95 protein-coding genes, 1 pseudogene and 1 riboswitch (2 of these 97 cut by a window edge) are annotated in these 115,343 nt (G+C 51.3%); of the genes and pseudogenes, 27 read left to right on the top strand and 69 right to left on the bottom strand.

What is annotated here, in order from left to right:
• The 13 genes from ACAN56_RS15770 to ACAN56_RS15710 all read right to left on the bottom strand — a co-directional run.
• On the bottom strand, positions 1–554 hold the 5' portion of the coding sequence (locus ACAN56_RS15770; protein WP_038586384.1) for a methyl-accepting chemotaxis protein. 1,156 nt of this gene lie to the left of the window's left edge; only the first 554 of its 1,710 coding nucleotides appear in the window; its start codon is at positions 552–554; its stop codon lies off the left edge, out of view.
• 198 nt (positions 555–752) lie between these two features.
• A complete protein-coding gene (locus tag ACAN56_RS15765) occupies positions 753–1,439 on the bottom strand; it encodes an ECF transporter S component (RefSeq protein WP_038586381.1) in 687 nt (228 codons plus the stop codon).
• Entirely contained in the window at positions 1,412–3,157 is a 1,746-nt protein-coding gene (locus ACAN56_RS15760) for an ABC transporter ATP-binding protein (RefSeq protein ID WP_379144019.1), read from the bottom strand. The genes ACAN56_RS15765 and ACAN56_RS15760 overlap by 28 nt, the downstream gene beginning before the upstream one ends.
• The gene (locus tag ACAN56_RS15755; protein ID WP_052091827.1) at positions 3,073–4,017 is read right to left on the bottom strand and encodes an energy-coupling factor transporter transmembrane component T; all 945 of its coding nucleotides are present in this window, start codon (positions 4,015–4,017) and stop codon (positions 3,073–3,075) included. The genes ACAN56_RS15760 and ACAN56_RS15755 overlap by 85 nt, the downstream gene beginning before the upstream one ends.
• Entirely contained in the window at positions 4,014–4,316 is a 303-nt protein-coding gene (locus ACAN56_RS15750; protein ID WP_379144016.1) for a DUF4430 domain-containing protein, read from the bottom strand. The genes ACAN56_RS15755 and ACAN56_RS15750 overlap by 4 nt, the downstream gene beginning before the upstream one ends.
• 905 nt (positions 4,317–5,221) lie before the next feature.
• Positions 5,222–10,468, bottom strand: coding sequence for an S-layer homology domain-containing protein (locus ACAN56_RS15745; RefSeq protein ID WP_379144014.1), 5,247 nt, complete (start codon positions 10,466–10,468; stop codon positions 5,222–5,224).
• Between the two features lie 263 nt (positions 10,469–10,731).
• Positions 10,732–10,931, bottom strand: a riboswitch (cobalamin riboswitch).
• Positions 10,932–11,389: 458 nt separating this feature from the next.
• Positions 11,390–14,536 carry a GAP1-N2 domain-containing protein gene (locus ACAN56_RS15740; RefSeq protein ID WP_379144012.1) on the bottom strand — a complete coding sequence of 1,049 codons (3,147 nt, stop codon included), beginning with the start codon at positions 14,534–14,536 and terminating at the stop codon, positions 11,390–11,392.
• A complete protein-coding gene (locus tag ACAN56_RS15735) occupies positions 14,533–15,795 on the bottom strand; it encodes a hypothetical protein (RefSeq protein ID WP_038586374.1) in 1,263 nt (420 codons plus the stop codon). The genes ACAN56_RS15740 and ACAN56_RS15735 overlap by 4 nt, the downstream gene beginning before the upstream one ends.
• Before the next feature lie 503 nt (positions 15,796–16,298).
• Positions 16,299–16,934: a hypothetical protein gene (locus ACAN56_RS15730; RefSeq protein WP_038586373.1), complete on the bottom strand. Its 636-nt coding sequence runs from the start codon at positions 16,932–16,934 to the stop codon at positions 16,299–16,301.
• Positions 16,935–16,996: 62 nt separating this feature from the next.
• Positions 16,997–18,274, bottom strand: a complete 1,278-nt coding sequence (locus ACAN56_RS15725) for a VWA domain-containing protein (RefSeq protein WP_038586370.1) — start codon at positions 18,272–18,274, stop codon at positions 16,997–16,999.
• A gap of 433 nt (positions 18,275–18,707) precedes the next feature.
• The gene (locus ACAN56_RS15720; protein ID WP_379144008.1) at positions 18,708–21,113 is read right to left on the bottom strand and encodes a transcription initiation factor TFIID; all 2,406 of its coding nucleotides are present in this window, start codon (positions 21,111–21,113) and stop codon (positions 18,708–18,710) included.
• A 4-nt stretch (positions 21,114–21,117) separates the two neighbouring features.
• Positions 21,118–24,507, bottom strand: a complete 3,390-nt coding sequence (locus tag ACAN56_RS15715; protein ID WP_038586367.1) for a tubulin-like doman-containing protein — start codon at positions 24,505–24,507, stop codon at positions 21,118–21,120.
• Positions 24,508–24,576: 69 nt separating this feature from the next.
• Positions 24,577–26,370 (bottom strand): vWA domain-containing protein, encoded by a 1,794-nt coding sequence (locus tag ACAN56_RS15710; RefSeq protein WP_379144312.1) that lies wholly within the window; start codon positions 26,368–26,370, stop codon positions 24,577–24,579.
• A 246-nt stretch (positions 26,371–26,616) separates the two neighbouring features.
• Here ACAN56_RS15710 and ACAN56_RS15705 point away from each other — a divergent pair, with 246 nt between their 5' ends.
• From ACAN56_RS15705 to ACAN56_RS15695, 3 genes are all read left to right on the top strand, one after another.
• Positions 26,617–26,769, top strand: coding sequence for a hypothetical protein (locus ACAN56_RS15705; protein ID WP_156130813.1), 153 nt, complete (start codon positions 26,617–26,619; stop codon positions 26,767–26,769).
• Positions 26,762–27,685 carry a hypothetical protein gene (locus ACAN56_RS15700; protein ID WP_379144004.1) on the top strand — a complete coding sequence of 308 codons (924 nt, stop codon included), beginning with the start codon at positions 26,762–26,764 and terminating at the stop codon, positions 27,683–27,685. The genes ACAN56_RS15705 and ACAN56_RS15700 overlap by 8 nt, the downstream gene beginning before the upstream one ends.
• Before the next feature lie 102 nt (positions 27,686–27,787).
• Positions 27,788–29,578: a hypothetical protein gene (locus tag ACAN56_RS15695; protein WP_379144002.1), complete on the top strand. Its 1,791-nt coding sequence runs from the start codon at positions 27,788–27,790 to the stop codon at positions 29,576–29,578.
• Between the two features lie 97 nt (positions 29,579–29,675).
• Here the strand turns inward: ACAN56_RS15695 and ACAN56_RS15690 are convergent, their stop codons facing one another.
• From ACAN56_RS15690 to ACAN56_RS15665, 6 genes are all read right to left on the bottom strand, one after another.
• Positions 29,676–30,035, bottom strand: coding sequence for a DUF948 domain-containing protein (locus tag ACAN56_RS15690; protein WP_379143999.1), 360 nt, complete (start codon positions 30,033–30,035; stop codon positions 29,676–29,678).
• Between the two features lie 101 nt (positions 30,036–30,136).
• The gene (locus ACAN56_RS15685) at positions 30,137–31,141 is read right to left on the bottom strand and encodes a phosphotransferase (protein ID WP_379143996.1); all 1,005 of its coding nucleotides are present in this window, start codon (positions 31,139–31,141) and stop codon (positions 30,137–30,139) included.
• 56 nt (positions 31,142–31,197) lie between these two features.
• Positions 31,198–32,037, bottom strand: a complete 840-nt coding sequence (locus ACAN56_RS15680) for a GNAT family N-acetyltransferase (RefSeq protein WP_379143993.1) — start codon at positions 32,035–32,037, stop codon at positions 31,198–31,200.
• Positions 32,038–32,079: 42 nt separating this feature from the next.
• Positions 32,080–32,829 (bottom strand): WecB/TagA/CpsF family glycosyltransferase, encoded by a 750-nt coding sequence (locus tag ACAN56_RS15675; protein ID WP_038586350.1) that lies wholly within the window; start codon positions 32,827–32,829, stop codon positions 32,080–32,082.
• A complete protein-coding gene (locus tag ACAN56_RS15670) occupies positions 32,826–33,011 on the bottom strand; it encodes a hypothetical protein (protein ID WP_038586347.1) in 186 nt (61 codons plus the stop codon). The genes ACAN56_RS15675 and ACAN56_RS15670 overlap by 4 nt, the downstream gene beginning before the upstream one ends.
• Positions 33,012–33,154: 143 nt before the next feature.
• Entirely contained in the window at positions 33,155–33,931 is a 777-nt protein-coding gene (locus ACAN56_RS15665; RefSeq protein WP_038586345.1) for a Cof-type HAD-IIB family hydrolase, read from the bottom strand.
• 242 nt (positions 33,932–34,173) lie between these two features.
• On the opposite strand from ACAN56_RS15665, the gene thyX reads away from it, so the two are divergent.
• Positions 34,174–34,881, top strand: a complete 708-nt coding sequence (gene thyX, locus ACAN56_RS15660) for an FAD-dependent thymidylate synthase (protein ID WP_038586341.1) — start codon at positions 34,174–34,176, stop codon at positions 34,879–34,881.
• Here the strand turns inward: thyX and ACAN56_RS15655 are convergent, their stop codons facing one another.
• From ACAN56_RS15655 to ACAN56_RS15610, 10 genes are all read right to left on the bottom strand, one after another.
• Positions 34,882–35,277 (bottom strand): MerR family transcriptional regulator, encoded by a 396-nt coding sequence (locus ACAN56_RS15655; protein ID WP_038586339.1) that lies wholly within the window; start codon positions 35,275–35,277, stop codon positions 34,882–34,884.
• 37 nt (positions 35,278–35,314) lie between these two features.
• Positions 35,315–36,322, bottom strand: coding sequence for an alpha/beta hydrolase family protein (locus ACAN56_RS15650; RefSeq protein ID WP_340894663.1), 1,008 nt, complete (start codon positions 36,320–36,322; stop codon positions 35,315–35,317).
• A gap of 94 nt (positions 36,323–36,416) precedes the next feature.
• On the bottom strand, positions 36,417–37,553 hold the full coding sequence (gene dnaN, locus ACAN56_RS15645; protein WP_038586336.1) for a DNA polymerase III subunit beta: 1,137 nt from the start codon (positions 37,551–37,553) through the stop codon (positions 36,417–36,419).
• A gap of 29 nt (positions 37,554–37,582) precedes the next feature.
• Positions 37,583–37,816, bottom strand: a complete 234-nt coding sequence (locus tag ACAN56_RS15640; RefSeq protein ID WP_379143988.1) for a ribbon-helix-helix domain-containing protein — start codon at positions 37,814–37,816, stop codon at positions 37,583–37,585.
• A 247-nt stretch (positions 37,817–38,063) separates the two neighbouring features.
• The gene (locus ACAN56_RS15635) at positions 38,064–39,521 is read right to left on the bottom strand and encodes an MFS transporter (RefSeq protein ID WP_379143985.1); all 1,458 of its coding nucleotides are present in this window, start codon (positions 39,519–39,521) and stop codon (positions 38,064–38,066) included.
• Positions 39,518–40,156 carry a cysteine hydrolase family protein gene (locus ACAN56_RS15630; protein ID WP_340894668.1) on the bottom strand — a complete coding sequence of 213 codons (639 nt, stop codon included), beginning with the start codon at positions 40,154–40,156 and terminating at the stop codon, positions 39,518–39,520. Before ACAN56_RS15630 ends, ACAN56_RS15635 begins: the two co-directional genes overlap by 4 nt.
• A gap of 38 nt (positions 40,157–40,194) precedes the next feature.
• On the bottom strand, positions 40,195–41,232 hold the full coding sequence (locus ACAN56_RS15625; RefSeq protein ID WP_379143983.1) for an ABC transporter substrate-binding protein: 1,038 nt from the start codon (positions 41,230–41,232) through the stop codon (positions 40,195–40,197).
• A 43-nt stretch (positions 41,233–41,275) separates the two neighbouring features.
• Entirely contained in the window at positions 41,276–42,163 is an 888-nt protein-coding gene (locus ACAN56_RS15620) for an ABC transporter permease (RefSeq protein ID WP_038586324.1), read from the bottom strand.
• Positions 42,164–42,308: 145 nt separating this feature from the next.
• The gene (locus ACAN56_RS15615; RefSeq protein ID WP_038586322.1) at positions 42,309–43,097 is read right to left on the bottom strand and encodes an ABC transporter ATP-binding protein; all 789 of its coding nucleotides are present in this window, start codon (positions 43,095–43,097) and stop codon (positions 42,309–42,311) included.
• 127 nt (positions 43,098–43,224) lie between these two features.
• The gene (locus ACAN56_RS15610; RefSeq protein WP_179091728.1) at positions 43,225–43,599 is read right to left on the bottom strand and encodes a Na-translocating system protein MpsC family protein; all 375 of its coding nucleotides are present in this window, start codon (positions 43,597–43,599) and stop codon (positions 43,225–43,227) included.
• A 389-nt stretch (positions 43,600–43,988) separates the two neighbouring features.
• On the opposite strand from ACAN56_RS15610, the gene ACAN56_RS15605 reads away from it, so the two are divergent.
• A complete protein-coding gene (locus ACAN56_RS15605; protein WP_038586320.1) occupies positions 43,989–44,792 on the top strand; it encodes an AAC(3) family N-acetyltransferase in 804 nt (267 codons plus the stop codon).
• Positions 44,793–45,040: 248 nt separating this feature from the next.
• The gene (locus tag ACAN56_RS15600; RefSeq protein ID WP_379143979.1) at positions 45,041–45,352 is read left to right on the top strand and encodes a DUF5673 domain-containing protein; all 312 of its coding nucleotides are present in this window, start codon (positions 45,041–45,043) and stop codon (positions 45,350–45,352) included.
• A gap of 94 nt (positions 45,353–45,446) precedes the next feature.
• Here ACAN56_RS15600 and ACAN56_RS15595 read toward each other — a convergent pair whose 3' ends face one another.
• The 8 genes and pseudogenes from ACAN56_RS15595 to ACAN56_RS15560 all read right to left on the bottom strand — a co-directional run bounded on the left by ACAN56_RS15595 (position 45,447) and on the right by ACAN56_RS15560 (position 52,699).
• Positions 45,447–46,820, bottom strand: coding sequence for a sensor histidine kinase (locus ACAN56_RS15595; RefSeq protein ID WP_038586315.1), 1,374 nt, complete (start codon positions 46,818–46,820; stop codon positions 45,447–45,449).
• Positions 46,821–46,830: 10 nt separating this feature from the next.
• On the bottom strand, positions 46,831–47,505 hold the full coding sequence (locus ACAN56_RS15590) for a response regulator transcription factor (protein WP_379143976.1): 675 nt from the start codon (positions 47,503–47,505) through the stop codon (positions 46,831–46,833).
• A gap of 24 nt (positions 47,506–47,529) precedes the next feature.
• Complete coding sequence (locus ACAN56_RS15585; protein WP_379143974.1) at positions 47,530–48,564, bottom strand: DUF4097 family beta strand repeat-containing protein; 1,035 nt, start codon at positions 48,562–48,564, stop codon at positions 47,530–47,532.
• Positions 48,565–48,713: 149 nt separating this feature from the next.
• On the bottom strand, positions 48,714–49,367 hold the full coding sequence (locus ACAN56_RS15580) for a P-loop NTPase family protein (RefSeq protein ID WP_038586310.1): 654 nt from the start codon (positions 49,365–49,367) through the stop codon (positions 48,714–48,716).
• A gap of 97 nt (positions 49,368–49,464) precedes the next feature.
• Positions 49,465–49,620 (bottom strand): hypothetical protein, encoded by a 156-nt coding sequence (locus ACAN56_RS15575; protein ID WP_379143971.1) that lies wholly within the window; start codon positions 49,618–49,620, stop codon positions 49,465–49,467.
• A gap of 712 nt (positions 49,621–50,332) precedes the next feature.
• On the bottom strand, positions 50,333–50,743 hold the full coding sequence (locus ACAN56_RS15570; RefSeq protein WP_379143969.1) for a YjdF family protein: 411 nt from the start codon (positions 50,741–50,743) through the stop codon (positions 50,333–50,335).
• 193 nt (positions 50,744–50,936) lie between these two features.
• Positions 50,937–52,105, bottom strand: a pseudogene (locus ACAN56_RS15565) (MFS transporter).
• 33 nt (positions 52,106–52,138) lie between these two features.
• Positions 52,139–52,699 (bottom strand): TetR/AcrR family transcriptional regulator, encoded by a 561-nt coding sequence (locus ACAN56_RS15560; RefSeq protein WP_379143967.1) that lies wholly within the window; start codon positions 52,697–52,699, stop codon positions 52,139–52,141.
• A 220-nt stretch (positions 52,700–52,919) separates the two neighbouring features.
• On the opposite strand from ACAN56_RS15560, the gene ACAN56_RS15555 reads away from it, so the two are divergent.
• From ACAN56_RS15555 to ACAN56_RS15535, 5 genes are all read left to right on the top strand, one after another.
• Positions 52,920–54,521 (top strand): PTS transporter subunit EIIC, encoded by a 1,602-nt coding sequence (locus ACAN56_RS15555; RefSeq protein ID WP_379143965.1) that lies wholly within the window; start codon positions 52,920–52,922, stop codon positions 54,519–54,521.
• 1 nt (position 54,522) lies between these two features.
• The gene (locus tag ACAN56_RS15550) at positions 54,523–55,377 is read left to right on the top strand and encodes a PRD domain-containing protein (RefSeq protein WP_379143963.1); all 855 of its coding nucleotides are present in this window, start codon (positions 54,523–54,525) and stop codon (positions 55,375–55,377) included.
• 278 nt (positions 55,378–55,655) lie between these two features.
• Entirely contained in the window at positions 55,656–57,113 is a 1,458-nt protein-coding gene (locus tag ACAN56_RS15545; RefSeq protein ID WP_379143960.1) for a glycoside hydrolase family 68 protein, read from the top strand.
• Between the two features lie 11 nt (positions 57,114–57,124).
• Complete coding sequence (locus tag ACAN56_RS15540; RefSeq protein WP_379143958.1) at positions 57,125–58,687, top strand: glycoside hydrolase family 32 protein; 1,563 nt, start codon at positions 57,125–57,127, stop codon at positions 58,685–58,687.
• Between the two features lie 78 nt (positions 58,688–58,765).
• Complete coding sequence (locus ACAN56_RS15535) at positions 58,766–59,485, top strand: DUF4386 domain-containing protein (protein WP_379143956.1); 720 nt, start codon at positions 58,766–58,768, stop codon at positions 59,483–59,485.
• Positions 59,486–59,492: 7 nt separating this feature from the next.
• Here ACAN56_RS15535 and ACAN56_RS15530 read toward each other — a convergent pair whose 3' ends face one another.
• Positions 59,493–60,077, bottom strand: a complete 585-nt coding sequence (locus tag ACAN56_RS15530) for a Crp/Fnr family transcriptional regulator (protein ID WP_038586290.1) — start codon at positions 60,075–60,077, stop codon at positions 59,493–59,495.
• A 168-nt stretch (positions 60,078–60,245) separates the two neighbouring features.
• Here ACAN56_RS15530 and ACAN56_RS15525 point away from each other — a divergent pair, with 168 nt between their 5' ends.
• Positions 60,246–61,040 (top strand): hypothetical protein, encoded by a 795-nt coding sequence (locus tag ACAN56_RS15525; protein WP_038586287.1) that lies wholly within the window; start codon positions 60,246–60,248, stop codon positions 61,038–61,040.
• A 620-nt stretch (positions 61,041–61,660) separates the two neighbouring features.
• Here the strand turns inward: ACAN56_RS15525 and ACAN56_RS15520 are convergent.
• On the bottom strand, positions 61,661–62,587 hold the full coding sequence (locus ACAN56_RS15520; RefSeq protein ID WP_379143953.1) for an ADP-ribosylglycohydrolase family protein: 927 nt from the start codon (positions 62,585–62,587) through the stop codon (positions 61,661–61,663).
• A gap of 141 nt (positions 62,588–62,728) precedes the next feature.
• On the opposite strand from ACAN56_RS15520, the gene ACAN56_RS15515 reads away from it, so the two are divergent.
• Together ACAN56_RS15515 and ACAN56_RS15510 are read left to right on the top strand one after the other, a co-directional pair.
• Positions 62,729–63,469 carry a glycosyltransferase family 2 protein gene (locus tag ACAN56_RS15515; protein WP_038586282.1) on the top strand — a complete coding sequence of 247 codons (741 nt, stop codon included), beginning with the start codon at positions 62,729–62,731 and terminating at the stop codon, positions 63,467–63,469.
• Entirely contained in the window at positions 63,466–64,182 is a 717-nt protein-coding gene (locus ACAN56_RS15510) for a glycosyltransferase family 2 protein (RefSeq protein ID WP_379143951.1), read from the top strand. The genes ACAN56_RS15515 and ACAN56_RS15510 overlap by 4 nt, the downstream gene beginning before the upstream one ends.
• A 109-nt stretch (positions 64,183–64,291) precedes the next feature.
• Here the strand turns inward: ACAN56_RS15510 and ACAN56_RS15505 are convergent, their stop codons facing one another.
• The 4 genes from ACAN56_RS15505 to ACAN56_RS15490 form a co-directional block, all read right to left on the bottom strand.
• Complete coding sequence (locus ACAN56_RS15505; protein WP_379143948.1) at positions 64,292–65,290, bottom strand: Gfo/Idh/MocA family protein; 999 nt, start codon at positions 65,288–65,290, stop codon at positions 64,292–64,294.
• Between the two features lie 83 nt (positions 65,291–65,373).
• Positions 65,374–65,724, bottom strand: a complete 351-nt coding sequence (locus ACAN56_RS15500) for a DUF1648 domain-containing protein (RefSeq protein WP_038586275.1) — start codon at positions 65,722–65,724, stop codon at positions 65,374–65,376.
• A gap of 49 nt (positions 65,725–65,773) precedes the next feature.
• On the bottom strand, positions 65,774–65,995 hold the full coding sequence (locus ACAN56_RS15495) for a phosphoribosyl-ATP pyrophosphohydrolase (RefSeq protein ID WP_379143946.1): 222 nt from the start codon (positions 65,993–65,995) through the stop codon (positions 65,774–65,776).
• 63 nt (positions 65,996–66,058) lie between these two features.
• On the bottom strand, positions 66,059–66,448 hold the full coding sequence (locus ACAN56_RS15490) for a (deoxy)nucleoside triphosphate pyrophosphohydrolase (RefSeq protein WP_379143944.1): 390 nt from the start codon (positions 66,446–66,448) through the stop codon (positions 66,059–66,061).
• 120 nt (positions 66,449–66,568) lie between these two features.
• On the opposite strand from ACAN56_RS15490, the gene ACAN56_RS15485 reads away from it, so the two are divergent.
• On the top strand, positions 66,569–68,686 hold the full coding sequence (locus ACAN56_RS15485) for a peptidoglycan D,D-transpeptidase FtsI family protein (protein ID WP_379143942.1): 2,118 nt from the start codon (positions 66,569–66,571) through the stop codon (positions 68,684–68,686).
• A 434-nt stretch (positions 68,687–69,120) separates the two neighbouring features.
• Here ACAN56_RS15485 and ACAN56_RS15480 read toward each other — a convergent pair whose 3' ends face one another.
• Positions 69,121–69,855 (bottom strand): YceI family protein, encoded by a 735-nt coding sequence (locus ACAN56_RS15480; protein ID WP_379143940.1) that lies wholly within the window; start codon positions 69,853–69,855, stop codon positions 69,121–69,123.
• Positions 69,856–70,045: 190 nt separating this feature from the next.
• Here ACAN56_RS15480 and ACAN56_RS15475 point away from each other — a divergent pair, with 190 nt between their 5' ends.
• From ACAN56_RS15475 to ACAN56_RS15465, 3 genes are all read left to right on the top strand, one after another.
• Positions 70,046–70,726, top strand: a complete 681-nt coding sequence (locus ACAN56_RS15475; RefSeq protein WP_038586258.1) for a response regulator transcription factor — start codon at positions 70,046–70,048, stop codon at positions 70,724–70,726.
• Positions 70,714–72,114 carry an ATP-binding protein gene (locus ACAN56_RS15470; RefSeq protein ID WP_379143937.1) on the top strand — a complete coding sequence of 467 codons (1,401 nt, stop codon included), beginning with the start codon at positions 70,714–70,716 and terminating at the stop codon, positions 72,112–72,114. The genes ACAN56_RS15475 and ACAN56_RS15470 overlap by 13 nt, the downstream gene beginning before the upstream one ends.
• 89 nt (positions 72,115–72,203) lie before the next feature.
• Positions 72,204–72,701: a hypothetical protein gene (locus ACAN56_RS15465; protein ID WP_379143935.1), complete on the top strand. Its 498-nt coding sequence runs from the start codon at positions 72,204–72,206 to the stop codon at positions 72,699–72,701.
• Positions 72,702–72,820: 119 nt separating this feature from the next.
• Here ACAN56_RS15465 and ACAN56_RS15460 read toward each other — a convergent pair whose 3' ends face one another.
• Positions 72,821–73,744 (bottom strand): DUF6612 family protein, encoded by a 924-nt coding sequence (locus ACAN56_RS15460; protein WP_379143933.1) that lies wholly within the window; start codon positions 73,742–73,744, stop codon positions 72,821–72,823.
• A gap of 253 nt (positions 73,745–73,997) precedes the next feature.
• Between ACAN56_RS15460 and ACAN56_RS15455 the strand changes: the two genes are divergently transcribed.
• Positions 73,998–75,455 (top strand): amidase family protein, encoded by a 1,458-nt coding sequence (locus ACAN56_RS15455; protein WP_379143931.1) that lies wholly within the window; start codon positions 73,998–74,000, stop codon positions 75,453–75,455.
• A 12-nt stretch (positions 75,456–75,467) separates the two neighbouring features.
• Here ACAN56_RS15455 and ACAN56_RS15450 read toward each other — a convergent pair whose 3' ends face one another.
• The gene (locus tag ACAN56_RS15450; RefSeq protein ID WP_379143929.1) at positions 75,468–75,785 is read right to left on the bottom strand and encodes a YciI family protein; all 318 of its coding nucleotides are present in this window, start codon (positions 75,783–75,785) and stop codon (positions 75,468–75,470) included.
• Positions 75,786–75,798: 13 nt separating this feature from the next.
• On the bottom strand, positions 75,799–76,356 hold the full coding sequence (locus ACAN56_RS15445) for an SLOG family protein (RefSeq protein WP_379143927.1): 558 nt from the start codon (positions 76,354–76,356) through the stop codon (positions 75,799–75,801).
• 259 nt (positions 76,357–76,615) lie between these two features.
• Between ACAN56_RS15445 and ACAN56_RS15440 the strand changes: the two genes are divergently transcribed.
• The 3 genes from ACAN56_RS15440 to ACAN56_RS15430 are packed head-to-tail and all read left to right on the top strand — an operon-like array spanning position 76,616 to position 80,583.
• Positions 76,616–78,268, top strand: a complete 1,653-nt coding sequence (locus ACAN56_RS15440) for a spore germination protein (protein WP_379143924.1) — start codon at positions 76,616–76,618, stop codon at positions 78,266–78,268.
• Positions 78,269–78,293: 25 nt separating this feature from the next.
• On the top strand, positions 78,294–79,397 hold the full coding sequence (locus tag ACAN56_RS15435; protein ID WP_038586241.1) for a GerAB/ArcD/ProY family transporter: 1,104 nt from the start codon (positions 78,294–78,296) through the stop codon (positions 79,395–79,397).
• Positions 79,390–80,583, top strand: a complete 1,194-nt coding sequence (locus tag ACAN56_RS15430; protein WP_038586238.1) for a Ger(x)C family spore germination protein — start codon at positions 79,390–79,392, stop codon at positions 80,581–80,583. Before ACAN56_RS15435 ends, ACAN56_RS15430 begins: the two co-directional genes overlap by 8 nt.
• 173 nt (positions 80,584–80,756) lie before the next feature.
• Here ACAN56_RS15430 and ACAN56_RS15425 read toward each other — a convergent pair whose 3' ends face one another.
• Positions 80,757–82,787 carry a beta-galactosidase gene (locus tag ACAN56_RS15425; RefSeq protein ID WP_379143921.1) on the bottom strand — a complete coding sequence of 677 codons (2,031 nt, stop codon included), beginning with the start codon at positions 82,785–82,787 and terminating at the stop codon, positions 80,757–80,759.
• A gap of 119 nt (positions 82,788–82,906) precedes the next feature.
• On the opposite strand from ACAN56_RS15425, the gene ACAN56_RS15420 reads away from it, so the two are divergent.
• Positions 82,907–83,743 (top strand): AraC family transcriptional regulator, encoded by an 837-nt coding sequence (locus ACAN56_RS15420; protein ID WP_379143919.1) that lies wholly within the window; start codon positions 82,907–82,909, stop codon positions 83,741–83,743.
• Positions 83,744–84,018: 275 nt separating this feature from the next.
• Here the strand turns inward: ACAN56_RS15420 and ACAN56_RS15415 are convergent, their stop codons facing one another.
• From ACAN56_RS15415 to ACAN56_RS15400, 4 genes are all read right to left on the bottom strand, one after another.
• On the bottom strand, positions 84,019–86,025 hold the full coding sequence (locus tag ACAN56_RS15415) for a beta-galactosidase (RefSeq protein ID WP_379143917.1): 2,007 nt from the start codon (positions 86,023–86,025) through the stop codon (positions 84,019–84,021).
• Positions 86,026–86,182: 157 nt separating this feature from the next.
• On the bottom strand, positions 86,183–87,490 hold the full coding sequence (locus tag ACAN56_RS15410) for an ABC transporter substrate-binding protein (protein WP_038586233.1): 1,308 nt from the start codon (positions 87,488–87,490) through the stop codon (positions 86,183–86,185).
• A gap of 59 nt (positions 87,491–87,549) precedes the next feature.
• Positions 87,550–88,383, bottom strand: coding sequence for a carbohydrate ABC transporter permease (locus tag ACAN56_RS15405; RefSeq protein WP_342438459.1), 834 nt, complete (start codon positions 88,381–88,383; stop codon positions 87,550–87,552).
• The gene (locus ACAN56_RS15400) at positions 88,383–89,264 is read right to left on the bottom strand and encodes a carbohydrate ABC transporter permease (protein WP_038586228.1); all 882 of its coding nucleotides are present in this window, start codon (positions 89,262–89,264) and stop codon (positions 88,383–88,385) included. Before ACAN56_RS15400 ends, ACAN56_RS15405 begins: the two co-directional genes overlap by 1 nt.
• A 133-nt stretch (positions 89,265–89,397) precedes the next feature.
• Here ACAN56_RS15400 and ACAN56_RS15395 point away from each other — a divergent pair, with 133 nt between their 5' ends.
• The 3 genes from ACAN56_RS15395 (at position 89,398) to ACAN56_RS15385 (ending at position 93,474) form a co-directional block, all read left to right on the top strand.
• Positions 89,398–91,221, top strand: a complete 1,824-nt coding sequence (locus ACAN56_RS15395; protein ID WP_379143913.1) for a cache domain-containing sensor histidine kinase — start codon at positions 89,398–89,400, stop codon at positions 91,219–91,221.
• Positions 91,218–92,879, top strand: a complete 1,662-nt coding sequence (locus ACAN56_RS15390; protein WP_379143911.1) for a helix-turn-helix domain-containing protein — start codon at positions 91,218–91,220, stop codon at positions 92,877–92,879. The genes ACAN56_RS15395 and ACAN56_RS15390 overlap by 4 nt, the downstream gene beginning before the upstream one ends.
• A 457-nt stretch (positions 92,880–93,336) precedes the next feature.
• Positions 93,337–93,474: a hypothetical protein gene (locus ACAN56_RS15385; RefSeq protein WP_379143909.1), complete on the top strand. Its 138-nt coding sequence runs from the start codon at positions 93,337–93,339 to the stop codon at positions 93,472–93,474.
• 34 nt (positions 93,475–93,508) lie between these two features.
• Here ACAN56_RS15385 and ACAN56_RS15380 read toward each other — a convergent pair whose 3' ends face one another.
• The 3 genes from ACAN56_RS15380 to yicI form a co-directional block, all read right to left on the bottom strand.
• Entirely contained in the window at positions 93,509–93,943 is a 435-nt protein-coding gene (locus ACAN56_RS15380; protein WP_379143906.1) for a hypothetical protein, read from the bottom strand.
• 63 nt (positions 93,944–94,006) lie between these two features.
• The gene (locus tag ACAN56_RS15375) at positions 94,007–95,173 is read right to left on the bottom strand and encodes an SGNH/GDSL hydrolase family protein (RefSeq protein WP_379143904.1); all 1,167 of its coding nucleotides are present in this window, start codon (positions 95,171–95,173) and stop codon (positions 94,007–94,009) included.
• 204 nt (positions 95,174–95,377) lie between these two features.
• Complete coding sequence (gene yicI / locus ACAN56_RS15370) at positions 95,378–97,699, bottom strand: alpha-xylosidase (RefSeq protein ID WP_076110383.1); 2,322 nt, start codon at positions 97,697–97,699, stop codon at positions 95,378–95,380.
• A 126-nt stretch (positions 97,700–97,825) separates the two neighbouring features.
• Between yicI and ACAN56_RS15365 the strand changes: the two genes are divergently transcribed.
• Positions 97,826–98,743, top strand: a complete 918-nt coding sequence (locus tag ACAN56_RS15365) for an AraC family transcriptional regulator (RefSeq protein WP_038586210.1) — start codon at positions 97,826–97,828, stop codon at positions 98,741–98,743.
• A 62-nt stretch (positions 98,744–98,805) separates the two neighbouring features.
• Here ACAN56_RS15365 and ACAN56_RS15360 read toward each other — a convergent pair whose 3' ends face one another.
• From ACAN56_RS15360 to ACAN56_RS15295, 14 genes are all read right to left on the bottom strand, one after another.
• Positions 98,806–99,891 carry an ABC transporter ATP-binding protein gene (locus ACAN56_RS15360; protein ID WP_379143901.1) on the bottom strand — a complete coding sequence of 362 codons (1,086 nt, stop codon included), beginning with the start codon at positions 99,889–99,891 and terminating at the stop codon, positions 98,806–98,808.
• 14 nt (positions 99,892–99,905) lie between these two features.
• Positions 99,906–100,688 (bottom strand): ABC transporter permease, encoded by a 783-nt coding sequence (locus ACAN56_RS15355; protein ID WP_379143899.1) that lies wholly within the window; start codon positions 100,686–100,688, stop codon positions 99,906–99,908.
• Between the two features lies 1 nt (position 100,689).
• Positions 100,690–101,547, bottom strand: coding sequence for an ABC transporter permease (locus ACAN56_RS15350; RefSeq protein ID WP_038586199.1), 858 nt, complete (start codon positions 101,545–101,547; stop codon positions 100,690–100,692).
• Between the two features lie 37 nt (positions 101,548–101,584).
• Complete coding sequence (locus ACAN56_RS15345) at positions 101,585–102,658, bottom strand: ABC transporter substrate-binding protein (protein ID WP_379143896.1); 1,074 nt, start codon at positions 102,656–102,658, stop codon at positions 101,585–101,587.
• 45 nt (positions 102,659–102,703) lie between these two features.
• Positions 102,704–103,873, bottom strand: coding sequence for an amidohydrolase family protein (locus tag ACAN56_RS15340; RefSeq protein ID WP_038586193.1), 1,170 nt, complete (start codon positions 103,871–103,873; stop codon positions 102,704–102,706).
• 247 nt (positions 103,874–104,120) lie between these two features.
• Positions 104,121–104,768 carry a GntR family transcriptional regulator gene (locus ACAN56_RS15335; RefSeq protein ID WP_038586190.1) on the bottom strand — a complete coding sequence of 216 codons (648 nt, stop codon included), beginning with the start codon at positions 104,766–104,768 and terminating at the stop codon, positions 104,121–104,123.
• A 164-nt stretch (positions 104,769–104,932) separates the two neighbouring features.
• Positions 104,933–107,056, bottom strand: a complete 2,124-nt coding sequence (locus tag ACAN56_RS15330; protein WP_038586187.1) for a class I SAM-dependent methyltransferase — start codon at positions 107,054–107,056, stop codon at positions 104,933–104,935.
• Positions 107,057–107,106: 50 nt separating this feature from the next.
• A complete protein-coding gene (locus ACAN56_RS15325; protein WP_379143891.1) occupies positions 107,107–107,661 on the bottom strand; it encodes a hypothetical protein in 555 nt (184 codons plus the stop codon).
• A gap of 447 nt (positions 107,662–108,108) precedes the next feature.
• Positions 108,109–110,034 (bottom strand): cellulase family glycosylhydrolase, encoded by a 1,926-nt coding sequence (locus ACAN56_RS15320; RefSeq protein WP_379143889.1) that lies wholly within the window; start codon positions 110,032–110,034, stop codon positions 108,109–108,111.
• 87 nt (positions 110,035–110,121) lie between these two features.
• A complete protein-coding gene (locus tag ACAN56_RS15315) occupies positions 110,122–111,126 on the bottom strand; it encodes a carbohydrate ABC transporter permease (RefSeq protein ID WP_379143887.1) in 1,005 nt (334 codons plus the stop codon).
• A gap of 24 nt (positions 111,127–111,150) precedes the next feature.
• Positions 111,151–112,050 (bottom strand): carbohydrate ABC transporter permease, encoded by a 900-nt coding sequence (locus ACAN56_RS15310; RefSeq protein ID WP_379143884.1) that lies wholly within the window; start codon positions 112,048–112,050, stop codon positions 111,151–111,153.
• The gene (locus tag ACAN56_RS15305) at positions 112,047–114,626 is read right to left on the bottom strand and encodes a DUF5696 domain-containing protein (RefSeq protein WP_379143882.1); all 2,580 of its coding nucleotides are present in this window, start codon (positions 114,624–114,626) and stop codon (positions 112,047–112,049) included. Before ACAN56_RS15305 ends, ACAN56_RS15310 begins: the two co-directional genes overlap by 4 nt.
• Positions 114,627–114,640: 14 nt before the next feature.
• Positions 114,641–115,261 carry a YIP1 family protein gene (locus ACAN56_RS15300; protein WP_038586172.1) on the bottom strand — a complete coding sequence of 207 codons (621 nt, stop codon included), beginning with the start codon at positions 115,259–115,261 and terminating at the stop codon, positions 114,641–114,643.
• On the bottom strand, positions 115,242–115,343 hold the final stretch of the coding sequence (locus ACAN56_RS15295; RefSeq protein ID WP_379143879.1) for a gluconolactonase. It continues 1,407 nt past the right edge of the window; only the last 102 of its 1,509 coding nucleotides appear in the window; its start codon lies off the right edge, out of view — the gene reads right to left on this strand; its stop codon occupies positions 115,242–115,244. Before ACAN56_RS15295 ends, ACAN56_RS15300 begins: the two co-directional genes overlap by 20 nt.

Below are 115,343 nucleotides of genomic sequence, written 5' to 3'. Positions count from 1 at the left end.
GCGTCGGCTAAAGTAAGCACATTATGCTCAGAAGCATCCTCTAAAAGCAACCGGGCTGTGTCATCCAGCAGACCGACCATCAGCTTCCTGGACTCGCTAAAGGACACACCCGAGAAAATTTGATAGCCTTCACTATTAAGATTCTTATTGGCAAGCTGAATGATATTATCGCGCTGTGTCCGGTAATCCGGCAGCAACGACATATACTCGTTGATTTTATTGCTGATTTCAGTATCCTTGAAGGCAATTAATTTCAATTGCTCCAGCAACTCATTGTTTTTTGCAATGTTTTGCTTAATCCCCTCGGTCAGCTCTTTGCTCTTGACGGTTTCCTTGGTAAGCAAAGCTTCCAGCAAAAAAGACTCAATCGACCGGTTGTTGGCCCGCAGCTCCGTAACCAGGTAAATCGGCTGCAAATTCCCGCTATAGGTCTCTTGGGATCGCTTGGCCATTTTTTGGGTGGAGGTAATGCCCGTTAGTCCTAAACCGATCAGTATAGCAACCACAATTACCACAAGCAGTGCCATTTTATATTTCACTTTCAAATGTCTCATGTCCTTTTCCCGCCTTTTTGTTCTTGCTGTGTTATCTTATTCATCGGCGAAAAAGGTCGAAATAATGATGATTAATCACGAAAAATGTCGAAATAAACAGAAAAATATCCTAATTTAAGAACACTCAGACCTCTTAATGACTGAAATAACATTCCAATGTAATTTCACGCAACAGAATCCATGAGATCAGCGGCCTAATCATTCCTGCAGCAGCCCGTATTTCTTGCGGAACCGCTCCAGCACCTTGGTCCAGCCACCGGCCAGAATTGCCAGGAAAAATACATTGGACAGGGCATGGGCCAGATCGAAATAAAAGCTCGAGACGTATGCGGATAACACAAGCCCCCAGCTAAATGCATCCGGCAGGCTGATAATGTACCAGATATTCATAATCCAGCCGAACAAAAAACCCCAGATGAAGCCGAAGAGAAGCAGGCCGCCTCGTTTCTTCATCCACCAGGTATTCCTCAGCCAGCCCGCCGTCAGGCCCGCCATCCCCCAGGCAAACATCTGCCAGGGCGTCCATGGACCTTGCCCGAAATAAATATTGGATACAAGTGCGGCTACCGCCCCGATGATAAAGCCAGCCTCAGCCCCAAAAACATAAGCGGATAAAATGACAATAGCAGACACTGGCTTCACACTCGGCAACGCGGCAAAAGGAACCCTGCTGACCGCAGCGATTGCCGACAGCACGGCCAGCAGCACCAGCTCCCGCGATTCCAGCGGACGCCGCTCCAGCCGGATAAACAGCGGCAGCAATGCCGCTGCAAGCAGCACGAGGCTGAGCAGCATATAATGACGGTCCTTCAGCGCTGACGTAAGTGCCAGACCGGCCAGAAATACACCTAAAGCAATTAACAGCGGAAGCCGGAATCTTGCCATGTTCTCATCACATCCTCAAGAGTCAATGCTTGCGGCAGCAAATCCCGCACCATGCGGTTTACCACCGTTGTATAGAAATAGTTGCTGCTGAAAAACTCCGCCGGAGCTCCCTCTGCTGTAATGCTTCCATCAAACAGCATCGCGCAGCGGGTTGCGTATTTTGCAGCAAACTCCACATCATGCGTCACGATAATAATGCTTATGCCTTGCTCCAACAGCTGCCTTAGCAAGGCTGCCAATCTTTCCTTCGCCCTTGGGTCCAGCCCCTTGGTCGGCTCATCCAGCAGCAGAACGCCGGGCTTCAGCAGCATTACCATGGCCAGCGCCAGCTTCTGCTGCTGGCCGCCGCTGATATCATGCGGATGGCTGTCCAGTACTTGATGAAGCTGAAATACATCCAGCAGGGCTTCTATCTCCCGTTTCTCCTCCTCAGGAGACATGCCTGCATACTGGGCCATATGCCGCAGTTCCTCCGCTACCGTGTCATGGCTGAAATAGAGCAGCGGGTTCTGGGCCAGAAGTCCGGACTTCAGCCCTTTGGCAGACTCGACCTTGCCGCGCTGCGGCTTCGCCAGCCCGCCCAGAACATGCAGCAGGGTCGATTTCCCCGCACCATTCCCGCCCATGATAGCCAGCAGCTCTCCCCGGTGCAGGGACAACGTCAGCTTGCGCAGCACCTCCGGGCCGTCCTTCTCATAACGGAAGGTGACTTCCCGGCAGCTGAGCAGGGGTGCTGCGGCATTGGCTTCGCCGGTGAAGCGTGAAGCTGCACCGTCTTGTGATGCTGTTGCACGGCCTGCGGTCACAGGCGAAAGGACGCCCGCAGCGGAGTGTGAGCCGCTGGTAGCCGTAGCTCCAGCAGGCGCTGCTGCTGCGTGTGAATGCAGCCAGCGTTTGCCCTCACGCACCGTCAGCGGAATGGATTCCAGCGGAACGGATGAGGCCTCCGGTGACAGGGCGAGGAATAACCGCGACGCTGTCGGCAGGTAGGCCTGATGACTCGCGTTCAGGCCCTGCCCGGCTCCCCGCACGAATCCGCGGGGAGTGTCCTGGGCCTGCAGAACACCATCCTCCAGCATCAGCACCCGGTCGGCCAGCGGCAGCACCTCCTCCAGCCTGTGCTCGCTGATGATGACCGTCATCGACAGTTCCTCATTCAGCCGCTGCAAGGTCTGGATAAACTCGCGGGCAGCGACAGGATCAAGCTGTGAGGTCGGCTCGTCCAGCAGCAGCAGCTTGGGCTGAAGCAGCAGCACGGAGGCCAGATTCAGCAGCTGCTTTTGTCCACCTGAGAGCTCATGCACCGATTTGTACAGCAGCGGCTCCAGCCCGAACAGCCCGGCGATTTCCGCCAGCCTGCTGCGCATGACCGATGGCAGGTAGCCCATATTTTCCATCGCAAAAGCCAGCTCATGCCATACGGTATCCATCACAATCTGCGCATCCGGATTCTGAAATACAATCCCGATATCCCCGGCTGCTGTCTCCGCAGGCAATTCCGCCAGCGGCTTCCCTTGATAGCTGATGGAACCGCTGTTCAATCCCACCGGAGCAAGCTCCCGTTTCAGATGGCGCAGAAGTGTTGTTTTGCCGCAGCCTGAAGGGCCGAGAAGCACAACGAACTCGCCCTCCTCTATCGTAAATGAGAGCTCATGGAGCGTGTCTCTCTCTGCATCGGGATACCGGAAGGAAAATCCTTCCGCCGCGATGATCGCCATAACCATTTCTCCTTTCCTTCCAGCCAGAGGGGGATTCCTACGAACAGGCAGAAGCCGGCATACATGACCGCCTCGCCTGAGCCCCAGGCCATAGGTTTCATCCGCGGATATATCTCAAAGATGCCGTACCCCTGCAGCCAGCCAAACAGCGGAATTATACCGCTGAGCGAGAGCAGAGCCAAGACGGTCTTGTCCTGCCGGTCAAGCCTGTAAATCCCGTACACACTGCGTTTGCGGATGCCGTAGCCGCGTGCTTTCATCGAATCGGCCGTCTGCAGCGCCTCCTCCAGCGACCAGGTCAGAAGCACCTTGAGCAGGGTCATGCCGTCCCTCATTCTTTTGCGCAGCTTTCCCTTGCTTACATCAATGCCTCTGATCTGCTGAATCAGGGAAATTTGCCGCAGCCGCCGCTGAAACAAAGGCACAAAGCGGATCGTCATCAACGTCAGCAGGGCCGTCTTAGGCGCTGCCCCGGCGAACAGGTACATGAATTTATCCGCCGTTACCGTGTAGTTATAAGAAATGAACAATATAAAAATCGTCAGCAGCACGGTCATCATCATCAGTCCGTAGAACACCGCTTCCAACGTAATCGGCTGATCCATAAAATAAAACAGGATGTGCGAGCCCCGGTGCGAGAACAATGGATTAATCACGGCCACGGAGCCGGCCATCAACAGGTAAAAAGGCAGCCCCCGCAGCAGCTTCCGTCCCTGTCCCTGCAGCAGCAGAAGGCCAAGTAAACCGGCAATTTCCGTTACCAGAAACAGCGGATGAAACAGCAGGGCAGCGAACAGCAGCAGCCCTGCATAGTATAGCAGGGCTACCGAAGGATGCATGGAGCGAAAGCCGCTGTTCATGGCGCTTTGGCTCCCAGATCTTTGCCCAGATCCAGGGTGTACAGCCACTCAATAGCATCCCCGAGCTGTACAGTATAGCTTCCGGCACCTTTGCCCGGAAACTCCCCGTTCACCTTGTACATCCAGCCGCTCTCTGCCCCATGGTCGAATTCATACAGATTGTCTATTCCTTCCACATAGGCGAAACCCTTGGAGCCCTGGTATTCCATCTGTATTTTGTTCTTGCGGGTAATCCGTTTCAACAGCTCCAGCGCACTTTCGCCCTTCTCAATTTCAAAGGCTGCCGGAGCCAAAATCACGCCGTACTCCTCATCCCCTGTGATGGAGACGGTAGCTGTGCTCTCCGCAGCGGCGGGCTTCGCAGGCGCTGCCGCTTCGNCGTTTCAACAGCTCCAGCGCACTTTCGCCCTTCTCAATTTCAAAGGCTGCCGGAGCCAAAATCACGCCGTACTCCTCATCCCCTGTGATGGAGACGGTAGCTGTGCTCTCCGCAGCGGCGGGCTTCGCAGGCGCTGCCGCTTCGGACGGCGGCTGCGTAACGGCAGCCGCTGGACGCGCGGTGGCTGCCGGCTTATTCGCGCCGGCAGATGGACGCGCGGTGGCTGCGGGCTTGGCAGAGGACTCTGCCGGGCCCGCACTGGCGCCGCCTGCTGCGCCGGGTGCCGCCGAGGCCTTCGCGGGGGCCGCTCCGGCGGTACCGGCCGGGCTATGCGCAGCCGGCGCCGTAGTGCCTGCAGGCACGGGACTTGTCACCGTGCCTGAAGCGGTGTCAGGCGGCGTAGATGCCGCCGCCCCTTCAAGAGCCGCCGACGCCTTCGCAGAAGGCGAAGCGGTGCTGCCCGCCGTTTCTGACGGCGGGGCCGTGTTCGCTGCGTCTCCGGTTTGCGGAGACGCGGCGTTATCAGGGGCGGGGCTTTGTGTAGCGGTGGTATTTGCTGCACTGTTCAGATCAGAACCGGCAGACTGCCGCTCGCCGGAAGAACAGCCGGCCAGTAGCACCACCGCCAAGAGAAGAAGCAAGGGATAAAACAACCATCGTTTGGATTGCTTGGACATTAATTTTCACACCTCCGAAAAAAGGGAAAGGAACGGAGGCTGTCCTGCTGCTCCCCCGTTCCGTTCCTATACTCTATGTTTTCTTTTGAAGCTTCAGTCCGATGAACCTGTTACTCCGCTCAATCGCCTTCTTAAAGATGGATTACACTTAAGGCAATCTTACGGCTACGACCGCCGCCATTTCTCTGGTTACGGCACTTGACGGGTCAAATCCTCCATTGAAGCCGGTCATATAACCGGACTCCGTTACCGCATGGACCGCTGACAGCGCATAGCTGCTGATCCGGCGCTCGTCTGTGAACTTCGCAGTCTTCGCCGAAGCCGCAGAACCGTTCTCCAGCTTGAACGCTCTGGAAATCATCACAGCCATATCCTCGCGGGTAATCCAGCCATTCGGATTAAAGGTTGTATCCGTAACTCCGCCTACCCATCCGAGCTCTTTCGCTTTAAGCACAGCTCCATAATACCATGTGCCGGCTTTTACGTCGCTGAATACTGGTGCAGCCGAAGCTGCAGCAGGTGTCTGATCTGTCAGTCTCAGCAGCAGCGCAGCGAATTCAGCACGGGTAATATTCTGCTTCGGTGCAAAAATCAGGCTTGATCCGCTGACGCCTTCCATCAGCTTTTGCTCATAGGCCTTGTGAACGGAGTCCAGCGCCCAGGCTGAAATTTTGCCCTCATCGGCAAAGGACACACTGCCGGAATCGGCTGGCGAGATGCTGAACAGCTTCGCCTCTCCGGCCAGGAACCGGTTGTACGCAGCCAGTGCCAGTAATGCCTGTTCGGTAGCCAGGCTGTTCTCAGGCTGCCCAGCCGAATGAGCATAGCCGCCAGTGCTTTGTCTGAACGAAGCCAGATGGCTGAGAAGTCCGCCCTTAGCTTTAATAAATCTGGAGTCATTAGGACCAACTCCGGCAGCACTCAGGGCAATGATGACCTGTGACGTGCTCTCGCTGTTTTCTGCTCCCGAGAGCTTGAAGCCGCCGCCTTCAAGCTGCTGCTGTGACAGCCAGCCGATCGCTTTATCCGCAGCCGCTTTTACTTCCGCCTGGTCATTATGGGATGAGAGTGCAGTAACCGCCATAGCGGTAATGTCCACATCATCGGTGCTGCCAGCTGTCAGCGGGAATCCGCCGTCTTTGCTTTGCAGTTCCAGGATGGACTTGATCAGCCGTTCCTTAGTCCACTGCGCATTCGCAGGTACAGTATAAGAACCGCTGTCCAGCGCAATCAGGGCAAAAATGAGGCCGTTGCTGCCCTGGCTTACCATATGGTCATTGTTATAAATTTTCTCAATCAGATTATACCCGCCAATATTCTGCGGATCACCGCCGGCAGCGGCAACAGCCAGCGCCAAACGTTCATAATCCGTAACCTTGCGGAACTCCCCTTTATTCGCGGCAAGCTGCTCCTTCACTCCGTTCAAATAAGCGGCCGGTACTGTGTGGCCGGAACGGGCGAGTCCAATCGCCTGCCAATCGCTGATCTCTTCGGCTGCCGTGATTGCCTTGGCAGTAGCTGCAATATCGCTCTTCAGCTGCTGCGGCTGCGGCTCCCATTTACTGCGGTCCACTACGGCAAAGGCCGTGAAGTGACTGACCTTTCCGGTGATCACCCCACTTTGCGCATCCAGCGCAGCGGGAACCGGAATCCAGCGGCCGGTGCTTTCGTCAAGCCATGCCAAAGCCAGATTGGCAGGGTTTACCGCCGTAACCGGAACTGTAATCGAGAGATCTGCCGGCTTCACAAATTTCGTACCATCCGGTTTGAAATCATAAAGTCCCGATACCAGCTCAGCGCGTTCTGAATTAGTCTCGCGTACGCTGATCTTCACATTGCCGGACACGGAACCGGCTGGCAGCTGCAGCTTCACTTCACCGCCGCTGTCCTGCAAGGTTGCCGCCGCACCCGGAGTGACCTCCTGCTCGAAGACAGCCACGTTTGCCGCCAGCTTCTGCCTAAGGGCAGCCGCTGCTGCTGGAGTCATTTTAGTGCTCAGGTTCGAAACAGCTGTCGTCTGTCCTACTTGATTCAGCGGAAGGGTATTATCCGGGGTGATGTCCACATTCACCGTGCTGCCGCCCGTACCTGCTGCTGCACCTCCAGTGCCGGAGGAACCTCCAGCCGATCCCTTCAGATCATCTCCGCCATTAAGCGTATAACGCCAGGCTACGGCATCACCGCTGCTCAGCTTATAACTTCCGGAGCTGTAATCCGGGTAGACACCGTTTACGGAGTACATCCAGCCGCTTTTCTCACCGCGGTCTCTTTCTGCCAAGCCATCAATCGCTTTAATGTATACACTGTCTCCGCTTCCGCCGCTGACAACCTTGCTTCCAAGCTGGCGGATCAGCAGGCTGTATGCGGTCTCCCCCTCGTTCAGCGTCATCTTGGTACCAGCCAGAATGGTTCCCTTAGTAGTGTCTCCAATGACTGTGAGCGTGGCCGATGCAGTCTCAGGCACTTCTACGGAAGCTGTAACGGTCAGCGGCTGCGTGTAGCGGGCAATCTTAGGCGTCCCGCCTTCGACATAACCGCTCACGGCCAGCGTGTATGTTTTGGCAGGCAGGCCTCCCTCAAAGGTTGCGAGCCCTTGCTCATTAGCAGTGATGGTTTTATCGCCAACAGTCACCTGCACTCCCGCAGCCGGTGAAGTCACCGGATCAGAAGTATACGTGTCATTATTCCAGACCCATTTCTTCTGCGTAACCTTAGCGGTGAATGCCTCACCCTGCTTCGGCTGCGCAGGCGAAATCTGTACCGAATCTACTACCTGCGTATTTTCTCCGGCATAGTAGACAAGCACTTTGTCGGAAGTCTGCAGAATATAATCATTTAAGCCCACATCCGGATAAATCCACGCCCCGCCGCGCAATACGGCAAAGGCCCAGTAACCCTGATTGTTATAGGCTCCGTTCTCGATTCCATTAATGCCCCCTACAAAGATGCCGAAGGAAGATTCCGTAACCTTTAGCGGAATGTTGTTCGCATCTGCCAGCTGCTGCAGCGCATCAAACGCGTTGTATGCTTCCAGCGTGCCTTCAGCTACCGGACCCTGTGGCCCTTCAATGGACAGATAGGAGGTTACATTGCCAGGAGCTACCTTCAGCGATTCCGTATAGCGGGTAATATTTGGTGTGGCTTCCGCAACATAACCGGTTACGGCCAGCGTGTATATTTTGCCGGACAAGCCTCCTTCAAAAACTGCAACACCTTGGCTATCCGTAGTGACTGTTTTACCGCCAATGGTTACCTTCACTCCGGCTGCCGGTGAAACAACCGGTTCGGAAGCAAATGTCGTGTTATTCCATACCCACTCCACCCCGGTAACGGTCACTTTAAACGTTTCTCCCGGTTTTGGCTGCGGTGGAGATACTGCAACGGAATTTACTACCTTCGTGTTGGCACCGGCAAAATAGACAAGCACCTTGTCCTGCGCCTGCAGTTTGAAATCACCCATGCCTTCGCTTGGGTAGATCCATTTCCCGCCGCGCGACACCAGGAAGTTCCAATAGCCGTCATGGGTTCCGTTCTTAATCCCATTAATGCCCGACACATAGCTGCCATAGGAGGACTCCGTAATCTCCAGCGGAATATTTCCGGATGCCGTAAGCTTCTTCAATGCCGCCAGCGCGTTGGATGCTTGCAGCGCTCCCTCAGCGACCGGCCCCTCAGGTCCTTCAACCGACAGGTGGACTGGTACATTCTTGGAGATTACCTTTACAGCTTGCGAATATTTAGCGATAGTTGGTGCATTGTCCGTAACATAGCCGGTTACGGTTAGCGTATAGTCTCCTGCCGGAACACCTTCGGCAAAGACCGCTTTGCCGTCTTCACCGGTTGTTGCCTTCCGGTCTCCGACCGCCACCTCCACACCAGATGCACTTGAGGTTACAGGACTCGAGATATTTGTGGCGTTGTCCCATACCCATTTTATCTGGGTAACCGTAACTGAGAAAGGCTCCTCCTCACCTGGCTGCGACGCGGACAGCGTCAGCGAATTCACCAGCTGCGTATCATTGCCCGCATAATAAACGAGGACCCGGTCTGCTTCCTTAAGTTTAAAGTCCTTCATTCCTACATCGGGATCAATCCATGCCCCATCCCGGGATACAGCGTATTTCCAGCCATCCCAGCCGCCGTAGATTCCGGCTTGGATGCCGCCGATTCCCGTTACATAGCTGCCCGATTCATTCTTAATCGGAAGGCCCTTCTGGGCTGCCACTTTCTCCAGCACCTCGAGGACATTGCCTGCGTATGCCATCCCTTCTCCCAGCGTGTTCTGCGGCCCTTCAATTACAAGGGGCACATACACTAACGGATTCGGAACCGCTGGCTTGGTGAAGTCATACAGCTTGCCGTTTCCGCCCCCGCTGTACAGGGTGTAGGCCACCAGCGCCTGCAGCCCCTGCTCTGTAGCAAATGCATTTACATTTCCGCCCTGATTATGGGCAAACCCGCCGCCCTCTACGCTGAAGCTGAGCAGTCTGCTTATCAGGTCTGCTTCACCCTTGGAGAATTCTGCTCCTTCCGGGTCTACCCCGAAGGAGGCAAGGCCGATAATGACCTGTGCCGCGCTTTCGCTGCTGCCTCCAAAGCCGCCGTTGCTGTCCTGCGCAGCGGACAGCCAGGCTACTGCTTTTTGCCCGGCAGTTGCAACCACCGGATCACTCTTATGCGCAGCAAGGGCCGTCAAAGCCATCGCCGTCATATCCGGCTCGCTTGCCCCGGAAGTCAAGGCAAACCCGCCGTCCGCATTTTGCTTGGACAGGATCTCACTCAGCAGCGCCGCTTTGCTCCATTTGGCATCCGCCCCAATGGTATAATTGCCGGAATCCAGTGCCAGCAGCGCATAGACCGGATTGTTCAGCGTCTGGCCGCTCATTTTGTCACTGTTATAGATACGCTCAACCAGATTAAAACCCGGTTCAGAGCCGTTTCCGGCAAAGTTCGCCGGATCAGCCCCCACGGCTTGTACCGCGAGCACAATCCGTGCATAATCAGTGACTGCGGCAAAGCTGCCGCTGGCTGTCCGCACTTTTTGCTCCAGCAGCCGGACATAACTTTCCGGAACTTTGTAGCCCGCCTGTGCGAGGCCAACCGCCTGCCATTCTGACGTCACGCCACTGCTGAGCATATACTCGGCAGCCGCATAGGTCGCTCCGGCAACTGTAATCTGCTGCTTCGCTGTTAATGCAGCCGCAGCCGGCTCTGCGCCAGATTCGTCTGCTGCATATACAGCAGCCGTAACACTTTCCGTTCCCCCGGACGCGGTAGCGGAGACCGCTCCGGCAAACACTTGTCCTGAAGGAACAAGCGCTGTGCCCAGAATCGAAATAACCAGCAATAAAGCCAGGCCAAGCATAAAGGACTTGGCAGAGAGAAGAGTCTTCATCGTTAACCTCTTTCCGTGAATAAAATAGTGAAGCAGCGGACAACAAGAAGAAACGGCTGTGCTGTCCCTTTCAAAAGGACGGGGCCGTTTCTGTGAGAGAGAAGGAACACGCACAGCAACCGGCTTATACCTCATCCTCATCCCTCAAAAAAACCGCCCCTGCTAAGGGCGGCCTCGGAAGAATACAAATGAAGTACGGCGGTGCTCAAGCTCCGCCACCACATCCATTTGTAATGTTCCGCATTCTTACCCCACGAAGAATAGAAACGTTCAAGAAAAAGGCAGGTCTCCTGGCTTATGCTTCACCGCTTCCCTCCGCCTTCCCGTCCTTGCTTCACAGGACAGTGGCACCCTTAAGAGTCGCTCTGCATTTACAGTGGCGGGACCGCGCCGGACTTGCACCGGCCTTCCCTTTTAAGCAAATTCTATGGATAGAATCTGCACCCTTTTCACTAGACTATCAAATTTTAATATTCATAATCATATCCACTATTCCCTTGTATGTCTATAGAAAAGCTGTTCCAATGCCGCCCGTTGCCGGCTGATCCCTTTTCGAAAGCATCAAACACACTCTTCGTTGCTCCCAACCTGTCTGCACGCAGTTCATCATTAGTAGCGGAAAAAATGCCCGCTAAGTTTTAGCTACTCCCACATTAATAAGGATTAGGCGGATTTACACCCGCTATTATTTCGCAAAACGCCTCATCTGGCTCAACCGGATAATTTAGCGGTAATATTTCGTCTTATACAACTTATTCTCAATCTATAGTCCACATTAGAGGGAAATATCCCCTTTACTGGGTATGATCTGCAATAACCAACACCGGAGCTCAGTGTAAAGAAAAAAATCCTGAACGCGCATCTGCCCTGCTCTTTCCGGGCAAAACATGCGGTTCAGGATTTTTGTCTATTTATATCGCTTTACTCAGCAGCATCGGTTGCTGCTCCGCCATCATCCGAAGGCGTTGCAGTCGCAGTTGCAGTAGGCTGGGCACTCGGTGTAGGGGCTGCCGTAAGTGCTGGATCCGACTGCAGAGTCAGCTTGTAATCGCCCGCGATGATCATGTTGCCCTCGGCCAGCTTAGCCCCCGGTTCCAGATCCACAGTGACTTGGTACGAAGCCCCCCCGGTCACGCCCGGCGAAGGCGCGGATGACACAGCCGGGGACGCACCGGCTTCCGTTCCGGTGTCCGCGTTCCCTGTCGCGCCGACTTCTGTTCCGGCGTTCGCGTTACCCGTCGCGTCGACTTCTGTTCCGGCGTTCGCGTTACCCGTCGCGCCGGCTTCTGCTCCAGCGTTCGCGTTCCCTGTCGCGCCGACTTCTGTTCCGGCGTTCGCGGTCCCCGTCGCGTCGACTTCCGTTCCGGCATCCGCGTTCCCTGTCGCGCCGGCTTCTGCTCCGGCTGACGCATCCGGCGTTGCCGTTCCACTGCCGCCGTTCAAGCCGGCGGCTCCCGCATCCGGCGACGGAGCGAGGCATCGGCTCGACGTCGCCGTGACCTTGTAAACCTCCGGATCCCCACCGGAGGCTGCTACACTGATCTCCGCCGGAGTAAAGGCGGTGCATTCTTCAGCGTCAGCAAAGGTGAACACCAGCCTGCTGCCCGTGCCTTCTCCGCTGCCGCTAAGATACACGGCAGCAGGCGGCTGGCCGCCGTCCGGTGCTGGGCTGCCCTCCGGCAGAGCCGTGTCCGGGCTGTCCGGCCGCAGCAGGCTGATGGCGATAATGACGCCAATCAGTACGATCCCCAGAATGGAGCCGGAGATCAGGAGTTGAAATCGGCTGCGGCTAACCCACCGCGCCAGCGGCGAAGCCAGCTGGGAGCGGGCTTCGTTATATACATTTTGCAGAGCAGGCCCGGCAGCGGAGACATAGCTTTTGCGGAAGTCCCTGCTTTTGAAGGCTTCACGGTCGCTGTTCAGGAAATACTTTAGAATCGCCCGGCGGTAGCCCGGGTACAGCTTCTTCTTCGACACCGTGAACAGCCGGTTGTTCTGTGACCAGGCCAAGAAACGGTATATCGTTTCTTTGTCGCCGTCCGCTTTGCGCTTCACGAGATCCAGCAGCGCGTCATAATCCAGCGGGCCGCTCTCGCGGTCACTATTGTGATAGAAAGCGAGCGGCAAGCGCTCGAACGGCTCTACACTTCGCGATTCCTTCAGCCAGCGCCGTCCGAGCAGCTGTACATCATCCAGCTCCTTTGGTGACAATCCGGCAAAAAGTTCCTCATCCGGATTCTCCTCCCCGAACCAGCGGTAGGCAGCGCGCAGCGCATTGGATTTTTGCCTGCTGATGGAATCAAGCGGCGGCTGCCAGTCCGCCGTATCCCGGTAGCGCAGGAACGAAATCTCCAGCAGCTGCTCCTGTGTCAGCTCACTGAGCGATACACGGTTCAGCAGGAAGCGGTCCGCTGCCGCCATCAGCTCCTTCAGCAGCGAAAGCGCCTCAGGGTTGAACCCGCTGCCTCTGCGGCGCTCTTTTTCCGCCTTCTCTACAGAGTCGTGAATCGAGGCCACCGCCGAAACCGGATCTTTGTCACGCTGCAGCTTCTCCAGCAAATAATCGCTGATTGTATCACGGACAAACGACTGCTGCAGCGCCTCCGGAAGAAACCGGCCCCAGTGGGCGACAAACCGTAAAATGTCAGACGATTGGGCTGCAGCAGCCAGCCGGGATTCCATATACGGTTCCAGCAGTGCCTTGCGGAAAATAGGCTGGGCCAGCACTCTTTTGAAAAAGGCTGCACTCAGCTCGTCATTGCTCTCAATGATAGTGTAAGCCGCAGCCAATGTATCCTCCCGGCTCGCAGACCGGGCATTCAGCATGCCGTTGATGAAATACTCGACCACTTTGACCCGGTAATTATGGCCCTTCAGCACAAAATACTCCATAAAACGCTCCATAATCTCCGGCTGTGGAATCCCCTTTTGGCGGATCAGGTCATACTCACGGTCGAAGCGCTCCAGGAACATATCGTTCAGCCGTACCCGGGACTCCAGCGCCCCCTCTGGCTTGAGGTAGGACAGCAGGCCGCTGAGCACAGCATTTTTGTTCTCCGTGTACAAGCTTTCATTGCCCTGCTCAATCTCATAAAAAACCGCCAGCTCATTATAGAGCGCCAACTGCAGCTTGCGGTCCACGTGCTCACCGAGCAGCAGCGAATCGGCAAACCGGGCAAAGTCATCTAAACTGCCCTTGTTCTTCAGCATTTTCCATACCAGATCGGCATAAGGCTGCTGCGAGTCGCCGAAATCGGCATTCAGGGTCCGGCCTGAAGCCAGATCAAAGATGAAATCCTTCTCGATACTGCGGTCTCCGGGGCGGAGCGAGCCTTTTTCTACAAAGGTAAGATCGATATATTTGCGGCTTTTTGGCTCGTTTGCATAGGTGAGTACCCCTAGCCTGCGGCGGAAATCATACGGCAAAGCCCCGTAAATAATCTCCGTAAGCTCCATCGCCCGCTGCGACAGCTCTGCGATGGGAACATCGAGGGCAACATAACTTTTTTTCTTGCTTGCCACAGAGATCATGACCGCCTGCAGCAGCGCCTTGAACAATGCTTCGCTGAACCCGAGACTGCGCAGCACCGTTAGCGGATCAGCCTGTCCTTCACGCTGTAGGGCCGGAATATCGGCCAGCTCCGGCAAGGTTCCTCCAAGCTCTCCTTCATAACTCCCGGCAAAATCGGCATGCAGCCAATCCCCATAGCCCTGAATAATTTCCTCGGCGCGTGTTGGAGGCACTACAAAGTTATGGGCAAAAAAAGCACTCCGCTGCCCGGTAAAATCAGTCGCCTGATAGCGGCTTTGCCCGATCACCGTGTCGTTTGTTTCCGTATGGAATAAATGCAGCGCGGGCGGATACAGCTCCTCATTTTTTTCGCCGCGCGCCGCCAGCTCAGCCGGGGCATCATAAAGGCAGAAAGGATGAATGATTTTTTTGACAAAATTATTGTCCAGGCTCTCCGACTTCGCTACAGTATCGAATCCTTCGGTTGCCCGGTATACGCCCCGCCGCTCGCGGGTATACATTTGCTGGGTGATCCTGGACCCTGAGAATCTGTTCACGGCCCGTCGCTCCCCTCAATATAGTTCAGCTTATGCAGCAACCAGATAAAAGGCTCGTCCACACGGATCGGGCTGACGACACCCTCTATCTTTTGGTTGACCGGATTGCTGCCCAGCGCGGAGACGGCAAAATACCCCGTATTGGCAAAATACACATCCATCGTATCTTTGAACGGACGGTCTACCTTGCCGATAAAGCGGCGGATTTCACCGTCGATGTTCTGGAATTCATCCAGGTTCAGCGTGTTGCGGTGCACATAGTTGTTGAATACATTGCTGTTGGACTTGATGTAGTCGCCATCTTCATCCTTCAGCGAATGCAGCATGTCGCTTTTGGCAAGCACGACGGCCGTCGGGATATCGGTCTTGCTCTTCTCCTGGTAGGCGATGAAATCGCCGAACATCGTCAGCACCACATCACGCGGCTCATCATACTGCGAGACCCATTCCCCGGGACGGTCGCCGTAATTAATCTTGATCTTCTCCCGGATAGAGCGGATCTGCAGCGGATCGACCATGAACAGGATTCCCGCGGAGTTCTTGATATGCTGGCCGTGCAGCCCAAGGTAATCCTGATCGACCATGCCTTCACCGGCAACATCGAAGAACACCAGTGTCAGCGGCGGCTTCTCTTCATCCTTGAACACAAATTGAAAAATAAACGGCTCCTGCATCTTCTCCTTCTGTGTTGAGGCCAGCAAATCACCGCGCTCAAACAGCGGTTCTTCGTACAGGGTGCGGAACTTGCGGCTGATTTCAGCATTCAATGGCATGCAGGCCGCGTCGAAATGCCCAGCCGTCGTATGCTGCAGCGTATGGATCAGCGAGGTCATGTACACCGACTTCCCGACCTGGGAAGCGCCGATGATCGAGATAATGTTGCTCGGAACCTTGCCTGCGGTCACAGGGAGCTCATTATGGCAGGACGGGCACAGCCGTCTGCGCGTAAGCACACCATAGCGGTCGGTGAGACCGGTCAGCACATGATCAGTATAGTGGTGATATTCCTCGGGAATATCAGCCGGATTAAGCACAGCCTCCATATCATCGACAGTATCGAGGCCGAAACGCTCACGGTATTTATTCAGTGCATCATCTTCGCCGAGCGCATAGTTCTCATCATCCTCACGGCTGTGCATGGCCCGAAAAACAACGTCCTCCGGCGAAAACTTGGTGAAGCAGTACGGACAGACAATATCATAAAAAAGCGGCCGCGCCTGCGGCTGATTTTTCTTCTTAAATCGGCTGAAAAAAGACATCTCTCATCCTCCTAAAAGTTCTGTCTGCATAACTTGTTAGTAAGTGCCTACAAAACTAAGTTCCAACAATTTGATCTACTATGACCTGCTGTAGTCTAATCTACTGTAACTGTTTCGCTTTACTTTACTCTTCTCTTCTCTTCCTCGCTCTGCGTCCGCATGTAGCTTAATGATAACTGCACTTTGTACAGCTATATCAACGCTCAGACCCACCGCTCAACTTTTACCTGCACTTTGTGCAATTATAGAAGAGAGAATGGCATACTTTATCGGCTTTCCCGAAATATAGATGTACAAAATACAATTAAACCTGCTTAGTAGAAGAAATCGATCGTTTTAGTTGCACGAAATGCAATTACAGCCACTTCAGACTCCAAAAGCAGGCCATTCAAACTTACTAACATTCCCGCAAACGCACGCACCACAGACGTACGAAGCTTACACCTCAAGATACTTACGATCCAAGCAAGCTGCGGACTCATAATTACAAGCTCAACACCGGATTACTCCGGCACCAGCTCATAATACAATCCGTACTTACGGCCATCCGTGAAAAAGATGCGTACAAAATCCTCCTTGCCGATTTCAATCGGCGGAAGGACGCTTCTCCCGGCGGGGAAATCCTGCACAAACGGAAAAAGGATGCCGTCCTCTTTAGAAGCCGGATGCCCGCCCCGTTTCTTGACATAGCACAGTACATCCTTCGGCACCGGCACTTCGGCGGAAATCGTCATATGTACTGTTTTCAGCTTGCCGAACAGTGCTTTTTTCTGCTGGATGGAATAATAAATCCGCGCCTTGCCTGCACTGACCAAGGCACGGTTCTCGCCATCCGGCTGGCGCACCAGCAGGGTCTCTCCGTTCTCGGTGAGCCGGACAAATATGGTATAGACCACCTGGCCGATATCATCCAGCCTGTCGCGGTATCCATTATTCGCTTTGTACTCCTCGCGCGTATACAGCTTCATGCCGGAGGGCGGAAGCTCTCCGCTATCCGGCGCTTCTGTAGACGCCTTGTGAATACAGACCGCCTGCACGCCATCCGGCCAGCGCCATCGCAGCGTACAGAACCGGTCCTCCACCCGGGAGACCACATCCGCAATAACCGGCGTGGAGGAATGAGCCTCGGCGTACCTCATGACTGTAAACTCCTTTCACTATCCCTATCGTTTTGCATGTTCACTATCTGCTGTCCATACTTTTAGAATCCCTTGCTGCCCCTGTTTCTGCGCGGTGAGTGGAAGCCCTCCGATGACGGTGCTGAGGCTGCAGCATTTCTTTCACCTCTGCGGGATAATCGTCCCTCCCCAACCGGCACAACAAAGGTGAACAAGGAGAGAATCGCAGCCAGAACAAGCAGGGCGATCAGACGGATGATTGCATCCCAGTAAGAATGCCCGCTGAGGCCGAATTCAAGGATCAGTCCGGCGAATAGACCGGACACTGCGCCGCCTACTCCGAAGCTTTTAGCGAGGTGGCGGTTATCGAACACAATACCAAGGCCAACGCCCAGAGTTATGCCGATCAGCATAAGCGCCAAAATACGAACTACTGCATAATACGGACTGTCGGCGGTCGCATCACTGCGCTCAGTGAGCAAGGTCCGGTCTCCCAAGCGGTCATAAATTTGCTGGAACACATCACCCAGCCGGTTCGCATCTGTAACATCATAGTATTGCCCGCCGGTGACGGAAGCGATGTCTAGCAGCAAATTGGAGCCTGATGTATCGTCCAGCGCCAGTCCAATAGTATTAACCGCGATGCCGCGCTCCACGTACTCGTTGAGTTCCGTAGCGGTATTGAACTGACTGAACCCGTCGGACAGCAGGATTACCATTGCTCCGCGGCTGGCTTTGTCGTCACTGTTAATAACGTTCATAGCTTCTGTGAGTGCACCGCTGATATTCGTCCCGCCCTCCGTCGTCTGCAAACTGCTGATTACAGCCGATACTTTCTCGCGGTTCGCCGAACTGGAGAGTGAAATCAACGGCTGAACAACCGAAGACTCGTCGCTGAAAGTTACTACAGCCACCTGATTATCTTCGTCCATTTGCCGCACCAGCGCATCCGCAGCCGCATAGCGGCTGTTGTCAGGATCACTCTGCATCATACTGCCGGAGTCATCAATGACCATTACGACATTTTTGATCGGCTTGATTCCGCCAAAGTTCAGCTCGTACACAAACTCTGTTAAAACGCCTACTCCAAGCATCAGAACGAGCGTCAGCGGGAGCAGCTTCCAGGACAAGCCCAGATAACGCTGCTTCCAGGACAAGCCGTTCAGCCTTGGAGAGATCATCTCCGCAATCAGACAGCCAAGCCCAACCCCAAGTGCCACAATGGCAAAATAGATTCCGACAAGCACAATCGACGGCAGGTCATAGGGCCTGCGGCTAAGCAGCAGCTCACCGAGAACAAAGGCCACTCCACCGCCCAGCAGGCTGAAGAAGAACAGGAGCAGATTGATTTTTCGCTGCATCGTTATTCATCCTTTCCGGGAACAACTAAAATTTGATATTTATAATTACCGGAGCAGCCAGCCGGTCATGCTGTTGGCATTCTAATCCATGGCAAAAACGGCGGCGAAGGAACTCCCTTTGTTTATTGTAATGATACTCAATGAGCCTGGCTATGAAATTACAGTATTAGCAAGTGGAAATGGCTTCGCTGTCCTCAAAAGGACGGTATCCGTTTCAGCGAGAAATAGAAGGATAATTTATAGCGTGAAGCATATAAATTCTTATCTTTTTAAAAAAAGTATACTCTGGAGCATACTCCTAACGGTCTCTTCTTGGATTGATACAGTAAGGGGATGACACAAGCGATTCTGCTGCACTTTTTACAATAGAAACACTCGCTCATCCGAGAAGAGAAGCACACACAGCCGTCCATTCTGTGCCTGTGCCTGTACCTTAGCGCAACTCCGGGAGCTGCTCAGCTTCAACGCCGTGGAGCCGGTAGCCGCTTGTGGCGTAGGTCTCATAGTAGACCTTGCCGTTGCGGTAATAGAGCAGGTCCTCCAGATGGAAACCGCCCATCAGGTTCAGCTTCTCGACTCCGCTCCGGCGTTGCTCATGCACAAAGCCGAGCCGGTAGATGCGGGTCGTCTCGTCTGCACCGAAGGCGTAGCGCAGGAACTCGGATCCACTGTCGCCGAAGAAATATTTCTCCTCATGCCGGTGCTCCTGCGTGTATTCGAACAGGCGGACATTGATGTTCGCCTCCTCTTCCAGGCTCCGGTACAGCCGCTTGAACAGCTCCTCCTTGGACACGATCTCGCGGTTCTCATAAGCGGCCGCGACGTTGGCCCGCCGCAGCAGCTCTTCCTCAAAAGGCAGCGCGAACGGCTCTGCCGCCAGCAGTTCCCTCCGGCAGATCTCAATCAGCCGTTCCGCGACTGCCGCTCCGCCTTGCTTGAGCAGTTCCGAGAGGCTGCCCATAAAGCGCTCGCTGAAGAAGATGCCGGCACCACGGCGCGCTTCCATGTCCTTCATGACCTCTTCCGTGACGGTACGGTAATACTCCATAATGTTCCGGTCCACCGTCTCGTTGCTGCGGCCGATGCTATTCAGTGCAAGACTGCGCAGCTCTTCCTCCAGCGCCTCCATTGTCTGCACCTTAGCCTTGCTCTCCAGGTGCAGCTGTTCCAGTGCGGCATCATATCGGAGGCAGAGCGCAAGCTCGCTCTCAAGACGCAGAATCTCGTACTTTCCGCCATAGACCCGTTCAAATAAATAATGAATGAAATTGCGCACCGTCCGTTTATCCAGCAGCGGCACCCGCTGGAACGGCTGGCGCTCCACGCTTTCCGCGTAGAGCCGCTCCAGCTCCTCCTGTGCGGAGGATAACGCTGAGCGCAGGCCGTTCATATGCTGGCGCAGCGCATGCAGCACACTGCCGCCGGCTTCGCCCTGCCCGGCGGTCCACTCCGCCAGCTGATAGAACGTCACTGGCGGAACCGCCGTCTCCTGGGCCGCCAGAACAGCGTCCCATTCACGGGCAGGATTTACGGCTGCTGTGCGTCCGGCGGATACCTCCGCAAAGTTGCGGCGGAAATAAGCCTGCCCGCCGTCACCGAAGAGCAGGTCCTCCGCTTCGCGCAGCGACAGCTGCTTCAGTTCGCTGAAGGACGGTCGTCCGTGGCTCATCAGCCCGGTCATTTCCGCAATTCCGGCTTCATCCGGCAGCAATGCCGCCGCACGTTCACGCAAGGCCTCCGGGTTTAGCCCAAGCAGCGACTGCCGCTCACGCAGACTCCATGCAGCGCTGCCTCCGCGCAGTTCTTCCGCAAGATAGCGGAAAGCGTGGTACAGCACCGTCAGCGCAATCTGCTTATTGGGTCTGCGAACGGCGGAAAAGCCGGCGGATGCATACCCCTGCCTTCCCGTACTGCCCCTGATGCCGCTCTTAAAGGTCATATTGTTATAGCCGCCATGTCCAGTTGCGTGGTCCGTGGAAGGCCGCACACGGTTCTTCAGCAGGCTGATATGGGCGATAATCTCATAATTATCGTCCATGCCATGCGGGGACATCATCCCCCGCTCGTTCTTATCAGAGAGCAGATAGACGAGATCGAACAAGGCGGAGGGGCCATGGGCGACCGGAATAGACAGCCCTTCTTCGGTTACAAGCAGCGGCGCTTTGAACGTATAGTCCGTAAGCTGCATCCCGTCCAGCTCACGCAGAAAAGCCAGCCCTACCGAACTGGAATACCCGAAATTCTCCCCCTGCTCCCGCTCGTTGATCAGGGCGTAAAGGTCGGTCTGCACCGACTTGAACGACTGCCCGAGCACTGCTCGGGCCAGCAGGGCAACTTCCGGCAGCAGCACATTAAGCGGGTCATCGACCCGCGTAATGATGGACAAATGGATGACGTCAAAGGAAGAATACAGCCGCCCATAATCCGCTATGCTGTTGCCGAGCTGCCGGAGGGTCCGGTTCATCCCAGCCAAATAACGGCTGTCTTCGTGAAATTCGCGGTAGATGTCATGGCGGACCGTGCGGGGATCGCGCCCCGCCGTTTCCGGCAGGGCCATGCTCATCACCCGCTCCCTTCCGCCTTCACCGCCCTGCACCTGACTGTGGCCCTGTTCCTTGCCGCCTGCAGGCGCTGCATGCAGTGCCATCACGCCGCCGGCATTATCCCATTTCCGTTCGCAGCTGTCCAGCACCGGTCCAATGGCCGGTGATACCTTGTCGCCCAGGAACAGAAACAAGGCCGGGTAATGGATGCTGCTGCGTCCATCCCCTTTGCTGCGCTGCGCCTCTTCCTGTGCCGCATATTGCTGGGCATAACTTAATGCTTGTGCTTTAATCATAGGCTTACTTCAGCTTTCTGCGGATGCTGCCAAGCTTGCCGGTCAGGCTCTTGTAGAAGCTGTACATTTCATCGCCGTCCGCATGCTCCACCCGCTCATATTCCAGACTGTCACGCGCCTCCAGGAAGGAGACATACATGCCTTCCAGCTTGTAGAGCAGCGGGGTGACATCCTCCGCAGCGGTCATTTCACCGGCGCGGCGGGCCGCCTTGCGCAGCAGCAGACTGCGGCTCTTCTCATCCAGCGAGCGGAAATGGCGGTATACCGCATACTCCACATAGCTGCGTTCCTTCATTAAGTTGGCAAAGGGTTCCCAGGCATCTTCGTCCTCGTCACGGTCATAGACGTAAAGCGCGCCTTTTTTGGTGATCGTATCGGTGTACAAGGCTTCGATGAACTGATCCAGCCATTTGTCTTCGTCGATATATTGATGCAGCAGTGCCTCAAGCTCAGCCGCCTTCGCGGTCAGCGCCTCGTACTTCGCCAGCTCTTCACGCACACGGGTAATCAGCTGCGGGGAACGGATCAGATTCTCCTGGGCCAGTTCCTTATTAATGCTGCCAAAGATATCCTTGATCCCTTCGCGCTCCAGCCCATTCTGGCGCAGCGCCTTCAGCTCGTCGGTTGCCTTCTTCACTTCACCAAGATTCGGACGCGAGGAGTCAAGCTGCAGATCATAGCCGCTCAGGAATTTAGCCAAGTCGAACGGCTTGGTGAACACGACCGAGAACCGGCTGCTCGTATTTTCATCCAGCCCTTTTTCGATAATAACCCCGCTCTCCAGTGCTTTCGCGAAATCGGCGCGAACTCTGGCGTTGTAATCACGCACACGGGCGTTGACGTAGGTATCGCCCCATGATTTTTCCGGAATCGGGGACGGCAGGTAGGTCCAGTTGTTCTTGTCAGTCATCACCAGATGGCGGCCGATGCCTTCCTTGTCGAGGATGGTCCGCTCATAGTTCTCCTCGAACACCCGCAGCGGCGTATACACAAACAGCGGTACCCCATTGCGCGTATTCAGCCAGAAAATCCGGTTCTTCACCTGGCTTTCCTTGATCGTAAACTGCGATTTGCCCAGCGCATTATTCTGATAATTGCGGATCCCCTTCAGGATGCCCGGTGCCTTAACCGGCACAGATACGAATCCCCACGACGGGAAGTGCAGGCTGCCGGAGCTGTTGCTGAGATGGAAAATCGGCACGGCGTCCTCATCCAGGCGTCCGGCGATAATCCGCTCCACGAACTTATCCAGCGGCTCCTCGCGGCCGTATTTCATGACCAGGAAATCCTCCATCGAACGGGTAATGAGATCGCCGAACTTATCGCTCAGGAATTCGGAGATGGAACGCACAATGTCGATCTCCTGTTCTTTGACCCAGCGGCCGGAATGCTTCAGCATTTCCCGCGTGAAGTCACGGATCAGGTCATCACCGTCCTTCTGGTCCATTACCTTCGAGATCGTCGCCGAAATATCCGGCACATTGACGATATTCCAGTAGTAGGTTTTGTTGCCTTTATGGTCGGCCTGCTCTTCACCGTTAATCAAAATATCGCCGTTCTTCTCAAAGATCGTGCTGAGCGCACTGAGAATCTCCGTAAACACACCATAAATCCGGTTGTTTTCTTCATTCAGAAGCTCAAACAGGTCCTCGTAGAATTCGATCATCTGCTCCGTGCGCTCCACATCAGCATGCAGCCAGTACTCGTTGATTTTGGCTTCGATATAGGCGTTTTTCTTCTTTTCCTTGGAGACAAAAGCGCTCCGCGCATCTCCCAGCTTCTCTTCCGCACTCTCCTGCGCCGTCTCGATATCGCGCGGAAGTCTCAGCAGGCTCTCGCGCAGCGCTTCGATATAGGACTGGATCAGCTTCAGAATACAAAAGCCCTTCTCGGTATAAAGCAGGCGAGAGACATAAAACGGTCCCTGCTCAGGATGAAGGAAGATACGCTCCAGCTCCTCACCGAAACGTCCGGTGATTTCGCCCGGCAACTGCTTCTTGGCCTTGATATATTCTTCACGCGCCCGGGACAGGAAGTTCTGCTCCAGCTCCGTATCCATGTCGACCACCTGGTTCTTGATCACATTGGCATGGCCCAGACGTTCACTGTTCTGGTAGCCGGGCAGCGGCTCCGGCACGCGGGATTCAAAGGTTTTGATCATGGTGTCGAGGTCGATGCCCAGCTTGCGTGCCAGCTTCTCCACATCCTCCTGCCCCGGTGCCTGCTGGAACATCTTGTCCATCTTGTCGAACAGGCGGAAAGCCAGATAGGTGGTCATTTCCTCAATCGGCAGAACGGCGGAAGAGGCTCCGATAATGTTGTATTCATAGTTGGCCGGATAGGTCTTGTTCATCTGCGCAATGTTCGTGCGGATGTTGCTGATATAGTCGTGGATCGCAAATTCCTCACCCGACTGCTTTTCCTCGCTGGCCATAAAGTTCGTGATATTCTCCGCAGTTACATTCATGCAATAATCATAGGCGTTCTCCAGCAGCTTGCCTTCGGTATTGGTCGCCGAGATCAGATGGCACAGATTGAACGGAGGCAGCGGCGAATTAACCGTCAGTATATTGCCGTATTGCTGGCGGAACCGTTCACCCCGGCTGTCCACATTCATCCAGTAATCCAGCTCTTTGAGCGCCGCATACCCGTTCTTGCGGATATATTCGCGCGTATGCTCGCTGAGGCTCTTGTTTGCCAGGTTCACGTCCGGCGTGAACAGATATCCCAGTGTGTTCACCCGGTCAACACCGGCCGCGCCGTAGTCGCGTTCAATAATCCCGCGCACGATATAAGCAATATCAAGGAACGAGCCGCTTCCTGTTCCCCCGGACAGACCGGTGAGCAGGAATACCATCAGCTTCTTGCTGGTGCCGACGGACAGCGTCTTGATCTTCTTGTCGATGGCGCCCACAACCTGGTTGATCTTCGTAAACAGCAGCAGCCGTCCAGCCTGGCGTACCCCTGCGGCTCCGTTCATTCCGTCGGTAATGCTCAGCTCCGGTGACAGCCATTCTGTAATATACGGGTCGAGAATACTGCGGTTCTGCAGCAGTCCGCCGATCTCGGCATTGGCCAGCAGCACAAATTCATTCTGCGGATCGAGGCCGATGCCTTTGTATTTTTTACCGCGGTCCTGCTCATTGGTCTCAAATGCCAAAAATTCCACATTGTCCGGCTTGTCGCGTTTCTTCTTGGAGAGCGGATCTTCCGGCAGCTTGAAGCGGCGGTTGATCTGGTATTTCAAGCGCAGCAGGGCATCAATGCCCGTGCCGCCGAGGCCGATGATCAGGATCGGATTATCGATCGTGTCTACTCTGATTTTGTCGCTGACGATCCCTCCGCCAAGCGATACATCCAATTGCTGAATATGCTCTCTCACTACCGGTTTCATAGGTTTTCCCCCTAGTCAATTTGAAAAATTCCAGTTACAGGAACTCCCCATACCACTAACTTCTCAGCCTTATATTAAATACTCCAGCAAAATCGTCTTATCTACCGTCTGCAGCGCCACGGAAATACGGTCGCCGCTCTTCAATTCTAGTCCGCGCGAGGTATCGGCCACACGGCCCGATCTTTCCACGGATATACCTTCCCCGCCGCGCAGCAGCAGGCGGTCATTCTTGCCCGGTGTGAAGACGAGCTTCTCGCTCTCCTTCAGCTCTGGTGCCAGCTGCAGCAATTGGTGAAGGGTGAATTTCCCCCGGAACGCCGAAAGCTTCTTGTACTGTGGATAGGTCTTCTCTCCGGTATTCCCGTCGAGTACCTCCACCACCATCTGCCCTACAAAACCTCGGGTCGAATTCTTGCGCAACAGCCAGAACGCAACAGCCGCAGCGAGCAGCAGCACGATGCCCCCAATGATAAAATATGGCGTCTTTGAGGAAGACTTCTCCAGAGCAGGTTCTTCACCACCCGGCTTTGTTCCCGCTGCCGGTGGGCTTGTAGCAACCGTCCCCGTCTTGGCGTTGATCTTGAGCACGTCACTCTCACGGTAGAAGCTGCTCTCCTCCGCCCGGACCTTCAGCTCATACTCATGGCTGTCCTTGAGTTCAAAGGTGCCTTTGAAGACCGCTGCGGAGTTATCCAGCGGAATCTCCTGCACATCGCCTGTATCCAGATCCGTGGCGAGCAGTACCGCCTTCATATCTTGATACAAATTACTGAGCGTTACCTGAGCACCATTGCTGAACAGGTGCGAGGAAATCTCAACTTTATCGCCCTTCTTGTAAGTTGCGGCGGAAGGCAGCGCATCGATCTTAAGCTCCAGATCATAGTTGAATACGAGATTGATATCGATCTTATCCTTCGGCACACCCTTCACCTGGAGCTTCCAGTCCCCCTGCTCCGGTGAGATCAGCTTGATCAGGCTATAGCTGCTCGATTTGGACAGCAGGACATCGTCCGACGGGATAGCTATAGACTTCCCCGAAGGATCCGTCAGCTTCGCGGTAACCGGCTGGGAGGACATAATGGATATATTCGCTTCCAGCACACTGCTGTTAGGAACATTGACCGTAACCTCCTGATAGCTTCCGTTCGCCGTAATCGACTGTACAGGCACGACCTTCAGCTTCAAATGGCTGGCAAAAATTTCACTTAGGATCTGCGGCAGATCATCGGCCGAATCCGTTGTGAATGCCTTGCCGCCTGTCTTGTCAGACAGGCCTGCCAGAATTTCTTTATTCAGCTTGCCATCAGCATTGAGCCCTATAGTATAAACCGGGTATCCTTTCTGCTTGGCTGTTTCTATGGCAGCATCCAGTTCCTGATCCGACTGGCTCTGGGTCCGGCCGCTTGATTCATCCAAATCATTGTTGCCGTCAGCCAGCATGACGATCATTGGCTCATGACCCGGGTCACTGCCGTTCTCCAGCACCTTGACGGCCTCTTCCATCCCTACGGCGATATCCGTATACGCCCCGCGGCTTAAACCGTCGATGAAATCCTTGAGGTCCTGCTTGTCGCTGGCAGAGCTGATTTGCAGCAGCGCCTTCTCCCGCTGCACCTTATCGGTGTAGGCTACGATACCAACCTTATCGCCTTGGGCAGACAGCATATCTATAAACATTTTCATCGCTTCGTTCGCGATCTTGTTCTTGTCACTCTTATTCATGGAGTTGCTGACATCAATCAGCAGTACGGCGTCAATATGAGATGGCGCGGCAGATGTTGCAGCGCTGGCCTGCAATGACGCAAAGGGCGCAGCGGCCATGAACAGAATCAGCAGCAGTAAAGGCACAACACGCTGCAGCATCGTTGGACTTGTTCTTCTTAGGTGTAAATGTGTACGAAGCATAAAGATGGCTCCTCTTGTGTTATATTCGGGTTATGCGGCAGGGTAACGGTATAGCTAAAATCTGTAAATAGTATGCCATTATGATATAATTAAACCTTGTAAACTTCAACTTTAGGACCGCAGGACCGGCAACCGGGTGCATAGAATCGTCATTCTATCAGCCCCTCCAGACCGCTGTACTTCCAAGAAGAAAGGAAGAGTTCCATGATTTCATACGTCATTCTCGGGATTACGTTTCTATATGCCGTAATTCAGATCTCCTTGTATGCTTCACGCCAGCGCAAGCCGCTTACCCGTGACGACATTGACGAGAGGCTGCTCGCCGCACTGAATGGAGGCGATCCTGCCCGTGAATAAGAAGAAACCCGTAACTTTCCGGCCTTTCAAGGCTCCGCGTTATGCGCATGATAACCTGCGCGTCTGCCGCCATTGCGGCCGTTATACCGCACTAGGCGAAGAGCGCTGCGGCAAATGCGGACGTGCCGCCCTGACTCCGGTGGAGAAGCAGGCCACCTCCATCGCAGGACGCAAAATGCACACCCGCCTGCTGCTCATCCTGCTGCTCACCCTGGTCTCGGTCTATTTCGGCGAGAGCTTGCAGCAGATGGTGCTGTGCGCTGCCGGAGGAGTCGTTCTAGCCGGACTTCTATTCTATACGCAGCGGAAGGTAAGGCAGAACCAGAATCTTTATGCCCTCAATGAACTGCTGGGACGAAATATCATTAACATCAAGGAGGGCCTGGAAATCAACCGTCAGGAGGCTGTATCAGTACTGCGCGAGAATGATGTGCTGGCCTACGAGAAGCTGCGCGAAATTTCCATCCTGCTGCGCGGCGACCGGATTGCCCGCCAGCGTATTGCCCTTCTGCACGGTTTCCAGCTGCGTAAAGATATGTACCTGGAGCTTGAACAGCTGCTGCTGAAGGATTTCGAGCCACTGCTCGCAGAATATATCGGCGAAATCGCCAAGGTCCGCCCTGACCTTATCAAAGACCGTACGCTGCGCTATGTGAAGAATTATGAAGCTCAGATTCTTGAAATGGATAAAGGTGCGGCCATCCTGGTCGGTGTCGCCGGAGCGGCTGTACGCCTGAAGCGTTACGCGCTGCTCTACTCCGGAATGATCGGAAGATACATACAGGATCTGCCCAAGGACCGTTTCCTGCGCTTATCCAGGCTGATCTCCGCCAACCCCTATGAAGCCTGGAACGGCCTGGATCTTAAGGTGGCGGAAGTCCGTGAAGCCAAATACCGGTGGGACCCTGAATCTTGAGTAAAGTACTGCAATATTTAATAGTACTTTAAACAAGAAGAAGCGGCTGCACCGTCCAAAGTCAGGACGGTACCGGCTCCGCGAGAAAGGGGCTACTATAATATGACGTTTAAACAAGCCATATCCCTGCGGAATATATTGATCATTTTGTGTACATTCATCCTTATTCTGCTTGGACAGAAGGCATTTAGAATCGAAGACAAGATTAAGGCCGTGCATGAAGGCGACCGGCTGTATGCCGCCGGCGATCTGATTGCCGCAGAGAACCAGTACCGCCTGGCAGCGGCGAACCCTTCCATCCTCTATAAGGAAGACGAGGTTGCAGCGAAGCTCAAGGAGCTGGCTCCAATAACAGCGATCCGCAGCGGGCTCAAGACACTGGTATTAAAAGTGTCCCAGCAGCTGGATACAAAGGATTTTACCGGGTTCATGGAGAGTTATGCTGCTTTGCTTAGCCTGAAAACTGAGTATATGCAGCCGGGAGGGTCTTATGAATCCTATTATCGCCAGTTGTCGGCGGATTCAGGCCTTTCCGGCCAGTTCTCAGCCGGGTTCCAGCAGTTCAAGAGCCAGTTTCTTACCGAACTGGGGGCCAGTCAAAGCGGCAGCGGCAATGAAGACAGCGGGGACAGCTTCAAGTGGAATCTGCTGCGGATTCCCGATGCCTTTTATGGAGGGAGCCCAGCCAAGGAGAAGCTGCTGGCCGGGTCCTTCCAAGCTCATGATACGGTTAAGCTCAAGGAGCTGGCGGCGGCTGGAAGCTTCGATGCTCTGCTGAATTCCGCCTTGTCCATGATGGATGCCTACAACAGCCACACCTATAATGCCTCATGGGTACAGGAGCAAACTGAGGCCAGCGCAAAGAAGATGCTCAGCGGCGATCTGGACAGTGATTCCTATGCCGCCTTTACCGGGCATGCCGTAAGCTACCGCAAATATGCTGCCTCTGCCGGCATTGATTCATCCAAGGTGCTTACGTTAATAGACAGCAGCTTAGCGAAGCTGATGAAGAGCGCCGCACGTTTGGTCCGCGGCGGCCAATATGCTGAAGCGATCCAGCTGTACAGCGACCTCACCGGACTTCAGGACACTGCAGAAGACATTGCCGCCGCCAGGATCGCCTGGAATGCTGCGGAGCCTGTCCGCCTGCTACCGGGCGGTGAGGAGCAGGGCAAATATGCCCATGTTGTCTCCGTCACCGGAAGATACGGAGCCAAGGTGGCCGTAGCCGGAACAGACAGCAGCGGAGTCCTCTACTTTGCGGATATGAGCGAGGACGGGATTGTCTCGACAAGGACCGGTGAAGTCATTGCGGGCTTCGAGAATCTCCGCAGTCTTGCTTTTGATGATAAGCTGTCAGCCCTCTCCGAAGTGCCTGTGGTCGTCGCCGAGAGCAGCCGTGAGGATGGGCGCACCTCTTTTACTGCCTATCAGATTAAGCCGGAGGGAATCTCCCAACTCTTCTCGTTTGCCGGAAACAGCTATACGCTGCAGCCGGATGATCATGCTATTTACGTTGAAAATACAATTGTAGAAAATGGTGGAGACGGCCTGACCGCGGTATACCGATTAACAGAGGGCGTCTACCAGTTCTCCGAGATTCATCAGGAACAGGAATATCCACAGATTTCCGCTATCGAGCTGGAGCTTCATCACTTTGAGAAGGTTACCCTTCACTGCGATATATATATTGATTCTTCGGGCAGATCCGTTGCAAGCTCCGATGGACGTCTTATTGTCCTTCAGGGAAATACCGGATCGGTTACGGGGTTAGCCCTGGTGAGCGGTCAGTTCTTGAACAGTTTCGAATACGCAGAGACAGATACAGGAATGCAATACTTGCCCGTGTTCGTGGCAGACTCCTTGGAAAGCATGAGTGTAGTCCTCCCTTAAGCTGCCAATAATACTTCTATTAAAAAGACGTAAGAAAGTAACGGAGGATTGCCGTTAGTCTCTTACGTCTTCTTTTTCGGGGATTGTCCAAAAAAATCTATGATCGCCAAACAGCTGCAGCCTTCTTACGGCGTGCTGCGCTCCCGCTTCCCACTTTTCTTTTCCGGTTCAGCAGACGTTTATAACGCTTCTGCGTATACAGAACATCGGCGGCCGACGTAATCGTTTCCTTAACCTCACCGAGTACCTCTTTGGTCTCCTCTACGGATGCCTTCATCCGCTGCACCTCGGATTTCACACTATCCGACCGCATTTTCACCTCATCCTTAGTCTCCTGAATATTGGCCTTGATCTCATCCACCGGCTCCTTTAAGCCGTCTACCGAATGTTTGACACCATCCAGCGACTGCTTCAAGCCGTCGATACTTTTCTTAAGTTCTTTCAGCGGATTACCCAAACGTATCCCTCCTAATTTCCCTCTATATAAATTGAACTTATAATTCTTCTATTTTAGGATTGTCCGTGACTCCAGAGAATATTTGGACTTCCGGCCGCTGCTTATGAACTGAATAAAGGCTGGGTCACCATCTTCATGTATTTTAGCAAATCCGCTTTTGCCTGTTCATTATGCTCCCACACCCCAAGGTTCCAGCACATAAAACGAAGCCCCAGGTATCGGGAAGCTATGGAGAACAGCTTTGCATAACGTGGCTCTGGAATGTCTAAGCCGAAATTGCCCAGATAGGTCCGGTAAGCACTGGCCTGCTGCAGGCTGCCGCACCGCATCGGAATGTCCATGAACAGTGAGCCGTAGCGGGCTTCCTCCCAGTCAATAAAATACACGTTCTCATTGTTATGCACCAATACGTTGCCGGGATTAAGATCATTGTGGATCATCGTATGAGTGCTTGCATCATTGATCACAGCAGACATCTCCTCAACGATGCCATTGGCGGCTTCCTCTATTCCGGAGATGACATCCAACCCAAACGTCCTCTCAAATGCCGGATTGTCCTTAGCGAAATTCCACGAATATCTCCATTGTTCATTGATTATTTCTGCAATATAGGCCTCATCAACCATAGGCAGCCACGGCAAATCTTCCCTGCATCCCATATTGGCCCGATGAATATAGGCCAGCGCCAACATTTCTCTGTCCTGAATTGGTGCAATATCCAGCTTGGCGTAATCCGTATCAACGTCCACGTCCTGTATAACCAGCAAACTGCGGCCCTCGTTCAGCGGATAGTTCGACAAGCTGTACGGCACATTCGCTGCCTGTGAATATAATCTGGACAGTGCCGACCGCTCAATAAAGGTGGCTTGCTTGGAATACAGGTAGATGCCCGGTACCTCAAGAGAGATAGTTGTTGCTGTTCCGGTGGGACCGGTTTCATTTTCAGCTGTCATTTTCCAATTTATTTTATGCCGCGACAATCCAACTGCCTGTGATCCCGCGCCTACAGGAATATTCTCAATACCCAGTACTTGAATATCCGGGGAAATGAAGCAGTATATTGTATCTTTTATCAGTTCGGTCAATTTACTGTTATCTATACTCATAGGTCATCTTCCTTTGCAACGAATACAATAGCGATAATCATGAACAAAAGCTCTTTCTAGCGGCGGTAGGTATGCTCGGCAAAACAGGCGGTTTCAACGAAGTGATTTCGCTCATAGAGTCTCTTTGCTCCGGCATTGCTTCCGGCCACCCGCAAAAAAATATTCCCGTCACCCTGCTCTCTCATACGGTTGATGCAGTGCTTCAGAATAATTCCGCCATACCCGCGGTTCTGGTAATCCGGCGCTACAACAATATCGCGGATATATTCCCCTTCCGTAATATAAGCACCCACTAAAGAGCCTCGTATCCAAAACGAACGGACCCGGGACTCCGCTTCGTAAGCGGCAAGTGTCGCCAAAAAGGGTTCCGGCTCCCGCCGGTACTGGTCCGTGTCCCAACCGTTATCTCTATTCAACTGCTCATACGCCCCATCAAACAAGGCAATAAAGGACTCCAGCATCTCCGGCGTAAATCCCCCTTCCTGCAATAAAGAAGCGGGCTCCGCTTCAACCGGATGGTTCCCGGCATACCTCAGCTGATAACCCTCGATGTCTGATGAAAACCCCAGCCCTCTCACGAACTGAACGATCTCCGTATTTCTCCCGTATACATTAAAGCAGATCTCCCTCTCTTCGCTTGCCTGTAAATAGGGGTTAATCTCGCTCTCCATCACCTCCAATAATACATCGGGCTGGCCGCACTGCCTGAAAACTGCATAGGCAATGACGCAATCCGCTCCCTCCACCAGACAGAAGACACCTTGATTGGGACCTGATTCCCCATAGTACATAACCGACACAGCCCCATCGGCAAAAGCAGCCCTAACATAACCTTCCGCTCCCGACGAAATCATTGAAATCAGTTGCAGGATCTTATTAAATTCCGTCTCATCCATCTTCCTTCCGCCCTCACAATCTGTTATCGTTACGAATCCCCGTCACTTTCTGAGCATTGTCCGGTACACAAATTTGGGCAACGCGGACTGCCTGCGCCAGCGGGATTTCTGTCCTTTGGCAACGGGAGCGAACAACAACCGGTGCGCCCATTCCAGGTTAAGCTTCTTCCAGATCACCGGTGCCGGCTTCACTTTTCCCGAGATTACGTCCAGGCTGCCGCCAACTCCAAAAACAAGCTTAACGCCAGTCAGCTCCTGCTTATGCTTATACAGCCATTTATCCGAATACGGTGCGCCCATGGCAAGAATGAGAACATCCGGCTTGCTGCGCTGAATGTCTGCAAGTATCCCCTGCTCCTCTGCTGCATTAAAAAATCCATGATGCCTGCCGGCAATCTTCACCTGCGGATAGGAGGCGTTAATCTTCTCTACGGCCTGTCTGCTGGTGATTTCATCGGTTCCCAGGAAATAAAAGCTCCAGCCCAGCTCATTGCCCTTCTCCAGCATCCTGAGCAGCAGGTCATAGCCTGTTACCCGCTCGGGGATCGGCTCGCCTTTTCTTCTGGCAGCCAGTACGATGCCGATCCCGTCAGGCACGATTAAGTCCGCCGAGCTGATGATTTCCTGAAGCAGTTCATCGGTCTGACTGGCTAACGTAATCTCCGGATTGGCCGTTATTAGATGAAAGAGCCTGTCCTGTTTATTCTGAACTTGCTCGGCTAACCGAAGCGTAGTTTCCTCAAGCGTCAGCTTGGAAAATGGAACACCTAGAATCGAAACGATATCATTCATAAATTATTTCCCTCCCAGTCCTCCAGCACATTCCAGCCCATCGCAGGTTCTCCATGGAAGGAGTGCAACGAGCCTACATAAACATGGTTGTTATGAATCCCTGTCTCCAGGTAATGCCGCATCACTTCTTGCGTTGAGGCGGTTACATGCTGATCGGCAATTGCACTGCGATCCACCCACAAGAGCCGGCCTTCTTCACTTTCAATTAAGGTGCTATCTGCCAGACCGCTTTTGCAGAAGCAGCACCTCCTGTTTATCATTAAATAAGAAAGCTACTGCCATTGGTCTAATCCGCACCATCATCTCTCCCCTAAATGGACCCTATTTAAATGACACCATACTTTTGCAGAGCGTAAGCAATCCCTCCTTCACTCGCCTTTTTAGTGACGAAGTCTGCTTTCTGCTTGAGCTGCTCTCCTCCATTGCCCATGGCAATTCCTAAGCCTACATATTCCAGCATATCGATATCGTTTCCCCCGTCTCCAAAGGCGACAGCCTCGGCAGGAGATAACCCGAAGTGCTCCAACACCTTGCGGATCGCCGTTGATTTGGAGACCTCTGTTTCTTCCAACACATTCATCACATAACCGTGGAACCGGACAAACCGGAGCCTCGGGAACTGCTCTATGTATTTTTGGGCTTCATGTTCATCCGCATATAGGCACATGCAATATATTTCTTCGGACAACGAACCCATAGTTTCAGGATATTCCGTAAGACTTAAAGTCTCCTGGAGCGCCCTCTTCATCCGGTCATCTTCGAACCCGAGGCCGTTCATCGTGAGCAAATCGGTGAAATAAGATAAGCCATGTCCATTATTTCCGGCAAATACCGAGAGCTCGCGGACCGTCTCACTCTTCAGCAGCGACTTATGAATCACTTCCCCATTGCTTTGGACAAGTGCTCCGTTCGCGGAAATAATGGTATCCACACCAAGCCCTCTGAACTCTTCGCACAGACTGTACGGCCTTCCTGTAGCGACCACGACCTTTATTCCTTTCGCAGCCAGCGTTCCAAGCGCTTCTTTGGTGCTGGACGGCATACATCCGTCAACTTCACTTAAGAGCGTGCCATCCACGTCAAAAAACACTATTTTGTACATCCTCCAGAACCACTCCCTGATTCATGCGCTATGAAGAGTATCCTCGCACTCCAAATATTTACATACTCATTCTCACCATACCAGCAACTTGGACTTCAAATCAATGGAGAATGTATCTTTAGTGATTTCAGATTAAGTGGTAACGGACGAACGCAACACAAAAGACACCCTAAGGGTGCCTTGTTTGCAGGAAATGCCACCTGCACAGAGGAATAAGAATAAGAGAAAAAAATTGGAGGTAATTGCTCTTGAATATTGATGTTCTCGATAAAGGTTATGTCCGGCTGGTGAATCATATGGGTTCCGATCTCACCGTTGTTAATGCGGCGCGGGTATCCTATGCCAAACAGTCGGATGCACTCACAGAAAAAGATCTGCGGCTCATTCAATTTCTGGCCAGAGAAGGACATACTTCCCCCTTCCGCCATGCCGTGATCCAATATGAAATCTATGCTCCGCTTATGGTCGCCAGACAGTGGTGGAAATACGTCATCGGCTCGGCCCATTATGAAGGAACCGGTGACAGCCTGGAGGCCTGGAATGAATCAAGCCGCAGGTATATTACGGAAGAACCCGCTTTTTATACCCCTGCCGCCGGGCAATGGCGAAGCGCACCCGCGAACTCCAAACAAGGCAGCGGCGATATCGTAGCCTGGGAGCTTGGAGAGAAATATACCCGGGAGCTCATGAACTATGTGGATTTGGGGATTCAGAAATATGAGGCTGCGCTGGCAGACGGAATCTGCGCGGAACAGGCAAGGCTGTTTCTGCCTGCCTATGGACTCTATGTCCGCTGGTATTGGACGGCTTCGCTGCAATCCGTAGCGCATTTCCTGAATCAGCGGCTGGAGCATGACGCCCAGAAGGAAATACAGGACTATGCCAAAGCCGTACTTGAGATTGTGAAAGCATTGTTCCCGGTGACGATTGACGAGCTGCTGTCCAAATAACTATTCCTTATCGTGAATGCGGAACGACTGCAAATAATTGTGGATATCCTCCTGAGGCGTCTCAAGCAGGCCTGCAAGCATGCTTTGAATGGAGCGCATTGCAGCAATTCTTTCATCGATTTCCAGTATTTTATTGCGGACCCGTCCCTTCAGCGTCTCGGCATCCATCTTTTGACCGAGCATTCCCAGCACTTCACGGATTTCTTTCAGCGAATACCCCAGGGATTTGGCATCCCTGATGAACTTGATCTTCACCAGATAATCCTCCGTATAAATCCGGTAACCATTTGCTACCCGCCCGGGGACAGGCAGGATGCCACTATCCTCGTAATAGCGAATGGTTGCCATGCTTACCCCGGATAATTTCGCCAGCTCTCCGCGTGTCATGCCCTCCATGACTGCTCCCCCCTGCCTTCTCAGTTTTATCTGCTGATTACATTCTCTTGCGGGTATACTCTTGATCAAACTTCACTTCGGGGGAATCGGCTGATGGCCCGTCCAGAAGAGATTGCGGTTTGTTGTTTAAATATTGATCGAAGAAGGCTCTCACATAAGATCTCGTAATATCAATATTTTGCACCGGATCGATATCTTTAGCGAACAGCGACGGCGACAGCAGCGCGATCTCCGTGAAGCTCTGATGAATAAAATGATCAACCGTCAGATAATAAGTGTCGCTCGTGCTTTTCGTCATAACTGATTTCAGATCGGGGGCAAACTCCTCGTAAAATACTTTGTCCTTCTTCGTCACTGACGGATCGAGACTTTGAGCGGTACCTCCGGACATCATGTACATAAACGGCTGCTGCAATCCGGTATGGGCAACCTCCCCCCAGAATCCGCCTTCCAGACTTACGCCTGCCTTGAACCGCTTGTCCTGTGCCAGCGCCTCCGCAGTTGTCGCCCCGCCATAGGAATGGCCGAATATTCCGGTCCGGTCCAGATCCAGTCTGCCCTGAAACAAACCGTTCGGATCCTGCGCATTCCATTCCGTAAGCGTGTCGAGTACAAAGCTGGCATCGGCTGCGCGAATACCTACTCCTGTGACATTATACTCATAAAGCTCTGCAGAGGTATCAAACTCGGGATCAGGTTCATAGAAGACCGAATGTCCATCCGGGAATGTGACCTTAGCCGATGTATAGGGATGATCCATCCCTACTACAATATAGCCGTGGCTGACCAGTTCCTCGATGGCCGTCATGCTCTGAAACCGGGTGGAACGAATGCCCGGCGAGAACAGTAAAACCGGATAGCTCGCCTCGGCTGCGGACAGCTTCGCTCCATCGACGACATGTGTAGGAATTTCGGTCACATGACTGAACAGCTGCTTGGGCAGGCCAAATACCAGACTGATAGCTTCTCCGAGCTCGGAAGGATAATGCTCCTTCACCTTCCCCTCAGCCTCTTCCGGGTCCACCGGATACCAGACATTCACCATAAGCTGAAGAACAGCAATGATTGCGGATAAAGCATAAACCCTGAAGTATACTTCAAGGTCAAGGTGCCAGCGATATGAAGTTTATGCACGCGGCTCAATCATGGGTCCTTACAGGAGTGATCAGGAATAGCGCGGGCGAAAGCGGGTCTGTAGTCAGGATGACCACCGGGCTTTCCTTCCCTGTGTATCTTACTCTGAGGGACCCGCTATCCAGGCAGCGCAGGATATCCAGCAAAAATCTGCCGTTCAGCGCGATGGTGAAGTCATCCCCCTCCATGGCTTCCAGGTTAATTTCGTCCCGGACCTCTCCTATGTCCGACGTACCGGATAATAAAACCAACTTGCCGGAAGCCGCTGTAAGCCGAATGATGTTTCCGCCTGCCAGTACGGACACCCTTTCAACTGCTTGCAGGAAACCATAGGGGCCAATGAGCAGTTCAGATTTGCAGGATTGTGGAATCACATTTTTTACGGCTGAGGGGAAGACCCCCTCAATGAGGACGGACTGTACATGCAGCTCATTTGCCGTGAAGCTGATTTGATGTCGGCTCACTGCAATTTCCGTTGCGGCTTTGTCGTCGCTAAGCATCTTTACGATTTCATTTATATTTTTAGCAGGCACAATAACATTCGTTCCGTTGTTTATGTTATACCCGGTATGCAGCGTGCGGGAAGCAAAACGGATTCCGTCCGTTGCCATCAGGCTGAGATTTTCCCCGGTAAATTCAAAAGAAACTCCCGTCAGTACCGGTCTGGAATCGGATGTGGAGGCAGCCACGCACACCTGTCTTATCGCCGATCGCAATACGTCATTTTGGATTTGAAACTTGCAGGCAGGCTCAGCATCAGTGGAAGGGGAGTGTACAGGCGGGAATTCCGCAGGGTCCAAACCGCATAACCGGACATGCGAATCGCCTGAAGTGATGCTTAGGATAAAAGGTTCTTCGCTCTCAAAAGCTATCCACCCGGCATGAAGCCTGCGGATGATCTCACTTAAATAACGGGCCGGCACCACAATTCCGCCGGTTCTTTGCACATTCATCGAGTCCTTATCCTCGGGAACCCTGTACTGGATGGTCATACTTGTATTGCTTGCCGTGAACACCAGAGCCTTCTCATAAGCCTGAATATGTATTCCTGACAGAATTGGATTTGGGCTATTCGCAACAACAGCCTTAAGGACATGCTGCAGAGCATGAAGCAGTGATTCCTTTGTCACATTGACCAGCATTGCCCTCACCTGTCCCTTGTAGTGAATGATTATGAATAATAAGCAGTAATGATATTCCGGATTATTTCCGAGCGGGATAATGCTGTAGCTGTACAATCTGCTTCAAGCTTGTTCCACAGCTCCTCCGGCAATGTCAGGGATACCTTTTTGGTGCACCCGATACCTTTCCTGCCTGCTCCCTCCCGGAGACCGCCTCTTCCAGACAAGAAACCGAGTTGACCGTCTTTGTTGGAGACACCAATTTTGATCGCATTATCGCTCATAGCATTTCACCTTTTCATTTGATTATAGGAACCTTTTTCATAATCTTGGTAATTTAATTCTAGCATACAGTCCACTCCCTGGCAATGCATGGAATGATCCGGAGCGGAATAGAACTGAGCTTGGCTGCGCTGATTCCAAGCCAAAAACCTCCGCCTGCCAAGGCGAAGGTTCATGGGTTAAGGCATAACCGGCTGATTTTGAGCGGATAGGCTAAGCCGGGAATTATATTTGGAGACACGGCAGGTTTCAGCGCGGCGACCAAGGCAGCTGCTCCACTCCCTTGTCCTTATTGCTGCGGCGAAGGGAATATAGCAGCCAGATACAGGAAATACCCACTCCCGCTGCACAGACCAGAAACACAGCCATGTACATTCCTCCTCCCGATCCGGAAGTGCCGCCGCCAATGACCAGACCGCCCGCTGCCGTGCCGAACATCATTCCGATATTGCGTGACAGCGCCAGCACACTGCTGACCCGGCCAAGCTGGGATTTCTTCGCCAGCCCCATGACGATACTGGTATTGGGCGAAGTCACCATCCCCATCGAACAGCCGAGCAGCACCACCGGCAGAATCATCGCTCCAGCTCCAAGCGCAGGGGCAGCGAAACCAAGCGCCAGCAGCGTCATGCTCATGAGCAGCAGCCCGGCCGTGAGGATGCCAAGCGGACCTTTGCGGTCCGCGAAGCCCCCGCTTATAGGAGCTGTCACCACAAGCGCGAGAGGGTATCCGATCATGATCAAGCCGACCAGCGCAGGCTCTGCACCGGCCAGCCGCAGCAGCGAAGGCAAAGCCAGCTGTGCGGCGAATGCCGCCATGTATGTGATGACCGTAATGGCAATTCCGGCGGCAAAGTTCCGGTCAGCGAATAGTCCAAAGCCGCTATCAGCAGACCGGCGGGATTGAGTAGTCGCCGCGGCTTCATCTGTATTCCCCTTACGGGAGGAGCGCGCATGTGCCGCAAAGCCTGCGGCCGTAACGGCTGAAGCTGCGAACAGCAGCAGCACCGGCAGAGACAGGAAGGACGAGCGGCCGCCGAAATCGAGGGCAATCATCAGCGAGGATAGGCAGGCCGCAAACCATACGGCTCCGCCAAGATCGAGCCGCCCTCCAGCCGTTTCGGTATCCTGCGGGATCAGCCGCTCAGCAAGCAGCCCTACACCCCCTGCCACTGCAGCAAGCAGCCAGAAGTTGCTCTCCCAGGAGAACCACTGGATCAGGAAACCTCCCAGCCCCGGCCCGGCCATGGAGCCTGCGGCCACAAAGGTACTCATCAGCCCAAGTGCCCGGCCCCGCTGCTCTGCGGGAAATACAGAGACAATAAGTGCCATATTTGTTGCCTGGTACATGGAAGCGCCCACGCCTTGAATCACCCTGAAGCCCAGCAGCATTACCGCATTTGGAGAGAGTGCGCAGCCCAGTGCGCCCGCCGCAAAAGCGAACAGACCGAAGTTATGCACCTTCCGCCGGCCAAGCCTATCTCCCAGCCGGCCCATCACGGGCAGCAGGACGGAGATGACCAGCAGATAAATACTGACCACCCACTGGGCAGAGGCTACCGGTATCCGCAGATCCGCCGAAATGTCGACCAGGGCGATATTGAACATCCCGGCGGAAAGATTGGACAGGAACGCCCCGAGACAGATGACAATCTTAACAGCTGAAGGGTTTACAACCCGCTTAGAAGTCGTGGCTGAGAAACTCATAGCGCGTTTTGCAGCGCAGATTGATGCCAGATGTTCCAGTTCTCCTCGACTTCCGCGACTGAAGCGACTACCCCGAAATAGCCCTTCATGTTCTCCAGCGTCATCTCATGCGCCGCCCGGGAATAGGAGGCACAGGCGTCCTCCGCCAGCACGATATGATAATCCAGCATAAAACCGTCCCGCGCCGTCGATTCCACGCATACATTGGTGCTTACCCCTGTCATGATAAGCGTCTCGATCCGCAGCGAGCGCAGCACAGAATCGAGTCGGGTATTAATAAACGCGCTGTACCGGTGTTTGTTGACCACAATCTCCTCAGGGAGCGGAGCCACCTCATAAAATCCGGCCCCCCAGCTCCCCTTGCGGCAGACTCCGAGCGAACCCCGCCCGGAACGCGAAGCCCACACAGGAGAGTCGGTCGCTTTTTCATGAAAGGTCTGGATAAAAATAACGGGAACCCTGTGCGCTCTGGCCGCATCAATCAGCGAATGCAGCCGCGGCATCATCGCCTTTACACCAGCCACATCGTTTCCGCCTGCGGCAAGCGCACCGTCCGGGTGGCAGTAATCATTCTGCACATCTACTATGACCAAAGCCGTCCGATCCGGCATAATCAAATCTGCTGTCAACTCCATCATCGTCACCTCTTTAGTTTTTGAAGGCCATGCGGCGCTTACTTCTCTGCGGTCTTCTTTACAAACTGCATATCGACAAGCCCGTCATACGTATATTCGCCTTTATAAATCCCGGTCTTGATCATTACATTCATATCCTTGTCCAGCGCTTCCTCCGAGATGATTCCGTCCGGACTCCAGAGCTGGTCTTCATAAGCGCGGTCAAGTGCCGCCTGCGCCGCCGTATCCGAAAGGGTCGGAAATTCGGCCTTCAGCACTTTCATCGCCATCGTCTTGTCCTCCTGGATAGCCTTTAAGGCTTTGACCACGGCGTTCACCGCCTTCTGCACCGTTTCAGGGTCCTTCTCAAGGGTAGATTTCTTCACGCTCAATACGGAATACGCATAATCGCCCATATCATGGAATTTATAAAATGGCTCGTCCCACACGCCTTTATCCATTCCATCGCTCATCTGTGGCTCGGCACCGTTCGCAATGTCCGCCGCACCTTGCTGAACCATAGCCACAACGGTTGAGCCGTCCGCCGGTTCCAGCAGACGTACATCCTTCTGCGGATCAAGCCCCAGCTCCAGCAGCAAATACTGGGTCAGCAGGTTCGGCGTTCCGCCATGCCGTCCGGCGTTGATTTTTTTGTCCTGAAGAAAGGCCTTTAGCTCTTCATCGGAGCTTCCTGCCGGAGCCGTCCCTTTCTTCGCCATCAAATACACATTGGCACGGTTGACGACATTGCTTACCGAAATGATCGGGTCCGAATTGCCGGTATTCGCCAGCGCATTGGATTCCGGACCGCCGATAACGCCCCAGGCATCCCCGCTGACCACCGAAGTCACATGCGTGCCGCCGGTAGCCTGCAGCATTTCAACCTCAAGCCCTTCTTCCGCAAAATACCCTTCGCGCTGCGCCACATACAGCGGCAGATAACCTGTATAATGCAGAGGTTCGGCAATCACAAGCTTCTTTAGACCTTCCTTGCCGGCTGCGGCTTCGGCGCTTTCCTTATTACTACAGCCCGCAAGCAGAATTATGGAAGAGACCAGCAGCAGGACGGCGGACAGCTTTACTTTTTTCAACTTCATGATTTGTTTCTCCCCTTTATCTTATGAAATAGAACAATCCGCCTTACGCCTTCTTCATTCCGTACCCTTTGGACAGCCACTTCTCCAGCAGCACCACTCCTGCATACATGACCATCGACAACACCGACAAGACCACTACCCCCACCCAAACAAGGTTGATATCAAGAATCGTCCCGGCATAAATGACCATCCGGCCAATCCCGTGACTGGAAGCAATAAATTCGCCTACAATGGCTCCAGCCAGCGAAAGTGCAATATTAATCCGCAGACTGCTGATCATCCAGGGCATCGCCCAGGGAATGACCACTTTTGTAAAGACCTGATGGCGTTTCGCGCCCAGCGAGTACATCAGCTTCTCCATATCCTTGTCCACACTCTGCACCCCGCTGTGTGCCGACAAGGCCGCAACCACCACCGTCATGGCAAAAGCCAGCGCTACCTTGGAGAAAAACCCGATGCCCAGCAGAATCACCAGCACAGGGGCCAGCGCCAGCTTCGGCATTGCGTTCAGCAGAATGAGGAACGGTTCGCTGATCCCGGCAAACCTCTTCGACCACCAGAAGGAAAGACCGAGCAGCGAGCCCAGCAGGGTTCCACCGATAAACCCCAGAATGGTGGAACTTGAGGTGTAGGCAATATCCTCAAGCAAAGTGCCCTCCGTAATCTGTGTCCAGGTCGTGCTAAGGATGCGGAGCGGGCTGCTCCAATAGTAGGAATCCATCCAGCCGATCCGTGTAAATAGCTCCCAGCAGAGTACAACCAGCAGCGCTACCGAGAGACGCCCGATGCTGATAATCCTGCCGGTCCGGCGCTTCACCGCCTCCTCGTCCTGAATGAACGGCTCCGCCTGCCTTTTGTCCGGCTTCACCGCGCTGTTCCCGGACGCCTCCAGCTTGTGAATGACATACCCTTTCTTCTGCACACTTTCCATCCTGTTTCCCCCTAAAAGTTTTGTGTGGTTAGTCTTCATCGATATTCTTCGTACAAAACTCACTTCGGAAGCATATGCTTTAAGTTTTGTGAGGTTAGTCTTCCTTGATATTCTTCGTACACGACTTGCTTCGAAAGCAGCATACTTACGAGATATGTGCAGCCGGCTCTTCGCTTCCGCCGCCGGACAGCAGGTCCAACAGATGAGCTTTAAGCTCCATAAAAGAAGCCGATACGGTATCCTCTTTATGTCTCGGACGCGGCATGTCCACAGAAATCTTGGAAATAATTCTGCCCGGGCGGCCGGAGAATACATAGATGTCGTCGGACAGGTAGATCGCCTCGTCAATATCATGAGTGACGAATAATACCGTCTTTCTGAAGTCCTCCCAAATTTCCAGCAGCCAGTTTTGCATCGTCAGCCGGGTCTGGGCATCCAGCGCGCCGAAAGGCTCGTCCAGTAAAATAATGTCCCTGTCATACAGAAGCGTGCGGAGCAGCGCTGCCCGCTGCCGCATGCCTCCCGACAGCTCTGCAGGATGATGGCTGCCGAAGCCTTTCAGCCCGTAACGGTCCATCAAAGGTTGGGCTCTGGCTACCGCCTCTTTGCGCGGCACTCCGCGGATTTCCATCCCGAGAATAATGTTGTCCAGAATGGTCCTCCAGGGCAGCAGCATATCCTTCTGCAGCATGTAGCCGACATGTCCGGTCTTCCCGATAATATCTTCACCGTCTGCCAGGACACGGCCGGTTGATGGAGGCATCAGTCCGGCAATAATGTTGAACAGAGTAGATTTGCCGCAGCCGCTGGGACCGATAATACTGACAAATCTTCCTTCTTCAATGGATAGATTCGTTTCCTGCATGGCGATAATCTCTTTGCCGTCACGGCGGAACCACTTGCTTACCCCTGAAATTTCGATTTTGGCCTTCATCGCTTCATCCCCCTCAGAATTTTGTGATCATATGCAGAAATTCAATGGATAAACAAAAAGCCGCCAGTTTTAGACACAGCCCCAGGGCTATTGTCTGAAAACTGACGGCAGGCCGGCTCTCCCACATTCAGAGTTCCAGCGTAACGTTCAGGTAATGCTCCAAATCCTTCTCCAAAATTATGATCGTACCGGAATATTCGGTCTCCACATCATAATCTTTAAGAACGGCTTTGATATTCAATTGAAATTCATCCATAAAAGCCTGCTTGATCTGACGCTTGAATACCTCATGCAGCACCAGATTAATTTCCCTGCTGGCCGAAGCATCATGGGTATCCAGCACCTTCAGTACAGGCACGCGGCTGTTGATGGATAAAATGATAATCTTGTTTCCTACAAAATCAACCTTCTGCTGCTTAACACCGGCGTTGAACATCCTCTTATTGATTTCATTGTAGATCCGTAAAATATCCTGTTTCCATTGTCCGGCGGAAGCGATCATGGCGATCACTCCTTCATAGCTAATAATAATGTTATAAAATATTACAGGAACATTGGTAACTACGTCACCGCCTATTGCTTATACATCATTATAGATAAAAAGATAGAGTTGTCAATAACTTAATGTTATATTAAATGACATTTAACTAGAAAATATTTTCGGATGTAAGTAAACATAACTTGCATTTTACTCAAATCTCTACTTCCCACTTCTTTACCTGTAACTTGTTCCGCCCATGAGTTAGTACAGTGTAATTCGCTATTCTCAGCTGGCATTTCCGTGGTATAATTTAGTAAATTTTTTAATTCAAGGGCACTGTTTTCCGGAAGCATCCGGAGACAACCCCGCAGCTTATGCGGGGTTATTTTTGTATAAAGGTGGAATTATCTATGACTGAGCTGCAGGAAACAAGAGCCATTTTAACGAAGGAAGACCTGATCCATCAGTTTAAAGGCTGCGGAGTGGCGGCAGGGCAAACCCTGTTTGTTCATGCCTCGCTAAGCAAGCTGGGTTTTGTCGTAGGAGGTGCGGAAACCTTAATCCGGGCGCTGCTGGAGATTGTGGGGGAGGACGGCACTTTGGTCATGCCTTCGCAAACCTGGAAAAACCTCGATCCTTCAACAGGCGTCCACTGGCAGGAACCGGCAGAATGGTGGCCCGTGATACGGGAGCATTGGCCCGCCTATGATAAAGAGGTTACTCCGGCCATCGGCATGGGTGCCGCGGCTGAAATGCTCCGCAAATGGCCGGGAGCCCAAAGATCGGATCACCCCGCCCGCTCCATAGCAGCAGTAGGCAGACATGCAGCCTATATTACGGCGGACCATGATTTGAGCAATATTTTTGGTGCCGGATCTCCACTGGACAAAATTTATCAGCTAAATGGTTATGTCCTCTTGGTTGGCGTCGGCCACGACAGGAATACTTCCCTGCATCTGGCCGAAGCCCGGGCTGATTTCCCCGGTAAGCACATGGTAGACGAGAGCAGCGCAGTTCTGGTGGACGGCAAGCGGGAGTGGCTCACTTATTCGACCCAGGCGGTGGATGACAGTGATTTTGTCACGTTAGGGAATGAATATGAGCAGGAAATCAATCTCAAGATTCATCACATCGGCAATGCCGAAATCCGGCTGCTAGCGCAAAGACCTCTGGTCGACTGGGCCACGGACTGGATGGGGAAATTCAGAGCTTAAACAGACAGGATTCCGAAGAACGGGGCGGTAGTATGACGATTCAGTCCATATTTATAATGGTGCTAAATTTGACTTATTGTGTAATCATCCCGTGGTTTCTCTACTATGCCTATAGACAATACAAGGCTAACCGGTCGGCAGCCGGGCAAATTCGCGTCTATGATCCAGCCAGACTTAATCCACATAAATTATTGCTTGTGGTCACTCTGCTATACGTGAGTACAATTGTGGTTCTGTGACTGTTGTACATGTTCAAGGTCAGCCATGTGATCGAGGATCACTGGTTCTCCTATGTTTTCATGCTGGTTCTTCCGGTTGTCGCCAACCATGACCGAGTACTTATGTACATCGGAGAATACGGTATCTCCCAAGAGGGGAACGTGATCCCCTGGGAATTTATCAGCTATTACGAATTCGGCAAATTGAATACGGTCACAAATCGTTTGTTGCTGGAGATACATACAAAGGATAATGTGATACGTGGATTACTTCCATCTGAATCTCAAGAAGAAATAAGGCAGTTTTTGGAGGAAAATAAGATTCAATCAAAGCCGGCATAGTTAAGACATACCGCCATATGAAGGCAGGAGCCCTCTCATCCTGAGAAGGCTCCTTGAGGTCTGTACTCAAATCCTGAACAAAAATCATCAACATTTACCCTTGGACAAACCGCAGCGTCACTTTCGTCCCCTGCCCCGGCGTACTCTCGATTACAATGGAACCCCCATACCGCTCCATAATGGCTTTGGCGATGGCAAGGCCAAGCCCGGAACCTCCCTGAGTCCGGTTCCGCGATCCCTCCGTGCGGTAGAAGCGGTCGAAGATATGCGGCAGCTGCTGGGAGGAAATCCCCATTCCCGTATCCGAGACTGACACAATCACTTGTCCATTTTCTATGAAATGCTCAAGACTTACCGTACCGCCTTCTGGCGTATACTTCAGCGCATTCTCTACAATATTGCGCAGCACCTGATAGCTTGCGCTTGCAGGCATCCGGATCAGCAGCGCTTCCCCGCTGCGCTCCTCTTCATAACACAGCTTCACTTCAGAATTCACATGTACGGTCTGGGGAAGCAGCTCATTCAAGGTTGCCTTAAGATCGCAGCCTCCATCACCGGCAACGTCCGGCAGAGGTTCTTCCGTTTCGGCAAGCAGCAGCAGCTGGGCGATCAGCTCCTTCATCCTTCTGGTTTCATCCATCATGAAAGCGAGCGACTCTTCCAGCACATCCGGCGATTTCTTCCCCCACCGCTGCATCATATGCGTATGCCCCTCGATGATGGCGAGCGGTGTCTTAAGCTCATGCGAGGCATCGGCGACAAAGCGCCGCTGCTGGTCAAAGGAGACACTAAGCTTATGCAAGAGCCCATTGAAGGTTGCTCCCAGTTCATAGAGCTCATCCCTCGCGGCAGGCAGCTGCAGCCGCCGGGATAAATTATTGGCTCCGATGCTCTGAACCTCCCCGATCATGCTGCGGATCGGCTTCAAGGCTGATCGGGCTACAATCCATCCGGCCACAACTGCTATTCCTGCTGCGATTAATAAGCCAAACAGCAGAATTCTGCCAACTTCCCGCACCGCTGTCGCTGTCCTTGAATACCCGCTGTCTGTAAGCCGCAGCTTAACAGACCCGTATGCGGGTAAAGCCATGTCACTTTCAGCCTTGTATCTGACGGCTTTATCTACTCCCCCTATCCCCGCCTCCGCCAATACCCTTTCCTTCGAATCCAGCATTTGGAGCCGCTGCCCTTTATCCAGGTCAGCCGCAAAAGACGACAAATCCGGTTTAAGCACCGCTGCGGCTCCGCTGCCTTTTCCAATTCCCGGCTTAAGCAGTGAAGGCAAGAAGGAAACCTCCCCAATCTGAAGCTCAAACTGCCTGAGCTTGGCCTCCAGCAAATTGACTTCCTGACCTTCTGTCCACTGACTGAACATGATATATACGAAGCCGCTGAGCACGATTGCCACCATAAGAGACGCCAGCGCAATGGATGCGCTGACTTTACGGGAGAACGTCCATGTCTTCAAGTCCGCCACCTCAATCCCTTAAGATATAGCCGCTTCCGCGGACGGTATGGATCAGCTTTTCTCCAAAGACTTCATCCACTTTCATACGCACATACCGGATATAGACATCCACGACATTCGTCTCACCTTCGTAGGAATAACCCCATACCAGATTCAGCAGCGCCTCGCGATGCATCAGCCGGTTCTTGTGGAGCAGCAGACAGTGGAGCAGCTCAAATTCGCGCTGCGACAATTCAATGTCCCGACCCGCGCGGCTTACGCGATGTGAGGCTACACTTAACGTCAAATCTTTGGCGCTAAGCATGTCCCCGGTCTCCTTGGTCTGAAGTCTGCGCTGTACCGAACGCATGCGGGCGAGAAGCTCCTCGATGGCGAATGGCTTCGGCACATAATCATCCGCACCGGTATCCAGCCCGCGGACCCGGTCACTTACGGTATCCCTCGCCGTGATCATAATAATCGGCGTTTGCTTTGCTGCACGGATTCTTTTGCATACTTCTATGCCATTGATTCCGGGTAAATTCAGATCAAGCAGAATAAAGTCAAAGCTCTCACTCAGGGCTTTATCCACCCCATCAGGCCCATCACTTGCAATCGTAGTCTCATAGCCCTCATACGAGAGCTCCAATTCCAGCAGCCGTACCATTGCCATTTCATCTTCGATGATTAAGACGCGTTCCTTCACTCCTGCCCTCACCTCTCCACTTGCTTATCTGGTTTTCATTAAGGATAACCCGGCCATGGAGGATGCTTCTATACGATAAGTCCCTTTGCCAATGGTTCCGGTCACGTGATTGTTTTTTACCGCCAGCGGAAAATCAGTCTGCGGCTCGCCAAGGGCCGTCTTCCCGTCGACCTCCACCTCCGCGCTCCCCGGCCAAGCCAGGTACACATTTCCTACATTTGAGGAAACTTCCCAGTTGCCGCCAACCTTTCGACTTTCAATGTGGATGTTCCCGGTGGATGATACGGCTTCGATCGTGGAGCTGGCTTCTTTGGAGGACAGGTTGCCGTTCATGGTTTCCATGCCGAGCGGTCCGGCGATCTGATTAGCCACAATATCCCCGTTCATCACGGTGGCCTGAACAGCCTGCTTCGCATCAGACACATGAATGGTGCCATTGTCGCTCCGCAGGGAAATATTATTGCCGATGCCTTTGGCATCAACGTTGCCGTTCGCTGACGAGAGCTTAACTCTGCCGACGCTGAGAACCTTTGATAAGCTGATGTTGCCGTTGCTCACATTCGCCTGCAGATCAGCTGCCAATTTCTTGGGCAGTGTAACGGTCAGATAAATACTTGCCTCCTTATGATGGCTTCTGCCATAACGTTCACTGTAGGCCTCAATATCCAGAACCTTCCCCTCCTTCACCCGAAGCTCAGTCTTCTCCGCAACAGCCGACGCCTCCTTCTCACCCGCTTGATCCACAACCACCGTTGTATGAATTTCAATAGTGCTCCCGCTGCCCTGCTTAATTTCAATTGAGCCATTTCGGTTCTTGATGGCAACCGATTGGATGTTTTTCGCTAAGGAGATGCTTGTCATGCCTTTGTCAAAAGAAAATCCTGCTGCCGTAGCCTTTGCCCGCACAAGCGGCGTGGTCTTGAAATCCGCTTCGGACAGCTGCCGTGCAAAGATGAGCCCTGGGCCGACCCGGCCCGTATAAATCAGCACCATCACCAGGGATAATCCCGCTCCCGCTAGTAGACACTTCATTAAACGCTTCAATATTGAACCTTTCATAGTCATTCCTCCGATTCTTGTGATTGATCGACCTTAGGGTACAACACAATCCATGAGAAAGACTTTGCAGGCAGATTAGAGTTTGATGAGAGCAGGCTGTAATCGAAAAACCACTCCTTTGGCGGAGTGGTTTCGAATACTATTGCTAACTAAAGGTTATCCCTTATAAATTGATTAATGCGGTCAGCATATTCATCCCATAAATAATCCTGATTCTCAATAATTAATTTCGGTATGGCCCAAGAATCAACAATTGCTCTTACAAACGCCTGACTCCCGCCCCACAACTCAGCGGCTTCCTTAAAATCATCATCCGTATGCAGAGCCACCGGCCCCCATTCGTTCCCGCGCACACTGCAAATAAACCGCCATTGCCCTTCAACATTCACTTGGTAAAAGTAGATGAGCAGCGGTTCCAGTGGTGATAATATCTCCTGCAGTGCCAACGAGAAATTGAGCAATTTATCATGATTCATGCCCATATGATACGCGCAGTTAATGGCATCCTGAAACAATACACTTTCAATAATCGTGATATCTTGCGTACTGGCCAGCCTATCCTGAACAAAAGCCCTGAACAGGGCTTGCAGCCCTTCTATGAATAGATCTGCCTGCGCCTCATCCTCAAAGGAGCTGAATTTGTAGCCCTGTATGAACAAAGGATGGTTGTCTTCAAGCTCCAGAATACACCGGTTGGTTACATTCCACGCGGACAATTGATCCGAGAGCATCGTCGCGCAGGTCGTTTTCCCGGAACCCGGCATGCCATCAATAATAATAAGTTTTTTGTTGTTCAATTTCATTTCGTATTCTCTCCTCTGTTCCAAATGTCCACAATGGGAATGGATTGTTCAAACCTCTGTTTACTCTCCGCGATCCAGTCCTTAAGCCACTGATTATTTAAGCTGCTGAAGGATTCATCCCCGTCGTAATTGCGGAAAACACCGAAACCATATTCTGGCTGCCCCCAAGATAACGGAGCTGGCCGCTGCTCATACTGTAACGACTAGCTGCGATTTCAAGCATTGGATGGGTATAAGAATCTTTCGTTCTCATACGAGTGTACCTCCATAGAATTAGAAATCAGATGAGACGGAGGTATAAGGGCAAACCAAACAGCCCAAACCACAGACAGGCAAAATCCGCCGTCCGGTGCTTGGGCATCTGCATATAACAAGGCAAAGCTGTCCCCTGCCGCTAAATCCGGGCATAAAAAGGCCTCCATCTCACCAGTTGATTGAAAAACGGCAAATCAAATAAATCCTTGGCTGCAGGATTAAAAAATTGATAGGCGTCTTCTTATCTCAACTTGATGAAACGAAAACCTCGTGACATACATAAGCCTCTTTTCGAATTGCTGTATTTCAGTCTATCGTATCCAGATGCTGGATATCTGTCAACAAGCAGAAGAGACCTTCCTCGGCAAAGGATGGTCTCTTCTGTTCTACCTTTTCATCGACTCAACTGCTTACCAGTTATTCCCTGTTTCTGAAACAGTAAAGCTTGTGGAAGTATTCAGGAACTTGCCCGAAGGTGCTCCGGTAACCGTATTGTTATTGAAGACCGAGCTGCCGCTGGCGGAGCTTCTAACATATACGCCGTAGGTTCCGGCATTGATGATGTTGTTGGAGTTTTGCAGGCGGGTTTACGGACGTATAACCGGTATGGTCGGATGCGGCGGCCGCCCCGCCTGAAAGTACTGCTGCTTCCGCTTCATAGGCCTGCGAGGCTGCCGATACTAATGCCCTTTGTGCGTAAGCAGGTTAAATTAATGTCCGCGATGTTTTTCCTTCGCTTTTTTCTCCTTCAATTCCCTTATCCGGGCCTTCATGGCTTCCCGTTGCTGATTAGAACAAGTCTGTTTCTCCCGTTTGTTCTTCTCATACTCCAAATTCATAGCCTTTTGAGCATGGGTGGAGACCCCATTCTTGCTTAATTCATACGCTGCCTGCCTTGCCAGCCGCTTCGGATTGACCTTCTTCTTATCAGACAACTTTACGGCAACTTCTTGTGAGAGGCCACCGAGCAGCCTCCACATTTCCTCACGGATAAAATGGAGAATTTCCTCGTCCTTAGGCTCTCTTCCAAAAATGTACCTGGCTGCCTTCAATTTCCCTTGGTCTTCCTGCTCCACAACACCTACCCAATACTGCCCATCGTGATAAACCGTAAGCTTCATAATGAAACCCCCTCATTTAAATCGGAAACGATGGACATCCCGAGGGGGGAAGGCTACTGACACGGCGCTCTTGAAATATAGAGTCATCCTAGTGCCTGGACTACCAACCAGACTGTGTTTTTTCGTTCCAAAAAAAATTATAGTTACATCACTTGAAAACAGCAAGGCTAATTCTCTCAGCATAAAATGACTTTTAGATGTTGTCTTTAGATACTTGGGGCTTTTTGATGAATAAAGACAATACGACGTTAATCACTGCTAACAACAAACCGATTTTAAACACCAGTGATGATCCGGCTGCTGTAGCTTCTGTCAGATCATCTCTAACTGTTGCCAAGTAACTATTCTGTTTGGCTGATAATATCGATACCATTATTGCAATACCAATAGCGCCAGCAACTTGCTGAACGGTTTGAGTTAGAGCAATTCCATCCGGATAGTACTGTTTCGGAAGAGCATTTAAGGTATTGGTTTGTACCGAAGCCAGTACCATACCGATTCCTAACATCATGATAATATGAGTTACCGCAATCATCCATAAAGCCGTGTCCGTACCAAATTGTGAATAGAACGCATAACCAATCCCTACTAAAATGGTACCAGGTGCAATAACCGCTTTCGGACCATATTTGTCAAACATACGGCCAATGGTAGGCGCTAATACACAGTTAAGCAGGCTGCCTGGGAGAAGAATAAGACCTGTTGTAAATGCAGCGATGACTAAAGCGATTTGCATATACATCGGTAGAATCACAAGCAATGACAGCATATTGAAGAAGGTTATGAAACTCATAATGATGCCAAGCACGAAGAGCGGATATTGAAATGCTTTTAAATTTAGCATAGGATTTCCCATTTTCGTCTGACGAACAACAAAACCAAACAGTGCTATAAAACCAATGATGATGGCCCCTATAACCGTTGTACTTGTCCACCCGATATCTCCAGCAACACTTACTCCGTATACAATACCGCCAAATCCGATCGTCGAAAGAATTACAGAGAATGCATCAATTGAAACCTTACGTATCTCATTCACATTCCGTAAATAGATCAAACCGAAAATAAGGGAAAACAGCAAGAAAGGTATCGTAACCCAGAAAATCCAATGCCAAGATAAGGTATCTAGAATAAGTCCAGCTAAAGTTGGACCCAGTGCCGGACCATTTGACGCGTGGTGAATTTCTGCATCAAAATCCCTGTTACCGGCACTAAAATCCCTAGTGTTAAAAAATATCCTGTGGCTAACCATTGGATCGTCGTGGCATCCACATTAAATAATTTGCTTAAATCTCCCAAGGCAATATTTAATGCCGTTTCACTAAAAAGTCCAACAAAGCCCGCTACTAAAAGAGCAGCCATTATCGGCCCTTTTTTAATTTCTTTACTCACTTATTAAAACCCCTTTAAAATAGTTGGTAACACTTGAGAAATCACTCGAAGTGGTTCAGTTGCTTGTTGTGTTAAGCAGAGAAGCATTGCGCCTTCAATAGAGGCTGCCAGCATGAGCGCTATTGAATACGCCTTATCTTTTGAAAATCCATCTGCAGCTAACTTATTCAAATAAATATCCTGTATTTGCTGATACAACTGTGCACAAGCATTGCGAATGGGATCACTTAGCGAAGCCATTTCGCTAACGATGCTGCTGAAGGTGTATCCGGTAACCGTTCCTTCCGTTTCTAAATTAAAGATCAGCTTTTCAATAAGTGCTGTGAGTGCTTCTTGCGTGGTCGAATACCGTCCAAAAATCTCCTCGATATCCTTCGTAATGAAATCTTTCAAAGATTCCAGGCAGGCAATAAGCAGTTCTTCTTTTCCATTTGGAAAGTGATGATAAAGCGCACCTTTTGAAATATTGCATGCTTTTAAAATTTCATTTAGTCCTACACCTATATATCCTTTTTTCTGGAAAAGAGTTGTCGCGATGTCGATGATCAGCGCCTTTGTATCCATTCCCATCCCCCCCCTCCATACCGACTGGTCTGTTTGTAACTTTATCAAAAAAATTTCCTGTAAGTCAAGAGTTTTTAGGCTAACTAAGTTTCAAACTAAGGCGGAATACCTGTTTTTTCTTGATAAGGTGGTAATTCCTGACCATTGATTTTAGAATCGATCATTGTCACAATTAGATTCCTGAGATAGCCGCTGAGCAAAATGGTTGGGAGGCACAGTAATGACGCAAGGGAATATCCGCATGGAACAGGCTGGAGAGACTGCGAAGGAGATACGCGGTTCGGCAAGGGAAATGGCTGTACATCTGATTAGGCTGTCCGGAGGATCCGGCAATGTATTAGAAGCCATTCACTGCACAACCCGGCTTCGCCTTAGACTGCGGGACAGTTCCCTAGTGGACGAAGCCGGCCTTTCCGGCATGCAGGAGGTTCAGGGCGTGTTCTTTCGAGCCGAACAGCTGCAAATTATACTGGGATCAGCCAACGTCTTTAAGGTGCACCGCCAGGTTGTCCGCATCCTTCAAGACGGCCAGCTAACACAGCAGGAAGAGGTTCAGTCTGCCGGACCCTCTGAATCCATAAGCCCGGACAGCACTGCCGGGTCCAAGCGGGCTCTACTTCCTTTCTGGTCTGAAGTACGGAAACGGAAACCCTCCATGCCGGCCACCGGCACCGATGGTTCGCCTTCCAAGTCAAAGAACCTGGTCAAAGGTGTGCTCAGACAGATGGTCGATGCGGTAAGCTTTTTTTCCGATATCGTCGTGCCCATGATTCCACTCTTTGTCGGGGTCGGCCTGCTGCTGGGCCTGCTTAGTATGATGGAAGCCTTCGGGTGGGCGCAGCCGGAGAGTGTCCCGTTCCGAACCTTGTCATTACTGACAGGTTCAGCATTTCAGATTTTGGCTGTGATGTTTGGTTATCACACGGCCAAGCGGTTTGGAGGCACCCCTGCGCTCGGCGCTGCAATCGGCGTTGTCATGACCCGTCCTGATCTATTGCAGGTCACCGGATTCGGAGGAGCACCGATAAGTTCTGAGAATTTATTATTAACGCCGCAGTTCGGGTATCCAGGAGCCGTAATTCCTACGATTCTTGCGGTATTGCTAATGAGTCTAATTGAGAAGTGGCTGCGCCGGATCCTTCCATCATCGACTGCAGTTATGCTGATCCCCTTTTTAAGCCTTGCCGCCGGGGGCAGCATTGCGATTCTGGTCATTGGTCCACTCACCTACGAACTGAGCAGCTCTCTTGGCAGCTTGCTGGAAGTGGTGTTCAGATACGGCAGTTCGTTTTTCGGTCTGCTGCTTGGCGGAATCTACAGTTCTGTTGTCGTGAGCGGGCTGCATCATGGCATTCAGGCAATTGAAATCGGATTGATCACCAATCCGGACGTCGGCGTCAATTTCCTGCTTCCCATCTGGTCTATGGCGAATATCGGCCAAGCTGCCGCCGGACTGGCCGTGTATGCCAGAACCCGTGACAAAGCATTGAAAAAAATAGCCCTACCCGCTTCAATCACCGCCTTTCTCGGCATCACCGAACCGGTCACCTTCGGCGTCAACCTGAAGCTTGGCCGCCCTTTCTTGGGCGCTGCTTTGGGAGGTGCCGCCGGAGGGGCTTATGTAGCTTATTATCAGGTGGCAGCTGATTCGTTCGGCTTAACTGGGATTCCAATGATCGCCTTTACCGTCCAGCTCGGGCAGCTGAATCTTATCCATTATTTGATTGGTTTTCTACTATCAGCAATAACAGCCTTTACAGCCACCTGGATTCTTGGGGTTGACAAGCGACTTCTTAAGGAACAAACAAGCATAGGAGAATAACATGAAAATCAAAAAAATTCTGAACAACAACGCGGTTGTGGTAAACGACCTTGGAGAGGAAAAGATTGTCATGGGTTCCGGTATTGCTTTTCAGAAAGGGAAAAACGATATTATAGATCCGTCCCTTATTGAAAAAGTGTTCATTATGGATGACCCGGATCAATACGGCCATTTGCAGGAAATGCTGGGGACACTGCCTGAAGAAGAGATTGCCGCGTCCGAACAAATTATTTCTTATGCTGAACGTGAACTGGAAGTGACGTTTAATGAGCATATTCACATTGCACTGACAGATCACCTCTCCTTCGCTTTGGAGCGGATCGCTAAAGGAACGATGATCCAGAACACGCTGCTGGATGAAATCCGCATTTTATATCCGAGAGAGTTCCAGATTGGACAACAGGCCAAAAACATTATCTATGAAACACTGCAGGTCGAAATTCCCGTGGACGAGGTCGGATATATCGCCATGCATATCCATACTGCCTGGAAAAACGCCGGAGCTCACGGAACAAATACCGAAATGGCAGCAATGATCCGTGATATTGCTGAAGGTGTGGAACAGGCTGCCGGTGTTACGCTCAAACGAGGCTCCGCCAATTACGAGCGTCTGGTGACTCAGCTTGAAAACATCCTGAAATCTGATGAAACCGGCAAGCTTCTCAATGAGTTGAACCCTGAAATTGTACGAATTGCCAAAGAACGCTACACCCGGGCCTACTTGCAGGCCAAGGAGGTTGGCGATCAGGTTGAAGAAGATTACGGGTATACTTTCATCGACAGCCAGCTGGTATTAATCGCCATGGAAATTGATCGGATCTGTACACGGTCGATGGATGGTAATATATTGAAATGAAATAACGCGGGACTTTAGACCCTTGATATCAAAACGATATCGAATACCCCTAGTATCATCCTCAAAAAAAATAGGGATTTCAGTCTATAGCCATTTCCCGTTAAAAAATTATAGAATTAACGCGACAACAAAATATGTCGGGATTGTTACTGTTAAGCAGGCAAGACCTAAAAATCCGTTTGGGAATCGATGCGTTTTACGTATCCCCAATGGTATTTTTAGGTCTTTTTTTCTGTTTAAAAACAACAAAAATTCGAAATCAGAAGGAGACCGGGAGAATGAATATCAAAAAGATGGTAAGACAAGCAACAGCAGTAACCTTTACAGCAGCTTTACTTACAGGTGGCGGGGCTTCAGCTTTGGCCAAAGACGATAACAGCAAGAATTACAATGAAGACTTTGGTTTTTCCCACATTACCCGCGCTGACATGCTGAAAATACCGGAACAACAAAAAAGCGAGAATTTTCAAATCCCTTCGTTTGATGCTTCCACCATCAAAAACATTCCTACTGCAAATACAGTGGATGAGTCTGGCAATGCTCTTGATCTGGATGTTTGGGACAGCTGGCCGCTTCAGAACGCAGACGGAACCGTTGCCGAATATAATGGCTACCATATCGTGTTCGCTTTAGCGGGAGATCCTGAAAAAGGATGGGACACCTTCGTATACATGTTTTATCAAAAAGTAGGCGACACCTCGATTGATAGCTGGAAAAATGCCGGCAGAGTTTTCAAAAATAGTGATAAATACGTTTCAAACGATCCGATTCTAAATAACCAAGCCGAAGAATGGTCCGGTTCTGCAACCTTAACCAAGGAAGGCAAAGTCCGCTTGTTCTATACCAACCGTCAAGGCTGGGATCCGGCGAATAACTTTTTCGGCAAGCAAACCTTGACGACTGCTCAAGTGAATGTGTCCAAGCCTGATGCGGATACGCTGAAAGTGGATGGCGTGGAAGATCTCAAATCAATCTTTGACGGAGACAGCAAGTTCTATCAAAATGTGGATCAAGCATTCGGTGAAGGTAACTATGATGATAACCACACGTTAAGAGATCCTCACTATGTGGAAGATAACGGTCATAAATATCTTGTTTTTGAAGCCAATACCGGAACGGAAACAGGTTACCAGGGAGAACAATCGTTAGACATCAGAACTTATTATGGAGGCAACAAACCCTTCTTCGAAGCTGAAAAAAATAAATTGTTGTCCAGTCCTAAGAAATCTCTTGCGACCTTAGCGAACGGCGCACTGGGTATTATTGAGTTGAATGATGATTACTCGCTCAAAAAAGTGATGAAGCCGCTGATTGCCTCCAATACCGTAACGGATGAAATTGAACGTGCGAACATATTTGAAATGAATAACAAATGGTATTTGTTCACCGATTCCAGAGGCTCCAAAATGACCATTGATGGAATCGGCGCTAATGATGTATACATGCTCGGTTATGTAGCAGATTCATTGACCGGTCCTTACAAACCGTTGAACAAAAGCGGACTTGTACTGCATATGGACCTTGATCCTAGTGATGTTACCTGGACTTACTCTCACTTCGCGATCCCGCAAGCAAAAGGAAATAACGTGGTAATCACAAGCTATATGACTAACAGAGGTTTGTATGAGGACCAGCAGTCCACTTTCGCCCCAAGCTTCCTGTTGAACATTAAAGGCTCGAAGACCTCGGTAGTTAAAGACAGCGTTCTGGAACAAGGACAATTAACGGTTAACTAAGAGGTATCCATTTGAGCAGCCATAAGCGGACGTTTACACGACAGCTCGTTATAGGGATCATTGGTTTAAGCTTTGTGATCACTCTGGGATTAGCGGGTTATTATTGGGCAAAGAGCAATCCACTGAAGCAAGACGAGGATTCTGATCCAAAGCCAACCTTACGGGCCAGCTATCATTTCACAACGCCAGACAAGTGGAAAAACGACCCGCAAAGGCCCATTTATTACGATGGAGCCTACCATTACTATTATTTGTATAACGGTGATTATCCGAGTGGGAATGGCACGGAATGGCGGCATGCCACATCCACAGATCTGGTGTATTGGAAGGACGAAGGCATCGCCATCCCCAAATATAGTAATCCGAATGGCGATGTCTGGTCAGGTTCGGTTGTTGTGGACGAGGCAGGCACCTCAGGTTTCGGAAAAGGCGCTCTGGTCGCGATTGTGACACAACCCTCCGCCGAAGGGGGAGAACAAGAGCAGTATTTATGGTATAGCACAGACCGGGGAAAATCATTTAAGGCTTACAGTAACGCTCCTGTTCTGCCGAATCCGGGAACTGCTGATTTTAGAGACCCGAAAATCATGTGGAATGAGCATTCCCGCAAATGGATCATGACTTTGGCAGAAGGCACAAAAATAGGCTTTTACGAGTCTCCCAACTTAAAAGACTGGCACTATACAAGCGGTTTTGTAACGGAGAATATCGGGCTTGTGGAATGTCCCGATCTGTACGTAATGCTTGCGGAAGACGGGACCTCTAAATGGGTGCTTGGGGCCAGCGCCAATGGGAAATCATCAGGAAAGCCGAACACCTACGCTTACTGGACAGGGGCTTTTGACGGAAAGACATTTGTCCCTGATCGGCAGGAACCACTGTGGCTGGATTATGGCTTTGATTGGTATGGTGCTGTAACCTTTGAAGACGGGACTAACAGCGGTCCCCCTGCTCACCGTTACGCTTTAGCCTGGATGAACAATTGGGAATATCCCCATAATACGCCGACGCTGCACGAAGGCTTTAACGGAATGGACTCTATTGTTCGTCAAATTGAACTCAAACAGACTGGCAACGGCATTTATCATCTGGCTTCGCAACCGCTTGAAGCCCTAAGTAAGGCGGCGGATTCAACCGTCTCCTATAAAGAAATCCAAGTAAAGGGCTCTACAACACTTCCGTTCACAGGAAACTCGTATGAGCTTGAGGCCGATATGTCCTGGTCTGAGCTCAACAATATGGGATTTAGACTCCGGGAATCCACCGATAAAAGCCGTCATGTAGATGTCGGAGTTTCTGTAGAGGGCGGTTACACCTACGTCAATCGGGCTTATACAGGAAATCCTGACACGAGTGGACAATATCTGGAAAGCACGTCTCCATTCGATGCCAGCCAGAAGAAGGTTCATCTGAAAATTTTTGTCGATAAAACAAGCGTCGAAGTCTTTATTGATGAGGGTATTATCGTGCATTCCAGTCTCATTTTCCCGGAATTAAACGATCAAGGCATTACCTTATTCTCAGAAGGCGGAACCGCGGTCTTTAAAAATGTTGTGATTAAGCAGTTCCATTAAGCTCTTGATTTAAGTCAATGCTCCGTCATAATTAGCCGTTTACAATGAAATCAACAATGTAAACAAGGAGGTTAAATTATGACTACCCCAGTTAAAGAAGGATTGGAACTGCGGAAAACAGCACTAACTGCCGGCATATCACTTATCATCATGGCGATTGCAGCATATTTTTCCTATGGTTATGTTCATGGAAGTCTTGTTATACAAGGCGATGCCAGTGCTACATTGAACAATCTCAGGTCATCCAATATGCTTTTCAGGGCTGAAATCTTTGGCTGGCTTCTTATCCTGATCTGTGACATCGTTGTTGCCTGGGCGTTCTATCTTATCCTGAAGCCCATTGATAAAAAGCTGTCCTTGCTCGGTGCATGGTTCCGTCTTATCTATTCAGCTATATTGGGAATTGCCATACTGAGTTTGCTATTAGTGATGCTTCTCTCGAGCGGCGCAGACTATTTATCATTATTTACAACCGGTCAACTACAGGGATATGTGATGCTGTTTTTGGAAGCTTTTGAATTGATCTGGTCGGCCGGTTTGATCATTTTTGGCGGGCATCTAATGATTGTGGGTTATGTCGCTTTCCGATCTGACACCATCCCTAAAGTCATTGGCATCTTATTGTTAATTGCTGCAGCAGGATATATTATCATTCACTTCTGCAACTCGTTTCTTCCACAATACGATGAGTTCATTACGATCCTTGAATTTGTATTTAACGTGCCAATGATTGTTGGAGAACTGGGGTTTGGGATATGGCTGATGATCAAAGGCGGAAAATTCCCGAAAAAAGCATGATCTCTGCCTAAATCTTATCCTGATTAATCCGCTTTTTAATTCTGCTTAGTGACTCTGGGGTAACCCCAAGATAACTCGCCAACTGATGCTGGGGTACACGATCGACTAAATATGGCCGTTTCAGCAAAAGTGTCTTGTAGCGTTCTTCAGGCGTAGAGCCGATAAATGCAGCGAATTCCTCTTGGACTTCACCAAAGTTGGCCTCTACCATCCTGCGTGTCATGGACTCCAATTGGGAGTGTTTATGATACATGTCCTGTTCGGTATCAAGATCACCAACGACCAATATGGAGTCTTCCAGACATGTTAAAGAATACTCGGATGACTTATCATGTTTATGACGATTGAAACTTGAAATGCCTTGTTCTTCTGTGTAGAAATTAGATGTGAACTCTTTTCCCGCCTGATCTATGGAGTACTGTCTCACACAGCCCTTCATCACAAAATAACATTTAGTAGGGACATCTCCTTGTCTAAGGAGCGTTGTCCCTTTTTTGTATTCCTCAATATGAATTTCCTCAACAATTGCCTGTTGCTCTTCTTCATTAAGAGATGTGAATCTGGTCAGGTACTTTAGCAATATTGTTTTCACTTTACACCCTCTCATCCCCTGCTTAAGCCATTATGATTCCTACTATTCCTGAACTGCTACTTTCATTATAAGCCCCCTTTACTAATTAACAAAACGGCTGATAAGACCGATATATATACATAGCTTTAACTTTATTTAGTATATACATCTACAAATTGGAGGTTCCGTATGAATGTATCGCGTTCTATTCAGCGTTCGCCCCTTCCATTAGCCGATCACGGTCGGCTACAGCGAAAGGGGGCAGAACAGAAGCCCGGTCCAGACATGAAGATTCCAGCAAATCCGCAGACAAAGCTAATTAATCAATTGACCGAGCAAAAGCAGTCCCTGATCGACAGACGTTCCGAGTATGTGGGCAACGCCCTTAAAAGAGGGGATAGTCCCGAAGTGGTTCAGGCCGAGCTCGCTTCACTGGATGAGCAAATTCAGCAGCTGGACGAGCAAATTCGAATGAATTCTGTCGAAAACCAGCGCAAAACACAGGGTTTGGATGAAGACACTAAAAAAAAGAAGGAGGAGGAGCTTTCCCAAAAATCGTGGAGCCCGGACAAACAAACGCCTGAGGAACAGCAGCTTGCCTATACAACGTACACCTTAAACGGCGTTATATCCGCCCATAATGATTTAAAGCAAAGCGGTTCTGTGAGAATGGCGCAAATCACTTTGCGTACTGAAGCGAAATCCTTGGAAAACAGTAACCCTGTAAAGTCTGCAAGACTATTCCAAAGAGCTTCCAATCTGGATCAGAAACTCATGAATATTGCTAAAAGCGCCCAGGATAAAATGACAGAAGCTGTACAATCAGCCCCTTCGCCAGTTAGTCCGAACGAATCTCCTGCAGATGTGCAAGACAAGAAGGATCCGGCAACCGAAGGTGCTTCATCTACGCCGGAAATACAGATCTATGCAGAAGCAAATAAAGAAAAAATCCCTCCGGGCAGCCAGATTGACCAATTAGTCTAGGGCATGTCTTCAAACCACTTCCCCGCCAAAACCTGCCGCTGTATGCCCTAAGGAATCATGGGTACAGTACCATTTTCTGATCACATGCGGAGAAAGGCGTTTCGCCACTAGGTAGTTTTTTCGGTGGAGGCTTACGTCTCGGTGTTTCAAAGACTTCGCTCTTCTTCCGAAGGCGTGTGTGTGCGACTGGAAAGTGTATTCCTGGCTCTGAGCACGAACGGACCGAGTTGCACTTAATTGGGGCTTTTAGCCTGTTACAGGAGGACAACGGACTCCAGCGCAGTTATTTCTCCCTGCTGACCGTTTTTAGCTAGAATGCAGAGCAGATAAGGTCGCCTGGGTCCGCAAAAGAGAATAAACAGGGAGTTTACTCTCCATAGCGCCTCCTGAGTCCGTTTACGGGTAAACGAACCCGCTGCGGGCTTTTAGGGCCCTACTTTCAATACTAAATCCTTGCTTCCCCAGAGCTCTTCCAGTTTGAAGACAGGCTCTAGTACATCTAGGATTACATAATATAAACAAGAATTCCCATGCCAATAGGCATGCGTATGCCCCCCTGCTCTTCTGACAGGGGGGCGTTTTTCCACGCCAAAGGCTTCCCTACTTCCTGCCCAGCCCGCTTATCTCCCCGTGCGCTCTGCAAACAGCCGCCCGGCGTAGTCGCTAATCAGCGCCTGCATCGCAAGCTTGCCGGCCCAGCCCGCCGGGATGCCGCTTAGACCATAGTAGGCTCCGGCAATTTGGCCGTAGACTGCGCCGGTAGTATCGGCGTCATTCCCCAGATTGACGGCGAGCAGTGCACCTTCGGCGAAGCTTGCCGATTTGTGAAAAGCCCACAACGCCGCTTCCAGCGATTCAACGACATAACCTGTACCTTGAATCTGCGGAGGTTCCTTCCGCTTATAAGAACCGGTATAAATGTCGGCAAGATGCGGTGTCAGCAGGTCCTGCTGAAGCCATTCGGCAAATGCATCAGGGGCCAGCATTTCTTCCTTGCGCCAGCCATGCAGCCCGGCGAGGATGTAGGCGGCCATCAGGCGGCATGCGCTCAGACACTCCTCTGCGGCATGGGTTGTCCTTGAACTGCGTGCCGCAAAGTCTATGGCAGCTGCCGGATGCTCAGCATAGTACATAACCACCGGAGCAAGGCGCATGATCGAGCCGTTCCCGGCTGAACGGGGATCCTCCGATCCGCTGTAAGCTTCACCAGTGTCCTCGAAATGCTGCAGTGCCGCCCGTGTGGAGTTGCCGATATCGAAGCATTCCCCCGTGCTGCTCAGATAACCCTCACGGAACCACTCTGTATAACGCTGCATCTGATCAGCAGCGTCAAAGCCCTGCTTCGCCAGCAGACTTTCCGCTAGGCAAAGCGCCATCGAAGTATCGTCCGTCCATTGTCCGGGCAGCAGTTCAAACACGCCGCCTCCTATGATATCCTCCATAGGCACAAACGTGCCGGGGGCCTTGAATTCCACTGTGGTCCCCAGAGCATCTCCAACCGCCAACCCTTGCAGACAGCCTTGATAACGATCCATATCTAATCCCATTGCAGTACCTCCTTTGCATGATTTCCTAAATATCAACGTTATGCCTAATAGGCAGTACATTGTCGCGTCATCTGCCGTTACCGCCATTGTCCGTGCACATATATATAGTAAAGGAAGATTACGGATAAAGGGAGCGATGTAATGGAAGCCGGTGCCGCAGGCTCTTTAAACAAGCAGGGAGTTTCCATTATCACCTGCACGAACCGCCAAGGTTATTTGCGTAACTTGTTTAATAATTTCAATAGACAGAAATACCGGACAAAAGAACTTATCATCATCGTGAACAACAATAAGATTCCGCTTGATTCCTACTATAAGCAGGCCAAAAAGCTCCGCAATGTACACATTTTCCGCATCCCTGCCTCTACCTCTCTCGGCGCTTGTCTAAACTTCGCTGTGCGGAAGGCGAAATACAGCTATATTGCCAAATTTGATGATGATGATTATTACGCCCCCTATTATTTGACGGATAGTTTGCAGGCCTTGCGCAGAACAAAAGCCGACGTAATTGGCAAGCGGTCGCATTATATGTATCTGCAGGGCTCCAAAACACTGATTCTCCGCTTTCCACATGATGAGAACCGGCCCGTAAGCAAACTCCCGGGAGCTACTCTTTTCATTAAGCGCAACGTATTAAGCAAAGTGAAATTTCCGGATCGAAACGTTGGGGAAGACGATCTATTTTGCATCAGGAGCAAAAAAATGGGCTACAAGGTGTATTCCGCAGGAAAATACAACTTTGTCGCCATCCGCCGGAAAAACTCCTCCAATCATACCTGGATCATCAGCGATAAAGAACTGATTGCTCATCATAAAACAATTCCGTCTGTAAAGAATTACAAAAAGTTTGTGCAGAAAAAGCCAAAGGATATCCGCTCATGATTTCCCCATATCTTGCTTACGAGAAGGATGCGGTTTCGATCATTACGTGCACCAAACGGAGACAAAATATGGACACCCTTTTCCACAATTACGACAGACAGAATTACAGGAATAAAGAGCTGATCGTGATCTTGAATCATCCAAGCCTGAAGCTAAGCGATTATATCAGGGCCGCGTTGCCATATCCTAATGTGAGGGTGTATAGCCTGCCCGGGCATGTCTCGCTGGGTTCCTGCCTGAATTATGGCGTGAAAATGGCCAGATACGGGCTGATTGCCAAATTTGACGATGATGATTATTACGCCCCTGGTTATCTGTCCGGCAGCCGCCGCAGCATGGTGGATACCAATGCCGATATTGTCGGCAAACGCGCCCACTTCATGTACCTGAACGGTAAAAAGCTGCTCCTGCTCCGTTATCCCAAACGGGCTGATCAATATGTTTCTCAGGTACAAGGGGCAACCTTACTCATCAAGCGCGCTGTTTTGGAGCAGGTGGATTTTCCAGATCTAAACCGGAATGAGTGCGTGAAGTTCTGCTCCCGCTGCCTCAGCAAAGGATTTAAAATCTACGCGGGAGGTCCTTACAATTTCCTGGCGATCCGCAGAAGGAACTCCAAAGATCATACCTGGATAATAAGTGATAGCTCTTTGCTCAAGGGAAATATGAAGGTACTGAAGGTGCGGGATGTCAAAAAGTATATTTGCCGATAATCTTTCGGTATATAGGAACGCTCCGATCCGCCTCCCGATATACAGCGGCCCCCGGAGTGATGTGAACATTCTCCGGGGGCCGCCAATCTGTTATAACAGCATTGCTCTCTTATTCACCAGGATACTTAAGTCCCCATTGTCCACGGACCTGATCCAGCAGCTTCATGATGGCTACGGACTCATCGAGCGTCATCACCGGGCTTTCCGTAAGTCCGGCCTGGAGACAACGTCCCACTTCCTCGGCTTCAAAGGAATATCCGATCGAGGTACGGTCATCCTCAAAGGTCTCGACCAGCTCACCGCCGATGTAAAGCTCAGCTGACCTAGGATTCACCAGTGTTCCTTTGACAAGGATATGACCTTCTGTCCCGAATACATGGGCTTCCTCCAGCATTTTGAGACGGATACCGCCATTCAGTGAAGCGCTTTTGCCGTCGCCATAGGACAGCAGCAGCGAGAAATGCTCATCTACCCCGGTATCACCGATATGCACGGTGCTGGAGATGGTTTCTGGATGAGGCCCAAAGACCATTGAAGCAAATGAAATCGGATAGATGCCGACATCCAGCAGTGCACCGCCGCCGAGCGCCGGGTTCAGCAGACGTCCTTCCGGATTCCAGTCGGAACGAAAGCCGAGATCTGCCTTCACCAGACGAACATCACCGATCCTTCCGGAAGATAACCATTCTCTGACCTTGACGTTCGCAGGAATGTAGCGGCTCCACATGGCTTCCATCAGGAACAGCTTCTGCTCGCGGGCATACGCCACAATTTCTTCCAATTCACTGCTGTTCACGGTGAAGGGTTTCTCGCACAGCACGGCTTTGCCGGCGCGCAGCGCAAGCAGCACATTGTCCTTATGGAACGGATGAGGTGTGCCAATATAGATGGCGTCCACTTCCGGATCGCTCACCAAATCTTCGTAAGTGGCATAGGCCACGGGGATGCCGTGATTTTTGGCGAATTCATCAGCGCTTGCCTGCGTACGTGATCCCACGGCATAAGCGGTCCCATTGCTGGCATGAGCCAGGTCTGTAGCAAACTGGTGGGCAATCCAGCCCGTGCTGAGAATGCCCCATTTTACTTTGTAAGCGTTATCTACTGACACTAATATCTCCTCCTTGGGACTATTGCTAGTCCCTTTGATTCTATCAAACTGCGCTTCTCCTGTAAAAGAGTTAGGGGTGTCCCCTAGGCCATAGCAAGCAGCGCACATATACTAGTCACGGAGCACCCCACTGTCACAAGCAGCGTTGCCGCATTCCAGGTCCGGTGCACAACAGCGAGATTCTCAATGTAGCTGCGCATGAACACTTTTCGCAGCAGCCAATGCAGCAGCCGGATAAACACAAAACCGCACCAGCCGAACAAACTGATCAGCAGCACCTCGTAGCTCCCTTTGTCTACAAACCGGTCAACTACATCCCCATCATAGTGAATTGGCACAAAATCCGGCATCCGCGGGTAAAGGTAGATGTATAACACAATGGGTATAATTGCAGAAATAATACATAGCGTAAAAGTCACTTTCTTTTTGAACATGGGATGTACCTCCTCACCAAAAATCATGCGGCAACTCCCTCATTGTCCGCTAGTGTGCTTCCTCCAGCTGCAGCAGCAAAATCCGTTCCTTAAATGCTCCGCGGCGCTCCGCCTTCTCTGCACGAATGTTCTCCAGAACTTCGCTGTCCGCTCCATGAGTTTGTGCCAAAGCGCGGATGACCTCCAGCATATCGGCCAGCTCCTCCAGTGCATGCTCATCGCTCGCGGCCTTGAAGTACTCCGCCGTTTCTTCGCGCAACTTCGCGCGCAAATATTCTATGTATTCTTGGGGTTCCAGTACTCCCTTTCAATTATATATCGGCTCAGATCAGCATCAGCAGGACTCTTCCAGCAATCTTTCTACAAAAGGAACATCGGCCGGAGCAAAAACAAAACTCTCCAGTTCAGCAGGCAGCACCCAGCTGTACTCATCATGATCGCTGAGACTGATCTCCCCTTCCAGAAACTCCGCTTTCCAGGCAATCAGCATGATCTGTACACTGCCATAGTTATGCTCATTGACCCCGTAAGCCCCGGTGGGACGTATGGTGATATTCAACTCCTCCATCAGCTCTCTTCGCAGACACTGCGGGACATCTTCGCCGGCCTCCAGCTTGCCGCCGGGGAATTCCCACAATCCGGCCTGCGACTTGCCCTGCCGCCTGCGGGCAATCAATATCTGCCCTTCTTTATTATGTATAATCGCCGCCGCTACTTCAATCATCGATTTGTCCTCCTTATAGGAATCTGTTTTTTTACTAGATGGTATATTGTGGTACAATATGGTAAAGTCTGATTTTCATTCAATAATCTATCTGCACTTAATCTGTAGGGGAGGCTGCATGTGAAGTCTATTTTCAAATCGGATTCTTTATCTGATGACCAAAAAACGAACCAGTCGCTTAGTCTGCGCATCAATGTGTTTTTCTTCAGCACGTTTATTATATTCTGCATTATTATTGTCCGTCTTGCCATTCTACAGTTTGTCGAAGGACCTACCCTCAAAGATGAGGAAACAAGCAGGGATACGAAAAGTGTACCGCTTGCTTCAATCAGAGGGACTATTTATGCCCAGGCTGGAGAGAAACTGGCCTATTCGACGTCGGTGCAGACCTTATATTTTACTTTAACAAAAGAATATTCCGAAACCTCGACGGACAAGAAGACCAAAAAAACTGCCCGTACTCCAGAGGCCGTCGCCAAGGCAGACCGTCTTGCAGCCGATCTTGCAGCTGATTTCGCAACACATGGGGCCAAGGTACCTAAAGATGAAGTACTAACCAAAGAAGCAGTGCTGAAAGCGATGGACCTGGATTCCAAAGTTTATTCCGGCTTTATGCTGCGTCCGATCAAACGCGGTCTGACAAATAAAGAAGTGGCCTACTTCATGGAGCACAAGGACAAATACCCCAATCTCACGGTAAGTGAAGAGGATGAACGTCATTATGACAAGGATACGGTAGCTTCACAAACGATTGGATATATCAAGCCGTTCAAAAAAACGGACATGGATATTTATAGAAATATCCTGGCGGCGATGAAAAATGAGGGAGACCCCGGTCTGGCTTACAGGGACGATGAGTTCGTCGGGTACGACGGTCTTGAACTCCAGTATCAAAGAGAGCTGCGCGGGCGCAACGGATATCTGATGGTAGGCGTTAATGCACAGAACATAGCCGAAGGCATTGAGGAAGTGGTTCCACCCGTCAAAGGTAATGACCTGTGGACCACGATCAACAAAAATATTCAACTGAAGACAGAACAGGCTATCTTGGATCAGATTGAATGGGTGCACAGAAATCCGGTACAGGGAAAGGTTCATCCCGACGCCAAGACCGGCTACGCTGTTGCCATGGAAGTCGATACCGGTAATATTGTAGCTATGGCCAGCATGCCTGATTATGACACCAATCTGTGGACTAAAGGAACCATGCCGGATGAGCTGTGGAACAAGATGATGCTTAACTATCGTAACGGCACTATTTCGCCGATTGCATCAGGCCGGTCCGGACACAACTTCGATTCGACAGTCTTCCTGGGCTCCGTCATCAAACCGCTGACCGTATTGATCGGCCTGAACGAAGGTTTCATTACGACAAACACGACCTACACGGACAAAGGCAGCGCGACCTTCGGCAGAGCCGGACACGAAACAACCGTCCGCAATGCCGGCGGTCATGCTTACGGATACTTTAGTTCCCCTGCCAAAGCGATTGAGAAATCCTCCAACGTATTTATGATCGATATGATTGGCAAAGAGCTTTATAAGAAATATGGTGCAAAAGGTGTCAAGGTCTGGGATAAATATATGAAGGAATTCGGCCTCGGTGTATCTACAAAAAGCGGACTACCCAATGAATATCTCGGACAGATCAACTATACCGATACCAAGGCTGCCGGTAGTGACCAGGCTGCGCTGGTGTATGCTTCCTTCGGACAGCAAGGACGCTACACGGTGCTGCAGCTCGCCCAATACGTAACGACACTGGCGAACGAAGGAGTGCGGATCAAGCCGCAGCTGGTCAGCAAAATCACCGATGCCAAGGGCAACGTGGTTAAACAGTTCAAACGCGAGGTACTGGATGAAGTAACAACCTTTAATAAATCTTACTGGAATGAAATCAAAAAGGGTATGAACAGTGATGTTACTGCATTTAATGATTTCCCTTATGACTTTGCCCGCAAAACGGGAACCTCACAGCAGCTGGGTAAAGGAGAATTGCGTGATAACGGGGTATTTATTGCCTATGCTCCGCGCGAGAATCCTAAGCTTGCTGTAGCGGTTGTTATTCCGGAGGGCGGGTTCGGCTCCAGCAGTGCCGCACCGGTCGCCCGCAAAATTTTTGACGCGTACGATTGGGAATATGGCCTGGACGGCATACCAAAGAAGAACATTCCCCCTAAGGAAGATGCGGCTGACAAGACCGCCAGCGATGGAGAAGCAGCGGAAGACGGGCATTAGTCAGAGCAGCCCGTCCTGACATCCGTAACGCAATGGCCGGGCCGTTAAGACCGATTCAAAGGTAGCAATACCTTTGATTGAGCGGTTTCCACGCAGAATGGCCAATTCAAAGGTAGTAATACCTTTGATTGAGCGGGATCCGCGTGGTTTCCAGCTTTTACGCCGCTCCGCTGGAGGGCTGCACGCCGGGTTCCAGCACTCGCCGCTTCGGACGATGCAAATTTCCGGGATAGAATAAGTGACTCTCAAAGTTTGAGAACTTGTTCGTGCCCCTCCTCTTCTTAAAGCTAATTGTGTTTGAACCACAAACAAAGAGCAGGGTTTCTCCAATAACGGGAGAAACCCTGCTCTTTTCCTTTTACAGCCCTGCACTGAAGTGGACTTCCACTTATAAAAGCGATAGGCACAAACAGTCGTGATAGACTCTGTATATTCTATTTAGTAAGCGTAAGTTCCAGGCGTACTTCGAGATTGTTCTCCGTATCCAATACGATGGAATGTGGACTTACCATGCCGAAATCCTCAAATGTTACGGTTGTTGTTCCCGACAGCAGAAGCTGTCCTCCGCTGTATACGGCCTGTGACTGGAAAGTCACGTCCTTCTCAATCCCTTTGACCGTAAGTGTCCCTTGCATCTCTACGGGTACTGCGGTGCCTTCCGTCCATTCTGCCGGCAGTTCAGAGAACGACTTCACGGTGAAGGTCGACTGCGGGAACTGCGTTACCGCGAGGTAATCATCGCTTTTGACATGCTCATCTCTTTGAGTATTTTCGGAATCCAGCGCGCTCATCTCCAGAGTCCCTTCCCCGGTCATTGCGGCGGCATCCTCAAGATTCACATTCCAGGTTCCCTGCACCTTTTCGTTCACAAAATTCACTGTCTCTTTGGAGGTCGTCACCGACCAATAGACTTTGGAAGTGTCGGCAATACTCCAGGCACCGTTCAATTGTTCCGCTGTAACAGCAGCACCGGAAGCTGTTTCTCCACTCGCATTTGCATTTGCGTTCGCGGCAGCCGTGCCCGCACTATTCGTTCCCTGTTCCTGTGCAGGAATAACAGACTCGATTTCAACGTTATTGCCCAAGCTCTTGTTCAAGAAGGCAAAGGCCGTAACAGCTCCGATGATAACGACTCCTGTGGCAATCCAGACCCATGTTTTTTTGTTCATCCTTATTCCCTCCATCCATTTTCTATGCGCCCTGTTAGGCTTGTTTCCCATTCTAACAAAGCAATATGTCGGGAATAAGTCAAAGCACATGCCTGCACAATGTGGTAAACTTGTCGTAAATTTTAATTAAACTGCAGCCGCTGTCCGTATGGCAGTCAACCTGCCGGACATGTTCAAGGAGGCACTAGATATGAAGTCGATTCTAATTGTTGAAGATGAGGAAGCCATTGCCCGGGTGCTTAGTGCCTATCTCAAAAAAGCCGGCTTCCACGTAACCCGCGCCGCCGACGGACGCGCCGCGCTGGAAGCCTTTGAAGTTTCCCCTCCCGCACTGATCCTGCTCGACATTATGCTGCCGAACATGGACGGCTTCGAGCTGCTTGGCCTGATCCGCGAGAAGAGCAGCTGCCCTGTCATCATGCTGACAGCCCGGGACGGCATCAATGACCGGCTGGCCGGACTGGACGGCGGCGCCGACGATTATATGTCCAAGCCCTTTATCCCGGAAGAAGTAGTGGCCCGCGTAAATGCGGTGCTGCGCCGCCCTTCCCAGTGGTCTGACGGCAGCCGCAAACGCCATTTCGGCAGCCTGTTCATCGACTTTTCGGCACGCAGCCTCTTCCTGAACGGTGCCGAGGTCAACCTCAGCCCGCGCGACATGTCGGTGATGTTATTTTTGGCTGAACGCCCGAATCAAATTTGCACTAGAGAACAGCTGATTGAGCAGGTATGGGAAATGGACTATGAGGGCAGCGACCGTGCCGTAGATCTATCGATCAAAAGACTGCGCCAGGCACTCTCGCACTGGCCGGCGGATGAAGGGGAGATTCGCACGCTCAGAGGAACGGGGTATCAATTATGGACAACCTGAAGAAACGCACCTCCATCCTCTTCTATTGGACTGTCCGCTACCTGCTGATTATCAGCATCGGATTGCTGCTCACCGCACTCGTCACTTTCTGGTGGATTCAGCAGGAAGCGATGAACAACCGCATGCAGACCTCCGGTCTGCTGGCCCAGGAGATCGCCGACCGCAGTGTCGGCACGGACGGAAACATGAACATCAGTCCGACTCTGAGCAAGCTCGTTGAGGACCGCAAGCGCTTCTTCAAATTAACGGTGGAAATGTGTGTGATCATCACAGATAAAGAGGGACAGCTGCTGTTCTCTGAGCCGCCGCTCAGCGAGGAAGCGATGCGGCATAAGCTCAATGATACGTTAAACGATTCCCGCAGCCCGGAGTTCAAGGCTGCTGTCGCCCAAATCCAAGGAGACGGTGAAGCGCTGGGGCAGGTCATTGTCCTGCAGTCCAAACGTTCCCTGCGCCATATCCCGAAGGAAGAGATTACCTTCTTCTTGATTCTCGTTGTCTTTCTGATCATCTTAAGCTGGCTGACCATCTATCTCCTCTCCAGCAAGCTGGCCAAACCGATTCAGAAAGTGGCTGCCGCCGCCGCACAAATCAGCGGCGGCCAGTATAACATTGTTCTGGAGACAGGGGCTAAGGAAAGGGAGATTCACGAGCTGCTGATGTCCTTTCAGGAGATGGCGGGAAAGCTGCAGCAATTCGAGCAGTCGCGCGCGGTCATGCTGGCCGGAGTCTCCCATGAGCTGAAGACACCGGTCACTTCGATCAAAGGGCTGGTCCATGCCGTCCGTGAAGGTGTGGTTGAAGGGGAGGAAGCCGGGGAATTCCTTGATATCGCTTTGCTGGAAGCAAGCCGATTGCAGCGTATGGTCGCTGACCTGCTCGACTACAACGCCCTGACTGCCGGTATTGTCGCCGTCCGCCACGACAGGCTGGATGCTGTTCCGCTGCTCGAGGAAATCATCTATCAATGGAAGCTGACACAGAGCGCAGATGTCAACGAACCTCTGCTGCACATGCCGGAGAAATCCCTGTTCCTGCGGGGTGATCCGCTGCGCATCCAGCAGATTATCGTCAATTTATTGAATAACAGCGTGCAGGCCAAGAAACCGGGAAGCAGCCTCCAGCTCACCATCGGCCTCTTATTGGCTCCAGCCGGACACGCCAAGATTACTGTGGCGGACAATGGAACAGGGATTACGCCGGATAACAGAGACAAGGTCTTCGAAGCCTTCTTCCGCAGCAACGACAAACAAAGCACGCTGCGCGGACTGGGCCTCGGTCTGACCTTCAGCCGTTTGCTCGCCGAAGCAATGGGCGGAACACTGGTGCTGGGCAGCGGCCAGGAACAAGGCTGCCGCTTCGTGCTGACACTGCCGCTGGCGCCCTGACACCCTGACACGAGCCTGTGCAAGAAGTAGTCCGGCGCTCCTCCACATGGTATAATCACTTACAATAAACCGTGAACCGGAGGCTGTATATGCTTACTTTTGAACAAAAATTAGCTATTCTTGATTCCTACCCCCAGCTTGAACGACGCAATGTATCGCTTGGGCGGGTGAATTATCACTACGAGCAGAGCCGCCATGAGAAGAAAACTGTCGCTTCCCACCTGCATCCTAACGGTAATGGCTACGTGTTCGCCGGGCTCCTGCGGGGCTACGAAAGTGATGACAAAGGTCTTGTGAATATCCGCGACTATTCGGAGTCCGAGCTGCGCGAGCTGCTGGATGCGTCGATCACTTCTTTGTCCATGTATATCCCGGAAGTCCCTGCACAGGGCAAAAAGAAAAAGAAAATTGCCACAGTTGCCGATACCCTTTGGGTTAATGGAGACGGACATACCTTAAGCCTGAAGCTGGAGGAAGATCTCTGGTACCTCTACGCCGGGCTTCAGCTCGAGATGGCCTTCGAGACGATCCAGGAAGCTGAAGAGTATCTGGCGGAAGAAGGTTTTGTCCCTGTCCCGGCGGAATAGACATATATTCGCCCCTATTTAATCAAAATAAAGCAAAGCCCGGAAAGGTCCTTATGACCTTTGCCGGGCTTTGTTTTGTCTTGCGATTGTTATTATTTACTCTTTTGCAGCCGCGGTTGTTACTTTGATGCTGCTGTTGCTGAAGGCGTCTGTATTTCCTTTGCCTGCAAAGCTTCCTTCGGGACCTCGATCGCCTTGATTTCATTATGCTGCCCGATCTCATTTTTCATCTTCATATCTATGCTGATTTTCTGGCTGTCGGCGGTCATATCCATGACCATATCCACATCCGTGCGGGTGGGCAGGTATGTTTTTTGATTAACTCCATAGACGATTGTCATACTCTTAATGTCCATCTGATCCATTAAAGCCGTCATTTGCGGGTCCGCGCTGCCGCTCTGGTTCATATAGCTTTTCGCCAGTTCCTTCACATTGTCCCCTGATACCTCAGCGGTTAGAACGTAATCCTCACCATCCTCGGTGACCTTCGTAAATTCTGTGATGGACTTAAATTGTTCCAGCTGCTTCTCCGGACTGGCCGATTGCTGCATAGCAGACATTACTTGCTCAGTCATTTCAGCAGGCATTTTTATCCACTGTCCGTTGGCCAAGCTAAAGGAACCGGCATCAGTAATGTACTGCTCCATCTTTTGCTCTCCTTGCCCCGCCAGACTTATCTGGATCACCTGATGCATTTGCAGCGGGTCTTTCATATATTCTGATTTCATGGTCATTTCAACGTTTTGATCCTGGGTCGTCTCCCCTTGGGTCATGCTCATCTTCTGTGAAATCTGCGATTCCATCGCAAAGCTCTTCAGTTCCTGGCTTGCATCTGCCGTCTTCTGAATAAGCTCTTCTACAGTGGGAGTCCCCTCATTTGCAGTTTGCTCCGCAGCCGCCTTCTCTGTTGCTTCCGGTGCCGGAGCAGCAGTGGCGGATGCTTCGGCAGCATTCGTTGATTTTTCGGCAGCCTCATTGTTGCCACAGGCCGACAGGCTGACTGCCAGCGTTACTCCTAGTACGAATGTTGTCCATTTTCTCAAGATGTTGTCCTCCTAAATTTTTGTGCGCGTTACCTCACTGAATTGGCTTCGTACAAAACTCACTTCGCAAGCATACGCTAAAGTTTGGTTAGCATTCATTACCCAACATCTGGAACTCTCTAATCACCCTATCAAAAACAACCCGAAATCCGCATGCCCCGGGAGTCGTAAAAAGAACGCTGTCAAGACACGGCAAACTATGGTTAGATGAAGGAGAACGACAAACCAAAGAGAGAAAGAAGCGTGAACCTGTATGAGTTTTGAAATCGTAGAGGCTACAATAACGGAGATTCAAACTGCGCTTGCTGCCGGAGAGATCACTTCGAAGCAGCTGGTGCTCATGTATCTTGAACGCATTGCCGACCATGACAAAAATGGCCTGACGATCAACTCCGTGCTGGAGATCAATCCGGATGCACTGTTCATCGCAGAATCTCTGGATGTAGAACGTTCGCAGCAGGGTCCCCGGGGGCCGATGCACGGCATACCGGTCTTACTGAAGGACAATATCAATACAGGGGATAAAATGCATACCAGTGCGGGATCGCTGGCTTTGGCGGATTCTTTTGCCGGGGAGGATGCCTATATCGTTACTAAACTGCGGGAAGCCGGGGCTGTTATTCTGGGAAAAGCCAACATGACCGAATTCGCCAATTTCATGACGAACGGCATGCCTTCGGGCTACAGCTCCCGGGGCGGACAGGTACTGAACCCTTATAACATATCCACACCGACAGGCGGCTCCAGCGCCGGTTCTGCGGTTGCGGTAGCCTGCAGCTTCTGCACAGTGTCCGTAGGAACGGAGACCTCCGGCTCCATCCTCAACCCCGGTAATCTCGGCTCGATCATCGGGATTAAGCCGACCGTAGGCATGATCAGCCGCTCGGGCATCCTCCCGCTGTCCAATACACAGGATACTGCAGGACCTATGGCAAGAACCGTCCGCGATGCCGTACTGCTGCTGAATGCAATGCTCGGGAAGGATAGCGGCGATGCCGCCATGGGAACAAGCGCAGGCAGACTGCATGAAGATTATACTGCCTTCCTCGACCCAAACGGGCTGCAGGGGGCACGCATTGGGATTCCGCGGGATTATTATTTCGAAGAATTAACGGAAGAGCAGCTGGCATTGTTCAACGCTTCCGTGGAGAGAATGCGTGAGCTTGGAGCGACAATTATCGACCCGGCTGAGATTAAGACCGCACGCGAGATCAAATATTCCTCCGTTGTGCTGAATGAATTCAAAACCTCCATCAATGCCTATCTAGCCCGCCTGGGTCCAGGCGTTCCGATGCGCACGCTGAAGAACATTATCGACTTCAATCATGCCCATCCGGTCGAGACGCTAAGGTTCGGGCAAGCCACGCTGATTGATGCTGAATACACCTCTTCCGGCACCTTGACGGAACCGCAATACCTGCGCGACCGCGCCACTGACCTTAAGCTCTGCAAGGAACAGGGTATCGACGCCACCATGAGCGAGCACCGGCTGGATGCTCTGCTGTTCCCGGCCGACTTCGGTGCGCGGATTACCTCAAGAGCGGGATATCCGTCCATCGTCGTGCCTTCCGGCTATACATCGGCCGGCGCCCCCTTCGGCGTTACCTTCTCGGCACAGGCCTACCAGGAGCCTATGCTGATCAAGCTGGCTTATGCGTACGAGCAGAATTACAAGGTCCGTAAAGCGCCTTCGCTGCGCAGCTTTATCTAACCGGCACTTTCGTTAATCCGCAGCTATGCCCATATGCTTGTTGCCTTCATGCGACAGGTCCCAGGTGCGCAGCTCGTAGCTGCGGACGCCCGAGAGGATGTAGGGGTCTCGTTCGGCAATGGCCACTGCTTCTTCGCGCGATTCCGCGCGGATAATAACCATCCCGCCAGGAGCATCGCTGAACGGACCGCACATCACGAGCTGCCCGCTGCGTTCCAGCTCCTGCAGATGGCGCACATGACCCCGTATAATTTCCATATCCCTGCGGTCCTGTTCGGTCGGGCTTAACAGAATGACATAACAAATATCCTCTTCATAAACAAAATTCATTGGCATTGCCTCCTCATTCATATTCACGTTGATTTTCTTCATCTGCGATATTCTGGATTTCCTCGGCATGCATCAGGAACAGGCCATAATCCCCCTCCGCATGCAGCTTCAATGCCCGCTCCTTAAAATACTTCGGGCTTCCTTCGGCAGCGTCCTCATCATAGAAGAGCAGAATGCCGTCGCTTTTGCGGAACAGCAGATCATCCCTGGCCCGGAATTGCCAGCTTCCGTCATAAGGAGCATTGCTTACAGCCCCGTAGTAATCCGCTCCGGCAATGATCCGCCGGTATTCATTCTGCTTCTCCTCCTTCCATTTCTCTTCCGGTGCGGCATGGGCTGTAATAATGCCCAGCTTCAGTCCGGGATACTGCACTTTCAGCTCAAGCACCACCTCACATGCCCAAAGATCCACTCCGTATTGTCCGGGCGTAATGATCCATTCCAGCCCCTCTTCAATGAGGGGAATCAACCGTCCTGCAAGTGCTTTTTTGATATAGGGAATGCCTTGATGTTTGCTGTCAAAAATACCGAGCTCATGCGCACGGTACCCTGTTACCAGTAAGGTTTTCATCTGCTGCCTCTTTCCTGAACGGGTAATCTTGATGCTCCTCTTTATTATGCATTATACAACATTCCCCACCGCTAATTCCTTCCCGGAAATGTACTGGCAAACAGCGAATTGAATCTTCCTGAAGACATGGGTGCGCTCCTAAAATCAGAGGCATCCGTTTATTGTTTAATAATATTTTTACAGAAATGACTAAACCGCAGCAAACTTTGGAAAACTTCATTTACATAGTTGTTTACTCTTAGAGCTGGGGGTGATTTCATTGCTCGCATCGATCTTATCCTACATCCCGGACTGGGGAGTTTTTTATCAGGCTGGAATTGCTCTGCTGGTCCCCATAATTGCCAGCCGTCTATACAAAACCTTGCATTCCTATGTAGGCAGCGGAAGAGGACCGCAGGCCTCAGGCAACGGGAATAGAGCACAATCAGATACCTCCCTGCCGCAGACCGCCCCTCCCGCAGCGGCCTTCAGCGGAAATTTCGCCGCCGACCTTCACTTCATTAAGGAGGCTATCGGCGGAAACAGTGATCTCCACTTCAGGGAGTTCACGCTAACGAAGCTGCAGGCCAAAGGAGTGCTTATGTATGTGGACGGCATGCAGAACGACAGGCTGCTTAATTTGAAGATGATGCAGTTTCTAATGTTTGAGGCCACCGCCGAATCCTTGTCCGCCTCCGGCATCGCCGAACATCTGCTGCCCTTCAGCAATTTGCGCGAAGCCAGTAATCTGGAAGATCTCAACAAATCCGTCCTGTTCGGACATGCCGCTCTGCTGATTGAAGGAATGCCGAAGGGATTGCTGATCCAACTTCCGGGAGGCCCGAACCGTGCGATAGCAGAACCTGTCTCAGAAGCACTGCTGCGCGGACCACGACTCGGCTTCTCCGAGGTGCTGAGCGAGAATACCTCCATGCTGCGCCGCCAGGGGTTCAGTGACCAGCTTGAATTGAAGACGTACCGGGCTGGCAGCAGCGTTCAAAGGGATTTGGTAGTTGCCTACATCAAGGATATTGTCAATCCGGAGCTGCTGGAGGAAGTACAGACCCGTATTTCCAAAATAGACATCGACTTTCTCGCTGAATCGGGGTATATCGAGCAGTTGATTGAAGACAACTACCTAAGTCCTTTCCAGCAGGTCCAGAGTACCGAGCGACCTGACAGAGTTATAACTGCCCTGCTGGAAGGCCGCATCGCCATTCTTCTGGACGGGACGCCTTTCGCGCTGATTGTGCCGGTTACATTCAGTATGCTGCTGCAATCTCCGGAGGACTATTATGACCGGTGGCTGCCGGGATCATTTCTGCGGATGCTGCGTTTCTCCGCCGCATTTATGGCACTCATGGCTCCATCCCTTTACATTTCCTTCATTTCATTTCATCCGGGGCTTATTCCTACGGAGCTGGCGATCACGATTATCAAGACCCGGCAAGGTGTGCCCTTCCCTTCACTGATCGAGGTGCTGATTTTGGAGATATCGATTGAAATTTTACGGGAGGCCGGGATCAGGCTGCCCAAACCCATCGGCCCGGCGATGGGCATCGTCGGCGGCCTGATTATTGGCGATGCAGCTGTGAATGCAGGGATTGTCAGCCCATTCCTGGTCATTGTCGTTGCGGTCACTGCCATATCCTCTTTCTCTATTCCGATGTACAGCGCCGGGATTACCTTACGGCTTCTCCGTTTTGCCGGAATGATATTTGCCGCCATTCTCGGCATGTTCGGCACGATCCTGTTTTTCCTGCTCATCTGCAGCCATCTTACCAGGCTTAAGAGCTTCGGAGTGCCCTACCTGACGCCGGTATCGCCGTTTCGCCCAAGAGATTGGAAGGATTTATTCTTCCGTGTGCCGCTCGCAATGATGAAACGCAGACCTGCCATGATGAAAACAAAAAACAGCAAACGGAGGTCATGATCACATTTAAGAAGGGGGCCGTACAATGTTTACTCGTTCAGACGATAAAATCACCGCTTCACAGGCTGCTGTGTTCCTGAACAATACCGTGCTTGGCGCCGGGATCCTTACGCTGCCGCGAAGTGTGAGTCAAAGTGTGAAGACACCGGATTCCTGGCTGTCCGTGCTGCTGGGTGGTGTGATTGTTATGGCGGTAATTGTACTGATGGTGAAGATCAGCCAGCAGTTTCCCGGAAAAACGATTTTTCAATATGCCGGAAAGATCATTGGCCGGGTTCCTGGAGGTATTCTATGTCTGCTTCTGATTATCTATTTCTTAATCATCGGAGGGTTTGAAATCCGCTCGCTCGCGGAGGTAACACTGTTTTTCCTGCTGGAAGGCACCCCGACATGGGCGATCATCCTTCCCTTTATCTGGGTCGGCACCTATCTCGTGTACGGCGGCATTAATTCCATTTCCAGAGTCTTTCAAATCGTGTTTCCGATCAGCATCATGATTCTGCTCATTTCTTACGCTTTCAGCCTCAATCTTTTTGATATTAATCATTTGCGCCCGGTCCTCGGCAGCGGGATTCTTCCCGTGCTCAGCGGCCTGAAGTCAACAGTGCTTGTCTTTACAGGCTGTGAAGTCGTCATGACACTTGTGGCGTTCATGCAGAATCCCCGGCAGGCGCTAAAAGCGATGCTGGTGGGAATCGGCATCCCGCTATTCTTGTATCTTCTGACGGTAGTTATGGTCATCGGAGGCCTCTCGATAGATTCTGCTATTACAAGCACCTGGCCCACCATTGATCTCATTCGAAGCTTTGAAATCACGGGATTTTTCTTCGAACGCATGGAATTTCCGCTCATGGTGATCTGGCTGATGCAAATGTTCTGCAACTTCAGCAGCTTCTTCTTTCAGGCCTCTCTGGGCATCTCCCAAATCTTCCGGGTTTCCATGCATCCGGTTATTTTCGCGCTTGTTCCGGTCATTTTCATTTCCGCTATGGTGCCTAAGTCTATTAATGATCTGTTTACCCTTGGCGATGCTATCGGCAAAATGGGAATCGTACTGTTCTTTTTGCTGCCGGTACTACTCTCGGTCATTTGGCTTATTCGCACGAAAGGATTGAAGCAGCATGTGTAAGCGGACTCTTCCCCTCATCCTCTGCACGCTCCTGCTTCTGGTTACGCAGACAGGATGCTGGAGCAGCAGAGAAATTGAAGACCTGGCGCTGTATTCAGGCCTTTCCTTGGACACGGGCAAGCTCACTCCCACAGAACAAACGCTGGAGGAGCAAGGCGGCACCTATTCCAAGCAGAACTTGATTACAGTAACGTTACAGATTGTTCCGGTGAAATCGACAGGTACAATGGCAAAACAGGCGAGCCAGCAGACCGCCCCCTATGTCAATCTATCGGGAACCGGCGACTCCGTGCTTGAGATTTTCCGCCAATTCTCCATTCGCAACGAACGTCCGATCATCGGGCACCATCTCAAGGTCATTATAGTATCAACTGATCTGCTCAAGCGGCAGAAGATGGATCAACTTATGGACTTTGTGCTCCGCGACAACGATATCCGTCCGAGTACAATGGTTTTTATCAGTGAAGGCCGCGCAGATGCCTCGCTCATCTCCAAGCGATCCGGTGAAATCCCTTCCTTTCACATCAAAGAAATGATCAGCAATCAATTCAGGACAAGCAAGGTGATGCATCCGGTCATTCTGTCACAACTGGATGCACTCATGCACTCCAAAAGGAGTTATGCGCTGCAGAACCTCATTTCAGCGGATGGCGATACGGAGTTTTCGGGTGCTGGAATTATTAAAGGGGATACAGGACACTGGATCGGCGCCTTATCACAGGAGGATACGGAGTGCCTCTCCTGGCTCACTAATAAGGGCACAAGCGGTGCGATCAAAGCCTATGATTGGGACAACGAGCCAATGACCTACGAAATGAAGGCAATGAAGAGCAAAATCAAAGCCATGGTAGACGGGGACGACATTTCATTTGAAGTCTCTATTCGTACCGAGGGTCGACTGATAGAAACCTGGAACAATGACAGTTATTCTACTTCAGCTGTGTATTCGGAAAAAGTCGGCCGCGTATTTCAGGAGAAGCTGGCGCAGATGATGCAAAAGCTGATACAGAAGCTGCAAAGTGATTATAAAGCGGATGTCGCCGGCTTCGGCGAGATGCTCAGCATCCAACATCCTGCGGAATGGAAAAAGGTTAAGGATCATTGGGACGATACATTCAGCAAGTCGAAGATAAGTTTCAAATATGACTTGAAAATAACGGACTTCGGTTCTTTTACTGAAGAGTAAACATGGGGTTTCAATATGCTGACCCGAGCCGCGCAAAGGCAAAAACAGCAGAGCAGCGATTCTCCCGTAAGGGGTGAACTGCTGCTCTGCTGTTTTTTACAGTGTGAAAATAACCAGGACTGCCTCATGAATAGAAATATCCACTTTGGAGACAGCCCTTATTGCACTCTCGTTTAGTTCTTGTCAGACAAAATCAGGACGCCACGGCCCGGAACAACAGCGGAGCCGCTGAAGGTTTTGCCGGTCAGCAGGTCGGTGCGTTCAGCTGCGCCGATGTCTGCACTAAGATCGCCTTCTTTGTGGTTCAGCAGGAATAGATAGGACACGCCATCTTTTACACGCTGAACGGATTCAATGCCCTCAGGCGCGCTTACCAGCGGCTTAATGCCGTTCTCTTTGCACAGATTGGCAAGGAATCCTTGCAGGAATCCAACTTCAGGACTGCTGGCCACATAATAGGCCTTGCCTTCACCAAAGCTGTTCACAGTCAATACCGGCATGCCTTTGTAGAAGTCTGAGCCGTACTGCGCCAGTACCTCGGCACCTTCCGAGTGAATCAGATCGCATAGCAGATCGCATTTGTAGGAACCGCTTAACATTCCCCATTCCTTGTTCATCACGATCTCATTGCTCATTCCCGGCAGCAGGGCATCAATTTCCTCGGCCCAGATGCCAAGCACCTTGCGCAGTTCTCCAGGATAGCCGCCCACCGTAACCAGATCATTTTCGTTCACGATGCCGCTGAAATAAGTGGTAATGAATGTGCCGCCAGCCTTAACAAAGGCCTCAACCTTCTCGGCAAATCCCGGCTTGATCATATACAGCACCGGTGCGATTACAATCTTGTACTTGGACAGGTTCTCTTCAACGCCAATCATATCGGCTTCGATATTCTGCTGGTACAGTGCGTCATAATATTTGTGCACTTCGTTAACATAGTCCAGTGCTACGGATGGTCCGCTCGATAGATCAAGCGCCCAACGGTTTTCCCAGTCGTAAATAATACCGATCTGCGCCTGGCTGCGTGCATCCAGCAGTTGATCGCCAAGCTGCTCCAGCTCTTTGCCAAGCTCAGCGCATTCGCGGAAGACCCGGGTATGCTCATGTCCCACATGCTCGATAACCGCGCCATGATACTTCTCGCAAGCGCCGATGGACCGGCGGAGCTGGAAGAACAGGACGGTGTCAGCACCGCGCGCTACAGCCTGATAGCTCCACAGGCGCATTACGCCCGGGCGCTTCAGGGAGTTGTACGGCTGCCAGTTCTGCTGGCTTGGCGTTTGCTCCATCAGCATGAAGGGCTGGCCGTTCTTGAGGCCGCGCATCAGGTCATGCGTCATGGCCGTGTGGCTGACCGGTGTATCCAGCGATGGATAGTTGTCCCAGGAGATCACGTCCAGATGTTTGGCCCATTCGAAATAATCGAGTTCCGGATAGAAGCCCATCAGGTTGGTAGTAACAGGGATGTTGGTACTATGCTCCTTGATGGCATCGTATTCAATCTTGTAGCATTCCAGCAGGCTGTACGACATAAATCTGCGGTAATCGAGGGAAATCCCCTGGAAGTTGGTGCGGTTGCCGTTCCATTCTTCGCTGAGTTCGTTCGGAACGACAATTTCTTCCCAGTCATAGAAGGTGTGCCCCCAGAAACGGGTGTTCCAGGCTTTGTTCAAGCCATCCAGGGAACCGTAGCGTTCCTTCAGCCAGACACGGAACGCAGCGGCGGACTGCTCGGAATAGTCATAGCCGCCGTACTCATTGGAAATATGCCATGCGACAAGACCCGGATGATCCTTGTAGCGCTCAGCCTGCTTGCCTGCCAGTTTAGCCGCATATTTGCGGTATACCGCACTGTTCGGATTGGAGTTATGCCGGCCGCCGAACTTGCGTTTTCTGCCCTGTACATCGACGCGGGTCACTTCGGGATAACGGTGAGCCATCCAGGCCGGATGTGCCCCGGTTCCTGTTGCCAGACATACATAGGTTCCATTCTTATATAAGCGGTCCATTAATTTATCCAGGCCGGAGAAATCATAAGTGTCTTCCGACGGCTGAATCAGTGCCCAGGAGAATACATTAATTGTCGCGACATCAATTCCCGCGAGTTTGAACATCCGTTCATCCTCAGCCCATACCGGGGCATCCCACTGCTCGGGATTATAATCTCCACCGTACCAAATCTTTGGCAATTTATCGTTGATCACACTTCGCACATCCTTTATAGTATAAGTATATATTTATTCTAAACGGTTAATGAGTCGCTTTAAATATAAAAAATAAGGTCCATACATATAATAATATGGAACTACGGGAGATGATGATTGTGCCAGCGACAGCGGTACGCAGAATTGTGTTTGCCCAGGAGGGCGGACAGCAGTTACCCATTACTCTGGACAGTATGGGCTTTAACCCCGATCAGGAAAAAGTATCCCGCCCCGAAGGCTACGACACCTATCACTGGCTGCAGACGGCCCAGGGTGAAGGCATTATATATTTTGAGAACAAAAAAATCACGCTCTCCGAAGGCAGCGGCGTTCTGCTGCTGCCCGGAACTCCGCACCGCTATGAATCGCTCACTCCACATCTATGGTGCACCTATTATCTCACCTTCGGCGGCAGCTCAGCCCGGCACATCCTGGAGTCGCTGGGCATGAGCGCCAATTCCTTCTACCGGTGGGAAAGCGAAGCCCCGCTTCCTCATATGCTGAAGGAGATGCTTGACCGCCATGACGCTTCGGACGACATGTTCAGCCTGGGCGTCTCCACCGACGCTTACCGCTTCCTGCTTACCTTGAGCAAATACGGCCGGCTGCATAACAATACTTCCATTTCCCGCAATGTGGACAAGCTGCAGCCGCTGCTGAAATGGATGGATGTCCATTATGGCGATCCCGATATCGGACTTTATGATCTCGCGTCCCAGCTTGAGGTATCCGGCCGTTATCTTAACAGCCTGTTTCTGCAGACCTTTGGCCTGTCTCCCTACGCCTATTTCGTCCGCCTGCGTATCCGCAAGAGCAAGGAACTGCTTGTCACCCAGCCTGACCTGACGGTAAAAGCTATCTCAAAGCTGGTTGGCTTCCGCGATGTCAGCCACTTCGTGGCCACCTTCCGCAAGCAGTCGGCGACTACACCGGAGCAATTTAGGAAGCTCCACTAACAGCTAACAAGCTCGAAGTGCTATTGGTAAACTGGTGAGGCGCGGGAGGAGATTTTTAGTCACTCCGAGGAACGTCTGACATTCAGCTGCTATCTTCATGAATCCTATCTCTCACTCCGCCCACAATTACTTCTGCTGCACAAAGTGCAATTGACTTGCTTGCCCCTGCTTTGTACGCGGAATCTAATGTACAAACTGCAATGAAATAGTTAATGAAAGCCAACCTCGCTCCCCTGAGCCTAAGTACAACGAGTCTGTTGCTTTCACCCTTCCTGCTACTCCGCCAGCTCCAGAATCTCCACCCCGTAAGCCTCCATCCGCAGCTCGCCCGAGCGGATCTCACCGTTATAGAGCACGCTAGGGTAACTGCCCGGCAGCGGCACGGTTTGCGGCATCCGGTTCAGGTTCAGCAGGAACAGGAAGCTGCCGTTCTCTCCGCTGCGGATTGTGGCCTGTACGCCATCCGGCAGACCGGCAAAGCGGGTTACTCCGTACTTACCGGCCAAATCGGCCAGCAGCAGTGACCAGTAGCGTTCTTCGGCATGGGTTCCGAAGTAATACACCTGCCCTTTCCCGAAGCTGTTGACAGTGACAGCCGGAATTCCGGCGTAGAAATCATCGCCGTACCAGGCGACAGGCACCGCCGTGACCGGCGTCAGCAGATCGCACCACTGGCTGCATTCGAAGGAGTTCCCTTCAGGGTCCACTAGGGTATGGATTTCCAGGCCGACGGGATCATATTCGTCAACCCGGACACCTGCTGCACGGCTTAACAATCCCGGCAGCGGCTGCATGACGCAGATGTTGTTACTGTCCTTAACGCCGCTGCGGTTCGTCAGAAGGAGTAGACCGCCTGCCGCCGCATAAGCTTCAAGCTGCTCCGCAAGCATCTCGTCCAGCACGTACAGGCTTGGTGCGATGACAATTTTATAGCCGCCCAGCGGTTCCCCGGCACGGATTACATCGCAGCCAATCCCGAGCTTCGTAAGTGCCCGGTGAACCTGCTTGATGTTCCCGTAATAGTCCAGACCCCCGGCCTGTGGCTGGATGTCCAGCGCGGCCTTCTGCTCATGGGAATGCAGAATCGCCACTTCATGCTTCAGCACAGTCCCCTGCAGCCTGCCGCTGAGGCCGTTTACTTCTCCGCAGAGCTGGCTGAACTCGGCGAATCGGCGGCCCGGCACATTGCTGTGATCAATCAGGCCATGCCAATGTTGCTCGGCCCCGGCGACAGCACTTCTCCAGCGAAAATGCACGATCGTATCCGCTCCTCTGGCAATCGCCTGCCAGGCATAGGCGCGGATAAAACCCGGATACGGTGTCCGCCACATCGGCATCCAGCAGCCCGGTGAGCCGCTGAGCTGCTCCATGATCCAGAAGTTCTGCCGTTTAATCCCGCGAGTGACGTCCAGAGACAGCGCTCCGCTATAGGGCGTTGTCTCTTGTTTGTCCGGTGAGGTGTTCGGATAATAGTCGAATGCCGCCACATCGAGGTCGGCGCCCACTGCATACATATCCAGCCGCTGCGGATAACTGTGAAAGTTATGGGTAATAAAATGCTCCGGGCAAATCCTCCGCAGAATATCAATCTGCGTCTTCTGGAACCGGACAACCGAATCCCATTGAAAACGCTGAAAATCCAGCAGGAACGACGGATTCTGGAACGGCGAGCCGCCCAGCGGTACCGTCAGCTCATTCCAGTCGCTGTACTCCCCGCTCCAAACTACCGTTCCCCATGCTGCGTTCACGTTCTCCAGCGTGCCGTACTTTTGCCTAACCCAGCTGCGGAAAGCTTCATTGCAAGTCTCGCAGTGGCAGTCAATCATGCCGAATTCATTGTCGGTCTGCCAGCCGATCACAGCAGGATGACCGCTGTAATGGCGGGCCAGCTTTTCGATAATCCGGCTGCCATATTCCCGCAGGGAAGCGCTGTTATAACAACGGTGCCCGCGCACGCCAGGATGGAACGTCTGCCCATCGGCAAAGACCGGAAGAACATCCGGATAGGTTGTAGTCAGCCAGCGCGGCGGAGTGGCGGTTGGTGTGCCGATCACTACCTGCAATCCGTACTGATGGAACAGCTCCATAGCCCGGTCCAGCCAGGCAAAATCAAAGGTTCCTTCCCTTGGCTCCAAACGGCTCCAGGCGAATTCAGCAACCCGGACCACCTTGACCCCGGTTTCCTTCATTAACTGAATATCCGCCGCCCACAAGGACTCATCCCAGTGTTCCGGGTAATAATCAACGCCGACTTGCACTGCGTTATAACTGTTCAGTGTCATATCTTCCTCTCCTCCCGTTCTGATCCATCCATTTCCACTTTCCATCCTATCAAAAAGACGCCCCCGCTTCACATCAATGATGAGTTGGACGGGGACGTCCGGCAATCCACTTTATCCAATTACGGCCCTTATAGGGCTTTCTGTTTACGGTGAGACGTTATTTCTTCAGCTTGTCCCAAGCAGCCTGCATGCCTTTTTCCCAGCCGGCTTCGTCGACTTTATCGGCAACCAGCTGTTGAATAACGCTTGCGAATTCCTGTGTTACGCCATCAGGGAATTTAGAGGATTGCAGACCGTACACTTTGCCATCCTGTACATATTTCCATACATCCGAACCCAGCAAACCGATATCTTCCGGAGTAGCTTCGATTGTGGACAAGGCAGGGATGAATTTCCATTTTTTAGTGATGTATTCTTTACCCATATCGGAAGTTACCAGCCAGTTCAGGAATGTCTTAGCTTCTTCTTTCGATCCGGATTCTTTGTTCACAACCAGGTTGGCAGGAATCCCAACAGTCAGCTTGTCATTTTTCTCAGCATCATCATTGATCGGCATTGGGAACATACCGATGTTCATGTCAGGTGTAATGTTGTCTATAAGTGTTTGTGCCCAGTTGCCTTCCTGCATCATAGCGGTTTCGCCGTTAGCGAACATCGCCAGGTGAGTGTTGGCATCAGTAGTCAATGAATTTTTTTGTCCGTATTTCACAGTCAGCTTAAGCAGGTTGCTCCAATCTTTGAATACTGGGTTGCCCACGATCGTGGAAGTACCTGCGTTAAGTCCGCTGATGAATTCATCTACATTGTCTTGTTGTGCAAAAGCTACGCTGATGCCCTGGTTACCCAGCAGCCACCACTCTTGATAAGCGTTGCCGAAAGGAATAACATCGATAGCCTGCAATTTTTTAGCTGCTTCTTCAAGCTCAGTGATTGTTTTTGGAGTTTCAGTAATGCCGGCTTTTTCGAACAGATCTTTGTTGTACACATAACCGATACCTTCAAGATTCATTGGCATACCGTAGGTTTTGCCGTCTTTGGTCATCGGTTCAGCCGCCAAAGGAATCAGATCCTTCACCCAAGGCTGGTCGGACAGATCTTCCAATTTATCGCCCCACAGATCCATTTCGGCATAACCGCCGTTGGAGAAAATGTCAGGAGCATCGCCGGAAGCGAATTTGGTCTTCAGCGCTGCTGCATAGTCTGCGCCACCGCCGACAGTTTGGATATCCAGCTTGATGTTAGGGTTTTCTTTTTCAAATTCAACCTTCAGTTCATTGAGGCCTTCAACGATTTCAGTCTTGAATTGGAAGATCTTAACCGTTTTAGTTTCGCCGCCTTTATTGCCAGCGCTTCCATTTTGAGCATTATTTGAAGCAGTATTGTTATTGTTGCCACCGCATGCCGCGAGCACAACAGACATCAGCAGGACGCTGGACATCATCAGTGCAGAACGTTTCTTCATCATTCTAATTTCCCCCTTGAATAAATTTACTAGCTTTAATATTTGGAACGGGAGGCCCGGTGTTAACCTTTCACCGAGCCAGCCGCTATTCCTTCAACAATGTAACGCTGCATAAACAGGTAGAATATTACGATTGGAGCTACACCAAGCGCAAGCGCCGGAAGCGCCATATCCCATTGCTTCGTGTACTGCCCGAAGAACGAGAAGGTTGCCAGCGGAATGGTCCGAAGTTCCGGTGCCTGAAGAATCAGGGACGGGAGCAGGTAGTCATTCCAGATACCGAGTGCATTCAAGACGATCGTCGTCATCAGCATCGGTTTCAACAGCGGGAGCACAATCCGGAAGAAAGCACTAATCGGATTACAGCCATCCACGGTCGCCGCTTCTTCAATCTCAAGAGGCACCGATTTGATGAAACCATGGAACAGGAAGATCGCCATCGGAACACTGATCCCCAGATTGGTGATAATCAGCCCGGCGAAGGAGTTATTAACTCCAATAATATTAACGACTTTCAGGATCGGAATCATGATCGTCTGGAAAGGAACCACCATTGCCGCTACGAACAGAAGCAGCAGAATCTGATTGAACCGTGTGTTGGCGCGAACCATACGATAGGCAGCCATAGCGCTGAACAGCGAGATAAAGACAACACTGATGACTGTGACTATGATCGAATTGCGGAAAGCTTCAGAGAAGCGGGCCAATTTCCATGCATTAGAATAGTTGGACCACATGAAGACTTCCGGCCAGCTTGCCGCGTCGCTTAGGATTTCCCCGAACGATTTCACCGAGTTCGCCAGCAAGAAATAAAACGGAGACAGGAAGAGCAGTGCAAGCAGGATCATGAATACTTCAATCCCGATATTCCATCTGCCTTTTGACTTTGCGTTCATTAAGCTTCGACCTCCTTGCTCTTCGTAACACGGACCTGAATCACAGTAATAATCGCCACAATTACGAAGAACAGCAGCGCTTTTGCAGTACCCAGACCGTAACGGTTGTTCAGGAAGGCTTCATTGTAAATATTCATAGCCACGGATTCCGTTGATTTGAACGGTCCGCCTTTCGTCAGGGAAAGGTTAAGGTCGAACATTTTGAAAGACCAGGAAATCGCCAGGAACAAACCGATGGTTACAGCAGGCATGATCAGCGGCACTACAATGTTGCGCAGCACCTGCATCCGGGAAGCCCCGTCAATCTCAGCCGCCTCCAGCACCTCTTTCGACACATTGCTGAGCGAAGCGATGTAGATTACCATCAGATAACCGGAAGACTGCCAGACAAAGACCATGACAATCGCCCAGAAGCCGGTTGTTGCATCACCGAGCCAAGGAAGATTGAAGAAAGACCAGCCAGTCATACCCCCGAGTGTTGAGAACCCTTTGATGAAGATAAACTGCCATATAAAACCAAGCAACAATCCCCCGATAACATTCGGCATGAAGAAAATGGTACGGAGCATATTACGTGTTTTTAAAGGTTTAGTTAGCAGATAGGCCAGGAAAAAGCCCACTACATTGGTCAATATAACCCCCAGCACAGTAAATCTTACTGTAAACCAGAAGGATGACCAGAAATCCGGATCATTTGTAAAAATCGCTTTAAAGTTATCAAAGCCAACCCAGCTTACATTACCAGATACGCCGTTCCAGTCTGTAAAGGAATAATACATCCCCATTAGAAATGGAATAATCGTAATCAGGGTAAAGAACAATAAGGCCGGTCCGACGAAAAAAAGCTGTTGACCAAATTGGGACAACTTATTGCCGCGCATTTACCCGTCCCCCTTTCTTTTACTCACTTACTTGTTTATGATCTAAACATATTATCCGTTTTTTTGCGGACTCCTTACACCTACGCAAGTGATCTTTGAGGTGTAAAATATTGATCGGAAGTGACAAGAATCGATGAAATGGAACAATATCCGCACCAAGCTGATCGTTTTTTTACTCCTGCCAACATTAGTCTGTATTATGGCTACGATGTATATCAGCTATTCTTATACGACAGAGTCCTTAAGGACCCGGGCCGTGGATGAGAATAAGAATCTGCTGTATCAAGGCTACAAAAATATTAATAGTCTGATCCAGGAAGTGAGCCGGCTGTCTCTGATCGCCTATTCGGATTCCGACTTCTACCGCTTGCTTGAAGCCGGATACGACGACTTGACTGCCGATATTTCGATCTATTCCTCGCTCAATTACATCTCGACCTCCATGCCTGATATTTCACAGGTGTATCTGTACGGCGTCAAAGACGGAAAGGCAACACTGGTGACACAAAATACGACACCCAAACGCTGGCAGGCAACCGCTCCTTATGCTGATTCCCAAAACACCGGCGTCTCCCAGGTTGCTGTGCAGAGCACTCACATGAGCACCGCCTACGGGGTGACTTCACCGTTTCCGCAGTTCACTTCAGAGCCTGTGTTCACGATGCATAGAAGAATTGAGAAAATCCCGTCCTCCAAGGTCCTCGGCTATTTGTCGGTGGATGTGAGACTGACTGCACTTACCGACATTGTGGATCAATTGTATGAGCAGAATCAGGAGAACGTCTATCTGGTGGATGACAGCGGAACACTGGTCTACAGCCACGATACCGAAGCTCTGGGCAAACCGCTGAATGCTACTTGGTATAATAAGCAGATTGCAGCGAATGACCGTGATCAAGGGTATTTTGAAGAAGGCGGGGCTGTATTTATTTATCAAAAAATTGAAAGTCCCGGTCTTAGCTGGACACTGGTGAAGCAAATTCCGGTATCCTATCTGTTCCGCGAAGCTAAAGAGGCGGCACAAATCAATATCCTCCTGCTGGTCCTGCTGATGATTATGATTATCGCCTTGACGATCCTCATCTCTTTCCGGATCACGGCTCCAATCAAGCAGCTCAGCCGGTACATGACCCAAGTTCAGACCGGTAATCTTGAGATTGACATCCGCCCAACGGGCAAGGATGAGATCGGCGTGGTGACTGAACATTTCCGCAACATGATGGATACGATCAACAACCTGATTTTGCGGGAATACCGGCTGGAGCTGTCCAATAAAACCAATGAGCTGAGGGCACTGCAGGCACAGATCAACCCGCATTTCCTGAACAATACGCTGCAGATTATCGGCACGCTTGCGCTTGAACTGAAGGTGCCGCAAATTTATGGCCTGCTCTCGGCCTTGGCCAAAATGATGCGGTACAGCATGTATAATGATGAGAAGATCGTGACCATCCAGAATGAGCTGGACCATGTCAAAGCCTATATTGAGCTGCAGAAGGAACGTTTTGAAAATAAGTTCAGTTTCCGCTACGATATGGAAGAATCGCTGCTCCATGCCCTGATGCCGAAGATGATTCTGCAGCCGATTGTGGAGAATTATTTCAAACACGGCTTTAATCTGTCCCGCAGTGACGGATTCATTGAGATCACAGCAGCGAAGCTGGAGTCCGGGCGGATGGAAATTAATATTCAGAACAACGGCCACTCCATCCCGCCGGCCCGGCTGGAAATGCTCCGCAAGGAGCTTCAGCAGCCCGGTTCACTGGACGTCGCCACACTGAAAAGCAATGACAGCAAACGTGATGCTCCCGGCGCAGGCATCGGCCTGGGGAACGTGCTGGCGCGGCTGCGGCTGGTATGCGGGGATGACGCAATCCTGACCGTGGACAATCTGGAGACAGGCGGAGTAATAGTCAGACTGGAAATTGAAATTCTAGTGGAGAGTGAACGGATATGAAGGCACTTATAGTAGATGATGAAGCAAGAGTCAGAAAAGCGGTAAGGCTCCTGGTTGACTGGGACGCTCATCACATTGATGAGATTCTGGAGGCGGGAAACGGCAATGAAGCGATTGAAGTCATTCGTGAGGCGAAACCGGCTCTAGTTATCATGGATATGATGATGGAATCGGGCAACGGAGTTGAGCTGATGACCTGGGTCAATGAATTCGCCGGAAACACCAAATTCATTGTGGTCAGCGGGCATAATGATTTTGACTTCGTACGCCAGACTGTCCGCAACGGCGGCATTGATTATATCCTCAAGCCGATTGAAGCTGAAGCGATCAATACCGCGGTCTTCAAGGCGGTAGCCGCCTGGCGGTCCGAGGAAGAGGAACGCAGCCAGCGGCAGCAGCAGAGCATCCGGCTGAACGAGATCAAACCGATTTACGGGGAGAAACTGCTCTCGGCACTGATAGACGTTCCCATCAATTCCGAAGCATCGCTGCGCAGACTGGTAAGCGAGGGGGTTATTCCGGGGAATGCCGAATCCTCCCGGCTGATCCTCGTACAGACAGACAGCGGGAACAATCCGCTGCTGAAACGGTTCGGCGGTGACAGCGAGCTGCTCTATTACGCCATTGTGAACATCTGCAATGAATTCCTGCACCCGCAAAGCAAGGGCATCGCCTTTCGCTATTGGGGCGGCCCTCCGGAGATCGCAATCATTCTGTGGGATGTGCAGGAATCTGTAGTGGAGCTGATCAGCCGGATCAATCAGGGTATTTACCGTACCCTGCAGTTCCGGATGCACTTTGGCATCAGCAATACAGGAAGCCTGCCGCACCGGCTGCCGATGCAACGCACAGAAGCCGCCGAAGCATTGCTCCGGCGGAATTTGTTAAGTCATGAGGATTATTGCCATTTCCCTTCTTCAACCGATGCACATGGCCAGACCGTTAGTCCATCCGGGGATGGGAGCGCCAGCCACGGATCCCCCGTCATTTTCGCCCATGTTCAGGAGGATTGGAAATTGGCTGTGATCAGCGGAAACAACGAAGCGCTGTCAGACGCGGCGCAGCATTGGACCCATGAACTAAGCCGCGGAGGCGTCGTTACTCCCGAAATGCTAAATGCCTGGAAGGCCGATGTCCTGCTGTTTCGTACCCGGCTGGTGCGTGACGCTTTGGGCGTACGGGCAGACACCGCTCTGGCAGAGCTGGAGCATGCCGACCAGTTGAACCCGGCTCCTTATACCAACGGATATTCTTTCTCCCTGTTTGCCTGGCGCGATTGGTCCTTTGCCCTGATGCAGCGCCTGTCGCAGGAGCTTTCGGCCAGACAGGTCAAAGAGAGCAATCCGATGTCAGACATCGTCCGGTACGTCGAGCAGAATTATGCATCCGACCTCTCCCTGCAGGAGGTAGCCGGCAAATTCTACGTTAGCCGTGAATATGTCTCCCGCAAATTCAAACAGGAATATGGCATCAACTTCTCCGACTATATCGGCAATGTCCGCATTGAGAAGGCCAAGCTGCTGCTGCAGAATCCCAACCTGAAGCTGTCGCAAATCTCGGAAATGGTCGGTTTCCATGATGTAAAATATTTCAGCAAGGTATTCAAGAAGCAGGTCGGCAGCTCACCGAAGGACTACCGTATCCAGAAAAATATTTAAGATTGCGGGAGCTGCCGTAGCAGCTCTTAGTAGCTTTTTGTAGCTCTTTAGTTAGCTCTTTAGTAGCTTAATAGCTCTTTGTAGCTCTTTGTAGCTCTTTGTAGCTCTTTAGTTAGCTCTTTAGTAGCTTAATAGCTCTTAGCAGCTCTTTGTAGCTCTTCGTAGCTCTTTGTAGCTCTTTGTAGCTCTTTGTAGCTCTTTGTAGCTCTTTGTAGCTCTTTGTAGCTCTTTGTAGCTCTTTGTAGCTACCATTATCCGGGAATTTCGCCCGATTCCGGATGCTGACTGTCCATACGGTTGGTGTCGGTACTCAGCGCTTTAACGGGAATATGCAAACTGGGAAGAACCCCTGGGTATCTATGTGAGATCTCGTAAGATTGCCGCGAGACTCCAATGAGATTTCAGTGAGTTCCCAGTCAGGTCCAAGTGATTTCCAAGTGAGATTCGGAGACCATGGATGACGGTACCCAAGGAAACCGGCAATACGATACACTTAGCGGAGAATCCTCCCGCTATTTTGCTCGAAATGCCCCTTTCGGGAGCATTAGAGGAAAAATTTACCGGTAACTTGAGCGAGTTTCCTGAAATACTTTGAATCAGCAAATTTAGCGGGAGAAATTCCCGCTCCACTATGAGTTGACCTCATAGTCAAAGAAATAGCGGGCACTATTCCCGCAATATATGCAATCCGCACCCAGGCCGCAGCGCCGCCTGCTGTATGCGGCCATACTCACCGGCGGAGGCCCGCCTTCGAGCCGCTGCCTGCAGTCCCCGCAGCGGTCTGCCTTCGAGCCGCTGCCTGCAGTCCCCGCAGCGGTCTGCCTTCGAGCCGCTGCCTGCAGTCTCGGCAGCGGCCTGCCTTCGAGTCGCCGCCTGCAGTCTCGGCGGCGGCCTGCCTTCGAGTCGCTGCCTGTATGCCCGGCAGCGGGCTTGCCTTCGAGCCGCTGCCTGTAGTCCCGGCGGCGGCCCGCCTTCGAGCCGCTGCCTGTATGCCCAGCAGCGGCCTGCCTTCGAGCCGCTGCCTGTATGCCCAGCAGCGGCCACCCGTCAGCTGCACCCATCACCCGTAGTAACTATCTTACGTCTACGTTTACGGACAACGCTGAGCGATTACTCCGCTCCACGCTTTAATACCATGCCAAAAAGGCTTCAGCAACGGCCTTCCCGGCGGTGCCGTTCGGATGCGGGTCATATTCGCCGCTCATGTACTCCGCTCTGATTCTGTGCTCAGCCGGGGCCGGCATAGCCAGCACGGAGGCGATGTCAAACACGCGGCTGACACCTGCAGGCGGATTCGTAAGGATCGCCATATTGACCTTACGCCACGCCTGCTCCCGCTCTTCCGCAAAGTTGAACGGCGGCACGGTGCTCAGAATAATCTCTGCCCCTCCATTCGCCTCTTTGATCTTGGCGATAATATCACTTAAATCCCTGAGCAGCTCTTCTGCCGAACGCTGGCCGATATCAAGATCATTGACCCCGAGCACGATTAGCACCTCATCCCCCTGCTTTGCTTTGTTTATCCACGGGCCATCTGCGGCTACATCATAAGCCCGTCCCCAGCCGGAGCCGATATTCCACAGCCCGTAATCCGTTCCCAGCCCCTCGGCAATCCGCGCAGCCCAATAGCTGTATTGATCCTTCTCTGTCCGTACCCCCTGCGTGATTGAATCACCCAGGAACACCAGCTTCTTCTCCACTTGTTTCTTGTAGCCGATATAGCTTGGCAGCACCAGCAGCTTGTCCGACAAGCTAAACGCCGCTGCCGATTCCTGCCCGGCCAGATTCCCCGGCCCGTCATAGGCTGAGACCAGAATTCCCTCCACGTTGTAGGGCAGCGTTTTGCCGGGGGATGATGTCTTAATCGTCCAGGTGAACGCCAAATAATGTCCCTCCGGCAGTTCCAGGCTCGCTTCATCGCTCCAGAAGGTTTCTCCAGCTTCAACCTGCTTCGTGCGGCTGCCCGCAAAGGTTAGCGGTACCGAAGTCCCGGCGGTTACCGTTCCATCCGGAACGCTTCCTCCGTCTGAGACGTATGCCGCTTCAATGCTCCATTCTCCGCCCGGCTCGCTTCCGTTTGCATCCTGCCCCAGATCCCAAGTCGAATCCACGCTGTTACTGTGCCAGAATTTAAGCGTCAGGCTGCCATTCTCCCGCAAACGGATGTATGTCCGGAAGGTATGGGTGAACGGCTCCGGCGAGTTCATGATATAGTTGGCCGCGCTCGATAATGCTGTTGCTGAAGAGTAGTCCGGCTGGCTGTACACTCCATTGTCTTCTATTATCCTTGTCATATGTAATCCTCCATTATTTAAGCATATCTTAGATCCTCTTAAATTAATTACCGTGTGTTCACAGCATTCAACCTATCTTCACAGCATTTAACCTATCCTTCACATCATTGATCACGTAACCCTCAGCATCCAAAAAGCTCTCTGATGAAATCGGGGACGGAGGTCCCCTGTCATCAGAGAGCTTAAATTATATGCTGTATAAACCTATTTCAGTGTAATGGTGAACGATACGGATTTGCTTCCGGCGTTTACCTTCACTGTAGTCTCATCCGCTTGGTCTGCACCTTCTACGGAAGCGATAGTACCCAGATCCTTCACTGCCAGCGTGAATGCTTTGCCGCTGCCTTCAGCAGCTACCGTTACAGTATTGCCTTTGCGTTCAGCCTTCACGGTCAGCTCAGGAGCGCCCTTGATATCACGGACGGTTGCAGTCGTTGCCGCTCCGTCTTCCAGCGAGTACAATCCGAATTTCACACCATCGGCAAAATCATAATCCGGACGGGTATCTACACTGCCTGTTGCAAGCAGCGAGTTCTGACGGACGAACAGCGGCAGACTGAAGAAATCATGTGTTTCCTTGCGCCATGATCCGCCCTGCACAGTTTCACCGTTAAGCAGGTGTGTCCAGCGTCCAGCAGGCAGATAATATTTCACTTCGCCGTTCTCCTGGAAGATTGGAGCCACCAGCAGGGAATCACCCAGCATGTATTGACGATCCAGCACTTCGCAAGTCGGATCTTCCGGGAATTCCATCACCATCGCCCGCATCGAAGCCCAGCCTTCTTCATGCGCCTGACCGGCCACATCATACAGGTAAGGCATCAAGCTGCATTTGAGCTTGGTGAAGAAGCGGGTAACATCAACAGCTTCATCGTCGTAAGCCCAAGGCACACGGTACGAGGTGCTGCCGTGCAGACGGCTGTGGCTGGACAGGAGGCCAAACGCCAGCCAGCGTTTGAAGACATGCGCCGGAGCCGTGTTCTCGAAGCCGCCGATATCATGACTCCAGAAGCCGAAGCCGGACAGACCGAGGGACAAGCCGCCGCGAAGGCTTTCTGCCATTGATTCATAATCTGCGTAGCAGTCGCCGCCCCAGTGAACCGGAAACTGCTGCCCGCCGGCGGTTGCCGAACGTGCGAATACTGCCGCTTCATTTTTGCCAAGCTTCTCTTCCAATACATCGAAGACGACCTTGTTGTACAGCTGAGTGTAGTAGTTATGCATTTTCTGCGGGTCGGAGCCGTCGAAGTACACAACATCCGTCGGAATCCGTTCGCCGAAGTCCGTCTTGAAGCTGTCTACGCCCATATCCACCAGGTCGCGCAGGTATCCGGCATACCACTCACAAGCTGCAGGGTTCGTGAAGTCCACAAGCCCCATGCCTGCTTGCCACAGGTCAGTCTGGTAGACATCGCCGTTTGCTTTTTTGATCAGATAGCCGTTCTTTTTGCCTTCTTCAAACAGCGGTGAACGTTGACCGATATAAGAGTTGATCCAGACGCAGATTTTCAGGCCTTTTTCCTTCAGGCGTTTCAGCATGCCAACCGGGTCCGGGAATACACGGGAGTCCCACTGGAAATCGGTCCATTGGTATTCACGCATCCAGAAGCAGTCGAAGTGGAAGACATGCAGCGGAAGATCACGCTCAGCCATGCCTTCTACGAAGGAGTTAACTGTTGCTTCATCATAGTCGGTAGTGAACGAAGTTGTCAGCCACAGGCCGAAGGTCCATGCCGGAGGAAGCGCTGGCTTGCCGGTTAGGGAAGTATATTTGCTGATGACCTCTTTGATCGTAGGTCCCTCGATAACGAAGTATTCCAGGCTTTCGCCGGCTACGCTGAATTGGGCCTTTTTTACTTTTTCCGAACCGATTTCATACGAAACCAGCTCAGGCTGATTCACAAATACGCCGTAGCCTTTGCTTGTTACATAGAACGGAATGTTCTTGTACGCCTGCTCGGAGCTTGTACCGCCGTCTTTGTTCCAGATATCAACAACCTGTCCGTTTTTGACAAAAGCAGTGAAGCGCTCACCCAGACCATAGACGAATTCACCTACGCCGATATCCAGCTCTTCACGCATGAAGGTGTTGCCGTCCTGATCTGTGATGTAAGCCATGGATTTGTAACCGCTGCCTGTAATGCGCTCGTCGCCGCGGTAGAAATCCACTGCCCATTGCTCGCCCTTGCGGATGACTACGCGCAGCCCGCCGCTGATCAGCACGGTTTCCGAATCAGTTTCTTCAATCTGTACGTGGTCGCCAGTTCCCTTGGTCAATTCGAAAGCGGGACCGCGGTCAATTACGCCGTCATTATGAATGATCTTCACGCCTACCACACCCGGAAGCGGAGAATGGAATTTTACGGTCAGCAGCGTGGAGTTAAGGGTTGCTGCGCGTCCTGTAATTGGAGTGGTTTGGGTAATTGCCGTCAAACCCTCAGAAGTTTTTTCCACTACATAGTTTTGTACTGCGCCGTTGATGTTGATTCCGTCGCGAACCAGCCAGAGGCCGTCTGTAAATTTCATGTGTGACTTGCCACCCTTCAATTTGGTGTTTATAGTTGCATTATAACGATAATAAAAATACAAAACTAATATAATATAGCTTATTTATAACACTATTCTGATGTTTTTACCGAAAGGAGTCCAATTATGGACCGCACATCACAACGTTTGCTTAAAGAAGACCGTGTGCATGGTGATGTTATGTTCCCGCTAGCCGCCTATTGGATCGAGCTTCCGGCCGGAACCCATGTCCTGGATACGCACTGGCATGAGGAGGCAGAGTTCTTTATGCTGCTGGAAGGCGAGATTCTGTTTCAGGTCGATACCGATTATTTCCCTCTCCGGGCCGGTGAGGCCGTATTCATCGAATCCGGCGATATTCATGCCGCCTACGTGCTGAAGGAAGGCCCTTGCAGGTTCTGTGCACTTGTCTTTCACCCTGATCTGCTCGCCAGCGCCCAGTATGATGCCATTCAGCATACAGTGATTCTGCCGCTGCAGGAGAAACGCCAAAGCTTCCCCAGACATCTTACACCGGAGATTGCCTGGCAGCAGGAATTGCTCCACCATCTCGAACGTTTGATGGAGGCATATGCTAATAAAATGCCCGGATTTGAGTCCTTTATGAAAGGGACTTTGCTTATCATGCTCTCGCAGATCGCGATCGAGGGCCGCTCCGTGAACCATACCCAGTCGGAGGGTGCGGATACAACCAAGATCAACCGGCTGAAGAAGGTCATCCTCTACATCCAGGACAACTACCAGGAACCTATACGAACCCGTGATTTGTCCGAGCTTATACCCATGAGCGAAGGTCAGTTCTGCCGCTTCTTCAAGGCAATGACCCGCAAGACGCCGGTGGATTACATTAATTCCTACCGGATCCGCCAGGCCGCAGATCTGCTGCAGCAAAGCGACCGCAAAATATCCGACATCGCCATGGATGTCGGATTCGATAATGTCAGCTATTTCATTAAGGTGTTCCGCAAGGCGATGAAATGTTCGCCTTCAGAGTTCCGCAAAGGGGCAGTACAGGGGGCCGGGCAGTCGCAGCTGTATCCGTGAGATGAATGAGCCTCGTTGAAGGGTTACAGAACCATGCGGTATGCGGCTCCCTTCCTGACATATCAGAAGGTAAGCGTTTCGTGAACCGGCCACTCAACCACTGCTTCTTCGCCTACCCGCAGATCTAGCTCTCTTCTCGTGTTCTGCAGCCGGATAATAAATTGCTGGTCCAGCGACTTGATTACAACTCCGATCAGATAGGAAGAACCGGAGTAGTTGATAAAGGCCACTTCACCCGTCAGCGTATTAAGCCCATGCCCGGGTACCGGGTGGGGTTCCGGGCTTTGACGCCGCACAGAAACAGCCTCCGGCCGGACCATAACATATGTCGGAGCGCTCCCGTTCCCGGTTTTCTCCGCAGAAATGGGGTTTCCCTTCGTCAGTTCGAAACGCCACATGCCTTCTGATTCCATGACATTGTTGATCGGAAACAAGTTCGATTCTCCCACAAAATCGGCCACGAACGGGTCGGCAGGGTGCATATAAATCTGCTGCGGCGTTCCGGTCTGCACGATATTCCCACCGTTCATTACGGCAATACGGTCAGAAATGACCATCGCTTCCTCCTGGTCATGAGTAACAAAGATCCCGGTAAAACCATACTCCCGCTGCAGCACGCGGATTTCAATTCCCAGCGCCTGACGCAGCTTGGCATCTAGGTTACTGAGCGGCTCATCGAACAATACGAGCGGCGGTTTAAGCACAAGAGTCCGGGCCAGCGCAACCCGCTGCTGCTGTCCGCCGGACATTTGCGCGGGGAACCGTTCTGCAAAATCGTTCAGCCGCACGGAATGCAGAGCCGCCTCCACGCGTTCCCTGATTTCCGATTTTGGCACACCGTGACGTTTCAGTCCAAAAGCTACATTTTCAAAAACGCTTAAGTGAGGGAAAAGGGCATAATTCTGGAAGACGAGTCCAATGTTCCTTTTATGCGGAGCAATGTTTGTGAGTTCCCTGCCATCCAGCCGGATAGAGCCCGAGGTCGGATCATGCATGCCTGCAATCATGCGCAGGGTTGTCGTTTTCCCGCACCCGCTCGGTCCGAGAAGCGACAGCATCTCACCGCTCTCTACAGTAACATTCAGATTGTTGACTACGGGTTTTTGCCCGTAATTTTTTACGAGATTTTCGATGATCAGTTGGCTCATGATGTGCCTCCCCGCTATGTTTTTTTGCCCCACCGCATTATGCCGACCCCCAGCAGCCCAATCAGAATCGTGCCTGTAATAATAATGGACGATACCGCAGCCAGCGAAGGTGACAGATTGAACTGAATGTCTGAATAAATGGTCATCGGCAGCGTGTTGATGCCTGGACCCGTAAGGAATAAGGCGATAACCAGTTCATCAAAGGAAAGTACCAGACTGAGGAACGCACTGGCGAGCAGCGAGGGTCTGGCGAAAGGAAGTGTCACCAGGAAGAAGGTTTTCAGCGGCGAAGCGCCGAGAATGATTGAAGCCTCTTCCACCGACCGTTCCATCCGCGAGAATCCGGCCAGCATGGTCCGCACGACATAAGGAATAATTAAGATGATATGGGCGAGCAGCAGTCTCAGGAAGAACATCCGTATGCCCAGATAGCTGAAGAAAATCAGCAGGCCGATGCCGAACAGCAGTGTCGGAATGACCAGAGGGGACAGAAACAGCCCCTGAAGCGCATTCTTCAGCCGAAATTCAAACCGCTGTATGGCGTAGGCAATCATCGTCCCAAGCGGCAGCGCAAACAGCGTAGTCAAAACAGCCAGCTTAATACTGGTCAGGAAGGGCCCGGTGTACCTCCCGCCTGTCAGCACCTCTTCATACCATCGCAGGGAGAAGCCCTTGGGAGGAAATACCAGAAACTCACCGGAATTAAATGATGAAATGAGGATGACAAGCAGCGGTGCCATAATAAATAGATAGATTAGAGTATTTACTATAGTAAGGAGCGGAAATTTCCTTCTCATATCAAACGACTCCTCCCGGCTTCCTGCCGCTAAGCATCCGTCTGTAGAGACTGGTTACCCCAAGCATGGTCAGCAGTAAAATGACGCCCATAGCAGAAGCATAAGGCCAGTTAAGCAGGTTAATTGTCTGGTTGTAGATTTCTGTAGCCATCAGCTTCACCTTGGCCCCCCCGATCAGGGACGGAGTGACGAAAAAGCTTAATGTAATTGAGAAAACAAGCAATGTTCCAGCAATAATCCCCTGTTTGGAGAGCGGCAGGGTGACGAACCAGAATACCTTTGTTTTCGACGCACCCAGATTGGCGGCCGCACTTTCGAGATTGCGGTCCATGCCTTCCAGCACCGAGTAAAGAACGAGCACCATATAAGGAAGCATGACATGCACCAAAGCAATAATCACACCCGCAGGAGTATACAGTAGCTCAAGCGGCTCCTGGATCAACCCTATTCCGAGCAGGAATTGATTCAGAATTCCTTTGCGGCCCAGAATAATAATCCAGCCGAAGTTGCGGATCACAGCGCTTGTCAACAGAGGGAGCGCGATTAAGATGAGCAGCAGGAAACGGTGTTTGGGCTGAGCCCGGGATACCCCATACGCGAGGCAGTATCCCAGAATCAGACAGATGAAGCTTACGGCAACGCCGATGTACACCGAACGCCAGAGCATTTGCAGATAAAACGGATCTGTGAAGAATCTTCCGTATTGCTGCCAGACGAACGCCGCTTCCATGGCTCCGGATGAGTCCGTTTGATAAAAGCTGAGCATCAGCAGCCGGGCAAGCGGGAGGACAAACACCAGCAGGAAAATTATCAGCCCGGGAGCCAGCAGAATCCAGTAAGGGGGAATGCGTTTCAGCATGGCATTGCAGCTCCCTTCAAATAGTAATGATGCAGTGCTACTGTGAAATCAATTTGCTCCACTTCTCCATCCAATCTGCCTTGTTGTTGTTCACCTGCGCCAAATCAAGATGAATCAGGCCGTTAAACGTATCTTCGCCATTCGGAAGAATGCCTTTCAGATCATCGGACAACTCTGTCTTGCTATTGGTCGGGGAATAGCCGCCACCCTCAGCAGTCAGCTTCTGAATCTCCGGACGCAGCAGGAAGTCTATATATTTCCGGGCAAGCTCAGGGTTCGGGCTGCCTTTCACCACTTGGGCAGTAATATAGATGCCGACGGCTCCTTCCTTGGGAATCGCAAAGTTAATGGGAATTCCCTGTTTGCCAAACGTATAGGCATAACCGGAATCGAACGGAGCTATAACCGCCTCATCCTGGGCGAACAAATTGCCGACTTCGGGACTGGATTTCACAATTGCCGCGGCATTGGGCAGCAAAGTCTTGATTGCATCCAGTCCGGGCTGAATATTATCTTCTCCGCCGCCGTTCATCTTGGCGAGGGCTACCAGGAACTGATTGCCGTAGGTGTTGGAGATATCAACCAAACCGACTTGTCCTTTATATTCTTCCTTCCACAGATCATTCCACGAGGCTGGAGGAGTTGGGATTGCATCACGGTTATAAATCATGCCAAGAGCTTCATAGCCGAAGGTAGGTCCATAGCCTTCAGCACTGCGCGCTTCCGGGTACAGCTGGTCCAGGTTCTCCATCTGCTCCGGGTCGAGCTTCATAATCAGATCCTCTTTGGCTGCAATCTGCTCCTGTCCGCCTGAGAACAGCACCACATCAATGGTTTGATTGTTCTTCTCCGCACGAATCTTGGCCAGCGCATCTGCCGAATACAACGTTACAACTTCAACCTCGGCATTGTACTCCTCTTCAAATTGTTTGATATAGGCACGCTGGGTTTCTTCAATCGCTCCGCCGAAAGAGGTGACCACCAGCTTGCCGCCGGAAGGCTTGTCCGTGGCTGCCGCCGCTGGAGCATCCTTACCCGAACTGCAGGCTGTCGCCGTAATCAGAAGTGTCAGTATACCTGCCGCAGCTTTTCCATAGAACCATTTCCGCATCGCACATATCCCCTTATCGTTCAGATGATGGTATATTCCCTTGGTTTAGCCGTTTGATCTTTCGCCCCAGTTGCGGATATACAGATTGCGTGCATTTTCCGAGAGAACCAGGCTAGCCGCAGTATAAGCATATTCTTCATCAATAATTCCATCTGTCACCAGATCCGTTAGCATTTTACCCAGCTCTTTCTTGATCATCCGGCCACCCAGCCAGCTAACTTCGGGAATCGTGAAACCGTCGGAGCCGTACATCACTTTCGTAAAAGGAGCCATTTCAAAGATTTGCCGCAGCTTCGGCTGCACGCCTATGCTGCTGAAGGGGATCATGGAGGACAAGTCGAGATACACATTATGATACTGATTGACCAGGTAACCGGCTTCTTCAACAAACGGATATGCGGTATGAATGAAAATAATCTTTACAGCCTGATAGTGCGGATCGCTGACAATACTGTGCATCAGCAGCGGACTTGCGAGCTTCACATCCAGCAGCGGGGCATCACCTGCTCCCGAATGCATCTGAATTGGAATGTCATATTCCATGCACAGCTCGAACGCGAGCAATACGAGATAGTCACGGACATCTTTTTCAGCTTCAGTATTGTCCGGTGATTCCAGGAACCGGCTGTAGCTGGCTGCGGCCTGGCTCTTGCTGATCTTGTTTATTTTTAGTCCGGTATGGTAGGCAATTACGGTCTTAAAAGCAATAGTCCCCTGATTCTCCACCTCATCCCGCAGCTCCCGGATGTAGGTCTCTTCCAATTCCCCGAAGGGTACCTTCTCCTCGAACAGCCGGTGATAGGTAGCTTCCACCCGGTGAATGCGGCGGGTCGGAATGGACGACGAGGTCTGATGGAACCAGTCAAGCTCATCCTGGGCCAACCGCGACCCCATAACCGGGAAACCGTAGTCCACCAGCAGTGATTCCAATCCTACATCCTTGAAAAGCATGTCTACATATTCTTTGGGATTGGCTTGATAACGCTGATTACGCTGCAGGATCAGTTCGTCATCCGTCACGCGGGGATCAAGCCCAAGCAGCTGGATCATCTCTTTACGGACAATTTTGAATAACAGAGTGTTTCGGGTGTCACGGCTCTTGGGGGGGATCAATGAGAGGGTGAAGCAATTATCGAAGCTCTTCTTCTCTCTGGTCGGCATGAATGGATGACAATGGTCGTCAATGATGGGCAAGCGGCTGATATCAATCGTCATGGAAATCCCCCTTAATCTTTTGTGAACAAATTGTTTTTGTTATTGTATACAATAATACGTACAAGGATGTTCCTTGTCAACAAAAGTTACATTAGGGGGATGAAAAGATATTTTTATCGAATTAAATGTAATATAACATGACACACAACAAAAAAACCACTCGTTTACGCCCATCGAGGGCGCAACAAATGGCTTGTCCATACGATACCAATGTGTTGTAAGCTGCAAAATGAACCTTTCAGGATACCTACAGCTTATCGTTGTATCCGTAGTTCACCAGTTCATTTCTGGCTCTGTTCCAATTCTGCTGTGTATAATGCCTGGCTTTCTCGGAATCTTTAGCGATGATTGCATCGAGTATGAATTGATGCTCCTCTGTCGCCTTCTCCAAATTGACTCCCGCCACAAACCGGGTCTGAATTTGGTAGGTTTTGTGGAACAGCTTTTCCACATGATAAATGAGTAGCTTATTAGGGCACATGCGGTGCAGGGTCCGGTGAAATTCGATGTCATATTCCTTCCACTGATGGAAGTTAGACAGACTTTTTTGCTCATTCATTCTGCCGATCAGTTCCGTAAGCTGGTTAACATGCTCAGTAGAAGGCTGTTGTGCAGCCAGATAAGCGATCATCCCCTCAACGGCTTCCATCATTTCGTAACATTCCTTCACATCTTCTGCTGTCAGTACACTGACATACGCACCTTTTCGAGGGTACACGGTCACAAATCCTTCGACGGACAATAGTCTGATCGCTTCTCTTACCGGAGTCCGGCTCATATCCAGCTTCTTGGCGTATTCTTCTTCTATAATGGGCTGGCCTTGGGTTAGCTGGTTCTCTTTGATATCCCGAAGAATGCTGTCGTATGCAATTTGCGCTTGGTTCTGCTTGCCCATATACACAGTCTCCTTCACCGGTCATGATCATCACAACAATACGCTGATTATAATACTATCTGAATACATCATCTGTAAAGTTAGATCATCACTGCGAGGCAATTCGTCCCGCATCATTCCTACACGCTGCACACGCTGCTTCAGCCTTCCTGAGATCAATGCACTTATGCTTTCCGGATCACAATAAAGCAGGTACTGTCCGGCAACGCCACCTCTTGACCGCTTTCGTCCATAACGACCACCCTGCCCTGCAGCGCCTCCGTATAACCCTCCTGCAAATAGTGCCGGAACACTTCAACCTTCGCCCTTTCGCCCAGACTGTGTTTGATAAAATCGGCATACTGGCTGGGAGTGAAATAACCGAACTGTTCCTGGACCTCATGGATATACGCTTCTTCTCCCCAAGTGTAGGTATACAGAAATTCCATGGCATCATTCACAGGCATCAGCACCTCTTGTTCACCGGTCACCGAATACTGAATTTGGCGTCCGGCAAAATCCTTAGCATAACGTGCAAGCCAGGCCATCCCGTCCTCCTCCAGAAACCGTACGCGGCGCTGATCACTCTCCGGTTCGCTCATAATTCCGTCACGGATGATGATCACACCGCCGGCCGACAGCACATCAAAGGCGCTGCGCAGAGCTGCGGCCACTGTCCCGTGATTGAATTTGACGCCATCCAGCGGCACATACGAATACAGCTCATGCAGTATTGATGAGAAAATGACGGTGTCTACGCTGCCAGTGTCCACGAAATCCTTCAGGTTCAGCGCATCGCCCTGCAGTACCTCCCAGCGGTGCCCTTCCCGCTGCTTGCGCTGCCGCAGCGCTTCAATCACATTGCTGGAAATATCAATGCCGACCGGAATGACATCCGGCATACGCGCTTCAATCAAATCCAGCAGCACACCTCCGCCGGGTCCGATATCCAGCACTTTGCTGCCGGTGACATACTCCAGAATCACTGCTTTATAATCACCTGTATCATTCATCTGGCTCAAATAGCTGTCCTCGTTATGGAACCGGTCAAAGGCATCGCGGCGCAGATCGAACAGATCGAACAGCAGCAGTACCGCCCGTTCATACAAGGCTGATTTCTCGGCTTCCATACAGAATTCGATCAGCTTCTCCGCAGCGGGTGAGAATTCAAAATCAAAGAACACCGTATCCGGCAAGTGAGCCTGCCTACGGAGCCGGTGGGCAAGATGCGGATTACCGGAAGACATGGTTCCGCTCGTGATATCCTGCCAGGTTAATTCCGACAAATACTTCTCAATAATCCGCTTCTTGTACACATTGATCTTCTTCACGCCTTTATAGTCATAATGGAGCGAATTCATGACAGCCTCAAAGCTGATATGATTCAGACCGGAAAGCTCGGCACCGCAGGCGGTCAAAGCTATCACTTTCAGGAATTGCTCCAGCGAGAAGGTCTGGAGTGCCGACTCCACATACCAGAAGGTAAGGGGCTGCAGCGGTTCCAGCAAGGAAGGCCGAAATCCTTCAGACTCCAGCCTGCTCCATTCGCTGCCGAAATCCTCCCCTTTGGCAATCGGCCCCGATCGCATCCGCTCCAGCCGTTCCTTCATCGGCAGCGGGACATCCAGAGCGCCTGATGCGATTGCCGCAATCAGCTCCATAACCTCCGCGCGCACCTCCTGCCACAGCTCGGGGGAAACGGCGGAAATGATGCAATGGTTCAGCGCGAACAGCAGCCGTTCCAGCTCATCTGCAGTCAGAAGCCCTTCCTCCACCATGGCTGACAGCGGACGGTTAGCGGACGGCGGAACCTCACCGCGAATCTGCTGCCCGATCAGTCCGTGAGTCTCGATCAGCCGGTGTACGATCATCGTCTTCTCCGCATCTGCTACCCCTGCCGCCGTGAGCTGGCCCGCTTGCGCTTTATGCTCTGTTGCCGGATCTCCCCCGGCATACCGCCAGTACAGCTGTGCCGAGCCAATATTATGTACGAAACAATTAATGCCCTCCAGCTGCCACATCCTGCGCTGGCGGGAAGTTCCGCCTTTTGCCGTCTCCGACCAGACCAGTGTCTCCTCGGCCAGTTCCTTGATCCAGTAGGACAAAGGCAGGCTATCCAGCAGGCGTAAGCTCCGCTCCACATAATCCAGCACAGGATTCTGCTCATCCAGTTCGCGCAGCGATTCCACCCGCTCCAGATTGACAATGGTTTGCTCAGCCTGAACAATATATTTCAGCCAGGGAAATGCCTTTGCGGGCAACTCTTCCCCTTCACGGTACGATTCAATCGCTTGCAATGATTTCAGCATGTGTGTGCCTCCCTATGTAATTGAACAACCCTCTCTATACCATAGCCCTGCTACCGGCCATTTGAATCAGAATCGGCAGGAAGTATTCCGGCGTTCTCATGACAAATAACACACCCATGCCAGCATAAAAGAACATGATGTTGACCACATACAGGATATTCACCCGGAAGGGTCCGTTCCGCTTCTTGCTCCTCCCGCCACAACTGGCCAACAGCAAAATCGATTTCCGTCTCCTGCAATTCGTTTACAAGCGTCCTAAACTGATTAAGTGCAGGTTCGAGCATGGTTACATTGGGCGTATAATCGAGCATGCTCCATCCCAAGCAGCGGATGGCCCCCTCAATGGTTGTGTCTAAAAAGCTCTTCTCCAGTTGCATCCGGTCTCTTGACCATGGCATTTCCGAGATTGTAAAGCCGCAGGTACCACTTCCCAGTACAGATTGATCATGCTCGGCCAGCCATATAATGAAATCCTTCTCATCCGATGTTCTTGCAATCCGCGATCCACTCAGTGCAAGTACGGATATCACTACGGAAAATAAGCCGTTTGAACACCTAATCTCCTGATCCGCCACTGCGTCTGATCTTGTTATGGTATTCGCCATTTCGGACCACCCTTCAAATTCCCCCGAAGAATTTGCCGATACAACAAACAGCAAGCTTCCAAAGAGAGGCCTGCTGCTTGTCGTATCGTTTATTTTTACTGGCTCTGCAGGATAATCGTATTCTAACCTGCCAGAGTAAAACCTGGCAAGAAGACTTGTTTGTGCTGTATCCAAATGTTCAAGTGGTCTCCAATTTAAGATTCCCCCATTTTGGGCGAGGACGTAACTGCGGTGAATATTTGGACTTCCGGCCGCTGTTGTCGTAAGAATTTCTTGATTTGACCGCTATATGCGGTGGAAATCCGGTGACTGGTTATGCTTCCGAAGAGAGCTTTCCTACGGAAAGCTTTCAGGCGGTCGCTATCGCTCCTACAGTTCCAAAATTCCCCTCCGTTACTTTGGCCCTTTTGTGTAGTTATTAAGTTCATTCTATATAGCGACATCCCATTAATGTTTCTTATCCCTCTTTGCTCTCCACCAGTACACCCCCGCACCTGCCAAAACCATGAGTGAGGCTACCGCTACCGAGATGCTTAGGATATGATTTCCTTCATCTGATGAGGAGTCATCGCCGGAGAGCTGTGCTGAAACGGCTGTTGCTGCTGAATCGCCAGAGTCTGTCTGTGTATCTGCCGGTGTTTCAGCTACTTGTTCTACCGCTTGTTCTACCGCTGCTTTCTCCTTCGCTTCCTCTGCGGATACTCCTACGATCTTCCCGTTTGCTTTTGTAATCGTATACGGGATCACTGCGCCGCTCCAGAAATGCAGCTTCAGCTGCACTTCTCCATCCTTCACCTCCTTCCAGAATTCGTCCGTGAACTTGATCTCTCCAGTGGTATAGTCTGGATAGAAGGTACGTTTGTACTCCTTGAAGGGAGTCCAATCATTGGGACCGGCATTGCCGCCAGCCGTATAGACGGCTTCCAATGTCGCCAGGCTGCCCCCGTTGAACCAGGTCGGGATCGTGAATATCCCCTCCGGGGCTTGCGCACTAATCAGGCTGGGCGTGTCATAATAAATAATATTTATTTTCCAGTCGGCACCTGCACTGAACGTAGCGGTTAAGGTCGCATTTATTCCATACTTCTTCGTGACAAGCTTTTGCAGCAATGCAGATTTGAGGATTAAGTTTTCTCCGTCAAGCTCATAATCCGTACCTTTCACTAACGCATTTTCCTGATTGAGCAGAGCGGTGAAGGTATTCCCGTTCAAATTCAGGGGAATGACCAGATCCTTAACTTCCGAATCTTTAAGAATATAGACCGAATCCGTTTCCGCGTTGGAGGAGCGGCCCTTCCAGCCCTGCTTCATCACCTGATGAAGCTCCTCATCCACCCACTTGAGGGTGCGCCTATCGAAATGCTGGCCGTTATCCCACAGCATCAGCGGCATCTTTTTTTCCCGGGCATAGTAGGTGATGTATTCAAAAAACTTCAAAATTTCGCCATGCTGAACAGTATCCAGCGATTTATCGAACCCAAGCAGGCCAAACTCCCCCACGATAACAGGAATCCCTTTGGCGGTGAAGGTGTCGTAAGCCCGGTCGAAAGCCTGAATCAGATCCTCCCTGGCCGTGTTATCGAATGTGGTCGAACCTCCAAGGTTCACGCTGAACGCATAATATCCATAGTAGTGGAATGTCGCAATCAGCCTATCGTCGTTTAATTTCGTAATGGTTTTGGCTAACTCATCCAGTCTGGCCTGGGTTGGAGCAGCCGTAAGAGTAGAAAGTACGAGCGGACGCTTATTGTTATTCCCGCCGGAATGACGAACGATAGCATGAAAAGAAACATTCAGTTCATCCAGCATCGTAAAATATTCAGGGGTGTCCTTGCTCCAATCCTCGGAAAAGCGCGGCTCATTCAGGCTCTCAAACATCAGCGTGTCCGGATAATCCTTGAAATGCCCCGCAATCTGCGTCCAGGCCGCATTGAATCTGGCAACCACATCATCATGCTCCGTCTCCATGTTCAGGACCCAGCCCGTATCGTGATGAAGGTTAATGATGACATGAAGATCCGCAGCCAGCGACCAGTCGACGATTTCTTGAATCCGTGCCATAAACTCTTTCTGGATCACATAATCAGGAGCGCCGCCCATCCGGTGCTTCCAGGTAATCGGGATGCGGATGCTTTTGTAGCCTTCAGCAGCAATTTGCTTAATAAATGCCTGGGTTGTACTCGGGTTTCCCCATGAAGTTTCCTCACCCGTAGCTTCGAAGGTATTTCCTAGATTCCAGCCCGGTCCGATGGCTTCGACGTAAGCTTGCATGGCACTCCTCTTTTCTTTGGTTTCTGCATGCGCAGGTAGAGCCGTCACTGTTACGGCAAGCAGCAACATACAAATCATGACGAACAAACGTTTAGGCTTCATTATCCGGCTCCCTTCCTAATAAAAAATGCTGGAGGCACATTACGCGGGTCTCCAGCATTTCATTTCTCCATGAAGCAACGTATTCTGTTAACCAATAATACCGCTGCGCTCAACGCTTTCTACGAAATAACGCTGCACCACCATATACAGCAAGATCAGCGGGATAATGGCCAGCAAGATGCCGGTATCAATAATCATGGCCACATGGTTTGGATCTGCCTTAATACTAGAGCCGCCTGCACCTATCCCAAGCAACCCCGGAAGCAAGGCATTGGCCTGAGCCGCCAGCGAGCTGACCTTCGTAGGCATAAGCGCCACTTCACTCATGAAGAGGGAGGTAAAGAAGGTATCGTTATACTGCCAGACAAAGCAGAACAAAATGACTGTGATCATCGGGGAGACTGCATTAGGCAGCATGATTCGCAGGAATGTTTTAACGCCTCCCGCGCCGTCAATCAAAGCGGCTTCTTCAATTTCTTTCGGCATTCCTTTGAAGAATTGGCGGAAAATATAGATGAACAAGCCTGCTTTTAATCCAATCGCTGTCGCTGATGTAATAATGGAAGGCCAATACGTATTGAGCAGGTTGATGCCTTCTTTGCCTGTGATCAGATGAATAATCCCCAGAATATCAAAGCTTCTAAAATGCAGGTACATAGGCACCATCAGTGTGCTGGTAGGTACAAGCAAGGTTAGAATGACGAGCGCAAACAGGATGTTGCTTCCCGGAAAGTTGAACCGGGCAAAGCCATAACCCGCCAAGGCGCAGGAAGCCGTAGTCAGCAGCGTTGTCACTACGACGAAGAGCAAGGTATTCCCCAGCAGCGGAAAATAATCCAGAATCTGCATCGCCATCTTGATGTTATCCAGCGTAAAGTGGACCGGTATCATATAAATCGTCGGATTATAAATATCTGCTTTATCCTTGAAGGCGATGGAGAATTTCATAAGCAGCGGGTAAATAATAATAAATGAAATCCCGATGACAAGTGCGTACCGGAACAATGCATACAAAATATCAACTGCCTTACCTCTGACCTTCTGAACTCTATAGTGATTCGCTTCTCTGTGAACGGGTTGAGGAGATTGCATAGCCGTACCCTCCTTTGCTATTAATCAGTTGTAATGCACTCTTTTAGACAGTACGTAACCAACGATAACCAGGACGAGGCTGATAATCAGCGTATAGATCCAGGACATCGCCGCACTGAGACCGAAGTTTTGTGTGGTGAATGCGGTTGAGAATATCATTTGGGTCACGCTGCTACCCGAGAAGGAGTCGATAATGGTATAAATAACGTTGGTCAAGATGAGCGGGCTCACTAGCGGGAATGTGATTTTCCAAAAGGATTCATAGGCGGTTGCCCCTTCAATCTTCGCCACCTCATACATCGCCCCGGGAACAGACTGCAGCGCGGCCAGAAAGATCAGAATTTGTACGCCCGAACTCGTAATAATCTCATAGATCCGCAGGATCGCGTCTACAATATAATCCACGAACGACAGCGGCAACCCGATATCACTCAGAATCATAACCATCGACATGACATTGTACTGTGAGCCCGATTGGCCCAATTCGTTGACAGCCGTCGCATCACCAACCAGATTGATCAGTCCGGACGCTTCTGCCGCCGATATCGCGTTAGAGGCCAGAATGACCGGCAGAAAAAATATGGCCCGGGCCAGAATTCTCCCCCGAAACTTCTGATTCAGCAGCGTTGCCGAGAAAAGGCTGAAGAACAGGATCATCGGAACGTTAAGCACCATATCCCTGACAGATTCGGTTAATACCCGGTTAAAGGTTGCATCTACGAACAAAGCATTGTTGAAGTTGGACCAGCCTACCCAATCTAAGGAGAAGCCTGATGGATCTACAGTTAATTTACTGAAGCTGAATTTGATGGACTGAATGAGCGGAGTTGCGAACATGAACACGAACCCAAGCAGCCATGGCGCAATAAAGGCTATTCCCAGAAAAGAGCGCTTGTGATTTAAGCTGAGCTTACTTCCTCTCATGACTGCTCACCTTCTATCCCATATTGTCCGGCTCCGATTGCGAACCCATGGACGGTGACATCCTTATCTGTGTGATTCACATAAATCGAAATACCATTACTGTACTGCACCTCCACAACACCCTCCTGATGGCGTATATGGTTCACGATTTGCGCATTCTGTACGGGGGAGAGTACTTTATTGACTTCCTTGTACATCGAAACCGCCTGATCGTACCAATCTTTGTAATAGGTTGCATACTTGCTGTCAAAATGAGTGAACTTCAGCTTGGAGGAGGGTTCATAGGACCACGAGAAATAGGGTGCTGCACCCAGCTCAATTGAGCGGAGCATCTGCTGCTTGAGATCCTGCTCATCACTCAGATTAACCGGAGTCCCTGCATAGTTGATAAAGCCATGAACAACCATTTCATAGAAAGGGATCTCTTCATCGGTCAGCAAGAATCCGCTGGAGGATGACGGTACATTGATCAGATGATCGGAGTAAGGCCATGCGTAGGCATTCCCCCCTGCGATCATGGTTTGATCGATATTCTGGTCGAGTTTACTGAGCTGCTCTTCCACGATTTGTTTGGCCGTTTCCCGCTGTATAACACGGCTAACCCGGAAATCCGAGCTGAGTACATTGCCGAGATCCCGCAGAGATACGCCTTTCATCCCGAAGGATTTATACTTGTTCATAAACTCGTCAACGTAATAAGGCAGCTTGGCAGGGGACAATAAATAGTAGCTTCCGAGCGTCATATCCATCCCGTTGTATGCCCGATTGTATGGATAGAGCTCTGCCTCTTCCCTTGTCACGAATCTGGATGCGTCGGAGGAAGGTGTAAAGCCGCTATCATCATGGTAAATCTGCTGGAAGGCCACATCGGGGAATAACGTCCCGCCTGATTGCTCCAACTTTTCCGTTAATGTAAGGAGCTCCGACTTGCTTCCCAGCACATCTTCAGTCTTCAGCTTATTGGGTGTAGCATGGTTTACACCTTTGGAAGACCAGCCGGTATAGCGCATAAGCAGCCGGTCAATGCCGTCCTGCTTCAATTGATCGGCAATCTGCGCAGCCTGCTCAAAGGAGGTCATTGCCACCTCGGACCGGTAAGGTACGCCAAGAAATGACTTTTGTTTGTCGACAGCCCCCAGCATATCCAGATAAAAAGGAATACCCTGTCCCTCCTCTAAAGGCTGCAGTGATTTCTCCGTCACCAGCTTATTCCGGTACAGCTCAGCCATTCCTGAATAGCTGGCCTCGTCATTGTTCAGGAAGCTGTAGCGAACTTGAATATCGCCTTTGTAAATTTCCTCATTCAGGAGCTGTATTTCCTGAATGGTAGATCCGGTGTACAGCTCAAGCTCATCCTCACCCCGCAAGGTGTAGCTGCTGTGAATGAAATTGTACGAGTTCTTCTTGCCGCTGATATCGGCGGCTATGCTGGCTATGGCGTCCCCTTTTTCGATCACGGCGAACCAGGCAGCATCACCAGCCTTTAATCCAAACACCGGCATTCTGGCATTCTCACTGACTTGCCCGCGTCTATAGCTGTTATCATTCGGGTCGGGGCCATACACACGCTGTACATACTGCTCTTCCTTCACTTTTCCATTATTCAAATGGATCAGGCTGCCGGAACCGTCAGGAACGAGCATATAGCCATCGGTCTGCTGATCGGCAGCACCGAACATATTGAGCACCTCAAGGCTGCGAATCTGATAGTCCCCGCTTTCCTTAACTTGGTTTACAGGGACGGATACAACCAGAGATCCCCCGTCTAACCGGTATTCCAGCGGAACAATAAAATTCGGCTTGGTCGTTCCGGCCCCGTCCCCCGCTCCATTCTCCTGATTATCGAACGCCAGGTCTTCTGCAGAATAACCGGACTTGGTAAAGGCCGCTGTCATTTTGCTCAGCACCAGCGGTTTGGAGACTTGTGCATCTATGCGCTCCAGCACCTCCGGGTCGCCCTCTTTCGGGTAGTAGCGGAGCCCTACGTATTTTGCCGTGGGCTTATCGAGCTTGGACAGAACCTTTTCTTCCATTCTCGTCTTGCTTATATACTTAGGCAGTGCGTCGATTCCGATCGACGTATCTCCAATCGTATACACAATACGAAGTCCATTCTTAATGCTTTCGGCAGTAAACTGTTTGCTGCCGATGCTCTGGGCAAAGTTCGTATAGGATTCTAGTGTGCCTACAGCATCACGGAACAACACTGTTAACTGCGATGACAGCAGCTCTTTCTCGAACCCCGAAGCCAGAGCATCCTCTTCGCGGTTGACAGGATTGCTGTACCAGATATGACCTTGGCGTTTATCCTTAACCGCTACTTCCGTGGTTTCAGGATTGTAGTATAAAGACAGCTCCGTATCGTCGGCTACCAGTTGCATTCCCGGTACACCCTTGGACGAATCAGGCAGTGCAGTTAGCTCGCTTCCGGCTTCCAGTTCAGCAGTTACTTCCATATAGGAGGAGGCTTCAACAGCCTTTACTCCGCGGGATGTGAAGAACAGGGCAGAACCGGCAAGAATTAGAATAGCTGCGGCACAGGCGAGTACCGCAACCAGCATTTTACGATTTTTCACAGGTGCGGCCTCCTTTACGTACGGAAAGTTAATTCCCGATAAATGTTAACGAAGAACTCGATGATTTGCTGGAGCATACTTAATACGAGCGTCCCCAGAAATATGACAATTCCCATGACAACAACCGTGAGCAGCATCGTTACCACTGTTTTGAGCACGGTATATTGATGGACGGTCATAATACCAACGAATAAAAGAGCTACAAACCATATGGAGGAGATCGACATCATCAAATAATAAAAAGCCGTTTCTTCCTCCGCCATAAACCGGCTTGCAATAATCATCGGCGTATAAATGATCACGATGGGGACAAGCGCATAACCTGTGGCCATCATAATTTCTTTGAATTTCCCTTCCCCATCCATTAAAGTTGTGATTGCCCAGTTTGATAAGCACCACAGAAAGAAGGGAAATACAATCGTTAATAATTGTATGATACTATTCAGATGACGCGGATCATTATAATTGACAAGGAATCCTGCGAACTGATTTTTTAAAACCATCGAAATAACTACAAGCAGTAAAATCGTCAACGTTACCCGGATTTTACCTTTTCCTTCATACTTCATATCCCAAAAGCTATCAAACGGATGCACAATGAGGTGCAGCGGGAATTTAATGAAATCCTGCCTCATGGGCTTTACCCTCCTTAAGGTTTTGCGAAGCCTGCCGGGATCTTCCTGACAGCCGCTTTCTTCTCCAGAAGCGAAAGAGCCT

Origin of the sequence: Paenibacillus paludis (assembly GCF_042610515.1) — a bacterium.
GTDB lineage: Bacteria > Bacillota > Bacilli > Paenibacillales > Paenibacillaceae > Paenibacillus_AQ.
This window is presented reverse-complemented; position numbering and strand designations above follow the sequence as displayed.

Coding starts and splice junctions, on each gene's coding strand:
- ACAN56_RS15520 (WP_379143953.1), bottom strand. CDS start 62,587: ATGGGATTAGATATGGATCGTTATCAAGGCTGTCTGCAAGGGTTGGCG.
- ACAN56_RS15470 (WP_379143937.1), top strand. CDS start 70,714: ATGGACAACCTGAAGAAACGCACCTCCATCCTCTTCTATTGGACTGTC.
- ACAN56_RS15580 (WP_038586310.1), bottom strand. CDS start 49,367: ATGAAATTGAACAACAAAAAACTTATTATTATTGATGGCATGCCGGGT.
- ACAN56_RS15455 (WP_379143931.1), top strand. CDS start 73,998: ATGAGTTTTGAAATCGTAGAGGCTACAATAACGGAGATTCAAACTGCG.
- ACAN56_RS15385 (WP_379143909.1), top strand. CDS start 93,337: ATGACGGTACCCAAGGAAACCGGCAATACGATACACTTAGCGGAGAAT.
- ACAN56_RS15510 (WP_379143951.1), top strand. CDS start 63,466: ATGATTTCCCCATATCTTGCTTACGAGAAGGATGCGGTTTCGATCATT.
- ACAN56_RS15720 (WP_379144008.1), bottom strand. CDS start 21,113: ATGATTAAAGCACAAGCATTAAGTTATGCCCAGCAATATGCGGCACAG.
- ACAN56_RS15430 (WP_038586238.1), top strand. CDS start 79,390: ATGTGTAAGCGGACTCTTCCCCTCATCCTCTGCACGCTCCTGCTTCTG.
- dnaN (WP_038586336.1), bottom strand. CDS start 37,553: ATGCTGGTCAATGTGACAAAGGAATCACTGCTTCATGCTCTGCAGCAT.
- ACAN56_RS15535 (WP_379143956.1), top strand. CDS start 58,766: ATGACTACCCCAGTTAAAGAAGGATTGGAACTGCGGAAAACAGCACTA.
- ACAN56_RS15730 (WP_038586373.1), bottom strand. CDS start 16,934: ATGAGGTACGCCGAGGCTCATTCCTCCACGCCGGTTATTGCGGATGTG.
- ACAN56_RS15465 (WP_379143935.1), top strand. CDS start 72,204: ATGCTTACTTTTGAACAAAAATTAGCTATTCTTGATTCCTACCCCCAG.
- ACAN56_RS15310 (WP_379143884.1), bottom strand. CDS start 112,050: ATGAGAGGAAGTAAGCTCAGCTTAAATCACAAGCGCTCTTTTCTGGGA.
- ACAN56_RS15560 (WP_379143967.1), bottom strand. CDS start 52,699: ATGGATACAAAGGCGCTGATCATCGACATCGCGACAACTCTTTTCCAG.
- ACAN56_RS15325 (WP_379143891.1), bottom strand. CDS start 107,661: ATGGCGAATACCATAACAAGATCAGACGCAGTGGCGGATCAGGAGATT.
- ACAN56_RS15450 (WP_379143929.1), bottom strand. CDS start 75,785: ATGAATTTTGTTTATGAAGAGGATATTTGTTATGTCATTCTGTTAAGC.
- ACAN56_RS15360 (WP_379143901.1), bottom strand. CDS start 99,891: ATGAGCCAACTGATCATCGAAAATCTCGTAAAAAATTACGGGCAAAAA.
- ACAN56_RS15515 (WP_038586282.1), top strand. CDS start 62,729: ATGGAAGCCGGTGCCGCAGGCTCTTTAAACAAGCAGGGAGTTTCCATT.
- ACAN56_RS15575 (WP_379143971.1), bottom strand. CDS start 49,620: ATGAGAACGAAAGATTCTTATACCCATCCAATGCTTGAAATCGCAGCT.
- ACAN56_RS15545 (WP_379143960.1), top strand. CDS start 55,656: ATGAATATCAAAAAGATGGTAAGACAAGCAACAGCAGTAACCTTTACA.
- ACAN56_RS15390 (WP_379143911.1), top strand. CDS start 91,218: ATGAAGGCACTTATAGTAGATGATGAAGCAAGAGTCAGAAAAGCGGTA.
- ACAN56_RS15735 (WP_038586374.1), bottom strand. CDS start 15,795: ATGTCTTTTTTCAGCCGATTTAAGAAGAAAAATCAGCCGCAGGCGCGG.
- ACAN56_RS15395 (WP_379143913.1), top strand. CDS start 89,398: ATGAAATGGAACAATATCCGCACCAAGCTGATCGTTTTTTTACTCCTG.
- ACAN56_RS15710 (WP_379144312.1), bottom strand. CDS start 26,370: ATGCTGCAGCGTGTTGTGCCTTTACTGCTGCTGATTCTGTTCATGGCC.
- ACAN56_RS15640 (WP_379143988.1), bottom strand. CDS start 37,816: ATGAGCGATAATGCGATCAAAATTGGTGTCTCCAACAAAGACGGTCAA.
- ACAN56_RS15315 (WP_379143887.1), bottom strand. CDS start 111,126: ATGCAATCTCCTCAACCCGTTCACAGAGAAGCGAATCACTATAGAGTT.
- ACAN56_RS15715 (WP_038586367.1), bottom strand. CDS start 24,507: ATGAAACCGGTAGTGAGAGAGCATATTCAGCAATTGGATGTATCGCTT.
- ACAN56_RS15550 (WP_379143963.1), top strand. CDS start 54,523: ATGAAAATCAAAAAAATTCTGAACAACAACGCGGTTGTGGTAAACGAC.
- ACAN56_RS15490 (WP_379143944.1), bottom strand. CDS start 66,448: ATGATTGAAGTAGCGGCGGCGATTATACATAATAAAGAAGGGCAGATA.
- ACAN56_RS15725 (WP_038586370.1), bottom strand. CDS start 18,274: ATGCAGCGAAAAATCAATCTGCTCCTGTTCTTCTTCAGCCTGCTGGGC.
- ACAN56_RS15615 (WP_038586322.1), bottom strand. CDS start 43,097: ATGAAGGCCAAAATCGAAATTTCAGGGGTAAGCAAGTGGTTCCGCCGT.
- ACAN56_RS15480 (WP_379143940.1), bottom strand. CDS start 69,855: ATGAACAAAAAAACATGGGTCTGGATTGCCACAGGAGTCGTTATCATC.
- ACAN56_RS15635 (WP_379143985.1), bottom strand. CDS start 39,521: ATGAGTTTCTCAGCCACGACTTCTAAGCGGGTTGTAAACCCTTCAGCT.
- ACAN56_RS15350 (WP_038586199.1), bottom strand. CDS start 101,547: ATGCTGAAACGCATTCCCCCTTACTGGATTCTGCTGGCTCCCGGGCTG.
- ACAN56_RS15365 (WP_038586210.1), top strand. CDS start 97,826: ATGGACCGCACATCACAACGTTTGCTTAAAGAAGACCGTGTGCATGGT.
- ACAN56_RS15320 (WP_379143889.1), bottom strand. CDS start 110,034: ATGAAGCCTAAACGTTTGTTCGTCATGATTTGTATGTTGCTGCTTGCC.
- ACAN56_RS15340 (WP_038586193.1), bottom strand. CDS start 103,873: ATGACGATTGATATCAGCCGCTTGCCCATCATTGACGACCATTGTCAT.
- ACAN56_RS15525 (WP_038586287.1), top strand. CDS start 60,246: ATGAATGTATCGCGTTCTATTCAGCGTTCGCCCCTTCCATTAGCCGAT.
- ACAN56_RS15355 (WP_379143899.1), bottom strand. CDS start 100,688: ATGAGAAGGAAATTTCCGCTCCTTACTATAGTAAATACTCTAATCTAT.
- ACAN56_RS15345 (WP_379143896.1), bottom strand. CDS start 102,658: ATGCGGAAATGGTTCTATGGAAAAGCTGCGGCAGGTATACTGACACTT.
- ACAN56_RS15610 (WP_179091728.1), bottom strand. CDS start 43,599: ATGATCGCTTCCGCCGGACAATGGAAACAGGATATTTTACGGATCTAC.
- ACAN56_RS15330 (WP_038586187.1), bottom strand. CDS start 107,056: ATGCTGAAATCATTGCAAGCGATTGAATCGTACCGTGAAGGGGAAGAG.
- ACAN56_RS15680 (WP_379143993.1), bottom strand. CDS start 32,037: ATGGATGAGACGGAATTTAATAAGATCCTGCAACTGATTTCAATGATT.
- ACAN56_RS15415 (WP_379143917.1), bottom strand. CDS start 86,025: ATGACACTGAACAGTTATAACGCAGTGCAAGTCGGCGTTGATTATTAC.
- ACAN56_RS15555 (WP_379143965.1), top strand. CDS start 52,920: ATGACGCAAGGGAATATCCGCATGGAACAGGCTGGAGAGACTGCGAAG.
- ACAN56_RS15445 (WP_379143927.1), bottom strand. CDS start 76,356: ATGAAAACCTTACTGGTAACAGGGTACCGTGCGCATGAGCTCGGTATT.
- ACAN56_RS15760 (WP_379144019.1), bottom strand. CDS start 3,157: ATGGCGATCATCGCGGCGGAAGGATTTTCCTTCCGGTATCCCGATGCA.
- ACAN56_RS15475 (WP_038586258.1), top strand. CDS start 70,046: ATGAAGTCGATTCTAATTGTTGAAGATGAGGAAGCCATTGCCCGGGTG.
- ACAN56_RS15755 (WP_052091827.1), bottom strand. CDS start 4,017: ATGAACAGCGGCTTTCGCTCCATGCATCCTTCGGTAGCCCTGCTATAC.
- ACAN56_RS15500 (WP_038586275.1), bottom strand. CDS start 65,724: ATGTTCAAAAAGAAAGTGACTTTTACGCTATGTATTATTTCTGCAATT.
- ACAN56_RS15300 (WP_038586172.1), bottom strand. CDS start 115,261: ATGAGGCAGGATTTCATTAAATTCCCGCTGCACCTCATTGTGCATCCG.
- ACAN56_RS15435 (WP_038586241.1), top strand. CDS start 78,294: ATGTTTACTCGTTCAGACGATAAAATCACCGCTTCACAGGCTGCTGTG.
- ACAN56_RS15375 (WP_379143904.1), bottom strand. CDS start 95,173: ATGACAAGGATAATAGAAGACAATGGAGTGTACAGCCAGCCGGACTAC.
- ACAN56_RS15625 (WP_379143983.1), bottom strand. CDS start 41,232: ATGAAGTTGAAAAAAGTAAAGCTGTCCGCCGTCCTGCTGCTGGTCTCT.
- ACAN56_RS15400 (WP_038586228.1), bottom strand. CDS start 89,264: ATGCGCGGCAATAAGTTGTCCCAATTTGGTCAACAGCTTTTTTTCGTC.
- ACAN56_RS15600 (WP_379143979.1), top strand. CDS start 45,041: ATGTTCAAGGTCAGCCATGTGATCGAGGATCACTGGTTCTCCTATGTT.
- ACAN56_RS15705 (WP_156130813.1), top strand. CDS start 26,617: ATGATTTCATACGTCATTCTCGGGATTACGTTTCTATATGCCGTAATT.
- ACAN56_RS15605 (WP_038586320.1), top strand. CDS start 43,989: ATGACTGAGCTGCAGGAAACAAGAGCCATTTTAACGAAGGAAGACCTG.
- ACAN56_RS15745 (WP_379144014.1), bottom strand. CDS start 10,468: ATGAAGACTCTTCTCTCTGCCAAGTCCTTTATGCTTGGCCTGGCTTTA.
- yicI (WP_076110383.1), bottom strand. CDS start 97,699: ATGAAATTTACAGACGGCCTCTGGCTGGTTCGCGACGGAATCAACATC.
- ACAN56_RS15675 (WP_038586350.1), bottom strand. CDS start 32,829: ATGAATGATATCGTTTCGATTCTAGGTGTTCCATTTTCCAAGCTGACG.
- ACAN56_RS15665 (WP_038586345.1), bottom strand. CDS start 33,931: ATGTACAAAATAGTGTTTTTTGACGTGGATGGCACGCTCTTAAGTGAA.
- ACAN56_RS15630 (WP_340894668.1), bottom strand. CDS start 40,156: ATGGAGTTGACAGCAGATTTGATTATGCCGGATCGGACGGCTTTGGTC.
- ACAN56_RS15405 (WP_342438459.1), bottom strand. CDS start 88,383: ATGAACGCAAAGTCAAAAGGCAGATGGAATATCGGGATTGAAGTATTC.
- ACAN56_RS15650 (WP_340894663.1), bottom strand. CDS start 36,322: ATGGTGAATGTCTGGTATCCGGTGGACCCGGAAGAGGCTGAGGGGAAG.
- ACAN56_RS15410 (WP_038586233.1), bottom strand. CDS start 87,490: ATGATGAAGAAACGTTCTGCACTGATGATGTCCAGCGTCCTGCTGATG.
- ACAN56_RS15765 (WP_038586381.1), bottom strand. CDS start 1,439: ATGGCAAGATTCCGGCTTCCGCTGTTAATTGCTTTAGGTGTATTTCTG.
- ACAN56_RS15620 (WP_038586324.1), bottom strand. CDS start 42,163: ATGGAAAGTGTGCAGAAGAAAGGGTATGTCATTCACAAGCTGGAGGCG.
- ACAN56_RS15655 (WP_038586339.1), bottom strand. CDS start 35,277: ATGGAGGGCATGACACGCGGAGAGCTGGCGAAATTATCCGGGGTAAGC.
- ACAN56_RS15570 (WP_379143969.1), bottom strand. CDS start 50,743: ATGAAGCTTACGGTTTATCACGATGGGCAGTATTGGGTAGGTGTTGTG.
- ACAN56_RS15685 (WP_379143996.1), bottom strand. CDS start 31,141: ATGAGTATAGATAACAGTAAATTGACCGAACTGATAAAAGATACAATA.
- ACAN56_RS15585 (WP_379143974.1), bottom strand. CDS start 48,564: ATGAAAGGTTCAATATTGAAGCGTTTAATGAAGTGTCTACTAGCGGGA.
- ACAN56_RS15695 (WP_379144002.1), top strand. CDS start 27,788: ATGACGTTTAAACAAGCCATATCCCTGCGGAATATATTGATCATTTTG.
- ACAN56_RS15335 (WP_038586190.1), bottom strand. CDS start 104,768: ATGGGCAAGCAGAACCAAGCGCAAATTGCATACGACAGCATTCTTCGG.